The following is a 115,343-nucleotide window of genomic DNA, read 5'->3' as shown; positions in this document are numbered from 1 at the left end:
CTATTAGTGTTTTTTGCATATAATCTGAACCACCTAGAAATAGAAAATCAATTTTATTTTGTGTTAAAACATGCGAAAATAGTTGTTTTCCTGTTATGCTCATTATATTTTCTTCTATTATATTTAAATTATAATCCCCTATTAATTCCTTAATAAATGGCTCTTTGACATTTCCACTATCTATTAATACTGTTACATTGTTTTCTTTTTTTAATAGATATTTTATCAATAAAACGCTAGGTGCTTGTGCTATACCTCTGCATACTATAAAACAGTTATTATTTCTGAGGACTTTTATATTTTTTAATCCTAATAATCCGTTAAGGTATGGACCACGAAGGAGTAATTTGTTGTCTGCAAGATATAATTGCTTGGTTTTTGATCCTACTATTTGATATGCAATGTATATATATCCTGATGTATCGTCAACATCTAATACTGACATTGGCAAATCAAAATAATGCTCACAGTCTATGTTTCTAATAAAAACATAGGCACCTGGATGTTTTAGATATCTAGCTAATGTTTTTGAAACTTTTATTTTTAGTTGATAGCAACCATTGTGTATTAGCTTTTTTTCTACTATATCTGCTAGTACAGATTCTCTTGGTGTTTTTTTCTTATTGCCATTCCATACATAGTTTTGATATATACATGATCCGCACCAGTTGCAGTCGCAAAAACCTTTACCTTGAAGCATGGAGCAAGTAATACAATTATCAGTTTCTGCTAAAAAACAAGGACAATATTCTCCTCCCGCATCTATACATTTAAAAATTTTTTTCACGTAATTCCCCCTTTTTTTTGAGGTAAAATACATATCTAATATTAGAATATTTTTATATCTTGATTTTGTTACTTAAAACTACTCTGTTATATACATTACATAAATAAAAGAACAAACTCATGATTGAGGTTGCTCTTTTTATATCAACATTTTACTTTAGAGTTATTTCTACTACTGTATCAATTTCATTTGGTAAATCTGCACTAGCAAAATCGATAAATGCATCTTTAGGGAAATCTAAGGTAGTCCAGTAATTAGATAGCTTAATTTCAGACCTGTCTGACACTAATCTTACTTTTGATATTTTACCTTTTAAGTTTCTAAAATTAACAGGGCCTATACCTCTATCGTATATATGAGCGTAGATTTTGTTTTTACTTGCTGTGTAACGTCCCCATTCTGGTTTATCTAGCTGTGATTTACCACAGTTATATATACTATCACTGTTATTTGACATCCATGCTCCTACTTCTTCTAGTATTTGTATAGACTTTTTAGGTATGTTTCCTTTTGCATCAGGACCAATATTCAATAGTAGATTACCGTTTTTACTTACACATTCGACTAGTGTCCTTATAATTGTTTTGGTAGATTTATAATTATTATCATCACTTTTATATCCCCAGTTGTCATTGAGTGTTATACAGGCTTCCCAAGGTAAAGGCTTTCCTTGAGCATTTATAATACCCTCAGGTGGGATGATTTGCTCAGGAGAACCAAAATCTCCAGTATATATTGGAGGATCATTAATTTCTATATTTGCTTTTTCATCTAATCTATTATTTATAATTATACCAGGCTGTAACATTCTAACCATGTTTACTAGCTTAGTAGCTTGCCATTTTTCACCTGCCATATCATCATAAGAGAAATCAAACCAAATTATATCTATTTTGCCGTAGTCAGTTAAAAGTTCTTTTACTTGACCATGTAAATACTCTAAGTAGTTACTGAAATTGTGCTTTTTATTTTTGTAATTAATATTATCTCGCATAGGGTGTATTCTATCTCCATATGCAGGATAATCTTCATGATACCAATCTATTAGTGAGTAATAGAAACCTATTTTTAGTCCTTCTGCTCTAAAGGCTTCTACATATTCTTTGATTAAGTCCCTTTTAGCAGGTGTATTAGTAGTCTTATACTCAGTCAGTTTGCTATCAAACAAGCAGAATCCATCATGATGTTTTGTAGTCATGATAACATATTTCATGCCTGCTTTTTTTGCTAACTTAGCCCATTTTTTTGGATTGTAGGATGTTGGATTAAATTCATCAAAATATTGCTGATATTCTTCGTTACTTATTCTTTCCATACTTCTTATCCATTCACCTCTAGCAGGTATAGCATATAGTCCCCAGTGAATGAACATACCGAACCTTGCGTTTGTGAACCATGCTGTATGTTTAAAACGTTTATCATAGTTTTTGTTCATATTATCCCCCCTTTTATGCTATGAGTACTATCAATTAATTGATTAATTTTATAGCTTGGAAAAATAATGCATTTTTCGCTAGTAAATTTAGTAACTATATCTTTCATATTATTTTCATAGATTATAAGTCTATATTCATTTTTAGATAATGGATATTCTTCTTTGAGTTTGTTAACATCTTCTATATTAGAAAAATAATAAACGTATATTTCGTAATCATTATAATGTATGTATAAATCCATTTTAAAAGGTTTTACTAGTTTATCTTCGTAAAATTTACCATTAAAGCAAGCGGTTCTTATTTTTTTAATATCAAGATCTAGATTCATTATGTGTTCTATTAGCGAAGGTAATTTATTAGAATCACCACTATAAGAATATAGAAATGGGGTGATTAGTCTAACGCATTTTTCATGACTATACCCTCTTATCTTGATATTCTTTTCAAGTATAAAATTTTCAATGCTTTTCATAACTTCACTCCTTTTTATGATATAGTTTTTTTATGTATTCATTGTTGTATTCTATATACGTACCTAATTTCCTTTTAATACTTCTTAAATATTTACACAACAAAATAACCTTATCTATTTCACCGATAAGGTTATTTAATATTAATCAAAAATGTTGTAAATAAAATCTATTAGTTTATCTTTAGCCGATTTTTTAGCTATTGCTCTATATGGGTATAAATTTGCCAAGCAGATTAACTCACCTTTAAGAAATACCTTGGCGGTTCCTATTTTTGTTTTTTTGGTTAATGGAGCTTTTACACTATTTGGTATATCGAAAATTAATTTTATGTCATTTTGCTCTTCTTCAGTTAATGGTAATATGATATCAGCACTATTAACTACAGAAGTATAGTCTTGTTTTCCACCTTGCACTGTTATATTTTTAATGAATTGATTTTTTTGTAATATTACATTTGGAGAGTATTTTTCAAATCCATAACTCATTAAATTATAGCAGTCGTTAAACCAATTACCATCATTTAATACTACTGAAATTAATTGCATACCATTCCTTGTTGCTGTTGAAACTAAGCATCTACCTGCGGTTTTAGTATATCCTGTTTTTCCTCCATCGCCTCCATCAAATTGCCAGAGAGTTTTGTTTTTATTATAAAAATATCTTTTTATACTGCCATTAGAAACATATAATCTAGTTTTAGATATTTTCTTAAATTCTTCATTATTCATAGCTGCTCTGGTTATCAATGCTAAATCATAAGCTGTAGTATAGTGACTATCATGGTGCAATCCATGAGGATTTGTGAAGTTTGTATTTTTTGCTCCTAATTCTTTGGCTTTATAATTCATGAGGGCTACAAAACCATCTATTGATTTACCTATATGGTAAGCTATTGCAGTTGCTGCATCATTGCCTGATCTGAGCATCAATCCATATATTAAATCAATTAATGGTATTTTTTCATTGTGCTTTAGGTATATACTTGAGCCTTCTACACCAATGCTTTTTGGATGAATATTTACCATTTCATTTAAGTGACCGTATTCTAATGCCACTAATGCAGTCATTATTTTAGTTGTGCTAGCCATAGGTAATTTTTTATTACTGTTTTGAGCATATAGCACTCTACCTGTATATCTTTCCATTAATATACTGCTTTGACTAGACACATTTACATTATTTGATTTTGCTGTTGATATAGTGATGGTTAATATTGATATTATAATCAATAAACTTATAATTTTTTTAGTTTTCAATTTTTTCACCTCTTGCTTTCTTCGTGCAAAAATATTTTTTGTTATATTTTTGTTTAAATACTGACAAAAATATGTTAAGACATATAATTATTGTATTTTTACGTAAAAGAAGATGTCTGCTAAGACATCCCTCAATAAATTTGTTATCTAATCTCGATCATAATCATCATAATCACGTTCTCGCTCATGGTGTCGGTCGTGGTCATGCTCACGGTCATGTTCATCAACTTTGTATTTTTCTTTTTTTACTACTGTTTTTGTTTTCTTTGTAGTTATTTTGTTGTGTAAATGTTCAGCTATAAATGGTATTAGGTCTAGGAAATTATTTACTACGTTTGAGCCGTTGTCAACTGGTAGAAGCTTCATCTGACCATGACCTACAACTATAAAAGCTGATGGTCTAACTGATACACCTGCACCTGAACCCCCACCAAAAGGATATCCTTTTGCTTGTTCATTTTTACTGTCTGTATCAATACTTTCTTGTCTATGTTTCTTTTTTCCATATTCAGCTCCACCTGAAGCAAAGCCTAATGATACTTGAGATATTGGTATTATGACTGTACCGTCTTTTGTCTCAACCGGATCACCAACTATTGTATTGACATCAACCATTTGTTTTAAATTTTCCATGGTAGTAGTCATAAGAGCTTCTATTGGATGATTTGACATATGATTACCTCCTCATATTTACGTTACTTCGATTTTATTTATTTTTAGTTCTTTATTTTTATTTATTTTCATCAATAGTTTTATTCCCGTAATAATAATATAAGCCAATCTAAAAAGAATTATACAGTTAAATTCAATATCTTTCTTTTGATGCTCAAAGTCTGCTCTCATATCTATATCATATTTGTCAAAATCAACTACATTTAAAACGATACCTAAAATAGTATATACTATAAGGTTCATAAAACCATTGAATATAGCTGTAAGAGCCGGATCTCTAAATCCTACATTAGTATAGATAACTAGCTTTTTTAATTTGAATGGTGCTAATAGATTTGGTAGTAATGCTTTAATTGCTTTATACATGTGCATATAATCTTTGAAAGATTTCTTTTCTTCTACTTTTTTGTTATTTAAAAACTTGTCTACATCTTTATTTAATTTGATGAGATGAAGTATCCTAATTTGCAAATTGTTATCATTTATAAATATAATTTCAATTAAAGGTAGAAATAAAAGAGTTACTTTAACCTTACCTTTAAAACTCCTAATCCTTTTTAGATCTATTTTTATGTATATAGGCATTAATACAAATAATAAAATTATTAAAATTATTATGAATAATATTTTCATATAAATTCACCTTTCAAGTTATTATCCTGAATTATTCATGGGAACTTTGATAAATATGCTGTAGTTTTCTAAATTACAGTATTTCAGTGATTTTGAAAGCGTACTGGGCGGTACTGTAAAAAAGTGATGGATATATTGTAATTAGAAGGATGCAATATAGTTATTATTTTTCTGTGAATAATTTAGGGTATATTTATATTTTTACCATATTCACCAAAAAAGACACATGATTTATTTTATTCATGTGTCTCTTCTTCTATATTTTTTTCTAATATATTTAATTTAGGCAATTCTGAAATATTTTTTATCCCGAAGTACCTTAAAAAATCATCTGTTGTTCCAAATATTCTTGGTCTACCGGGCTTATCAAGCTTACCAACCTCTGAGATAAGATTTTGTTCTATCAAATACCTAATTGCTCTATCACATCTAACACCTCTTATTGCTTCTATTTCAGCTTTTGTTATAGGTTGTTTATAAGCAACTATAGATAGTGTTTCAAGTGCTGTATTTGTTAACCCTTTACTGTTTTTAGGTGAACAAAGTTTGCTAATCCATGGATAATACTGTGGTCTTGTGCAAATTTGATAAGATTTATTGGTTTGCACTATTTGCAGTCCTCTTTTATCTTTATCTAATTCTTCCATCATCTCTTGTAGTAATAAGCTAGCTTTCTTTTTATCTATATTCAATACATCAGCTATATCTTTAATTGATAAAGGATCACCCCAAGCGAAAAGTAATGATTCTATTATTGATTTAATTTCTTTGATTTCCATATAATCCTCCAAATATTATCTTATTAATTATTGCGTAGTTTAATATTTATTTGTTTAAAACTGTTTTCTTGCTTGACTGATATTTTTTCTAATTTTATTAACTCGAGTAAAGCTAGAAAAGTAACTACTATTTCAAATCTATTTGTTGTTTCTTTAAAAATGTCTTCAAAGCTTATATTTTTTACAATATAAAGAGTAGCAAGTATATTATCCATGCTCTCTTCTATAGTTATTGAATCTCTATTTATATTGGTAAAAGTAGGCTCAGAAATAGTTTGTCTATTTTTTTTCATCAATTTATGTAAGGCGTTAACTAAAGTGTTTAACTCTATTCCATCTATTGATAATTGAACAGCATCATCTATCAATTCTGCTATATCTTCTCTTGGCTTTGAATAAATCATGCTTTGGATAACTTCTCTATCTTTTAGCTCTATAGCTGCAGCTTTAAATCTTCTGTACTCTATAAGCTTTTCAATAAGTTCCTGTCTAGGATCTATTTCATCTTCGTCAAATAGTTTTTCTTTTTTCTCTATAGGAAGAAGCATTTTAGATTTAATTTCTAGTAGTGTTGCTGCCATAACTAAGAATTCACTTGTTATTTCTAAATCTAGTTCTTCCATTTTTTTTAGATACTCAATGTACTGGTCTGTAATTTCTGCTATTGAAATATCATAAATATCTACTTCTGATTTGTCTATTAAATGCAATAGCAAATCTAAAGGACCTTCAAAAGAATCTAATATTACTTTATACTCCATGTTGTATCTCCTTACTAAAATAGTTACTATATATATTTTATAACCTTTTGATAAAAAACTCAAATATAAAAATATAAGATTTATTTCTATAGGTAATTAGTATTATGTTATCAATTAAAACAAGCATATCAAAGTGATATGCTTGTCTGACCATAGACAAAAGCCCAATTTCTGCGTTGTTGTTAAAATTTCCGTTGCTCACTTACCTCTAAGTAAGCTCTGCTACTCAATTTTAACACGCCTTGAAATTGAACTTTTACTAAAGTTTGCTATCTTGATGACTTTGTCATCAATCTAAACAAGCATATCAAAGTGATATGCTTGTTTTGTAATACAATCTTTTTATAAAAAGTTATTTTTTATCTATGTCTCTAGTTATAAGACTAAATACTTTTTCAAACATGTCTAGTATATTTGCCTTTTTTATATCTTTTTGTATAATTAAATCTACCCGTCCTACTACTTTATTGTTCATAGTTATAATTAATTCTCCAACTTTATCACCTTTTTTTAAAGGACATTGGAGACTATCAGGTAATATAAGTTTCTTTTCTATTTTGCCTTTATTTCCTTTAGTTACTAATGCATAGAGATCGTCTGATGCATATACATTTATTTTCTCTTCTTTTCCTTTTGTTATATTAATTGAGTCTATTTTATTATTTTTATCGCATATTTTAACTGAATCATAGGTTGCGAAACCATAGTCTAACAATTTCTTAGATTCTGAAAATCTAATATTAGAACTACTACAACCAAGTACTACACTTATTAATGATAATTCTCCTCTTGTAGCACAAGCTGACAAACAATGACCAGATTTACTAGTGTAGCCTGTTTTTAAACCACTTGCACCTTTATAAAATCTAATTAGTCTATTTGTATTAACCAAACCTTGATCAATATCATGTTTTTTGCCGACTTTTATTGTAGTCATCCAAATATTTGTCCATTTTGTAATTTGCTTGTGTTTTAAAAGCTCTTTGCTCATTAGGCTTATATCATAAGCTGATGTATAATGATCATCTCGATCAAAACCTGTTACATTAGAAAAGTGAGTATTTTTCATGCCGAGTGCTTTAGCTTTAGCATTCATTTTCTTTAAGAAAAGTTCTTCTGATCCTGCTATATGTTCTGCTAATGCAACTGATGCATCATTTCCAGATCTTATCGCTACTGCTTTTAATATATTGTCTACTGTATTAACCTCACCGGCTTCCAAATATACTTGACTACCACCCATACTTGCTGCGTATTCGCTTACTGTTATGCTATCTGTTAGTTTTATTGCATTGCTATCAAGAGCTTCCATAGCTAAAAGCAATACCATTATTTTAGTTATGCTAGCAGGAGGAAGCTTGTCATGAACATTATGTTCATATAGAACTTTACCAGATTTTGCATCAATCAAAATAGATGATTTTGCGTTAATTTTAAATGGAGGTGATGCATAAGCAAAATTTGTTGAAGCTAACATGATAGCAAATATTAAAATAACGCTACATAATATTTTTATTCTCGATTTCATATTATCCCTCCTCATTTTATATTTTTATGTTGTCCATCAGATATTTAACTTACACGAGGGAAAATAAGGAAGAAATATAATTAAGTGTTATATTAATAACTTATTCAACTTATACAATCCAATCAATATATTTCACATCAACGTATTATAATTAATATATTATATAATAAAAACAATTAATTAGGAGTGTATTAGCTATGTATAAATGTTCAAATTATCTAAAAATAATTGAACGCGAGAATGACTATGCTTTATTTAATTCTCTCTTTGGTGGACTACTTATAGTTAATAATAATGTTATAGATTTGCTTAAAAAATTTAAGAAGCCCTGTTCATTAGAAGACATATTAGAATATAAAGACAAAAAAAAAACAGATAGAGTTATTAAGATTTTAAAAGACAGATATTTTATAGTTAAAGATTATGTGGACGAATATAAAATAGTTCAAAAGGAAAAAAAACGAAGATTAGGCTGTCTAAATAAAGGGGAATTTATTGACTCTATACAACTAATTGTAAGTAATACTTGTAATTTTAACTGTGAATACTGCTTTATGAAATCTATATATAGTTCTAAGGAGAGATTTAAACTTCAAAAATCAAAAGACAATCAATTAATGAGTTTTGAAATAGCTAGTAAATCTATAGATACTCTTATTAATCTAGCTAAAAATAATAATATAATGTATATAACCGTAGAATTTTTTGGTGGAGAACCTTTATGTAATTTTCCTTTAATGCAGCAAATATTTGATACTTATAAAAATGGTTTAAGCAAAGGTGTATGTATTTTATACTCTATGGTAACTAATGGTTCTTTAATAGACGATAAGATAGCAAAAACACTAGCAAAAAATGGTGTGCATGTTGTTTTAAGCTTTGATTCTCCTTCTATTAATAAAAGAACAGGCCAAGCAGAAGCTTTTAATAAAATGATACAATCTAAAGTAGATTTATTAAACAAATATGGTGCTACTATAATTATAAATTCAGCATTAACAAAACAAAATATAGATGCTTTTGATGTTAATCTGTTGTTTGATTTTTTAAATAAGAATAATATTAAAAAGCTTGTGGTAACTCACGAACTAGACATCAATTATTATGAAGATAAAAAGAATATAGATAAGTTAGTTAATAAAACTATTGAAATCTTAGATTATGCTAGAAAATACGATATAAATGTAAATAGTACATGGGCAGATATATTTAATCAAATTAATAGGGATGCTCCAATTAATTTGATACGCGGTAGTAAAGCTTGTGCTGGATGCAGTAGTAAACTTAGCATTGAACCCAATGGAGAAACCTTTGCATGTAAAAGTACCTCTGCACACTTTGGTAATATAAAATGTATTGATAGTATACTTGCATCACATAATTATAAATCATCTGTAAGTAGAGGATATGATAATTGCGCTAAATGTAGAGGTTGTATGCTTGAAGGATTTTGTTCTGGACTATGCATAGGTTCAATAGAAAAAAAATACAATACTATATTTGCTATAGAAGAAAAGGCTTGTAGGATTTTCAAAGACATAACTATCAATTTTATAAAAAATATTAAAGTAAATACTGATTATTGTTATCTAACCGAATGAACATTTTAATATAGTGCATATATATTCATATATAATAGTATAGAAAGGATGTGTTTGTGTTGCAAAAAGCATGTGATAAATACAATTATTCTAGAAATGTTACAATATTGCCAGCGATGCAGTCCGTAACATGGAAAAATAATATGCTTATTTTAGATTATAAATTTGAGATAACAAATCTTGACCTCAGGGAAATCCCATGTAGTCAAATTATTATTGAAAGCAATATGCCTGTAGGCTTTAGTGTTGAAGATATTGAAATCACAAATGTTTCCAACGTTAGATATAGACTTTTGAATAATAATTCTTTAGTAGCATTAGGTGAATTGAATTCTATTAATTGTAATTGTACTATACCTGTAGATCTGAAAATATGTTTATCGACTAAATCAACTGCTGATATTGATTTTATATCTGACCTCACAGCTAGTGTCCAAATAGATAAATTAATAGCTAATTCAATATTATTAAATACAAGTTATGAAAATATTCGTGAAGCTAGGCAAATAGCTACTACTACATTAGCTCTTAATACTGGTAATGAGCTTACAAGAAATGTAGGATTACTTTAATAGTATCTTACCAAATTATATATCTAGTAATTGTTGTGAAATAGATAAAATATAAGTTAACGGAAAATTAATTCTCCCTTAACTTATATTTTTTATATATTAAAGAATAACTCAATATTACATCATCTCTAGTATTTTTTTAGTCAATTTTATAAATTTAGGTTTTGTCCTATTTGCAACTTCTATAACTTCTTCATGGCTTATGGATTGAATTTCTTCTGCTATAGCCATATCCGTAATACATGATATACCTAAAACTTTCATACCAGAATGATTAGCAACTATTACTTCTGGCACTGTTGACATACCTATTACATCTCCACCAATTGTTCTAAGCATTCCTAGCTCAGCTCTAGAGAAATAGTATGGGCCACTGATAGCGGCGTATACACCTTTTTTTACTTCGATACCTATATCATTGGCTACTTTAGTAGCTATGTCTATAAGATTTTTGTCATAAGCATGAGACATATCTGGAAAACGAGGACCTAATTCTTTATAGTTTTTTCCTATCAATGGATTGTCACCCATGAAGTTTATATGGTCTTCTATAAGCATTAATGCCCCTGCGTATAAATCTTTGTTCATACCACCACAAGCATTTGTGATAATAATACTGTCGATACCAAGTTCTTTCATAACTCTTACAGGAAATACAACTTCCTCCATAGAGTAGCCTTCGTAATAGTGAAAACGTCCTTGCATTGCTGCAACTTTTTTATTTTCGAGTGTTCCAAACACAAAATTACCAGCATGACCTTCTATCGTAGATACTGGAAAATTTGGTATCTCATCATACTTTATAATTACTTCATCAGTTATTTCATTTGCTAAATCACCTAATCCAGAACCCAGAATTAAGCCGATTTCAGGTTTGATATCTATTTTTGATTTAATATACTCTGATGCTTCTTTTATTTTTGATAACATATATTTACCTCCTAGATATTCTTTAGTATTTCTTTAGCAAATGCTATAAATCTGCTCTTTACTCTCTGTGTTGTTTCTATAACTTCTTCATGATTTAGTGGCTGATCAAGTATACCAGCAGCCATATTTGTGATACATGATATGCCTATAACCTTCATATCAGAATGTACTGCTGCTATTACTTCTGGTACTGTTGACATACCTACTGCATCTGCTCCGAGTATTCTAGCCATTCTTATTTCAGCAGGTGTTTCATAAGTCGGTCCTGTAAAGAACATGTATACACCTTCCTGTAAATCAAGGCTAATGTTCTTTGCTGACTTTCTAGCTATAGCTATTAGTTCAGGATTATAAGCATGGGACATATCTGGGAACCTTGGGCCAAATTCCTCCATGTTTTTACCCATTAATGGATTATCAAATCCGAAATTTATATGGTCAGTTATTAGCATTAAATCTCCCGGTTTGAACTCTTTGTTCACTCCACCAGCAGCATTTGTTATCATCAATTTATCTACGCCTAATAGTTTCATTACTCTTACTGGCATAGTCACATCTGTCATTTTGTAACCTTCATAATAATGAAAACGTCCTTGCATAGCGATTACTTTTTTACCTTCCAATTCACCAAGCACAAGTTGTCCTTTGTGTCCATGGACTGTTGACTTTGGAAACTCTGGAATATCATCGTAGCCTATTTCTATTTTGTTTTTTATTTCATCTGCTAATATACCTAAACCAGAGCCTAATATAAGCCCTACTTCTGGTTTAAAATCTCCTATTTGCTTTTGAATGTACTCTAATGATTTCTTCATCTTATTTTACTCCTTTGTTTATTATTACGCTCTTGGATGCGCTTTTTGATATACTTCTTTTATTCTTACATTATTCAGCTGAGTATATACTTGTGTAGTAGAAATATCTGAATGTCCCAACATTTCTTGTATGGATTTGAGGTCCGCACCATTTTGTAATAAGTGGACTGCAAAAGAATGTCTAAAGGTTTGAGGTGTTATTTTTTTATCTATATTTGCTCTTTTAGCGTAATACTTTATTATCTTCCAAAAACCTTGTCTACTAAGCCGTTTTCCGTTATGATTTAAAAATAATGCTTGTTCATCTTCGTTGCTATTAGTAAAATAATTTCTGTACTTATTAAGGTAAGTATTAAGAGCAGTTATAGATAATTTGCCTATAGGTATAACTCGTGATTTTGATGTGTTTTTTGAGCTTGTTAAGAATCCAAGCTTTAAGTTTACATCATTGATATTTAGAGATATCATTTCACTTACTCTTATACCTGTAGCATATAAAAGCTCAAGCATTGCTTTATCTCTTACACCTTTTGGAGTATTTGCATCTGGTTGCGCTATCAAATGCTCTACTTCATTTGTGGTTAGTATACTTGGTAGTTTTTTCTCCTGCTTTGGTGATTTTAAGTTTATAGTTGGGTCACTCTTGATCATATCATTATTTAATAGATATTGATAGAAAGTTCTTAAAGATGCCAAGTTTCTAGATATTGTGGAGTTTGATTTCCCCAAATTTTGAATATGCAATAAATAAGTTATGATAACGGTTTTATTGACACTCTTTAAATCCTTTATATCCTTTGTTTTTATATAACTATCAAATTGACCAATATCTCTATTATAACATTCAATAGTGTTTTTTGATAGTTCTTTATCTTTGGATAGATAATTTATAAATTCTTTTGTTAGATCCATCAATAAATCTCCTTTATATATTATTGTCACGGATAATTATATAATTCAACAAAAACGCTTATTTTCCTCTATACTCTTATTAACTTTTTAATAGAAGTCTCATAAACATAGGAGTTATATAAGCTTCCATAAAGCTTCCAATAACTAGTATAACACTAGCTAATACGATAGCTAAACTATAATTGAGTAAGTTTTTGTATCTTGCAGATTTATAATAAATTTGTCTCTTGTTTTTGAGAACACTTGCTGAATAGCTTAAAGATATTACCGATAAAATTATTAATCCAGGTATTATAAATATGTTTTGAGGTAATATAGCTAATAATGCAAATAAAGCCCCATTAATACCGTATTCTCTAAATAAAAACGAAACAGTAAAGCCCATAACAAACCCTCTAATTGATATTAAGCAAAATGTTAAAGGTGCTCCTATAATTATAAGGCCAAAAACCCACAGTAACATTATGGTTTTTAGGTTATTCAGTATAGATTTTTTTAATAATACAATGCTTCCTACTGTAGATTTGTCCAAAATTTTAAAATATGAGTTTAAAAAGCTAACTAAATTTTGTACTTGTGAGTCTTTAAGTATTTTGGACATTATTGAGCCAACAGCTATTCCAAGTATTAAAAAAATGATAACAATCAAATATATACCAGTATATCTATCAAAATGTTCTTTGGCTTTTCTTTTAAAATTAGAATTTGTCATATAATACTCCCTTCATTACTTAATAAACTTGTACTTATTATATTTGTATTATAAAACTTGTACTATAATTACAAAAAAATAGCCTTTACATAAAAAAAGAGATAGCCCATAATTTTATGAGTTATCTCAAGATTTTATATGATATTTATTATGATAGTTTAAGCCTTATAGCAAGTATAGCAGATATAGTTTTGCAATCTTTTATTTCTCCATCGTAAATCATCTTTATTGCTTCATCTATATCTAATTTTAAGATTTCTATGTATTCGTCCTCATCAGGAGCAGGAGCACCAAATTCTAGATCATAAGCTGCATATATGTGTAATACTTCATTGCTAAAGCCTGGAGTTGAATAACACTTAAATAAAAATTCTATCTTCCCAGCATTTATACCTGTCTCTTCTACTAACTCTCTAATTACACAATCTTTAGGGTCTTCAGAAGGATCAATTTTACCCGCGGGTATTTCTATTAGATATTCCTCAGCAGCTTTTCTAAACTGCTTTACTAATATTATTTTGTTATCTTCTGTTACAGGTATAACTGCTGATCCACCATTATGCTCTACAATTTCTCTTTTAGAGTACTTCTGCTCTGGTAATTCTATAGTATCTATTCTTAAGTTTATTATTTTCCCTTCATATATTCTCTTTGAACTAATAGTTTTTTCGGTAATAGTCATAAAAACCTCCTATATAAATTTATATCTTTATTATAAGTCTATATCTATATAAAATAAAGTATTATATGCATATTAGGATATTTTTTTTATTGATGCTAATAATAATACTAAATTAGATAGAGTGGTGATATAATGAAGAAATATATTAAATACTTAGTATCAATATTATTGGCACTTTTGGTTTTTTTTAGTCATACACCAAATTTAGTAGTTAATAAGATGTCAGCGGGCTATTATTATAGTGATAATGTTCAGATTGTATCAGATACTAGTTACTATGATCCTTACAAGACCTCCAATATAGGAATAGGGTTATTAGCTAAATCTCCTGATTTAGAAAGCACAGATAACTATCAAGCAAAATGGAGTACAAATTATGGGCAATTCCTAGTATATGACAAGTTAACTGTTACTCCATTAGGCAAAACTAGCTATAGCAAACTAAATGAAAAGATATATTGGCTTCCTAATCATAACAACGGTAATTCAGGTAAAAATATATATTTTGAGATATATGTATCCTTAATAGACAAAGTATCTGGTAAAATATTAGGCAAAAATAAAATAAAGCTTATTCAATATGCTGATGGTAAGGTATATGTTAAATAGTAATTATAACGGACTGTCTCATCGAGAGACAGTCCAATTTATATAAACTCTCAATCACAAATATATTCGATAATACTTTACTTATATAATGATTATTTGCCGTCTATAAGTTGCTTTTCCCCAATTTCAACTAATTTTTTTGTCATTAATCCGCCTATTCTACCAGAGTAACCACCGATTAATCTCGATGTAGGGCTTAGATCTTTAGCAAATTCTGTGTTTTTATTTAAATGTTTTAAGTTTAATCGTTTCAAAGTATCACCTCTTAATAGAATGATTTATATTATAATGAGAGTTATTATATTTTTTGCAGAAATTAAATAAAGTATGAGTAGTAAATATAGTAAATTAGTTTATCATATATGATAATATTATTTATGATAATAAACCAACAAAAAACACCTTATACGTAAAATATAAGATGCCTTAAGCTTTTATTTTTACTGCATTTTAATAATTAAATTTGATTAAGAACATAAATCCTCTATTCTTAATTTATCTGCAACCATTGCAATAAATTCACTATTTGTTGGTATGAACTGTATAACCAAACAAGCTATTTATTGTATCTATCTTGCCTCTACTCCAAGCAACTTCTATAGCATGTCTTATTGCTCTTTCTACTCTGCTTGGTGTTGTATTATATCTTTTAGCTATTGATGGATATAGTTCTTTTGTTACTGCACTTAAAAGCTCTACTCTTTCCACTACCATACTTATAGCTTCTCTTAGATAAAGATAACCTTTGATATGAGCAGGTACACCTATTTCATGAATGATGTTTGTTATTCTTGCTTCTAAGCTTTTTGGTTTCTTTGGCTCTTGATATAATTTATTAGTAATATCACTTGATGTTCTTCTTTCTACTGTTGTTGACACAACTCCAGCTAATTGTCTAACTCTAGTCATTAGTATCTCAAAATCAAAAGGCTTAATTACGTAATAGTCAGCGCCTAGGTTTATAGCTCTTTGAGTTATTTTATCTTGACCAACTGCTGATAAAACAACTACTTTAGGGAATTGTTCTAGCTTCATAGAATTTAATTTTTCTAATACTCCCAAGCCATCAATATGTGGCATTATTATGTCTAAAATCAATACGTCAGGCATTTGTCTTGACATAATTTCTAGCGCTTCTAATCCGTCTTTAGCTAGTCCTATTACTTCAACATCTGATTGAGTAGATAAATATTCGTTTAAGATACTACAAAAATCTTTATTATCGTCTGCTACTAAAATTTTGATTTTTTTATCCATTAGATAACCCCCTAAGAAAGTAAAAAATATTCTAATTATTTTTATTCGACAATAATAAATTGTTTCCTTCTTAAATTTAAATAAATCTTTATTTTTTGTTATTTTTATGTAAAATAGTTATTTTTTTATACTGCTAGTAATGTAAAACAACAAATACAAGTCTAATTTGACTTGTATTTGCTCAATTTACCTACTTCTACATCTTTTATACCACACTCATCTAACATCCACTCAATATATATACCATATCCTCTTGTAGGATCATTTACAAAAACATGTGTTACAGCACCTATAATTTTGCCATTTTGAATAATAGGGCTTCCGCTCATTCCTTGAACTATACCTCCTGATTCCTTTAGCAGTTCTTTATCTATTATTTTTATAACCATACTTTTTGTTTTCTTCTTGCTTTGGTTTTCTTTTTTAACTATCTCTATCTCATATCTTTTTATTTTATTGTCTTTGGTTGTTGTTAATATATGTGCTTTGCCCAATCTTATTTCATTTATTGTAGCTGCTGGCAATGCATTAGGTATTAATGGGTTTTTGATATTTTCAATCCCTTTACCATAGATACCAAATACTGTGTTTTTTTCAATGTTTCCAAGTGGCTTATTGCTATCGTAAAATATACCTTTTATTTCACCTGGATTCCCTTTTTTCCCTTGATCTATAGAAGATACTTTTGAATGTAGTATTTCTCCTTTTCTAACAGGTATTAGTTTTCCTGTGTCAATATCTTGAATCCCATGCCCTAATGCTCCAAAGCTATTAGTCTCTTTGTGATAAAATGTCAATGTTCCTATACCTGCTGTCTTATCTCTTACCCATAAACCAATTCTATAACAGTTATCTTCGTTTGATTTTATTGGATTGACTTTAGTTTCAAACTTATGCCCATTTCTTTCTATTACTAACTTTGTTGGAGCTTTTATATTATTTAAAAGCTCTACAACATGATTTGAATCATTTACTGCTATTTTGTCTATCTCAAGTATTATATCTCCAATTTTTACACCAGCTTCTTTAGCTGGACAATACTTTTTGCCATCTAGCCCTGTTATTTGTGAAAGAGCTACGACCAAAACTCCTTTTGTATTAAGTTTGACACCTATGGAATGTCCCCCGGGAACTAATTTTATTCTATCTATAACATTTAATTTTACATCTTTTATCGGTATAAAATCAAATAATTTATATTCAATAGTTGCTATCCCATTTTGTAAAAACTTTAAATCATACGTCTTAGAAGCCTTTATTTTGTTAAAACCTACAGAATCACTCTCTATAATCTTATTTTTTTCAAATATATTAAGTGTAAATGGAAAAACAGTCTTAAATTTTTCTGATTGACCTTTTACTATATCTATTTGTGAAGGTATTGATATAATACTATATATTTGGAAAACATATAATATCATTATAGATATTAATGTTATAAAGATTATTTTTTTTGGTGAAGAGTATTTCTTCAAATGAAATCACACTCCTATGTCTAAATTGTCCTGCAAAAACACCTCCTTTTTTGCATTTTAACTACTTCGTATACACTTAATTTAGCCTTTTTTGAGGCAATTTATTCTGCACAAATTTTTATTATAAATCCAACAAAAATTAAAATTTCCGATAAATTCTTAGTATAAGTTTTTTTGACGGAACATAAGTTATTATTTGTTTTAAAGCAAATAATTAATCATTAAAAACAAAAAAAGAGCACTCTTTTTTCAGAGTAACTCTTTGTAATTAATTTATTAATTAAATATTATTATGATATTGTTTGGTTTAAAAGTTCTGAAGCTGTTTGTTTTGTTATTTGAGTTAAATTTTCTCCACCAATTAATCTAGATATTTCATCTATTCGTTGCATATCATTTAGCTTTAATACATCAGTATAAGTCTTATTATCTTTTTCCTTTTTTTCTATCCTGAAATGTACATCAGCTAAAGAAGCTATTTGTGGCAAATGGGTAATGCATATTACTTGTCTAACAGCTGAAATCTTTTTAATTTTTTTACCTACCATATGAGCTGTTTGCCCACTTATACCAGTATCTATTTCGTCGAAAACTAGGCAATCTAAATCATCTAATTTTGCTAATATCGATTTAAATGACAAGCTTATCCTAGACATTTCACCTCCTGATGCTATACGATATAGTGGCTTATGGCTTTCTCCTAAATTTGTTGATATTAGAAATTCTATATCATCGTTTCCATTAACATGATATTTTTCAGCTTTACTTATTTGTATCTTGAAATCTGCTTTAGACATATTTATTTCTTTTAATTCTCTGTTAATATTTTTAACTAATTTTCCTGATATATTCTCTCTATTATGAGTTAATTTATTGCAAAGTTCTTCTAATCTACTTTTTGAAACTTGAATATTGTTCTTTATATTTCTTAGCTCTCTATCCAAATCCAATATATCATCTAATTCAATTTTTAAAGAATCTCTATATTCTTTTATTTCTTGTATTGTTTTACCATATTTTCTTTTAAGTGTATTGATAGTATCTAATCTAGATCTAATTTCTTCAAATCTCTGAGCGTCAAACTCTGCTTCATTTATGTACTTTCTAAGTTCCATTTGAGCATCTTGTACATCATATATGACAGATTGAATAGTATCTTTTGGTGATGTTAGCTGATCATCATGGCTTAAAGCGTCGGTTATCATACTTAATATATAATTTAATCTATTAAGTATTGAGTTATTACTATCAGCATCTAACTCTAATAACGTACTATTAACATTTCTAAGGATACTCTCCATGTTCGTAAGTTTACTATATTCAGAGTTTAATTCTTCATCTTCGTTTTCCTTAATTTCTGAATTATCTATCTCGTTTATTTGATATTTTATTAATTCCATTTTTCTTTCTTTTTCTATGTCATCTATATATTGCTCTTTATACTGCTTTTTTAGTTTTGTAAATTTATTGAATTCAATTTTTACATTATTTAATAAGCTTTTATGATCTTTATCACCTAGGATGTCTATAAAGCTAACATATTTTTCTTTTTTGGTTAAAGATTGATGTTCGTTTTGACTATGTATATCTACCAATTGACTAGCAATATGCTTTAACATTGAGATGGTAACAGTTATACCATTAATCCTAGATACACTCCTTCCAGAGCTATACACTTCTCTAGTTATTAGTATAGTATTATCACTTTCTATCTCAATACCATATTCGCTAAGTTCTTCTATTATATCTTCAAATTTATCTATGCTAAAAAGCGCCTGTATAGTTGCTTTGTTATATCCAGTCCTAATGTTATCTTTATTACATCTTCCCCCTAATATTAAGTTTAATGCACCGATTATTATAGATTTACCTGCTCCTGTCTCTCCTGTTAAGACATTAAATCCTTCTTCAAAATGTATATTTACTTTATCTATTATTGCATAATTAGAAATATTAATATTTAGAAGCATCTAAATACCTCCGTATCTACTTTATTAATTCATCAAATCTTTCTATTACAGAATTAACAATTTCAATATCTTTAACTGCTATAAACACACAATCATCTCCTGCTATTGTACCAACTATTTCTGTTAGGTTTAATACGTCTATAGCTGATGCAGATATCTGTGCTGCTCCTGGTAGCGTTTTTATAACTATTAAATTTCCAGCTGGCTCTATAGATATGATTGAATTTTTGAATATATTTATTAATCTATCTGTAGTGCCTTCATGGTTACTCTTAGTTACTGAGTATTTGTATTTGCCATTTTTAGTTAGTACTTTAACCAGTCTTAGTTCCTTTATATCTCTTGATACAGTAGCTTGTGTCACGTTTATACCTATGTTTTTTAAGTGTTCAGCTAAGTCTTCTTGTGTCTCAATATCATATTTTTTAATTAACTCTAAGATCTTTCCTTGTCTAGTAAACTTTTTCATTTTACCCCCCATAAAACTTTATTTTATATTTATTATTATACTTCTATAATACCACGTTTTTTACTTTTACGTCATAATAACTTTAAATTTTATATTGCGTGTGATTTATCTACAATAGTTTTTATATATTGACTTATATCTGTACATATATTTTCTACCGATTTGTTCTTTATATGTGCAAGATATTCAATATTGCCACTACCTCCTTTTATTGGAGAATACGTTAAAGCTACTATATCTAGTTTATTATTCCTACAATATTTTAGGACATTTTCAATTACTTCTATATGAGTTCTTTTGTCTTTCACTATGCCTTTTTTTCCAATTTTTTCTTTTCCAGCTTCAAATTGAGGTTTTATTAGAGCTACTATATCTACGTTATCAGTAGCAAGTTTCCTAGCAACAGGTAATATGAATTTTAGTGATATAAACGATACATCTATAGTAACGAAATCAACTTTTTCTCCTAAATCATTTTCATCCATATACCTAACATTTGTTTTTTCCATTACTATAACTCTGTCATCTTCTTTGAGTTTTTTATCTAGTTGTTCTTTTCCCACATCTACAGCATAGACCTTACTTATCCCATTTTGTAACATGCAATCAGTAAATCCTCCTGTAGAAGCACCTATGTCAAGTCCAGTTTTATCAGTTAATTCTAGATTAAATTGTTCTATAGCTTTTTCAAGCTTTAATCCACCTCTACTGACATAAGGAACAATGTCGCCTTTTATTTGGATATCACTATCTATACTTACTTTTACTGATGATTTGTCGATTTTTTCATTGTTAACAAAAACTAATCCTGCTTTAATACTACTTTTTGCTTTTTCTCTACTTTTAAGCAGACCTTTTTTTACTATAAGAACATCTAATCTTTCTTTATTTTTTTCCATCTGCTTTTCCTAGTACCCTTTCCTTTACTATCTCTATTATTTTTCCTGCATCAACTTCATATTCTTCATATAAACTTGTAACATCTCCATGCTCTATAAATGTATCTTTGTAGCCAATATTGTATATATGGTTTTTGTAATCTTTTTTTATAAAATAGTTATTGATATAACTAGAAAACCCACCAATAAGAGCATTATCTTCAATTGTTATAATATAACTATGGGTTTTAGCTATTTCATCTATACTCTTCTCGTCCAAAGGCTTTAGGAATCTAGCATTAAAGACCGTAACTTCAATATTATCTTCTAGTAAGGTATCACTTGCTTTTACCGCCTCTTGAACCATATGTCCTATAGCTATTATTGCTACTTCTTTACCTTGTCTTATTATCTCACCTTTTCCAATTTCAATGTTTATATTTTCGTAGTCATTATACTCTACACTCATGCCTCTAGGATATCTAAGTGCAATAGGCCCATCTTTGTATTTTGAAGCAAATTCTATCATCTTTTTAAATTCTTCTTTTCCTTTTGGAGCCATTATAGTTATATTTGGAATATGTGAAAGATATGAAAAATCAAAAACTCCATGATGTGTTTCACCATCACTACCAACTATTCCAGCTCTATCTAAAGCAAAGACTACTGGTAGCTTCTGAATACAGACATCGTGTAAAACTTGATCATATCCTCTTTGTAGGAAGCTAGAATATACAGCATAAAACGGTTTTAACTTTTCACATGCTAAACCTGCAGCAAGGGTTACTCCATGCTGCTCTGCTATTCCTACATCAAAAAATCTTTCTGGGAATTTTTGCTTAAATTCCTCTAATCCTGTACCTAGAGGCATTGCAGCTGTTATAGCTACTATATCTCTATCTTTTTTTGATAAGCTCACTAATGTTTCTCCTAAAATACTTGAATAGCTCTGACCTGATGCTTTTTTTATTTGATGACCTGTCTCAATATCGAAAGGTGGACTTCCATGAAATTTGTCTGGATTTTGCTCTGCTGGGTAATAGCCCTTTCCTTTTTTTGTAACAACATGCACTAGAACAGGACCATTGTACATTTTTGCAATTTTTAAAAACTTGGTTAACTCTGAGATATTATGACCATCTATTGGTCCTATATATTTAAAACCTAGTTCTTCAAAGAATACACCTGGAACAACTAAATATTTCAAACTATTTTTAATACTTTCAGTTGTTCTAAAAATTGTATCTCCAATTTTAGGGATACTACTTAGTATTTTTTTTATGTCTTTTTTGGTATTTAGATAAGAAGGTGCTGTTCTAAGCTTCGATAAGTAGTTAGACAAACCTCCAATATTTTTTGATATTGACATTTCATTATCATTCAATACAACTGTAAACTTGGTTTTTAAGCCTCCTGCATGATTCATTGCTTCGTATACCATACCTGCAGTCATAGCTCCATCTCCTATCACTGATACAACGTTATAGCTATCTTTTAGTACATCTCTAGCTAAAGCTATACCTAATCCCGCTGATACTGATGTTGAACTATGGCCTGTTTCAAAGATATCATGTTCACTCTCTTTTCTTTTGGGATACCCACTAAGACCTTTATATTTTCTAATAGTCTTGAATTCCTCTTTTCTACCTGTGATTATTTTATGTATATAGGATTGATGTCCTACATCCCATATTATTTTATCGTTTGGACTCTCATATACTCTATGAAGAGCTAGGGTTAATTCTACAACTCCTAAATTAGATGCTAAATGTCCTCCATTATTTGATACGACCTGTATTATATAATCTCTCACTTCACAAGCTAATGCATCTAATTTCATAGCGTCTAACGCTTTAAAATCATCTAAGCTATTAATTTTGCTTAGATATTTATATTTCATCACATAATCACCTTTTTCTTCTTAATTCTGGCAATATATCTATGCCAAGTTTTTGGTTTATAAAATATAGTATTTTGGCTGTCTTTAGTATTATTTTATCAGAATTATTTATACCTATTTCTTTACCAATTGCTTTGCCCCCAACTGTTAACGAAGCACTTATAGCACTTATAACTATACTTGCTATTGTATCAATCTTAATATTAAACATATACGCTACTTTTATTGCTATTATAGCACCTGCTGCTCCACTGAGTACACCACATATATCTCCAATAACATCATTGCAAAAATTGGAAACTACAGGTGCATGTCGTATAAGTCTTACTGCAAATTTAGCCTCTTTTATTCCATCTGCAGCCATAGCGTGAAAAGGTGTCTCATTAGCTGAAGCCACTGCGATTCCTATTATATCAAAGAATACACCAAGTGTTATTATAAATATTAACGCAATAGTAGCTAAAACTAAGTTTAATTGTCTCATTAAATTCTCAGAAACTAGAGCGAAAACTATTGCTAATAAAAAAGTCCATATTGAAATTATAATTATCCATCTATAATTATACTTTTTTCTATTCCTATCTTTATTATTCCTTCTGTGACCATTTTTTTTATTATTTCCCAAAATATATCCCCCAACATATGTATTTGCTACATTATGATATTAAATATAAAGCTGATAGCCTAAAAAAGCTACCAGCAGCAGAATGGTGATAGTATTGAGTAAATTTTACGGCTTAGGTCTAGCTGGATTTCCCAAAGAACAAGAACTGTCTGTCGCCAACACAGTGGTTTCCCTTTAATCTCGTTTCTATCCTGTCGCCATAGATAGGGCTAGATTGCCACTTAGACCGCACTGTAATCCTCAATATATCTCATTAAGATCAGCCTAGGAGTTTTCCTCAGGCAGTACTCACTAATCCCTATCCTCTTTTGCAAAATAGGTTTCAACAGCAAAACTACCCCCTTTTTTTGGCCTTAAAAAGCTGTAGTCACGACCATTTTCCACCTATTTCACTCAAGGCAAGCTACACTACAAGAGCTTACGCTACTTTGCAGGTTATCACATGTTTATTACATGAGTCTCCACGAAGGTAGGGTCAACGCCCGCATGCCATTGCGGATCGCCCCATCCTCCTTACTCCCAGAAACGACCCCCGACTGGGCGTCAGCAGCCGAAACCAGGAACTTCATCGATATGCCCTTAAACGGATTTTTAGCCCCGTCTTCAGAACTAGCTGTACCGACTAGGATACTGAACCATTCTGCAAACAAAATTATAACACAGTAGTTATAATAATTCAAACATATTGATTGTCATCATTTCCATTATTTTACATTAATCTTAAATGTATTATCTATAAGAATATTAGAAAATAAGTCCATTGTCAAATATTTTACTAAATATTAATATACTAAAAATTAATTTTCTCTATATACAAAAAAATCTGCCATTGCTTTAAAAAAATCTACTGCTTCTTTATTAGAAAAATGCTCTAAACTTTTTTTAGCTTGATCACATAACATTTTAGTCATTTCTATTGATTTTTCTACACCATAAAGACTTACAAAAGTGACTTTATCGTTAGATTCATCACTACCAATGTCTTTTCCTAATTTATCTTGCTGTCCTATTTTATCCAATATATCATCTCTAATTTGAAAACATAATCCTAATGCTTCACTATATATTTTCAGCTTTTCTAAATCTTCTATATTAGCTCCACCTACTATAGCGCCACTAATTATTGAAGCTTCTATTAGCGCAGAAGTCTTATGCTTATGTATGAACTCTAATTCCTCTTTTTTAATATCTTTTCCCTCTGAAAGTATGTCTACAATCTGCCCACCTATCATTCCTTGTACACCAGCAGCTTTTGCAATCTTGTTAACTGCCTTTAAATATTTCATATCATTTTTATTATGCTCTAACATATATCCTAATACACTCTCAAATGCATAATTTAATAAACCATCTCCTGCTAGTATTGCAATTGCTTCTCCATATACCTTATGATTTGTTAGCCTACCTCTTCTATAATCATCATCATCCATTGCTGGCAGATCGTCGTGTATCAATGAGTAAGTATGTATCATTTCTAGTGCTACAGCAAATACCATAGCATCTTCTATATTACCATCAACCAGTTCACAAGCCTTTAGATTTAGAATAGGTCTTATTCTTTTGCCCCCTGCAAATATACTATATCTCATGGATTGATATATGTCTTTTTGTAGAGTTTGTAGATTTGGAAGCCTTTTATCAAGCTCTTTATTTATGAGCTCTTTGTATTTATTCAATTCTTCATTAAAATTCACTTTATTCACCATCCGTAAAATCTATTTCTTCTATTGAATTTTCGTTTTGACTCAATATTAATTTGACTTTTCCTTCATAATCATTGAGCTTATCTCTACAATATTTATATAAGTCTACGCCTTCCTTAAAATACTCAAGACTTTTATCAATATCTATATTATTGTCTTCTAATTCTTTTGTTATTTCTGATAGTTTTTTAAAGGCATCTTCAAATTTCATATCCTGTTTACTCATTTAACATACTCCTTATCAATTACTTTAGCTTTAATCTCTCCATCTTTCATTCTTACAGTTATAATCTCTCCATCTGAAAGCTCTCTTGCTGTATCAATGTACTCACCAGCATTATTCTTTACTATGGAATATCCACGCTCCATGACTGCTAATGGACTGTATGAATGTAATTTCACGCGTTCTTTTTCTAAGGCCAGAAACTCCATCTCTTTTTTATGGTTGATTTTTGTCATTATTCTCTTCATACAGTCATTCACTTTAGTACTGTATTGTTCAATTATTTTATCTGGATTACTCATTTTAAGTTTACTAGAAAAGAATTTAAGTTCATATTTTTTCTTTTCTAATTTCTTGTTTATATTATGTATCATTAAATTACACAGATCATCAAGCTTATAGCTAAGTTCAAAATACTCTGGGACAGCTATCTCTCCTGCTGCTGACGGAGTTGGTGCTCTATAGTCACTTACAAAATCAGCTATTGTAAAATCTGTTTCATGACCAACTGCTGATATTACTGGTGTACTTAAGTGATGTATCTCTCTAGCAGTATCTTCTTCGTTAAATGCCCATAATTCTTCTATAGATCCTCCACCTCTACCAGTGATAATAATATCTACATCTTCTCTAGCATCTAGATATCTTAAAGCTCTACATATTTCTTGATGAGCTGTTTTGCCTTGGACTAATACTGGATAAATTAGTATATCCATCTTTGGATAACGCCTTTTTATTACCGTTATTATATCTCTAACTGCTGCTCCTGTAGCAGATGTTACTACACCAATCTTATTTGGAATAAATGGAAGGCTTTTTTTTATACTCTTATCAAATAGTCCTTGTGTTTCTAACTTGTTCTTTAACTCTTCAAATGCTATATGTAATTGACCAAGGCCTTTTACTGTTATATCCTTAACATATAATTGATATGCTCCATCTCTATCATAGACAGATATGTTACCTTTTAGTATTAGATTGTCCCCATTTTTTATCTTCACTTTTAAATTTTGAGAATCAGAACTAAACATAACACAATTTAACTTACTCTTTTCGTCCTTTAATGAAAAATATAAGTTCCCACTAAAGTGCTGCTTTAAATTAGACACTTCTCCCTGAACATAAATATTATTAAGAATTGGATCTGTATTTAGTACTCTTTTAATATATTTATTTAAATCACTAACTTTTAGCGGTTTGATATTCATTTTCTACTCCTCGTTATAAAGCCCTAATATATACTTATTATATTATTATAGCCATAAATCTTCAACTATTTTAACATAAACAACAATAAACCCAGTCATTAGCCTATTTATAATGATTCTGGGTTGTTATATCTCATATAGCCAATATATGCATTTCCTATGGCATTGTCAGAGCAATAGCTCTTTATAGGATAATAAATATTTATGCTATTATATAAATTATCAGATAATAGCATTCGGATGTATGCATTAGCTGATACTCCTCCTGCAAATACAATATCATTCATTTTTTGATTTTTAATATAATTTAGCACCGACTTACTTAGGGTACTAGCGACTATATACAACGTACTTTTTGCAACATCACGATAATCCTCACCATCTTTTATAGCTTTTGTAAGGTGAGTTTCAGCACCTGAGTAATTTATCCATGTACTACTTACATTGACTGGTAATCTAGGTAATAACTTTCCCTTAATTGCTAGATTTTCTAATTCTATACCACTAGGAAAGTTCAGTCCCATTTTTACTCCTGTTCTGTCTACTAATTGACCACAGCTAATATCTTTTGTACCACCTACTATATCAATACTATATTCATAAGGCAAAGTTCTATGTACTCTTAGTAGTTCTGTTGTGCCTCCAGAAATATGATATACTAAAAATTTTCTTATATTAAGCTTATCACATCCATATAACGCTGCTGCTATATGTCCTTCTTGATGGCTACAATAGTATATTGGTATACCTAATGTTCTTGAAATGATTTCTCCTTGTGCTTTACCTGCATTGAATACTGGCATATATGAGCCTTCTACTTTTCTAGGGCTATTACTTGCAACAACGTTTCTTATCTTAGTAAGATCTATATCATCTGATATCTTTTTAAATAAACAAGGTAAATTATTGACATGTTTAAATACTGCCTCCTGTTGCCTTAAACCACGTTCACCTTTTTTTACATCTAATAATATTCTATTGTCACATACAACACTACCTTCATCATCTATTAGCGCTATAGAAGTCCTATATGCGCTAGTGTCAATTCCTAAGTAATACCCTTTACTCATAATCAAATCTGTCCCTGACAAATGCTCCTAATATACCATTAATGAATTTACCTGCTTCATCTGAGCTATACATTTTAGCTGTTTCAACAGCTTCGTTTATACTAACCTGCATTGGAATATCATCGTTAAACAATATTTCATAAATAGCTATCCTAAGTATAGATAAATCCACTGCTGATATACGCTCTAGCTTCCAACCTTTAGCGTACTTTTTTATTACACTATCAATATCATCTTTATTTTTACAAACTGTATCTATACAATCGTTAAAATAATCTATTTCTTTGCTTGTTATTTTATTTTCCTCAAAAAATATTATCTTATTTTCCTCATTAAAATCATTGTTAACTTGCATCTGATATAATAATTTCATTGCTTTTTGCCTTGTTGTTTTTCTACTCATATTTTCCTCCTTGTAGAAACGTTTATTATCTTATAAAAATTATATGGGATGTTTTAAATAGCATGCATAGCTATTTAAAACACCCCTAAAAGATTTTTAATCTTCTAAGTCTTCTATTTCTTTGGGTTCTTCTTTTTTTATCTTAACCCCTTGTACATGTATATTAACTTCTAAAACTTCTAAACCTGTCATTGTCTCAATAGCATTCTTAACACTCTCTTGAACTTTCCAAGATACTTCTGGTATTTTTGAGCCATAGTCAACTATTACATGTAAGTCAACTTTTGTAGTACTGTTATCAAGCGATACTTTTACTCCTTTTGATAAGTTTTTTCTTCCTAGTATTTCAGCTATATCACCTGTAAATCCACCACTCATTCCAGCTATACCTTCAACTTCTGTTGCAGCTAATCCGGCTATTACACCAACAACATCATCTGCTATTTTTATTTCTCCCGAACTTTTGATCTCATTATTTAATGTATCTTTATCCATATTGCACCTCCACAAAATATAAAAATATAATGCCGATATAGTATATTACTGCTATTATAACATTTATCAAAAGTAATTATACCACTACAAATAGTTTTTTTCAAATGGTTCTACTGTTTTTTCATTATCTTTATATTTGTTGCACTCATATCTGTTTCTTCTTTTACAACACTTAATATTTTTGCTACATCTTGTTCATTTAAATTTTCCACATCTACAACTACACTTACATTCTTATTATTTATAAAAAGAATTGCATCTTTATACCCTTTAGCTTTTATTAAACCCTCTATATGAAGCTCTTTTTTTGATATGTTTCCTATATCCATTATCTGTTGTTGTGCTTTTGTTCTAATATCTTTAGTAGTATTATCATTATCCACTATTTCATTTAGTCTCTCAATCTGGTTTGCTCTTAACTTATCCCTTGACAACCTACATTCAACAAAATAATTATCGTTTTTTTCATTCTCATCTGCTATTTTTTTATTAATTTTTGTACTAGTTTCATCTCCTATATCATCTAATTTACTTACTTCGCTATCAATAATTTTAAAGCTTTCTGTATTATTATCATATTCTTCGGACATAGTACTCTTTGAATCCCCATCTAAATTTGCCATATTCATTTTTTTCATCATATTTGCCTCGTGCTGTTGATATTCATTTGTTGATGTCCTAGCTCTTCTAAGTGTTAGCCTATGATTGACTACTCCTACTACAATAAGTAATACTACTAATGATGCTAAATAGATTATTCTTTTTTTATCCAAAACTTTAACCCCCTTAATTTTAGCCAATTTGGCTATCTTTATTTGCTTAAAAACACTTCAACTTTATTTCCTGTAATACCCAATACTGTTTTTACTGCCAAATAAATATCTTCTTTAACCTTCATATCTTCTATGCCTCCAGCAACTACTATTACTCCTTTAACCTTTGGTTTTATTTCTTTAAGTATTACTAAACCTTCATTAGAACTTTTTGTTACTATTTCATTGATTTCATCTTGTTTGTTAGTACTTCTAGTTCCACCTTGGTAGTCCTTTTCATTGGTGCTTTCTACGGTTATTGTTTTGTTTATCGCAGGTATACGCTCTGTAGTGTCTTCTAACGTAACCATTACTTCTACATTACCTACCCCTTTAATTTTACTTAAAATATTTTTTAATTTATCTTCCATGAACCTAGCTGTATCATCACTTTGCTCTGATTTCACTGTCGATGCAATATCGGAATTCACCTTGCCTATATCACCAGTTGTTTCTCCATCTGTAGAGAAATATACTGAACCTATCAATAAAAGTATTCCAATAACCAATAGAAAAATAATATTGCTATTTTTTTTATCTTTGTCTGAAAACATTCTTTTTATTGATTCTTTAAAGTTACTCATACAAAACCTCCTTTTCTTCATTATTTAAGATACAAGCTTATCCTACTTTCCTTTATTCCATAGTTACTAGATAGGGCTTTGATTAAGCTTTCACTTTTTATCTTTTTTGTCTTTGAATTATCTTTATTGATGTTTATATTCACTTTTTCAATATTTATTTCATTGCTACTCTTTTTATGCCCCATATTTGTTAATAATATATTTAACGACTCCATATTAAAGTTATTATCATTATTTGAATCATCCTGTAACTTTATATCAATATTCTCTACTTTATATTTGCTATTTGTTTCTACATATTTTGCAATATTATTTTTAATAATGCTGATATAGGTTTCTTTTATATATTCTTTTTGACTTTCACTATATTTTTCATCCTTTTTTATGTTGTACTCCGAATAAGCATCTAACTGTTTATAGCATTTATTAGTTATATATAAATCTCCCTTTATTGCTACTACTATTGGTCTTATTATTACGATAATTAAGACTAACCCTACTATAATCTTTACATATCTTTTAAAGCTATTATTAGGTAAAAGGCTCTCTAGCATAATTAAAAATATAACTACAAATACAATATTAATAACCCATGTTTTAAGTACTTCTCCCATGTTATCACCTACCTTAACATTAGTGTCATTTTGCCTGCTGTTATAATAATGGTTATTGTTATGAAAAACATAAGTGCTACTGATATAACTGCTGCTAATACAAGCACAAATGCTTTACTTATTTCTCCTATACTATTTACAAGTTTTTCGTCTGCTATAGGTTGTACTATTGCTGCGGTGAGTTTATATACTAATATCAACGCCATTATCTTTATACAAGGTATGATACATATAATGAAAAGTGTTATCAGACCTATAACTCCTATAGCATTTTTTAGTAACATTGAACACCCTATAACTGTATCAACCGCCTCTGTAATATATCCACCAACTATAGGTATAAAACTATCTATTGCAAACTTGGCTGTTCTAATAGTTATCCCGTCAACCTTTGCTGCTGTCATTCCTTGAATGGATAATATTCCTACAAATATAGTAAAGCAAACTCCTATAATAAGAACACTCACTTGCTTCATTAACTGTGCAAGCTTAGAGATTTGTACTTTGCTTGAGATATTATTTATCAGTCCTATAATTGACGAAAAATATATCAGTGGTATTATTATTTCTTTGATTATTACACTTATTGTTGTCATTGTTCCTAAAATAATGGGCTGAAATATAGCAGAACTTGAAATACCACCCATAGCAGCTAACAATACCATCATAGTTGGAAATAATGCTTGCATAAATGAAACCATCTGATCTATTGCTTCTTTCCCTATTCTAATACCATCAATGCAACTGCTTATAACTATACCTATAATTATTATGTAGCATGAAATATAAGCTATTTCACTTATTGAATTGTCATTAAATGCACTACGTAAATTAGTCATAATAGAGCAAATAATAGCTATTATCAATAATTTTACTAATAAAGATATATTGTTTCTTACTTCATTAAATATCATATGAAGCAGTCCTTTTAAAATCTCCCCTGCGTCTAGTACCTGTTCTCCTTTAATTAATGAAAATATGTACTGTTTAAAATTTATCTTTGGCAAGTAGTTATCTTTTTGTGTATTTACATCTTTTATTTGCTTTATTAACTCATCTAAATTCAAATTTTTTAATTGCTTATTTATAATTCCCTCTGTAGTATCCTTTAACACACCATTATCTTCACTTGAATATGAAGTAGTCATAGAGAGTATAATTACAAAAAAACAAATTATTAAAAAGCATATTCTTTTCATTTTTATCCCCTTACGGTATTATATCTACTATCATATCTATAACACCTACAAATATTGGTATTGATATAGCCATAATAAGAACCTTTCCAGCTAATTCGATTTTATGAGCTATAGCATTTTGCTTAGCATCTTTAGCAATTTGTGCAGCAAACTCTGCTATATATGATATACCCACTATCTTTAATATCACGGTAGTATACAAAAAATCTATATTAACTTTACTTGCTAAATCTCCTAACGTTTCAATTACGTATTCTAGTTTACTAATGATCATAAAAAATATTAATAATCCTGTTGCAATACTAATATACAATGACATTTCACTTTTCTGCTCGTTTAACAACACTGCTAAAATTGTAGCAATTATACCTAATCCTGCAATTTGAAATATCTCCATATCTTAACCTCTTTAATATAGTTTGAAAACTGTCTTAACTTCGTTGAATAGTTTACTTATCATTCCAATTACCATTGTAAGAACAACTACTAGTCCTGCTATAGTTGTTATCATTGCATGATCTTCACTACCAGCTTTTTTAAGTACTTGGTTAAGTACAGCTATTAAAATTCCTATTCCTGCAATTTTAAATATTATATCTATTCCCATTTTTAGCACTCCTTTTCATTTATATTAGTACTATAATTATGCCAACACCTATCAAGACACCTAGTTTATTGTATAGCTTTTCATTTATTTTCATTTCCTCTTTTGCATCTTCTATTTGGTGTATTACTTGTTCATGCAATGCATTTAGGTGCTTTTTTTGATCTAACCTATTTGAAATACCTATAATAGAACCTATTGATAAAAATATTTCTTTGTCATCATTATTTAATGCTATGTTATTAATGCTTTTTTCTATGCTTTTTTTAAAGCTCGTCATTACATCTATATACTCTCTATCTTCAAGCATCATTGCAATATCTTTATATATATATGAAAAATCTTTATTGCATTTATTGTAAACATTCATCAATGCTTCTGTTAATGGATTTGACATGCATACTATCTCTGTCTCCAATATTCTAATAGAACTTAATAAAACATTTAGATTCTTAACTCTTAATCTATATCTGGTACCCTTTTTATATCCCAATAAGCTACAAGATATAACTACCATCAGGCTGCCTAATATTTTTATTATCCACATTGTACTTCTCCTTTTTTTTGATATATTGATTATGCGCCAAATTAATTATCTTCTTTACGGTACCAACGCCTTTAGAATTGTCTAATATTATAATTTTTTGAAATATATTTTCTTTAATTATTTGATTTAAATACGGCTTGTTCATAACATCCTCTAAACTCTCTCCATGGACTGTAGCTACTAGCTTTACTCCAGCCTTTAAAGCTTCATGTATTGCATCTATATCACTTTTAGAACCCAATTCGTCTGTTGCAATCACTTGTGGAGACATAGACCTTATTAACATCATAATTCCCTCGTATTTAGGACATGATGAAAGTATATCTGTTCTAACTCCTAAATTCATTTGGGCTATTCCTTTATGCACTCCTGATATTTCCATTCTTTCATCTAAAACCCCAACCCTCAAACCTTTAAAATTTATGCTACCTACTCCATCGCTAATATTCCTAATTAAATCTCTGAGTATAGTAGTCTTTCCACACTTTGGAGGAGAAACTATTAATGTGTGATAAATCGTTTTATCATCTTTAATAACATAAGGTAAAATCTTATCTGATGCTCCTATTATCTCTTTTGATATTCTAATATTTAAAGATGTTATATCCTTGATTGTTTCAACCATATTATTTGAGTATATTGCGCTCCCTACAAGCCCTACTCTATGTCCACTTTTAAGGGTTATAAATCCTCTTTTTATATCTTCTTCGTGCGCATATATAGAATGGTTGCAACAAAATTGAAATGTCTTGTAAACTTCTTCTTTACTCACGATATACGCATCTTCGTTAAAACTAGAGTGTAGTATACTATTTTTATCTACAAAATAATCTATTGCACCTTTACATAATATCAATGGTTGATTTACTCTTAATCTAATTTCTTCAAATGATTCTTTGTCCACAAAAGAGATATTTTTAAGTATCTGCCTGATTTCAATATCAATATAATTTAGAACATCATCAAATCTCGTATGTTCATTTGTTTTTCTTTTAAAATTTATATTATTTATACTATTCATAACTTGTCTCTCCTTTGTATAATAATATTATGTTTAGACATACATTATGCACATTTTTTAATATAATAAAAAAGGATATCTCAAATCACAAGACATCCTTTTTTATTATATATAAAGGTATATTAAATGAAATTTTTGTTAAATAACTTTAATTCAAAAAATTATTTTCTTCAGGGTTACAATAATATTCACACTTTAGTAGCGTACAACAATGCTTATTGATTAGTTTATATTTTAATAAGGTCTTACTATTTTGATATAATCACTAAAGAAACTATATTTTCCATATCCACAATAACAAGAACAATCTGCTTTGCTAAGACTCAATGAATCTTTATTTTTTTTTCTTAGTAATTTTTTCATAATACACCCCCTTTAAGCCTTCAATTATATTTGTTAATTCACTTATAAGATTATTTAACAAAGCATTTTGTTTCCAGTTTAGTTTAAACGTTAATAAAACCAACTACCCAACATAACAAATAAGTTTAGGTAGCTGGTTTATTTAAAATTATATATACACTTATTCTTTCAAACTCGCAGATGCATTTGCAATATGGTCTACATAAAACTAAAGAACGTTTGTTAGCCCTCTTTATAAGTTTCTACATATCAAATCCTCCTATTAATTTTTGTTGAACTAATCTTCCCTCCTTTATTTGTAAAATGAATATATGCATAAAAAAAATCAGGGGCAAGCCTGATTTTTATTCGTCACATTCGCATATATGATCTTCGTCACATTCACAATCACAAATATCATCATAATATTCGTCATCATCATATTCATCATCGCCATATATATCATCTTCTACATCTGATAAATCTTCATCCATAAATTCAATATATTCAGCCATATCATCATATTGGTCTTGTAAATCATCCATAGCATCAGCTATATCTTCTAATGCATCAATAATCTTAACTAATAATTTACCTTCTTTAGTAGAATCATCTACTCCTAACCCCTCTGCTAAACCTTGTAAATAACTTACTTTTTCGTATAAATAGTTCATATTATCCTCCTTTTTCACTTTATTGTATTATTATAACCTAAACTCTTGATAGATACTCACTAGTTCTTGTATCTATTTTGATAACATCCCCAATGTTAACAAACAAAGGAACATTAACTACAGCACCAGTTTCAACTGTAGCTGGTTTATTAGCACCAGTAGCTGTATCACCTTTAACTCCAGGTTCTGTATGTGTTACCTCTAACTCTACAAAATTCGGAGCATCTATCTGGAATGGTTTTCCTTCATAAAACTTCATAGTTGCATTTTCGTTTTCTTTTAAGAATTTAATAGCTTCCTCAACTTGATCATAATTTAAAGCTATTTGATCATATGTTTCATTATCCATAAAATAGTATAATTCACCGTCATTATATAAATATTGCATTTCCTTAGTCTCTATATGAGCTTTTGGATATTTATCATTTGGATTAAATGTATCTTCTTTTATAGCACCAGTCTTTAGGTTTTTTATTTTAGCCCTTACGAAAGCAGCTCCTTTTCCCGGTTTTACATGTTGAAAATCAATTATTTGATAAATATTTCCATCCATTTCTAAAGTTAGTCCTTTTTTAAAACTACCTGCTGAAATCATTATTAAACCTCCTAAAAATAAATATATACATATGCCTTTTAGCATTATATAACTAAACTATATTAACTGACTAATTGCATCAATAGCCACCAAATATCCAATGTATCCCAAACCACATATTTGACCAGTACAAACTTCAGCTGTCAATGATTTATGTCTAAATTCTTCCCTTTTATGTATATTGGACAAATGCACTTCTATTATTGGGATATCTAAAATTTCTATAGCATCTCTAATAGCAATACTATAATGTGTATATGCCGCTGGATTTATAACTATGCCATCATAATTACCCAATGCTTCTTGCAATCTAGTAACTATATCACCTTCTATATTTGATTGGTAAAAATCCACGCACATATTCAGTTCATTAGCTTTATTTTTACAAAGCTTTTGTATTTCTTCTAAGCTTTTTATACCATAATGGTTTGAGTTCCTTTTTTTTAGCATGTTAATATTTGGTCCATTTATAATAAGTATTCTCTTTTTGATCATTCCTATTCTCCTATTCCTATTCTATACTACCATATTTATATAGGTACAATCAATTAAAAATAGTATTTTAATATCTTGCATTTAACACCTTGCATATTTCATTTACTATTTGATTGTGTTTTTTATTATCTACATCTATAGTTATATCTGCAATATTTTGATATATAGCCTCTCGTTTTTCCATTAAGCTCTTAACTTCATCCATCCAATTTTTCTTTTGTATTAAAGGTCTCTTTTTGTATGAATTTCTTAGATTATTACAGATGTTATCTACTGTACTTCTTAGATAAATAACAATGCCAATTTGTTTTAGATATTTTGTATTGTCTGGATTGATTATAACTCCTCCTCCAGTTGATATTATAGAACTATGTTCATCAACCAATTCTTTAATCATTTTATGTTCTAATTCTCTGAAGTATTTCTCTCCATACCTTTTAAATATCTCAGTAATTGTTATGTTATTATTTTCTTCTATAAGGTCATCAGTATCTATAAACTTCATGTTTAATTTTTTAGCTAATCTTCTACCGTTTGTAGTTTTCCCACTACCCATAAATCCAATAAGAATTATGTTTTGTTTCATCACTAAATCAGTCCTATCTCAAATAATATCTTTAAACCTTACTAAATCAACATAATACTTAATTATATCAATAATATAAAATATTATCAATATCAACCTCTATATATTACATTATTACTGATATTCTGAAGTATTATCCCTATATATATTATGTATTTTAGAAGATGAGTATAGCACATTATGTCGATTTATATTTTTTTTGCTTATTTTTGGATATATATGTTCTTTTTTTGGAGATTTTGATTAAAAAATAAGTTAATTTTTGGTTTTATACTATTTTCATTTTAAGGAAATCATGATATAATTTATTATAATGATGCACAATCTCCATATTTATGTAATTTAGAGAGGTGACATCATAAATGAAGGGAGGAATTATTCATGAAAAAAGGTTTGTTAGCAAAATTAGGCTTAACAGTTGGTTCACTTGCTGTTAATTCTGTTTCTCTTATCCATGGTGAGCAAAAGGTTTGCCCAAAAGAATTATGTAAATAATCTTTACGAGTAATATGATGGTAGGTGGTATTTATGGATTCATTCGAATATTTTTGTTGTGTAATCGAAAGTCTTATGATAATCACAATATACAATACTGTTTTTTATAATTATTTGCTTAAGCCTTTAATTTTACTTAAAACTTTAATATTTACTGCAGTATGTTCTGTTGTTATTTACTTCGTTACATTTGCTGTTCCATTTGGATTACATTCTTTTGTAGCAGTATCTTTTGCAATTTTACTAGTTTATATTTTAGATAGACATAATTCTTTTTTATCAGTATTTAAATTAACGTTGCTTATTTTTACAAGTTTTATTTGTTTAGAGATACTTTGTATTATAGCAATAAAACCTTTTAAAGATATTCATATAGATAATATTTTCGGTTTAGTTATATTATTTTCTAAGTTTCTAGTATTATTATTTGTTCGTAAATATAAAGAAAAGTTGAAATTGGCAGATTTTATTAAAAATTTATCACTTGTAGATACTTATATTTTATCCTGTTTATTTATATTGGAAATATTATTTATAATAATTAATAGGTTTATGACTCAATATGATAGCTATCTGATATTATATGAAATATTACTATTAACACTATTCTTAGGTTTTGTTTTAATAATATGTTTTAATTTTAAAAAGATTGTTAGACTCGAAAAAATAAATCATAAGTATGTTGTTCAACAGGAACACATACATAACCTAGAGTCACTGGTTAGCATAGTTAGGAAAGAAAAGCATGATTTTGCGAATCACCTCAATACTATTAATGCAATATGTATCCTCAATAAACCTAATAGTGTTGATAGAATAAAAACTTATCTAAGCAAAATTGGCTCTAATATAAAAGTTGATTATCAAATGTGTGATAGTGGAAATGATTATTTAGATGGTTTACTTGCAGTTAAAAGCAACTTAGCTTATGAGCATAGAATAAAGTTTGATATGTGGTTCGAGATGCCACTAGATTTATTGGATATTGAAGATAGTGATTTAATCAGTATAGTTAGTAATATCGTTGATAATGGTCTTGAAGCTCTGATTACAAATGACAATATACACAAGAAAAAAGTTATGACTATTTCAACGTATGTAGATAATGATATATATCATATTTCCGTTTCAAACAACGGTCCTCAAATCGAAGATTATGCAATGAAAAATATGTTTAATAGAGGCTTTAGTACTAAGGCGTACAAGAAAAATGACCGTGGCTACGGACTTTATATAGTAAAAACCCTTATCGAAAGATATGATGGAACACTTAGAGTAACAAGCAACGAGGATGAAACTCAGTTTCTTATAAAATTTAAGATTGAGGAGGAAAAGGTTGGACAAGTTCGCTCACATGTTAACAAAGAAAATTAAAAAGCAAAATCCAACTTTAACTGAAATAGAAGCTTTAAAAATACAGTTTGGTTTTGAATGTCTATTAAATGAGATTTCAAAAACTATGCTGTTTTTGTTTATCTTCTATTTTTTTGGTTGGATGAGCAATTTAGTTATAATTTTAATGTTTTATGGTGGTTTAAGGTTGTTTGCTGGTGGTTTACATGCTGATACTTATTGGAGATGTTTTGCTCTCTCCTTGGTCACATATATAGTGATAACATTATTAGGTTTATATACTATACCAAATAATGTTACTAAAATTGTAATGATTATTGTGTGTATAGTATTGTTGTTTTTGTATTCTCCTGCTGACCATCCTAATAAGCCTATTATAAGCAATAAAAGAAAAAGAAATATGAAGTATATGTCTATTATAGCATTGATAGTGTTCTTTGTTATTTCTCTATTCTTGCCAGCGTCTATTTCTGCAACAGCTTTATATGCGCTATTATTTGAATGTATTTCTGTGCCATTATCTAAACTAAGAATACATTTATCTAACAAATCTCTTGCTAAATAATCTATAATATAAGTTTTGTAGTTATTTTATTCACAGTATTTCAATACTTGAATACTATAATACTATAGATTTAGTTACAGAAGGAGGTTTAAAAATATGACAGATACTAAAGGTCTATTTAGCGGTTTAATGGATGGCAATGGTACTTCATTATTATTCTTTTTCTTATTACTAGTTGTTATATTCTGTAATTTTTATTACTAAAGAATGCAAACCAAAAGGGACTACTTCACTCATATGACTTAGTCCCTTTTCGTTTATTTTTTGTCCTTTATTTTACTCCATTTATCTTTTAATGATACTATTCTATTATAAACATTACCTTCATCACATATAAAATAACCATGTCTCATAAATTGATATCTATCACCTTTTTTGGCTTCTTTCATAGATTCTTCTAAATAGCAATCTTCCAATACTTTTAATGAATTTTCATTTATTACACTACCCTCTTCTTCACTATCTTTCATCAAATAATCATACAGTTTAACTTTTGTTTTAATACTATGGTTAGCTGACACCCAGTGAAGTGTTCCCTTTACTTTTCTACCAGTAAATCCTGTACCACTTTTTGTTTCTTTATCATAAGTACAATGAAGTTCTATAACGTTTCCTGACTCATCTTTTATTACATTTTCACATTTTATAAAATATGCATGCTTTAATCTTACTTCATTTCCAGGATACAGTCTGAAATATTTCTTTGGAGGGTTTTCCATAAAATCCTCTTTTTCTATATAGAGTTCTCTAGAAAACGGAATTTTTCTTTTGCCTAACTGTTGATTTGTTCTACTATTTTCTGCATCTAGATACTCCACTTCCTCTTTAGGATAATTAGTTATTATCACTTTTAAAGGATTTAGTACTCCCATAACTGTTTTAGTCTTATCTTTCAAATCTTCTCTAATACAATGCTCTAGTATAGAGATCTCTACCATACTATTACTCTTTGCTACGCCTATCTTATCGCAAAATTCTTTTATCGACTCTGGTGTATATCCTCGTTTTCTTAATCCAGATATCGTCGGCATTCTAGGGTCATCCCATCCGTCAACTACTTTATCTTCTACTAATTGTCTTAAATATCTTTTGCTCATAAGTGTATTGGTTAAATTTAGCCTAGCAAACTCTATTTGTTTTGGTGGTTCTTCTATATTGAGTTCTTTCAAAAACCAGTCATATAACAGCCTATGGTCTTCAAACTCTAGTGTACATATTGAATGTGTAATATGCTCTAATGCATCAGATAATGGATGAGCGAAATCATACATTGGATATATACACCACTTATCACCTGTTCTGTGATGAGATACTTTGGCTATACGATATATTACAGGGTCTCGCATATTTATATTTGGTGAAGTCATATCTATTTTAGCCCTTAATACTTTCTCTCCATCTGCATACACACCATTTTTCATTTCTTCAAATAATTTTAAATTTTCTTCTATGCTTCTAATTCTATATGGACTTTCTTTTCCCGGAGTGTCGTAGTTTCCTCTATATTCTCTTATTTCATCTGCACTTAAATCACATATGAACGCTTTATCCATTTTTATTAGCTCTATGGCATAATCATAAAGCTTTTTAAAATAATCAGATGCATAGTATTTTCTATCTTCCCAATCAAAACCGAGCCACTTTATATCTTCCTGAATTGAATCAACATATTCTGTATCTTCTTTTATAGGATTCGTATCATCAAATCTCAAATTACACAATGCTCCATACTCTTTTGCAAGACCAAAATTTATACAAATAGACTTAGCATGTCCTATATGTAAATACCCATTTGGTTCTGGTGGAAATCTTGTATGAATTTTCTGACTTTTTAAATACCCCTCTAAATCTTTATTTATTATATTTTTAATAAAGTTAGAAGGAAGTTTTATATTATCACTATTATTACCCATGTTTAACCCTTCTTCCCTTGTAATATTTTTTTAAATATATCATAAAACAAATCTAATTTCAATTATGAAAAAAACATGAATTTACTCTATATAAATAAATTTTTATCACATTTTAGAATTTATATTACAATTCTTTTAAGGCAAGGTATTTCAACAGTTTTGTTTCGATATTATTTTATTTAATTTGTTTCTTAACGTCATTAATTATACTAAATATTTTTTAGGCAATACAAATCTTTGTCAAAACCTGTGTATTACCCAAGGAATAAAAATTCCATATTAGTTATCTAATTCCATATTTCCTGTTTTGCTTAACAATTATTTATGTTATATTGTTATAAAGGATGTGATTATATGTTTAAAAATAAAAATAAATATGAAAGATTTGAAACTACATATCAACAAGGAACAGTAAATACTAAAAATATCATAGTTGATAAAGAAACTGGTATTAATTATTTGTTTGTTACTAGTAGTTATTGCGGTGGATTAACTCCGTTATTAGATGAACATGGTAAACCTATTATTACTCTTATCAACGAAAAGTAATAGAATGGCAAAAAGGGACTTGCTCAAATTATCATCTGGGCTAGTCCCCTTTTTAAACATTATAACTTATTTTACACCTGCTATGTTAACACCATATAATTGTAAAGTCTTAGGTCCTATAAAATTATTACTTTGCTTTAGTTCTTTTGAAAAATACATATTGCTCTGTACTTCATTTATGTTTCCTGATATTGAACCACCTGTAACTATACTTATATTTTCTCCATCAAAGTATTTAGCTAATCTAATCTCTCCTGCAAAATCACCTACTAACGAATCTACTGAAAAATCTGAAAACGCTAATACTTCTAAATATCTTTCATTCTTCATTTCTTCTATTGTTTTACTACCACCTGCAAATTTTATGTTTGATATTTGTCCAGTTGGCTCTACATTAACATATTGGCAATACCTAGAGCTACCATGATATCTCTGTAGTACTCCGTCTTTGAATATCTCTACTGGTTTAAGCAATACTCCATCAACATCATATGGAGAAGATCCTGTGGAATTATCCATATATGGATCTAGTGTAAGATTAATTACATCTCCTTTAATATCTTCACCTTGCACTAAATCCCCTATTTTAAATGTTGAATGTCCCATATAAATACGTGAAGCTGCCGCTTTTATGTTGTAAAAATTCAATAATGACTTCACATTTTTTCCTGATAATAATACTGGACATGAATCAACTTGTGGTGTTTCTTTAGCTACTGCTCTATCTTTGCTCATCTGTAGCATTTCTTTAACATTATCTCTAATTTCATTTTCATCATAATTGGCAAAATAGGTATTTTGATATAGCTCAACTTCTTCGCCATCTTCTTTCCAATTTGTTATAAACTCTATTTGACCGTCACATGAATTCCAGCTTACATCTATTCCTGTAGATGTAAGTACTCTGCATGATTTTTTATTCAAAAATAACTCTGCTGAGTTTATTCCACCAAGTTCATATTTATCCTCTACAAATAATGCCTCAGTAAATTTAGGTAGCCAATGTCCTAATGTTCCCTCTTCTAGATTACTCTTTACCATAACTTCACTTTTTTCTACGTTTGGTTTAGGTAATTCATAGAATTCATTTTTTATAAACCCTGCACTAAATGCAGCTCCTTTTATAGCTTCTTTGATTTCTTCATTGCTCATAGTAGGATATATATTAACCGATGCCTCACCTTTGTATTTATTACCATCCTCTTCAAAGTCTTTATATACAGTTAATATTATTCTTTTGATATTTTTAGCTCTATTCATATCTACATCATGTTTTATGAAAAATAGCTCTGCTGATTCAGTTCTTGTTTCTATAATTTTCCAATCATCAATTTTTGAGTTCTTCAATATTTCTAATATATTATTAATCATTATCCTAACCTCCCTATCGCTTTAATATAAGGTCCGCCATCGGAGGTTTTAACAAATTCTTTGTATCCTTTACCACACATACCTGAGCCATATAGTTTCATATCGTCAGATATCATTGTTATTGATTTTAGTAGATCTGGAACATACCCTGTAAGTATTACTGGCGCTATAATATTACCAGTAAATTTTCCATCTACAATCTCTTTTCCTTTTGTAAGTATGCACTGTATACCCCAATTTTTAGGGTCTTCCATTCCACTTTGCATTCCTTCTAGCAAATAACCTTTTTTAACTGAAGCTATCATATCCTCAAGCTTGTCCTTACCTGGTTTAAATATAGTGTTAGTCATTCTTGCATAAGCCTTACGTTCGTAAGATTGTCTTTTACCATTACCTGTAGGAACTGTGTTTAATTTTAACGCTGATAAAATATCTGATATCCCAGTCTTTAAAATTCCATTCTTGATAATAACCGTGTCTGTACCTATAGTTCCTTCGTCATCAAATAAGTATGATGATACATGCTTCGCTGTTTTAGCTCCATCATGCATGTCCAATAATTCAGACGCTACTGGTTTTTCAAGGTATTCTACAGCTTTAGCTCTGTTTTTTACAAACATGTCCATTTCAACTCCATGTCCAAACGCTTCATGAGCTATCAATCCAGATACATCTGGTGCACATATAATTTCATACTCTCCTGGTACAACTCTTTTTGCATCAAATAACTTATTAGTATCATCTATTGCACCTTTATAAGAGTTTTCAAGTTCATCTAATATTTCTAATCCCTTAAGTCCTGAAAAAGCTATGAAATCATATTTTGTATCTTTGCCTCTTCTTAATACTGGCACTAAATAAGCTTGAGACCAATTATATGTTTGCTCTAAATCTTTCTTTGTTGATATAAACATTTTTGATACTTGCGTATTGTTATATGCTACTTTAAAATCTACTAGTTCGTTTGAATATTCTAATGCTTTGTCTTTTATCTTAATTAATTTGTTTACTTTTTCTTCATTACTCAATGTGTCAACTGGTATTTCTACTTCTCCGTAAAAAGATTCTTTTATCTCTTCTTCTTTTAATAGTTCGTATTTAGATATACTAATATCGTTTGATTTCAAATTATTAAAATCTTCATTAAACTTATTATGTACTCTGCTAATTGTATGCTCTAATGGTTCGTTACCTAATTCATTAAATGAATATTCAGAATAATTACTGCCATTATAAACTCTTATTACAAATCCCCTCTGACACCAAAAAGAATCATTAACTGCTACGCTATTTTTATCAATATCGTATGTAGTACCCTTTGTATCCTCCCCTAATATAGAAACATACTCAAAGTTTTTAGATAGTTCATTAACGATTCTCTTCATGTTTTCTTTTTGATTACTTAGAAAACTAGATATTTTTAATATTTCCATACAGCACCTCCTTGACTTTTAGCCATATGTAAATTATATCATATTAAGTCTATAAATCAACACTCATCATTGTTTGAAAAACCTTAAAGTGTCAATTACAATTTTTCTTATTAATAATTTATACTTCATTTTTTATTATCTCAAAACCAAAAGATTTTACTAATGCTTTTAACGAACCTGTACCTTTATATGGCCATGACCACGTCATAAATTCAAGTCTTCCTACATCATTTTTTATTAGCTCACATGTACTTAAGTCATATTCGCCGTTTGCTATAGTTTCTATTAATGATACAAAACACCAAGGCCTTATTAATCTATCGTCAGTATGTCTTTCTTCTGCAGGTATTGATTCGTATAATCTCCAATATTTTATTAACTCATCATCTGTAGGCCACCAAAAATTTTTAAGTAATTCTTCACTATAAAAACTTTTCCATCTACTATCTTTATGGTCAATAGAATTGATTTCTTTTAATTCTTTCAGAGAATGAAACATTTTTTGTAATCTCTCAAAGTTTTCGAGTTTGTCCACTTTAAACTCTATGTATAACTTTAACATTTCTATACTCCTTTATGCTATTTTCATAATTGTAGCATAATATTAAATAATAATAAATGAATATATATTACTAATTTTTAAAAGCATTTTTGTATTTAATCGTTTTGATTTTAAATTAATATAAATATTTTACATATATATTATATCTAAAATTATTTTACAGCTGTAACTGTAAATGTTTTGGGAATACCTTTGTCATAATTAGCACATGATAAATTTGGTCTTTCTTTTAAACTCATTATACGCAAACCCTCTTTTGCTACTCCACTTATTATCTCTCCTAGTGTCCATTTTCTAAGCATTACTTTCTCTTTTTTATCTTCTTCTTTAAGGTGTTTGCTATAAGAAACTTCTTGTATTACTAAATCTGAGCTAAAATAATCTCCAGATACTTTGTGTTTTCTGATCTTAGCTGTAGTTCCTCTAGATGTAATTAATTTAGTAGATACTGGATGAAAATCTCTTAGTATAAACAATCCTCCTTTATCTAAAAGCTTATAAACCGTATTAAAAAACAGGTGCAAATCTGAGAAATAATGCAAAATACCCATTTCTGCAAAAACTATATCATAACCTACATCAAAAACTTCCTGCGAGAGATTTAGTACATCAGATAATATATAATTAATAGATACGCCAGCTTCTTTTGCTAATTCTAATGCGTATAGTTTGTTTCCATATGAAAAATCTACAATGCTAACATCCGCCCCCATTAATGCTAATGCTACTGCTTTATTTCCACAAGAACCCATTAAATTCATTATTTTCTTTCCGTTCACTTCTATAAACTCTTCTCCTAGAACTGATAGTAATTTAGATGGATTATTTTTTATTTTTTCTGCTACAACACTTGGTTCTCCAAATCTTGTCACCCACGCATTATAGCTTTCTTTATTCCATGCTTCTTCATTAATATTATGTCCTTGTTGTTTATGCAAATTTATCTCCTCCATTATTTCGACATTTTTTATTATATAATGATTGTCTTGCAAAAGCTATAAAATATGTACTATTTATTGAATTTATGCGAGTATGAGTATAAAATGTATTTGTGTATAATATATCCAGAAAGGAGTCTTTATATTGAAAAACAAAGCAGTTGTTTTAGGAGCAAATTATTATATCGGTTTAAGTATAATTAGATGTCTAGGAACTAAAGGTATTCATGTTACTTCTATTGATTACTCAAAAGAAGGCTCTTACGGAGCTAAATCAAAATACTTAAATGAATCATTGATTGCTCCACACTATAAAAAAGATCAAACAGCGTTTTTAAACTTTCTAATAGATTACGGTAAAAAAGAAGTCTATAAGCCTGTCTTATTTCCATCTGCTGATCTATATGTTGAATTTGTAGATAAACACTTTGATATATTAAAAAAATATTATTTGATACCTCAAACTAAGCAAGGGCTGTATTCTAAAGTTATGAACAAAGATCATTTATCTCATTTAGCTCTAAAACATAATATTCTTATCCCTGAAACTATAGAAATAAAAGATAACTACATAAAGGAAGTAAATGAAAAAATAAAATATCCTTGCCTTGTAAAACCTACTGATTCTGCTTCTTTTGTAGCTATATTTAGAAAAAAGATGTTCAAAGCTTATAATGAAAAACAACTAATTAATGCTGTAAAAGTATCTCAAGAAGCTAATCTAGATATTATTGTTCAAAGAATAATACCAGGCTTTGATGATCATATGTATACATACGATGCATATTTAAACCAAGATAGCAGAGTTACTCACTGGGTAACTTGTCAAAAACATAGACAATATCCAATAAATTATGGTGCTTCTGTATATACTGGGCATAAATATGTCCCTGAATTACATAAAATAGGTTCTGAATTTCTAGAGTCTATTGGATATAAAGGCTTTGCAGAAATTGAATTTAAAAAAGATGCAGAAAGTGGAAAATATTATCTTATCGAAGTTAACGTGCGAATAACTACATTAAATGTACTTATAGATAAGCTTGGTATAAACATCCCTTATATAACCTATAAAGAATTGACTGGCAATCCTATAAAACCATTTAGCATAAAAAAGGAATCAACTCTGTTTTTTTGGTATGCTTATGAAGATTTTATTGCTGTTAAAAATTATATTAAAACTAAACAACTTAGTTTAATGAAAGTTTTAAAATCATATTTTAAACCTAAAGCTTATGCTATATGGGATATGAAAGATCCTAAGCCTTTTATTTATTTTATTGGTTACAAATTAAAACGTTTGATAAGAAAATTAAAATTAAAATAACTAAATTTTGTATTATTGTATAGCTACATATTATATATGTCTACAATATATAAAAACATGCTAATTCAAACTTGTATGATTATGTGTTATAATCAATATGATAGAAATGTATTGTTAAAGGAGAATTTTATGAAAAACAAAGCTGTTGTTCTAGGTGCTAATTATTATATTGGTTTAAGTATAATTAGATGTTTAGGAACTAAAGGTATTCATGTTACTGCTATAGATTATTCTAAAAAAGGTTCTTACGCTTTTAGTTCAAAGTACTGCTCAGAAATACTTATAGCACCTCATTACAAAAAAGAGCCAAAAGCTTATTTGGATTTTTTAATTGATTATTCCAAAAAACAAGAATTTAGACCTGTACTTTTTCCATCTGCTGACCCTTATGTAGAGTTTGTAGATGAATATTTAGATATATTAAGTAAGTACTACCTAATCCCTCAAACCAAAAAGGGATTATATTCTAAAGTAATGAACAAAGATAGTCTTGCAAGATTAGCTAAAGAACATGATGTACTTGTGCCAGAAACTATTGAGATAACAGATGATAATTACATAGAAAATGTAGAAAAATATCTAAAGTATCCTTGTCTTATAAAACCGGCTGACTCTGCATCGTTTGTAGCAAAGTTTAGAACAAAGATGTTCAAAGTTAATAATAGAAATGAACTCTTAGATGCGGTTGATAAAGCAAAAAATGCAAAACTAGATGTTATAGCTCAAAGGATAATACCGGGCTTTGATGACCATATGTATACATTTGATGCGTACTTAGATCAAAATAGTAAGGTAACTCATTGGGTTACATGCCAAAAATATAGACAATACCCTGTAAACTTTGGTGCTTCAGTATATACTACTCAAAAATATGTTCCAGAATTATATGATATAGGTTCAAAATTTTTGGAGACTATAGGATATAAAGGATTTGCTGAAATTGAATTTAAAAAAGATGCTGTTACAGGTAAGTATTATCTTATTGAAGTAAATGTTCGTATCTCTAATCTAAATACCTTATTAAATAAAACAGGTGTTAATATGCCATATTTAACTTATGCTGATTTAACTGGCAATCCTGAAAAACCTTTTGCTGTAACAGATGATACTAACATTGTTTTTTGGTACGCTTATGAGGATTTATTGGCTGTTAGAAACTATATAAAAACAAAGCAGCTAAGCATTGGTAAAGTATTTGGCTCTTATTTTAGACGTAAGGCATGTGCTATTTGGGATATCAAAGACCCAAAACCTGCTTTTAGTTTCCTAAAAAATAAAGCTAGTAAGATATTTAATAAAACAACTAAGAAAAGTTAGAAGGTGAAAAATATGATTAAATTATTTGAATTAATTAACTCAATTGACATTATAGATTCATGGAATCTAAAGAATATCAATATAAATAATATAGCCTATCATTCTGGTAAAGTCACTAATAATGATATATTTGTATGTATTAAAGGATATAAGACAGATGGGCATAAATATGTGAAAAATGCTATAGAAAATGGTGCATGTGCTATTGTTGTAGAAGACTACCAAAGTGGTATAACTCTGCCACAAATACAAGTAGCTGATTCCAGAAAAGCTTTAGCAGATTTAAGTTGTACTTATTACGATAATCCATCTAACAAGATGAAATTAATTGGTATCACTGCTACTAATGGTAAAACAACAACCTCTTTTATGCTAAATCATATATTTGAAAAAAACAAACTGAATACTGGGCTAGTTGGTACTGTAATGGTTAAAGGTGGTAACTTCTATGAACCTTCTATATTAACAACGCCTGAATCATTAGATTTACAAGGGTATTTTGCAAATATGGTGCAACATGGTGTTACTCATACTACTATGGAAGTATCTTCTTCTGCATTAGAGTTAAAAAGAGTAGCTAATGTAGACTTTGATATAGTTTCATTTAATAATGTCAGCAGAGAACATATAGATCTACATGGTTCTTTCGAAAACTATTTCCAGCACAAATCAAGCCTTATACGTAATGTAAAAAAAGGAAAATGGGCTGTCTTAAATATAGACAACCCTCTGATAAAAGAACTTGCTAATAAAACACAGGCAAATGTCATAACCTTTGGTATAGACAATGATGAAGGTCATATTGTTTGTAGAAAATTAGATTTATCTACTGGTAGAGCTAAATATACTATTGAGATATTAAAGCCATTTGCTGTAGATAATAAAATTTATGAACCTTGTTCTTTCGATATTAAACTAAATTTCCCTGGATATCACTCTGTTTCAAACTCTATGGTTGCAATTATTATTGCTATGATTTGTGGTGTTTCCATAGATGTTATAAAGGAAAGCATGAACACCTTTGTTGGAGTTGAGCGAAGATTTGAATTTATTTATGAGGATGATTTTATAATAATTGACGATCATTTTGCTAATACAGCTAATATCAATGCAACATTTGAGACTATAAAGCATATGAGCTACAATAATTTAGCTATTGTATATTCTATTAGAGGCTCTCGTGGCGTAACTGTCAATAGAGAAAATGCACAGGCTGTTGCTAACTGGGCATCTGAACTGGGTATTAAAGAAATTATTGCTTCTCTAAGCAAATCACATGTTGGTACTAAAGATATAGTTACAGATGAAGAATTAGCTGTTTTTAATGATGTGATGAGTAATGCTAATATAAAAGTACATCTTTATAATGAGCTTTCTGATTCTATAGCCCATGCTATCAATAATGTAAAATCAAATGATATAATATTACTCTCAGGCTGCCAAGGAATGGATTACGGTGCGCAAATTGCACTAAAACAGTTACACTTACTTAAACCACATCTTAGTGAAGAGAAACTATTTCATACAATAAAAAATAGAGTTGCAGGTATTTCATAATAATAAGGTGCATATCTATCATTGAGATATGCCTCAGACTGTAGGCAAAAGCCCAATTTCTGCGTTGTTGTTAAAATTTCCGTTGCTCACTTACCTCTGAGTAAGCTCTGCTACTCAATTTTAACACGCCTTGAACTTGAACTCTTTCTACAGTCTGCTATCTTGATGACTTTGTCATCAATCTAAAAGGCATATCTATCATTCAGATATGCTTCAGACTGTAGACAAAAGCCCAATTTCTGCGTTGTTGTTAAAATTTCCGTTGCTCACTTACCTCTGAGTAAGCTCTGCTACTCAATTTTAACACGCCTTGAACTTGAACTCTTTCTACAGTCTGCTATCTTGATGACTTTGTCATCAATCTAAAAGGCATATCTATCATTGAGATATGCCTTTTTTTATTTAAAACTATATATTTTCCCTTCATCCATAGAAACAAATAATTTTGCATCTTCTATAAGAAACAATATATCATTTCTCCCTATGTTTCCTCTGTATAATTTTAATATTTTGTTTGTATTTATGAAAGACTCATACAGTGTTGTCTTATCAATATTAGCTATTTTTTTTACTGAATCATAACCACCTTCAACTAGAGTTGTAGCAATTATTGGACTAACATAACGCAATCTTGTAACATCTATTAGCTTTTTAAGGTATATTAGACGTTCTGTATCTAATTCAAGCTCTTTGGATGCTTTTTCTATAGGCGTATCAGTAAAATATTCGTATAAATCTATAGATGTTTTTAAATTTAATAATGCCAATCTTTTTTGCAAGTTTTCATTAACAAATGGATAATCTGAAAGTTTTCTTGGAGGTGTTATAAAACTAGCAACTGCGCGTCTTAGAACAATAATATATTCTCTATCAATCCCAGATTTTTCTGCAAATACTTCTGCTTTTTTCTTTGTTTTTAATAAATCGTAAAGTTCCTTCATCGTATTGGTTCCCATACCTGAAAGCTTTTTAAACCTGATATCAATGTCATCTCTTAAAATCATCATACTTGGTATTAAATTTCTATTTATTAGCATGTCCTTAAAATAATCTAATGAATATTTAGACAGCTCTAAATGATACCCCATTATATCAACTCCTTAAAAATAAAATGTATTTTATTTATAGCGTATTTCTATTACATCATACCTTGTTATTTAGGCTGAACGGGGATATATATATCTACAGCTTTCTTATGGTCACTATTGTTATCATTATCTAATGGATAAAATTCGAATGCTGGCTTATCACTTAGCTTAAATCCACTTTTTTCTAGCCACTCATCAATCATATAATCCCATGCCTGCTGATACTCTGTATAATCTAATTTGAAGCTACCAATAGCATATTTCCCGCCTTCAATTGTCGTATTACCAATGTCTCCCTCAACCTTAACAGATTGATCCACAGTCATACATACACTCATTCTTAGCTTTGTATCTTCTGTCAAGTTGCCTATGTCATGATACACTACAAGCCACTGGGTTTTGCAACTCACTAAATCTCTTGCAAATGCCCATTGATAAAGCTTATTAAACAATGTAGTAAATAATTTTGTATCTTGTTTATATTTACCTATATACCTTACATAGATTACTTCTTTATTAGATATTTTTTTAATCTCAAATTTATAAGGCTTTATTTTCTCTTTCTCATGTATATTATTTTTCTTCACAGTATCATTATACACATTATTTATTTTAGAATCTTTTCCATCATTGCTTTCTATTTGTCCATTTTTGCTATTTTGTGGGTCTTCATTTCCTTGTATTTTATATTCACTTGCATTAACCCCAAAATATTTTTTAAAAGCCTTAGCAAAAGATGCCTGGTTAGCAAAACCAACATTAGCTGCTACTTGTGTTATAGTTTTTTTATTGTCTGTTGATAGCAAAAAGGCTGCCTTTTCAAATCTCAATCTTTTTATATAACTATAAAGTGATTCTCTAGTGTAATTTTTAAAGAGTCTATGAAAATGATATGGTGAATAATTAGCTATCTTTGATAAATTATCTAGAGTCAAGTTCTTTTCTAAATTATTTTCTATATAGTCTTGCACTAAATTTATTTTTGATATATATTCTTTTTTATCTAATTTATTATTCATAGCTTTTTTCTATCCTCTCAATTCCATTTACTAAAATTATATAATAGTTTTGATCTCTTATGGCTTTAATTTTAGTTCCATTATTAATTCGCCATTTGAATCAGTTTTATTGTTAAAAGAAAAGCCTAATTGCTGATATAATCCTATTGCTTTAAGATTTTCTTTATATACACTTAAATAAATTTTGTCGGTGGAATACTCTTTTTCTACAATTTCTATTAATTTTTTAAAAGCTTCTTTACCGTAACCTTTTCCTTGGTATTTTTCATCTATTAGCATTCTATCTATCCAAGTTTCATCATCATATCTATTTGTTTTATCTTGCCATATTCCATACATTGCATATCCTATAATTGTATTGTTAATACCTATTCCTTTACTTTTCCATGTAATACCTTCAGGAGGATTAGCTTCCTCATCTAAACAGTTTTCTATTGTTTCTATGAATTTTTGCTGACTCTTTTTAACTTTTAATTCTATAATTTCTCTACGATTTTCTTTTGTAATATTAACGAGCTGTATACCATCTTTATATTGTATGTTTTCTATTTCTAATCTTAATATATAAAACTGTCTTAACCACTTGGGTTGATTATATATATCATCTTTTATACTTTTTAATGCTCTTTTCCCTATTCTTCTATCGAGTATAGCAAATAATCTAACTAAGGGATTTTCTGAGGATATACTATTATCAATACTATTATGTAAATAATAGTTCAATGCTTTTGTAAAATCCCAAACATAAAATATTCCTTCATTAACGAGGGTTTTATTTACTCTATCTTCTACTTCTAAATTTTCTATGTCATGTAGTATTTTTTTACCATCCCAATTGCGTTTAGGTATATTTTCTTCTCTTGTAAGCTTAGATAATAGTTTGTTTTCAGCTCTATAATACTCAAAAACATTACCTTTTAATACTTCTTTTTCATCTATCAGTATTGAAACTCTAGCTTCGTCATCGTGTGCTTTTCTATACTTTGTAATAAAGTACTTAACACGCCCTCTTAGGTTTTCACATAGTAAATCTTGTTCTAATCTTTTTTTTATCCCGCTCCATGACTGACTCATAATGTCACCACCTTATTTTCTATAAGCTAGTCTTATCTATCACAATTAATAAAATATCCACTTTTATACCAATCAAGATATTCTACATTTACTGACCAGCCTCTTTCTTTTAATTTTAATGCAATTTCATCTGGACTTACATTATTTTTTATACGTTTATTAGTTGGTATATACCACCCCATAAATCTCAATCCTTGTGCTGTAGTATTACTTATATCATCAATAAAATTATCTATATTTTCTATAAACATTAAAACATCCCTACAAACAATGTAATCAATATGAACATCTTTATAATCAGTTTTTATATTTTTTATATTAAGTCATTCAACTCTTCTATACAACCTTCATCCACATCAAGTCCATATACTTTACAAGGCATAAGATTATTCAGTATAAATCTAGAAAGAAATCCTCCGCCACACCCAATATCTAATACATGTCCTTTAATATCTTTGAAATACGAATATATTTTATTGTCATAATATAACGATGCACTTTCTCTATCTATTGTAACTTTGTTATTGCATTTATTACACACTATAGTTATTTCCATATCTACATCCTCATCCCAAGGATGATATTTGTTTTGTAATATAAAGCATTCTTGTCCACAAGTACATTTTTTTCCCCATATGATATTATTGTGTTGGTTAATCATGATACCCCTCCAAATTATTATGTTAAGAGTCAATCTCCGCTCTCTTTAATTTTCTATTTTTTGTATAAGATAGATGTCATCTTGGTATCATCTTATAGTTTAATTATACAATTTAGAAAACATAGCTACAAGTGTTACTATAACATTAAAATTACTATGTACCTAATAATTGTATCATTTATAAATGAAATAAAAAGAAGCTATACAATATAGTAAGCTTCATTTTTATTATTTAACCACTTTTTCTAATACAATTTCTTTATCATGCTGAGTTTTTAATATCTTATAATTCATATAGTTAAAAACACATTTTTGTATACATTTTTTACAGCCATAATACTTAGCCAAGTTTTTAAAACAAGTTTCCATATCAATACTAGATAATATGCCCTCTACACTTAGCTTCTCATCAACTGATGCTATAGCATTGACCGGACATATGTCAACGCATTTATTGCATCTCCTGCAAAATTCTCTAATCCACAGATAAGGATTGACACTTTCGTTGAATGGTAAATTTTCTATATTTGTATAAACTACTCCTATTCTATGCCTTGTCCCTACTTCAGGTGTAATTATATAACCATGTTTACCTATGATTCCTAGACCAGCTCTTTCAGCTAATACTGAATATGTAAAAATTCCTTCTAACGGTGATCCTGCTATAGCACCAAAACCCCTTTTAGTTAAATACTTTGCTATCTTATTTGACATTCTGCTTATTCTTATATTAGAAATTTCTCCTATTCTTACATTTTGATATTTATTCAAACTTTTAAATCTATATTTACTTAAATTTAAAGCAAAAACTATCACACTATTATACTCAATGTTATTATCATTAAAGCAATCGTCTTCTTCAATTTTGGTAAACCCTATTGTAAATATATCATCTTTATTGACTATATTAAAAATTTCCTCAATTTCATTTTTTGTAATATTATTTCTAATAGGTTTCTTCCTATTTGATTTATATGTTTTAGTAACTTGTTTTATATTCATAATTAACATTGGAAGTGTTAATATTCTCTCCTTAAATGGCAATGTATTAAAGAACTTGAACTTCAATTTAATTTGCTCTATAGCATTATCATAATCAAGTACTACTTGGTTTCTATGTAATAGCTCTTCATACGTATCGTCAGGAGTCGAGCGACTAAATATCATTTTTAGTATTTGTTTAAGCAATATTATCCCCTCCTCTTACCCTGATTTTATATAGTAATTTTACCATACTCTTTGTCAATAAATTGTCTGATTTTGTATTATTGATAAATTATTTTTTTATTGGACAAATTAGTATTAGTTTTTATAAATATCTTCAATAAAAAAGAGTTATATTAAAATATTTCTTAATATAACTCTCATCTTATGGTATTATTTTTTAACTATAATATGCAAATGCTCTGCAGCATCTCTATACTGTGGTAGTTCACAATACTGTGCTGCTTTAGTTATATAGCTTTCATAGGAATTAGTCATATATTTTTCTAAATTCATAAGTTCAATATGTAATCCTGATATAAAGCTTTCTGCTCCAGCATACGATACTATTTCAAAGCCTGATTTCTCAACCTCTTTTATAGCAAGAGGTGGTATTGTCATATACGCTTTTGTAAAACATTCCTTCTCTGATAGTTGTAAGTCTCCCTTCATATTGTTATCAAAAGTTTCTAATGAATCATACATATCTGGACATTCGTACAAACTAGCTTTTAATACTCCCCATGTATTGATATATGCTATTAATGCTACACCATTTTTCTTTAGTATCCTCTTAGTATTTGATAATACCTTTAATCTTTCTTCCGATTCATGCAAATGATACAAAGGCCCCATGACTAAAACTGCATCATATTTTTCATCTTCAAGCTGATCTAACTCCAATGCATCTTTACATAGATACGTTACATCTGTAAATCCAGCTTCAGTAATATTTTCGCTGGCTATATCTAGTTCATTTTTAGATATGTCCATTAAAGTAACCTTATATCCCTTCTTTAACATTTCAAGTGAGTATCTACCAGGACCTGATCCAACATCTAATAGCTCTCCACCACTGGGAAAGTATTTATCTATTAAATATAGTGTACTTTTAAATTCGACTACTGAATATGGTGAAGATAATCTATAGTATTCCTTTTGCGCTATACTGTCATAATAATCTCTAACTATATTATCCATAACAATACCTCCTTTAAATATTTATATAATTCTATATCAAGAAAATAAAATTTACAAGATTTATTATATGCTTTTTTAAATTTTATAATTTCACGATACAAAAACGATGGCTGATGAGCCATCGTTTTAGATTGATGACAAAGTCATCAAGATAGCAGACTTTAGTAAAAGTTCAATTTCAAGGCGTGTTAAAATTGAGTAGCACAGCTTACTTAGAGGTAAGTGAGCAACGGAAATTTTAACTACAACGCAGAAATTGGGTTTTTTTCTACAGTCTGAAATAATACTATATCTGTTCAATTAATGCTTTAAGTTTTTCATCTTCTATTGTGCTAAATGCACTTTCATCAGTTATCCTTTTTTTATCTGTTAATCCATTTTCAATCGCCATCTGTAATTTATTCAATGCTGAATCTAAATGACCATTACGAGCATCTGCTCTTGCTGAGAAATAATAAAATAAATATTTATTATCTTCTCTTCTTATTCTAGATGATTTAGTTTCATTCTCATCTATTCTTATTACTTCTATTGCTTTATTATATAAATAAGCAGCTTCTTTATAATCTTTATTTTGATAACAACTATATGCATGAACTAAGTAGTTATCTAAACTATTTAACCAACCAAATAACACCGAGTATTTTCTCGTCAATTTAAATCCTACTTTTTCTGCGGTCTTTTGAGATCCTATGTTGTCATCCCAGCAATGCCAGCCTATATCTTTTATCTCTTCAGATAAGCAATGTTTTATACACTCAGTAACTACTTTTGTAGCAAAACCTTTCTTTTGATAACTCTCATCTGTTTCTATACCAATTTCAGCTTTATCATCTACTATAAAATCTGCTAGACTCCAGCTAACTATATCATCATCTTTTATTATACAAAAACCAAAACCATTTTTTAGAAAATCATCTATACCTGTCCATGCCTCTGTGTGTGTCCATTCTATTATTTCATCTATATTCTCTAGTTTTTTGTTATCTATTAATTCTTTATCTATTTTTCTAATTTCATAGCCTTCTGGTAAAGACAAATCAACATTATTAAATTCGTTGAACATATAGTGCCTACGCCTTTCAACTCCTAAATAATGTTTATCACGTAGCTTATCACTAAGTACTTTTTCCCAAGCACTATTTTCATCATATCCTATAAGAAAATCAATTTCTTCAGCTTCTTTCATAGCAGGAAACAACTTCTCTAAAATATATTCAATCATTGAATCATTAAATTCATCATTATTTTCTTTACCTGCAAAATAGAGATGTGTTTTATTGTATATACACGCGGTTTCTGGTTTGTTTATATTATCTACAAATATCTGACCTCTTCTATTTTTTATTACAGAGTTAACATCCAAATAATAATCCAAATTTTCAAATAAGCCCGTTACCATTTCATATTCTTTACATTCTAATTTATACATAGTTTCCACCTTTCGATTTTTTATGGTGGAATATGCTTTGTGTTAAGCAAAAACCACCCTTTTATTCACTTCTATCACGTTAACTTCGCTAAAATTCTCTTGCAAGCCAATCAGCCTCCTTTATATATTAATTTGTTCAAATGGTTATTTGGCATTTTTGTATGATTTAATTATCAAAAAAACGATATTGTCATTCTTGTGATAAATCAATATACACTATTGTCTTATAAGTAACCATATTATCAATCTTATAGGTTCTAGTAAAAAGACTAAAATAAATGCTAAAAAAAGATTTATCATGATTTTTAAGTATCTGAGCCTTCCGAATTGCTACAATAAAAAAAATAGAAACCATAAAAATGCCATATACCCTCATTCATATTATGTATTATTCATAATATCTTTTAGAACATATTCACATTATAATATATTTCACAATAAAAATAAACCCAAAATAATCATACTTTGGGTTTATTTGCTCTATTTTATTATTTTTTAATAGGTTTTTTAAATCTTGGTACTCCAAGTATAATTGCTAACGTACCAAATACTATCATTAACATAGAATATATGCTATATGGAACTAGTTTTACTGGTGATATTTTTGCAAGTCCTGCTGCTAAGAGTATTTGTCCACCATATGGAACTATTCCTTGGAATGCTGATGAAAAAATATCTAATAAGCTTGCTGTTCTCCTCGGGTCAATATCATATTCCTTGGTTATGTCTTTAGCCAAAGGTCCAGCTGTAACTATTGCTATAGTGTTGTTTGCAGTAGCAATATCTATTAAACTAGCTAATGCCGCTATTCCTGCCTCAGCACCTTTTTTAGTTTTCACTTTTGATGTAACTTTGTCTAATAGGAAACCTATTCCTCCATAGTACTTCATTAGTTCTACTATACCGCCAATAACTATGGCTATTAAACATAAATCTTGCATCCATCCAAATCCACGTTGTATAAACCCTAGCAGTTCAATAAATGTAAATGAACCTATTCCTAAACCTATCACTGATCCTGTTGTTATGCCTACTGCTAAAACTATCATTACATTAAGTCCTAATAATGCACAAACTATTATTGATAAGTACGGTAATACTTTTAGTATTGAATACTCTCCAACTTCTAATGTAGCGCTACCAATTGGAATACAAGCTAATATTATCAATGTTACTATAACTGCTGGTAATACAATCAATGAATTCATTTTAAACTTGTCTTTAAGCTCAATCCCTTGAGTCCTTGTAGCTGCTATAGTTGTATCAGATACAAATGATAAGTTGTCTCCAAACATTGCTCCACCAACAACGGTACCAACTATTAATGGAAGCGATATCCCTGTTTGTTGTGACATTCCTATTGCTATTGGAGTAAGTGCTGTCACTGTCCCCATCGAAGTCCCCATTGCAAACGATATCACACATCCTATTAAAAATGTACCCGGAAGTATTGCTTTTGTAGGTAATATGCTCAATCCTAAGTTAACTGTTGATTCAACCGCTCCCATAGCGTTAGCAACTGAGTAAAAAGCTCCTGCTAATATAAATATTATAACCATTAGGATAATTGTGGATTCTCCACCACCACGTGAAAAAATTTCAACTTTTTCGTCTATTGATAGTTTTTCTCCTTTTCTATTTAAACAAAGTGAGTAAGCTAATACAATGATAAATGCAACTAGCACAGGCATATTTGTAAATTTCTTAGTGACAATCCCTGTTGTTATAAATATAACTAAGAACACTAGTAATGGTGTTAACCCTAGAAAACTATTATATTTACTATCCTGCTTTTTATTTTCATTATTCATATGTTGTCCCTCCTAAATTAGGTCTTATAAGTTTCTTGGATAGGTACATCCCTATCACTACAATGCATAACGTATCATTAATCCATTAATGTTAATTATTTTTTAAAGCTTTATCGTACAATAACTTATCACTACGACAAAGTAATAAAGTTTTAACATTAGATGTTCGTAGATATTCTCGTTGCTTATCATAGTACTTTTTAGCCCTCACCCCCTTTACTACAAACTAAAGCATCTTATAAATATCAGCTTAGTTAACGAATTTTTTTAATGTTTGTACATATTGCATTCCTGTTTTATATTGGTCTCTGTTCAAAATAAACTCTTTGCCTACACGTATAAGTATTTTTTCTACTTCGGCTCTTTTGTGCTCATCTTGTATACTTGTTATATCTTCTACTTTGGCTATTCCAACTATACGCCTAATAATTTCAAGTCCTGCAGTACCAGCTGTATCACTTAAAATACTATCTAGATAATACTCGTTGAATCCATCTGTCTTAGCTAGTAAATCTGTTACTTCTGTTTTATATTTTTTGTTGAATTTTTCTTTAAAAATATCAATAATATCTATCACACATTGCTCTAGCCAAGATAGGAAATCATATTTCTCTTTTGAATCTTCAATTGTAGCATATCCATGCCCCCAAGCTAATAATAGATTGGCCACGATATTTCCAACGTCATATCCTATTGGGCCAAAGAAAGCAAACTCTGGATCTATTACCTTTATTTCTTTTTCGTCTATAAATATTGATCCTGAATGTAGATCTCCATGTATTAACGCTTGAGTATTGTTCATAAAATTGAACTTCAATTTACCAATTTCTAATCTGAGTTTCTTATCTTTATATATATTATCTTGTACAAATTTACTCATTGCAGGTATCACAGTGTTTTCTCCTAAAAAATTGCCGGCTGGTTCTGTAAATACTAATTGCTCACTTATGTCACATAATTCAATATTAGTGAACTGTTTAACCATCTCTTTTTTCTTTTTGTGATCCATAACTATATCTGTTGTTGGTAACAAAGTATTTACCATGAATGTTGTAATGTTTTGCGCAAAATGTTTATAGATGTTATTTTCTAAAAGTGCTTTACGCATTATTTTGTAGTCTGATAAATCTTCCATCGCATAACAATTCATTATTTCATCATACATGTAAATCACTGGAACGTATCCACTACATAATTCACCTTGCATTTGTAATATTTTACATTCAGATATATTTCTATCTATATTCAATTTTCTTCCTGATTTAGCTCTAGTATCTTCACCTGAATGTTTTAATATTAGAGATTTACCAGTATTTTTGTCTACTATTTTAAATACATAATTAAGGTTTCCATCCCCTATTTCTTTACACTGAAGATTAGATGTATCTTCAAAAAAGTTCAACTTCTTTTTTACGTATTCTACTGCATCCTCTTCCTGCATTAAAAAATATTCATCAAAACGATTTTTATCTGTCATAATTTTACCTCCATTTATTCATTGTAATATTCACTTAAATTGTATGGAGAATAAATCCCTTTATCAGTTACTATTCCTGATATCAACTTAGGTGGAGTTATATCAAATGATGGGTAAAAACCTTTAACACCTTCCATCGTTGTTTTTATTCCCATTGCTTGTAGCACAAATTCAGAATCTCTTTCTTCAATCTTTACAGAACTAATATCTTTATGCTTTAGATTAGGTATACCTGTCGCATAATATGGTATTCCCCAATAATGTGCTGCTAAAGCCATTTGAAAAGTACCCACTTTATTAACTACATGCCCATCCATAGTTATAGCATCTACAGCAGAAGTAAATACATCTACATTTTTAATTTTCATAACATACCCCGGCATATTATCTGTTATTACTGTGACATCTATTCCCATATCTCTTATAACGCTTGCTGTTAATCTTGCCCCCTGAAAATAAGGTCTAGTTTCCGCACAGAATACTTTTATATTATTGTTATTTTCTACACATAGCTTCATAAGCATACCAACTACTGTTTCACCAAAACATTGTGTCATGATTGTCCCGTTCTTAGGTATTTTTTCATATAGGTACTTTGCCACTTTTTCATATCTAAGGTATTTTTTATTGGCTTCATCTATTGCAACTTCCATTACTTTTTCTACTGCATTATCTCTATCATCTACAACCTCCAGAGCTTTCTCGTGACATGCTTTTACAGCTTTTAGCATATTGGCTACAGTAGTTGGACGACTATGACAAAGAGTATGCATTGCATCATTTATATATTCAATATACTCATTATCTGATAAGTCTTTTGCTTCATTTACAGCTAGAACCATTCCCATATTAACTGCTATATATGGTCCACCACTTTGAGTTACCATATCTTTTAAAGCTTTTGATACTTCTTTGTGTGTTTTACATTCTACAAATTTAGTTTCTACTGGATAGATTCTTCTATCTAAAATACGGACTATCCCATCTTCGTACCAAGCAACATTTTCATATCTAAGTAAAAAGGCTAAACCTTTATCTGCTCTAAACATATATACACCTCTTTTAAGAATTTTTCATCATATTTATTTCTTTATCAGAAAGAACTTTTACATTCCCTGCATTCTTAGCTATATGATATATCTTAGCTGCATCTTCTAAATAAATTGAAGAAGTAAAAGCTTTGTCAACTGTTTCACCTATTGCTAAAGTTCCATGATTACTTAATAAACAAGCTTTTCTATCTTTAAGTACTTTCAACGCTTCTGTTCCTATGCTTTCTGATCCAGGCATACCAAACTTAGCTACTGGTACATCTCCTCCGATAAACGGTACCATTTCTATAAGTATAACTGGTATAGTTTCTTGGCATACAGCAAAACCTGTTGCATAAGGTGAATGTGTATGGAGTACACACTTTATATCTTTTCTGTCTTTAAATATCTTTGCATGCATTTTCCATTCTGAAGAAGGTTTGTTATACCCATCTAATATAGTCCCATCAAGTTTTAATACTACTAAATCCTCTATAGTCATTGTATCGTAAGGTATACTTGAAGGTGTAATAATCATAACTTCATTATCTTTATCATAAATGCTTACATTCCCACTTGTTCCAGCAACTAGTCCTAATTTGTATGAATCCTTTGCTGCTTTTAGTACTTCTTTCTTTAACTCGTTTAATTTCATTAATATACACTCCTATTATTATGTCTTGTTATTATATAGCTAGTTTTAAAATTTCGATTATATCATCTTTGTTTAGTTTCTTGAATCTTCCCAATGTCTGTGATCCGTTTAGTGCTTTTTGCGCCATTTCTTCAAACTTATCTATAGGTACTCCTGCCTCTGACAATTTGATTTTTAGTCCCAATAATATTAAGAATTCTTCAAATTTCTTTATACCTTCTTGTACTATATAGTTTTTATCTAATTCTTTGTCAACTCCAAATACTCTAATAGATAATTGCATGAATCTATCTATATTTTGGTTTTGTACATATTTCATCCATGCTGGAAAAACTATAGCCATTCCCGCTCCATGTGTAATATCATAAAGCGCACTTATTTCATGCTCTATTCTATGAGATGCCCAATCAGATGTCCTACCAGCATCTAACATTCCGTTATGAGCAACTGTTGCTAACCACATTATTTCAGCACAATAGTCATAATTTTTAGGATCTTTTTTAAGTAATGGTCCAACTTCTAAAACAGCTTTCATAGCTCCTTCTAATAGGTAATCACTCAGTATTGAATTCTCAGTAGTTGTAAAATACCTTTCCAACAAATGAGATAGTATATCAGCTATACCACAAGACATCAAATAATCTGGTATTGTATAACACATCTCAGGGTTTAAGACAGAGAATTCTGGTACTATTAAATCTATATCAATACCACATTTTAGATTTTCTTCTTCGTTTGTTATAATACTACTTTCAGACATTTCTGAACCTGATCCTGGTATCGTTAGTACTGTTCCTACTTTTAATGCAGACTGTGGAGTTGCTTTACCATTATAAAAGTCCCAAACATCACCGTCATACATAGCACCTAATGCTATTGCTTTAGCCGAATCTATTGCACTTCCACCACCTACTGCTAATACAAAATCTATATTTTCTTTCTTGCAAATCTCTACACCTTTTCTTACTAATGATAGTCTTGGATTTGGTACAACACCATTTAAAATAACATAATCTATGTTGCTTTCCTGTAACGAATCAATAATTCTGTCTAATATTCCCAATTCCTTGAGATATTCACCACCATAGTGCAGTAATATTTTTTTGCTATATTTCAAAACGTGTTTACCAACTGATTTTTCCATATCTTTACCAAAAATAATCCTTGTAGTACTTTTAAAATTAAAATTATCCATATTATAACTACTCCTTCCCTACAACTATGACATCAACATCTTTTTCATTTAGCACTTTTATATATTTATTTGGTATGTCTCTGTCTGTTATTATGACATCAATATCACCCAAATCACATATTTTATTTGCAGCAGGTGAATCAAACTTTGTATAATCTACTATTAGATATTTTTTCATTGATCTTTTGAACATATTTTTTCTAACTCTCGCCCCTAATTCATGATTATCAGTTACTCCAAATTCTGCATTTATTGAAGAGCAACTCACAAAAGCTTTATGGGCGGATACGTTTTCAAGAGCATCTGTCGTCATATATCCTACAAACGAACTTGTACTTTTTCTTAAAGTTCCTCCTAGACAAATAACTTTTACACTTTTATTGTTTTCAAACTCATTTGTTATTTTTAATGAATTAGTAATAACCTTCAATCTTTTATTAGTGCCATTTAAGTTTTTGGCTATATATAATGCGGTTGTACTACTATCAAGCATTATACAATCTCCATCTTCTATTAAATCTATACACGCACTTCCAATTGATTGTTTTTCTTCAATGTATATAGTCTCTCTTATCTTTATTGGTACTTCTGTATCAGATGTTTGCGGTAAATACGCTCCACCACGCACTCTTTTTAATTTCTTTTCTTTTTCTAGTTTTTCAAGATCTCTTCTTATAGTTTCTTCTGATACTTTTAGTAATTCACTCAAATTACTTATTATAACACTTCCATTTTCTATAAGTAATTCTTCTATTTTTTTTAGTCTATCAACTGCTAACACCTTACCACCCCTTGTTTGTTTTATACTGAGTACTTATATTATAAAACAAATATTATTACAATGTCTTATTTTTTATATCGTCTTTTGTATTACTCGTTAGCAAAATATTATCACATTTAACCACATTAGTCAACATTAACTCAAAATATTTTCACATTTTCCAACATATATCCACGAATTCTAATTAATATAGTCTCATTTTCAGTCATTTCCACACAAAAAAAAAGACTACCTCACATCTGATAATCTCTTCTTACTAATAATTTGATTTGACAAAATTTATCATTCATTATTGACTGATAAGAACTTATTATAAATTAATTTAGCCCATATTCATCTATTTTTTTATATAGACTCACTCTACTTATTCCCAAAAGCTTTGACGCTTTATTTTTATTCCCTTCTGTTTTAGCAAGTATTTCTTTTATTACTTCTTTTTCTACCTCTGATATTATTTTTTTAAGGTTTTTATCTTTTATTGTTGATAAGTTAAACTTTTTCTTCGTAATCCTTTCTGGCAAGTGTGTTGGCTTTATAATCAAATCTACACCTAATAAGTTTATTGCCCTTTCTATAATATTTTCTAGTTCTCTAACATTCCCTGGCCATGAATAGTCTTTAAGATAGTTAATCGCTTCCTTTGATATCCCTTCTACATATATGCCTAATCTTTGTGCAATTTTAATCGTTAATTTATTTGCTAGCATTTCTATGTCTTCTTTTCTTTCCCTTAAGGCTGGTAGTTTTATTGACATGACGTTTAATCTATAAAATAAATCCTCTCTAAAAGCTTTATTATTCATTTCTTTTTCAAGGTCTTTGTTTGTAGCTGCTATAACTCTTACATCTATTTCTTTTTCATCATTTGAACCTAACTTGACTATCTGCTTTTCTTGAAGTACTCTAAGTAACTTTACTTGCATATTAAGTGGCATATCACCAATTTCATCTAATAATATAGTTCCTCCGTCAGCAAGTTCAAATCTACCCATTTTACCACCTTTTTTTGCTCCTGTAAAAGCACCCTCTTCATAACCAAATAACTCTGACTCTAAAAGCTCAGCTGGGATTGCTCCACAATTTATCTTTATAAAAGGACCATATCTTCTATTACTTGCATTGTGAATTGCATGCGCAAAGAGTTCCTTTCCTGTTCCACTTTCTCCCAAAATCAAAACACTTGAATCTGTATTTGCTACTCTCTTAGCAAGGTTTATGACATACTTCATACTTTCACTGTTTTCACAAATTTGTTCAAAAGAATATTTTGCTTTCTGGTTTTTATTTAATTTGTTCTTATAGTATTCAAGCTCTTTTTGGAGATTACTTATTTTTTTATTTAGAAACAGTAAGTCTGCTAAATCTTTAAACATCACTTTGCCAACTGCACCTATTATTTCATTGCCTTTTTTTAAAGGTATTCTCATTGAGATCATCTTATGACCTTTAACTTGTTGTACCTCTCCTACTTCCTTTTCACCTGTCCTCAATACAATATGCAATCTTGTATTTTCTATTACATCAGATATATGTTTACCTTCAGGTTTGTCTATATTTAGAAACTTTTTGTATGCTTTGCTCATCATTGTTATATTACCTTTTTCATCTACTACTACTACTCTTTCATCAAATGCATTCATAACAGTTTGTAGCATTTCTAAGTTAGCAATTTCTTTGTTTAACTCATAAATTTCAGTAATATCATTAAATAAAGAAAAAGCTCCACTGATGTTATTATTTGAATCAAATATAGGTACACTATCTACTAAGTATCTACGATTATCAATACATAACTCTTGTTTGAATAACGGCTTTTTCTTTTTGATAATCATAGGCAGATTACTATTAGGTAATACTGATAATATATTTTTACCTATAACATTATCTTTATCTATATTAAGTAGCTTATTGAATTCCTTATTAGCTATTACAATTTTTCCTTCAGTATTTATTTGTATTAAGGCTTCTTTTATATGTTGTAATATATATCTACAACTACTGTCTTTTAACATTCTGCTTCACCTCGACTTATTTAATCATACAGCACATATAATCTGCCACAAAGCATATCACGTCTTGTGTTTAGAAAAACTCTCAGGGGTGTCTTATAAGACACCCCCTCTGCTATGTTAATTATATCACATATTCAATATATAACAATGCTATTTTTTAGAGTATTTTTCTATTTAATAATTATTTAGTGAACAAAAAGCCTTAATATAATGTTAATTTTATAACAATTTCTAGTATAAAAAATAATCTATATATTTATAAATCTATTTTCTTACTAATTCTAATTCATTTATTAGTGCTGGCAATACTTTGTTTGCATCTCCAACTATTCCAATATCACAAAATTCAAATATAGGTGCTTGCTCATCTTTATTAATGGCAACTATAAGTTCTGAATCTTCCATACCAGTTACATGTTGAATAGCACCTGATATACCGCATGCAACATATAAATCTGGTCTTACTGTTTTACCTGTTTGACCAACTTGATGATTTCTATCTATCCATCCTGCATCGACTACAGCTCTAGACGCAGAAACCTGACCATCTAGCTTACTAGCTAGTATTTTAAGTTGCTCGAAGTTTTCAGCTTTACCTATACCTCTACCTCCTGATATAAGTACATTTGCATCTTCTATGTTTATTTTTTCTTTAGTCTCTTTAACAATCTCTAATATCTCAATGTTTAAGTCATCAGTTGTAAACTGTATTTTCATCTCATCAATCTTGCCTACTTTGCTCTCATCTTTCTTTGCAAGAGTCATTACTCCAGGTCTTACTGTTGACATTTGTGGTCTATGATCTGGACAAACTATTGTCGCCATAATATTTCCACCAAAAGCTGGTCTAGTCATCAAGAGATTTTTATTTTCTTCATCTATATCGAGTACAGTACAATCTGCTGTCAATCCTGTGTGTATTCTAGCTGATACTCTTGGTGCTAAATCTCTACCTATAGTTGTTGCTCCTATTAAGAATATCTCTGGTTTATTTTCATCTATTACTTTAACTAAGGCCTTTGTATACGGTTCAGTTATATAAGTCTCTAGGGCTTTATCATCAACATAAATCACTTTATCTGCTCCATAATGTATAAGTGTCTTTGCTAAATTTTTTATATCTTTTCCTAATATTACTCCTGTTACATCTACCTCTAGTTTGTTTGCTAATTCTCTAGCTTTACTAATCAATTCAAGTGATACTTTTTGCAGTACACCTTCTCTTTGTTCTGCAAATACAAATACGCCTTTATACTCTGCTAAACTCAAGTTTACTCCTCCTAACAACTATATTATGAATTTCTCTTGTAATTTTTCAACAATCAATTTTGCTGCTTCATTCTCATCTACATTATACACTTTACCTGCTGATTTTACTCCCTTAGTAAATGATTTTTTAACCTTAGTTGGTGATCCTTTTAATCCAATGTTTTTAGTATCTACATCAATATCATCTAAGCTCCATTTTATTATTTCTTTTTCTTTATAAGCATCCATAACACCACCTACTGACATGTATCTTGGAGTATTCATTTCACTTAATGTAGTTATTAAGCATGGTGTTTTAACTTTTAATTTGTGATAACCTTCTTCGTATTTTCTTTTTAATACAAGACTTTTTTCACTAAGTTCTAAGTCTTCAACATAGCTGACTTGTGGTAGCTTTAAATGTTCTGCTATTTGTGGCCCTACTTGTGCTGTGTCTCCATCTATAGCCTGCCTTCCTGCTATTATCAAATCATATTGTAACTTTTTAATTGCTGCTGCTAGTGTAGAAGATGTTGCCCATGTATCTGCACCTGCAAATGCTCTATCACTCAATAATATTGCTTTATCTGCTCCCATAGCTAACGCCTCTCTTAAAGCTTTTTCCGCTTGAGGAGGTCCCATTGTTATAACTGTTATTTCGGCATCAATTTTATCTTTAATTGCAAGTGCAGCTTCTAAACCACTCTTATCATCTGGATTTATTATACTTGGTACTCCATCTCTGATAAGTGTACCTGTTTTCTGGTCTAATTTTACTTCTGTTGTATCTGGCACTTGTTTTATACACACAACTATTTTCATATGTTTAACCTCCTATCTTAGTATATTGCTTGCTATAACCATTTTTTGGACTTCTGAAGTACCTTCATAAATCTCTGTAATTTTAGCGTCTCGCATCATTCTCTCTACTGGATATTCTCTAGTATAGCCATACCCGCCGTGAAGTTGAACTGCTTTAGTAGTTACCATCATAGCTGTATCTGCTGCAAATAGCTTAGCCATAGCAGATTCATTACTGTAGATTTTTTGATTGTCCTTAGCTTTTGCTGCTCTATAAACTAACAATCTTGCCGCATCTGTAACAGTTTGCATATCTGCTAGTTGAAACTGTGTATTTTGGAATTTTGCTATACTTCTTCCGAATTGTTTTCTTTCTTTTACATATTTTATTGTTTCATCTATTGCACCTTGTGCGATTCCTAAAGCTTGAGCTGCTATCCCAATACGTCCACCATCTAATGTCTTCATAGCTATAGAAAATCCTTTACCTTCTCTACCTAGTAAGTTCTCTTTTGGAACTTTACAGTTTTCAAATATCAACTCACATGTAGACGAGCCCTTGATTCCCATTTTTGCCTCTTTCTTTCCAACACTAAATCCATCAAAGTCTTTTTCTACTATAAAAGCTGATATTCCCTTAGTTCCTTTACTTTTATCCGTCATAGCCATTATGATATATATATCTGCATATCCAGCATTTGTGATGAATATCTTTGAACCATTTAATATATAATAATCTCCTTCTAATACAGCTTTAGTCTGCTGAGCTGATGCATCTGTACCTGCATTTGCCTCAGTTAATCCAAATGCTCCGAGGTTCTCTCCACTTAATAATGGCCTTAGATACTTTTCTTTTTGCTCTTTTGTTCCATGTTCATATATAGGGGCTGCACATAGTGATGTATGTGCTGAAACAATTACTCCTGTAGTCCCACATACTTTCGATAGTTCTTCTACAGCCATTGCATATGCTAAGTTATCAGCACCTTGCCCACCGTATTCTTTAGGAAATGGAATCCCTAAAAAACCGTATTTACCAAGTTTTTTCACTGTCTCGACAGGAAACATTTCTTTTTCATCTACTTCTTCTGCTAACGGTTTAACTTCTTTTTCTGCAAATTCTCTGTACATCTGTCTTAACAATTGATGCTCTTTTGAAATATTAAAATCCATAATTCTCCTCCTTTATGCCTCTAGTTAACTGTACACTTCTATTTTAATAACATTTTGGTATTGCTTTTTTAATCGAATTTAGGTTCTTTTAACTACTTATTATAGTCATAAAATCCTCTTTTAGTTTTTCTACCTAGTAACCCTGCTCTTACCATTTTCACAAGGAGTGGATGTGGTCTATATTTAGGATCGCCAAATTCTTTATATAGAACTTGCATAATAGCTAAGTTTACATCATTTCCAATCAAGTCCGCTAATGCTAAAGGACCTATAGGATGATTCGCTCCTAATTTCATTGCCTCATCTATATCATGAGCACTAGCTACTCCATCTGCTAGTATTCCTATTGCTTCATTTATCATTGGAATTAATATTCTATTGACTACAAAACCAGGTGCCTCCTCAACTTCTACTGGGTTTTTATTTATGTCTCTAGTTATCTCTATGATTTTATTTTTAGTTTCATCTGATGTTGGTAATCCCTTTATTATCTCTACTAGTTTCATAACTGGAACTGGGTTAAAGAAATGCATACCTATTACTTTTTCTGGTCTACTGGTAGCTGTCGCAATTTCAGTTATTGACAATGATGATGTGTTAGTGGCTAATATAGCTGATTCTTTGCAAAGACTATCTAATTCAGAGAATATTACTTTCTTTATCTCCATATCCTCTACTGCTGCCTCAATCACTATATCAACATCCTTGCATTCTTTTATATCTGTAGTAACAGTTATGTTACTCAATATTTCTTCTTTTCTTTCTTCGGTAATTTTCTCTTTTTTTACACTTCTATCAAGATTTTTTGTAATTACTTTTACTGCTCTTAGCACATATTCTTCTTTAATATCTCTAATTATCACACTGTAACCAGATTGAGCAAATATTTGAGCTATGCCACTACCCATAGTCCCTGCTCCTAAAACCATTATTTTCATGTAAATTACCCCCTTTTTATTTACCTATAAATTTAGGTTTTCTTTTCTCTATAAAGGCTGTCATTCCTTCTACTTGATCTTTACTGGCAAAACATAGGGCAAACAAATCTTTTTCTATTTGTATACCAGTTTCTATATCAGTTTCACACCCTCTATTAATAGCACTTTTTGCATATTTAACGGCTAATTTAGCATTTTGGGCTATTTCTTTTGCAAGCTTAACAGCTTCACTTATCAATTCATCTTGGTGAACTATTTTATTTATCAAACCTATCTTTTCAGCCTCTTTTGCATTTATTAATCTTCCTGTAAATATTAGTTCTTTTGCTTTTGCAATACCTACTAATCTAGATAATCTCTGAGTACCACTAAATCCTGGTATAATGCCTAAACTTACTTCCGGTTGCCCAAATTTAGCATTATCACTTACTATCCTTATATCGCAACACATTGCTAGTTCGCATCCTCCTCCTAATGCAAAACCATTGACAGCTGCTATGACAGGCTTTTTAAATAATTCTATCTTTCTAAATACATCTATACCTAATCTAGCAAATTCTCTTGCACTCTCAACATTTAAATCTCTCATTTGTAATATATCTGCTCCTGCTACAAAAGCTTTTCCCTCTCCTGATAATATCAACACATCTATATCATCGTTAGCTGATATTTCATTTAGTTGTGAGTCTAGCTCTTTAAGCACTTGAGTATTTAATGCATTTAATGATTTTGGTCTATTGAAGCTTAAAATAGCAACATTTCCTTCTACCTTCAATAATAGATATTTTGAATCCAATATAATGACCTCCCCTTAAGTTTGCATATATAATATTAAGCAATTTTCATGCCATAATTAATAAATATTATTAAAACCTGAGAATCACTGAAATACACCCAATTTATCACGTTTATCATTAATCAATCTATCATATATGATCTTACCTAGATTATTAAAACTGTTCACTTTGTATACATTATCCAGTAAAAACACTGCAATCATTGATAAAATCATAACAAATAAACATGTAAATAATATTTACATGTTTATTTGTTGTACACCCAAAAATTAAACCCTCTATTTTACTCTACTTTCTTGATAATTCAATAATTCTAAGCAAATTATGATATCACAGTTTTATCTAAAATATGTTTTTAATTTATTTTATTCTATGCTACTAATACGCCCAAGAGCTACTTTTTTTGTTGTTTTATCAATATATTGTTCTTTGCATCCTTTATACTGTGTAAAATTTTGCTTTCTTTTGATAAAAACTTATCATTGTCATATCGTTTTTATCATTATGCTTTATGCTATAAAACTTCATTACTTGACATATACTGATAATCTGTGTATAATAAAAACTCACAATAGTATAACTATGATAGAGGCGCAGAGATTATTAGTAGCAATGTGGAGCTTAGCAAGCTATGATACATAGTGAAAGGATGATTTGCCGAAACATTATTTTATGCTAAGGAATAATGTTGGGGTTAAGTTTAATAGGCTTAACACTCTCACTACGTTATGTAGTGGAGGCGCTATTATTTGACGAGAGATTCCTTTTCAGACAATAGTGCTTACTATTGTTTTTTTATTGTTACTAAACATACTAATGAGGAGGAAATCTTATGGATTTATTTATGAGTCTTTTACCCGCTATCGTAATGATAGTACTTGTGATAATCTCGCAAAAAGTTATTTTATCAATTTCAGTAGGTGTTATTTTAGGTTCTCTGATTACACATAATTTTAATATTGTATCTTCTACGAAGTATATAGGTGTCACAATGAAAGGTATTGTGACGGATTTTTCTTGGTATATGCCTATAGTAGGTTTTTTACTTCTTTTAGGAATTATCACTGCTTATTTAACTATATCTGGCTCAACAAGAGCATTTGCTGATTGGGCAGTTTCTAAAATTAAGAACAAAAAATCTGCTCAATATCTCGCATGGTTACTTGGAATCATAATTTTTATTGATGACTATTTTAATGCTCTGGTTATTGGTGAAATATCAAAACCTATAACTGACAGATACAATGTTAGTAGAGCTAAGCTTTCTTATATTATTGACTCTACCAGTGCACCTGTATCTATATTACTACCTATATCTACTTGGGGAGCATATGTTATCGGTATATTAACTGGTGTATTTGAAAAGATAGGTTATAAAACCTACAGTAGCACTACTGCTTTTTATCATCTTATGCCAATGCAATTTTATGCTATAGTTGCTCTTACAATGGTATATATTGTGATAAAATTTGATGTGAATATATTCAAAATGAAGACTTATGAAGTAAGCTCTATGAACGGAAATGATATAAGTCGCTCTGACAATAATGCTGAGTTATTTGATGTGAAAATCGAGACAGATAAAGGTAATAAGTGGGGATTAATTGTAACTATTTTTTCTTTAATCATATTGATTCTTGGGGGTATGCTATATGAAGCAAACTGGGATATAAGCAAAATGCTCACAGTAGAAATAACGCTACCACTATTTAGAGCTTCTGTTATTACCACTATTATTGCTTTACTTTTTGCAATATCTACTAGAGATATTTCAGCCAAAAAACTTTTTAAAGCAACTCTTAAAGGAATTTATTCAATGCTACCTGCTTCAATAATATTGATTTGCGCTTGGACTTTAGTAGCTGTAATCGGAGAATTAAATACAGGAAAATATCTAGCTGATCTAATAAAAGGTTCTAATATAAACCCTAGCTTCTTACCTCCAATATTATTTATTGTGGGTAGTCTTGTAGCATTTATGACTGGTACTAGTTGGGGTACATTTGGATTATTGTTACCTATAGCAGGTGAAATACTCGCTGCAAGTGACCAAGCTATGATACTTCCAGCAATGGCAGCTGTTTTAAGTGGCGCTATTTTAGGAGATCACTGTTCACCAATAAGTGATACAACTGTACTTTCAGCTACAGGAGCACAGTCAAAGCTTGATAGTCATTTTACTTCTCAGTTACCTTATGCTTTAATATCAGGTATGATAGCATTTGTTGGATATATAATATATGGATTTACTACTAACCTACTGCTAAGTTATATAGCTATAGCAACTCAATTATTACTATTTACAATTATAATCAAAAAAATTAATAAATAAAGAGAAGCAAAAGTAGCTTTTTGCTTCTCTTTTTATATCTTTTTGGTAATACTAATATCGAAAAGAGGTGTTAATTATGAAACAAAATCATTTTGAACCCGATAAACGTTCTTCAAATTTTCGTATGGATATTGGTACTGATTTTAATTTAACTCTTGTTCCAAACTATGAACTATTGAAACATACTAATAGTAATGTTAACTTTAATAAAGATTCTGGCAAAAAAATTGTTGTTAATGAAGATGAAGTGCTGTTAAATACAAATGCTAATGATCCTAACCCCTAGGTTTATGTAAGATAATATTATCCTTTAGTAATATTCTTTGTATGTTATCTACTATAGATGAACTGTTTATAATCTTGTATACGTTACTTTTTGAATCGCTTATTCTTATATAATTATCCTCATATATATAAATCTGTATATATTTTTTAGGTAGCCTAATATATAAGGAATATTTTAATTCTTTATAATAAAATTTTCTTGGCTCATAATTTATAACTGTTAGATTAGATAAACAGTCCATTATATCATTTATTACCTTGCTATCTTCTATCTTAGTACGAGCATTATCTTTTATGTCGTATCCCCTTTTTGTGAGCCCTATACTTTTTATGTCATCTAGTTTTTCACTGTAGTATTTTTCTAATACTCCATTTGTGAAATTTCTTGGATAAATCCTATCTATTATTATGTAGCCACATAACAAAACTATGCATATTAAAACTATCATAGTTTTTATGTATTTCTTTTTATAGATATAGCTAATTATACTAAGACAACCTAGTGCTATAACTAAACATACAGTTATATCTTCGTTTAGATTGTAAAATACACCCACTGTATTGGTTATTAACATTAAAATCAACCATATCCTACAACTAAGCCATTTTTTCATAGAATTTCTCCTTATTTTTCTAATATAATATATATTACATTCATGTTAAAAATAATACCTTCTTCTGTTTTTCGATTATCTAAATATCTATCTACTTCTAACTTAAATTCATTAAAGTCACCTTGCTTTTTTATCTTATCAAATATATTACTTACAGCATTAGACCACATTTCATCCCACCACTGTTTTTCATCATTATAGATTACTTTTTTGGATTCTTCTACTATATTAATAATCCTAAAACCTTTTATGTTTATATGTTTTTTTAGATTTTCTACTGTATTCAATATTAGCTTTGCTGCACTATTTTTATTTTGAGTGGGCTTTGTTGCCTTTAAATACTTGTTAACTATGTTTGTAAGCCATTGTTGCTCTTGTTGCTCTCCCCATGTACTAAAAATAAGTTGTCCACTTTTTCTTAAAACTGATAATAGCTGATTTAATTTACTATCATCATGCAATATATTTCCTATACTAAAACCTGCTACAATAGCATCGAAATAGTTTTCAGCAAAATCTAAATCTTCTAAATCCATTACTCTCACTTCTACATTTTTTATTTTCTTTTTTTCTATATCCTTTTTTGTCTCACTAACCATATTATCTGAAATATCAACGCCTGTTACTTTACCCTTTTCTCCCACTATCAAAGAGGCTGGAAATAATGTTGATCCTCTTCCTATGCCTACATCTAATACATAGTCTCCTTCTTTTATACTTGATAAACTAACTAGTCTTTGCCCAAAATAATCCCAATAATCAGGCCCTATTTTACTAAAATTTTTAGCTACATTGTCCCATAATTGTTTTAACTGTTTTTTTCTATCTTTCATTTTATCCTCCTATTATCATTAGTGAGGAACTCTAAAAACTTCTGCCCTGCTGAAGATAGTGGTACTCCTTTTAAAGTCGCTACTCCAATTTTCCTCTTTGGTATACTGTTCTTTATTTTTATTTCAAAAACCTCTTTGTTATCTAATTTATCCATTATAAAGTTCTTGGTTACACATGATATCCCGAGTCCTATTTCAGCAAATTTTACTAGTAAATCTACACTTCCTAGCTCTATTTCTGGCTCAGCTTGTATGCCATTATCACTAAAAAATTTGTCTATAAATTTTCTAGTATTGCTCCCTTTTTCTAAAAACACTAACGGATATTTACTAAGTTTATCTAACGTTATTTCTTTATTAAAATCTTTTGAGTACTTTTCTCCACATATAAAACAATCTTCTATAGTCAGTGTTTTCATTATATCAAGTGTTTTATCTTTTTCTATCGGTAAATTTATAACTCCTAAATCTACCGATCCACTTTTTAGTAAATTTATAGTTTCATAGGATGTTCTGTTTGTTACTTTCATCTTTATATTCGGATATATTTTATGGAATTGTTCTAAATATGGCATTAGATAATTTGCGCAAAGTGTATCACTAGCACCAATTATTATCTCACCGTAGTCAAGTTTTTGCATTTCTAAAAACTTAGATTCCCCAGCTTTTATGAACTTGTATGCTTTTTCTATGTATTTAAAGAATATTTCTCCTTCTGTAGTCAGCTTTATTCCTTTTGGAGTTCTTAAAAAAACTTTTCCTCCTAGTTTTTCTTCTAACTGTTTAATCGATTGACTTACAGCTGGTTGTGAAATATATAGTTTTTTAGCCGCATCAGATATTTTACCTTCTTTTACTACAGTATAGAATACTTTGTAAAACTCAAAATTAATATTCATATAACTTCTCCTTATATTATGTATAACTATTATTAATTTTACTTATCATCATATATCTATTATACTCTATAGTGTAAGAAAAATATACCTTTATATGAAAGGGGAGTATATATGAGTATAACAGCAATTGTCGGTGGCAATTGGGGCGACGAAGGTAAAGGAAAAATGACTGACCTCTTAGCAAAGAAAGCGGACTATGTAGTAAGGTTTCAAGGAGGTAATAACGCAGGTCATACTATCATAAATAAATACGGAAAATTTCAATTGCATCTATTACCATCAGGAGTATTTTCTGAAAACGTAATTAATATATTGGCAACAGGTGTAGCAGTAAATATTGAAGCGTTTTTAGAAGAATACAACGAACTAATATCTAGAGGTGTACCTAAACCTAAAATCATGATATCTGATAGAGCTCAAATAGTATTACCTCATCACATCTTATTTGATAAATATGAGGAAGAACGTCTTGGAAAAGCTAAATTTGGTTCTACTCAATCAGGTATAGCTCCATTTTACTCTGATAAATACAGTAAAATAGGTATTCAAGCTATTGATCTTTTTGATAGAGAATCATTATTGAAAAAAGTAGAAAGAAATATAGAAAAAAAGAATGTACTTTTACAACATTTATATAAAAAACCACTTTTAAATGCAAAGGAAATTTGTGATTATTTATATGAACTAGGTACGCAAATAAGACATTTTGTATGTGATACATCAAATGAACTTTATGAGGCGTTATCTAATGGTAAAAAAATACTTATGGAAGGACAACTAGGAGCATTAAAGGATCCTGATCATGGAATATATCCTATGACCACTTCATCTTCTCCTCTAGCTTGTTATGCACCTGTAGGTGCAGGTGTGCCAGCTAAAACTATAGAAAATGTTGTAACTGTAGTAAAGTCTTACTCAAGCAGTGTTGGCGCTGGTCCATTTGTATCTGAAATATTTGGAGAGAAAGCCGACGAGCTTAGAAATCTTGGAGGAGATAATGGTGAATATGGAGCTACTACTGGACGTCCTAGAAGAATGGGCTGGTTTGATGTAGTTGCTACTAAATACGGATGTAGAATACAAGGGACTACTGAGGTTGCTCTTTCTTTATTAGATGTTCTTGGCTATTTAAGAAAAATCCCTGTATGTAAAGCTTATGATATTGATGGAGTTATCACAACTGATTTCCCTCCAACTGAGATATTGAACACAGCTAAACCGGTTGTTGAATATTTACCAGGTTGGAACTGTGATATTTCACATATACGTGATTTCAAAGACCTTCCTCAAGAAGCTAAAGATTATGTAACTTATATTGAAAAAAGTATTGGTTTCCCTATAAAATACATTTCTGTTGGCCCTGAAAGGGACGCTATTATATTTAAATAGATTTTAAAACTTAAAGGGTTTGTTTAATCAAAGATTAATCAAACCCTTTAAGTTTGATGTTATAACTTCTTTCTTAAAGCATATAATTAAGCTATATATTGGCTGGTTTAAATTATAATTTTCTATTATTTATAAATTCTTTTATCATTTTTATATCCCGAAAGTCCTTTTCTCTACCAAGCTTTTGCTTTTGTTTTATAATACTTTTAAGACTCGCCACTGGTATGCCATTTATCATTTCGATTTCATCCACAAACCAATTCTCAAACAATTCTATATATTCGTTAAAATATAGTGTCCTTGTGTTATCTTCTTCATATTTATATTTATATCCTTTTTCAATTAGTTCCTCTGTAAGATTTGTAGTACACCCCAAATCAATATCTCTAGTGCTTTCTTTAACTCCATGGATAACTAATGATGCTCCAGAGGTTACCCAATAATCTTTTACATCAAAGCTTAACTCTTTAATTATATTTGTTATTTCATTTATTTTTAGCAAATTGTTTATTCTCCTCCTTTTCAATAAAAACTGATAAATCTTTAATATATGGTTTTTCGAAAATGAACTCAAGTGGCACTTTTACATTAGTTTTACTTAGGATATCACTTTGCAAAACTATAGCACTTAGTGAATTTCCTCCTATATCAAAAAAACTATCGTTGATGCTAACTCTTTTTATGTCAATAATCTCTTTGTATATCTGAGCTATTAATTCTTCTAGTCTATTTCTTGGATATATATATTCAACATCTTTATCTGATATTTTAATCTCTATAAGCCTTCTTCGATCGATTTTACCATTAGGAGTCAATGGTAAGTGGTCAGTTTGTATGAGTTGTGACGGAATCATATATGATGGTAGATATTCTCTTAGCTTATCTTTTATTGTGTTAATATTACATTCTTCGTCTGACACAAAATAGGCAGTTAATATTTTTGAATAGTCTTTAGATTGTTTGACTACGACGACTGCTTGCTTTACTGAATCTATTTGTATTAATGTATTCTCAATTTCTTCTAATTCGATTCTAAACCCTCTTATTTTTGTTTGATTGTCTTTTCTTCCCACAAAAACAATATTTCCATCTTCTAACCACTTGCCTACATCTCCTGTTTTATACATTAAACCACTCTCAAATGGATTGTTAATAAATTTTTCTCTAGTTAAGTTTGTGTTATTAATATACCCTCTTGCTACACCTCTACCACCAATGTATATCTCACCCTCTATTCCTATAGGGCATATCTGTAGTTTTTTATCTAATATATATACTTGTGTGTTAATCAATGGTCTTCCTATCGGTATGGTCACATGTTCATCTGAAATATAGTTTAGTTCATATATAGTGGATACGTCACAACATTCAGTTAAACCGTATACATTTATTATATTTACACCTAAAGCATTACTAATTTCTTTAGCGAGGCTTACATTTAAGGTCTCCCCACCTATTATAAAGTCTAAATTTTCTAGTCTATGACTAAATTTCAGCTTTGAAATCATTTGTAGATGTGTTGGTGTTCCATCTGCTATATCAATATTGTTATCTTTATAGTACTTTAAAAGACTACTACTTTCATAAATCATATCCCTAGGCACAATGTATAGACAATGCCCCAACATTAACGAAGGAAATATCTGTTTTATTGACGCATCGAAATAATATGGTGATACCATAGATATATTTAACTTTTTATTGTACTTATTATAAATACTATCTTTAATCCCGCATATTAAATTAACAACATTACTATGTTCTATCATAACACCCTTTGGTTTTCCTGTTGAACCAGATGTATAAATTATATATGCTAAATCTTCTGGCGAATTAATATTTTTAATATTCTCATATTTTTCATTAGTAATTCTTGCATTATTAATATCAATCATTTGGACATTCAGCTTGTAGTCTATAGTATCATTCTTTTCAGTTAAAACAAACTTTACATTACTATCCATTAACATATAATTTATTCTATTTTGGGGCAAAGTCGTGTTAATTGGTAGATATGCTCCTCCTGCCTTTATTACAGATAATATACTAACTATCATATTTATAGATCTTTCAAGCAAAACACCAACAACATCATTAGGCTTTACTCCTCTATCTCTCAATATATGTGCAATTCTATCACTTTCTCTATTTAGTTTTCTATAAGTCATTATTTCATCATTATATATAACTGCTATACTATTCGGCGTTTTTTTAACCTGCAAATCAAATAAGTCGTTCAATGTTAGATCAACTTCTTTATCACTCTTGCCTTTACTAAAATCGCTTGTTATCTTATGTATATTTTGGATGTTTTCTAGATTTACTTGTTTACAATTAGGACAATTCATATCATTTGTGATAGATATTTCTTCTACAATACTATTGTTCCAACCTCTTTCCCAATCAAATCCATTGTTAAGAGATAATTTTTTAAAATGCTCACTTATCCAGTATTTCATACCTAAATATCCGTTACTATCACCTATACTACTGTTTCCCTTCTGTAAGAATAGATAAAATTTGTTGTATACAGGTTCTCCTATGTTTAGTAGTATTTTTAAAGCTTCTGTGACTATAAATCCTGCACTCATAAAAACAGGAGGAGAACACACTGGTGTACTTGCTTGCTTGGCTTTATCTTTATTCGAATTGGCTTTTTTAATCTCGGCTACTTTATTGTAATCAAATAAGCAATGAAAACAAGGTGTTTTAGGTGGGTAAAAAATAGCTGCAAATGAGTTTATATCCATCATTCCATAAAATAAATGTGGAATATTTTTTCTAAGTGAACACCTTGAAAGTATGAATTTAACTTCAATATTATCTACACTATCAAATATAATAGATGACTCTCCTACCATTTCATCAATATTGTATTCGTCTATTTTGTCTGTGAATATTTCAACTTTTACATTTTTATTTATATTAAATACGGTTTTTTTTGCTGAAATTGCCTTGTTTGTTCCTATTCTAGATTCTTCACTAACACAATGAATAAACTGCCTATTTAAATTTGACAACTCTACATTATCATAGTCACATACTCTGATACACCCTATTCCTAATAAGGCAAGTTGGGTTATTATTGGAGATCCTGATCCCCCTGCTCCAGCGACAAAAACAGTTGTTTTCTTTAATAACTCCTGTTTTTCTATACCCCAATCATCTAGCAAAATTTGCCTTTTATATCTTGTCAACTCTTCATTATTTAACAACAATGCTCCCCCTTATCTGAATAAATAATTTGACCTACTTCTCTTAAAATAATATAAAAGTAACAACTATAACACATAATAATATTTATTAGGTTTGAATTGACTATACCTCATATTGATTTGTTTATATATTATATAATTATATCATTTTAAATTACTTTTAAAAATGACATTTTAATCCGTATATTGTATACTATATGTTATAACTGTTTTTTATAGGAGGATGACTATTTTGAAAAAGCGTATTATTTCTGTATTGTCTCTTTTCTTAATAATGTTTTTATTGTTTGTTAACAGATATCTAGAAATAGAATACAGTTTAAATCTATATGAGTATCTTAGTAGATCTAAGAGATTAACTAAGGAAGAACTTAATTATCTTAAATCTCATGGAGACATTATATACGCTTCTGATTACAACTCTCCTCCTCTGAGATATTTAGATACTGCTAATGGTCAATATCGAGGTGTTGTTATTGATTACATTAATGCTTTATCTATAGAACTAGGTACTCAAATAAAAGTGAGACCTATGATATGGAAGGATGCTCTTGATAGTCTCGCTGATGGCAAAACTGATATTTGCGATATGTATCCTTCTACAAATCGATCTAAATTATATCTATTTTCTAAACCAATTTATATTCAAAGAAGTGTTATATTAGTGTTAAAAGATAATGAGGACATTAAAGATTATAAAGATTTAGAAACTGTCAAAGTTGCTGCTCAAAAAGGTGACTATGTTATTGAATTCCTTAATTCTAAACTATCTAATATTAATTATTCTTTTACAGAAGACTATCTTCAAGCGATTAAACTATTACAAGAAGGTAAAGTTGATGCTGTAGTTGGAGATGAACCTGTAATAAGTCACTTTATTACACTTTTAGATATAAATGATGATGTTGCTATACTTGATAAACCATTATATGAAAGAGATAGTGTTTTATCAGTTCATAAATCTGAAAAGAAACTGCTGACTATATTAAATAAATGCATATACAATCTTAATAGAGCTAATACAATGAATAAAATTCAACAAAAATGGTTTGGTATCTCTACACCTATTACCAAAAATACTTCTAATGAAAAATATAGTCTTCTCATTGCATTCTTTGGCTTTAGTATAATTATGGTATTTTATTTATCATATTTATGGAATAAACATCTAAAAAAAGAAGTTACTAGACAGACCGAAAAACTTGACATTAGTAGAAACGATTTGCAAACTACTTTTGATGGACTTACTCATCTTATGCTGGTTCTAAATAAAGATTTCATCATAACTAATGTTAATCAATCTGTGTGTGATTTGCTAGGGTTAGATAAAGAAGATATTATAGGTAAAAAATGCAATGATTTTAGTAAGGATTTTGAGTTGGGAAGTTCTTGTTTAATTAGAAGAACTTTATCTACTAATAGCTCCCATCAAAAGGAGATACAATATAAAAATAAGCTATTTGAAATAACTTCTTATCCCCTTTTAGATCAACACAATAATGTTGATAGAGTGCTGTTAATGCTTAAGGATATTACCCAATTGCGTATAAGTGAACGACAAATCCTTCATTCGAGTAAAATGGTAGCTATAGGTCAACTAGCTGGTGGTGTAGCGCATGAAATACGTAACCCTTTAGGTATCATAAGAAATTCGAGCTATCTTTTAAAAAAACAGCTTAAGACTAAAAATGAAGTAGCCAATAAATCAATCTGGTTAATTGAAAATTCAGTAGAAAGAGCCAGTAATATCATTGATAATCTATTGAATTTTTCTCGGTTATCTTCAAACAATATTAGTAAAATCAATGTTTTGAAATTCATTGAAGGTATTATGGAATTAAATAAAAAAGCTATAAAACAGCAAAATATTGATGTTCTCATAATGTGTGATTCTAATTTAGAATGTATGATAAATGTTGAAGCGTTAAAACACATACTACTAAATATCATATCTAATGCTATTGATGCATTGTCTGATAAAGGCTGTTTGACTATAAACTGTGATATAGAAGATACAAAATTAGTAATAATATGTAACGACAATGGATGTGGTATAGACAATAAAAATATTGATAAAATCTTTGATCCATTTTACACAACAAAAGAGCCTGGTAAAGGTACAGGGCTTGGACTGTATGTAGTATATGATCAGGTAAAGAAAATTGGTGGAGATATCAGAGTTACTAGTAATAAAGAAATCGGCACTACTTTTACTCTATGCTTGCCAATAAAGGAGGACTAAAATGAATAGTAAAAACCAATCAATCAAAATTTTGATTGTTGATGATGAGCCAGAATATAGAGAATCTTTAAATTTAATATTAAAAGGTAATGGATATACTACTCAAGTTGCATCTAATGGTTACGACGCTCTCTCTAAATTAAAACATGAACATTTTCATATAGTACTTACAGACCTTATTATGGGTAAAATGAATGGTATAGAACTTCTTGAAATAATAAAAAAGGATTATAGTAAAACTGAAGTCATAATTTTTACTGGTTATGGAAGCGTAAAAGATGCTGTTAATGCAATGAAAAAAGGAGCTTTTACTTATTTTATAAAGAGTCATGACCCTGAAGAACTTTTATTAGACATAGAAAACCTGTCTAAATTATTAGAATTGCAACAAAACAAATTAGCACTGGACGATCAAATAGATTATAATTTTATGCTCAATACTTCGAGTGAAAGTTTTAGAAAAGCTCTTAATATTGTAAAAAAAGCTTCTGAGAGCAATATTAATATTTTGATACTTGGTGAATCTGGTGTAGGAAAAGAAGTATTTGCAAAATACATACATCAATGTAGTAATAGAAGAAAACATCCATTTATGGCTGTAAATTGTCATGCTTTTTCTGAATCCTTACTTGAATCAGAGCTTTTTGGACATGAAAAAGGAGCATTCACTGGTGCTCTCGAACGTCGAATAGGACGTTTTGAAGCGGCTAATGACGGTACTCTTTTTCTGGATGAAATTGGTGATACTCCATATAACACTCAAGTAAAGCTACTAAGAACACTTGAGAATAAAAAGATTGAACGTATAGGAAGTAATCAAGCTATAGATGTTGACTTTAGACTAATTTGTGCTACTAATCAAAATCTTTACAATATGATAAATGATGGAATTTTTCGGGAAGATTTATTTTATAGAATTAGCAATATTATAGTAGAGATACCACCATTGAGAGATAGAAAAGAAGATTTGCCCGAATTAATAGATTTCTTTTTTAACAAGACTAAAAAAGATCTTAAAAAAAACATATCTAAAGTTGAAACAGGCGTAATGAAGTTCTTGCTTAACTACAACTACCCTGGTAATATAAGAGAATTAAGCAATATTATAGAGAGATTAGTTGTTTTATCTGATAAAGGTATCGTTAGGTATGATGATATTCCTAATATAAAATATAACTCAAATGAAACTAAAAGTATAGATCATATACAAACTTTAAAGGAATTTAGAAACGAAAAGGAATCTGCTTATATAGAAAAAATATTAAGCATTTGTAACTACAATATGACTTTAACTGCCTCAAAGCTAGGAATAAGTAGACGGCAATTATTTAACAAGCTTACAGAATATAATTTAAGATAATATGTCGTAATTATGAGAAATTAATTTCCCGTTACTTGGGTAATTAATTTCTCATTTTTTATTTGACTAAAGTGTTTATCTTACTTTTTTCTTTATAAATGTAGAATATTAAACAACATTGACACGTTTTTGCAACATTTTTATTTTTGGCATGCTTATTGCAATTTAATACGCTAACAGCGGGTTTAATTTATAATTAGTAACTTTTAACAAGAATTTTATACTTGTAATTTATTTAAGGAGGAATTATATTGGGTCAATTTATTAGTTTTCTAAACAATATCGTTTGGAGTAAGCCACTAGTATATCTCTGTTTAATTGCTGGCGTACTCTTTTCAGTAATAATGAAATTCCCTCAGATACGTCTTTTTAAAGATATGACAAAGTTACTTTTCTCTGGTAAGAGCTCTGAATCAGGAGTTTCTTCCTTTCAAAGCTTCACTATGGCTTTAGGTGGTCGTGTTGGAACTGGAAATATTGCAGGTGTTGCTACTGCCATAGGTATAGGCGGTCCTGGTGCTATATTCTGGATGTGGGCAATTGCTTTTCTAGGTGCTGGATCAGCATATATAGAAGCTGCTCTTGCGCAAGTCTATAAAGAAAAAATGGATGGTGAATATCGTGGTGGCCCGTCTTATTATATAGAAAAAGGCCTTGGACAAAAATGGTACGGAACACTTTTTGCTATTTCAGCCATAATTGCAATGGGCTTTTTCATGCCAGGTGTTCAAGCAAATAGTATTGCAACAGGTATGAAAAATGCATTTAGTATTGATCCTAAAATAACTGGTATAGTTTTATCTTTATTATTAGGACTTATTATTTTTGGTGGTGTTAAGAGAATCGGTAAAGTAGCTGAAATAGTAGTTCCTTTTATGGCTATAGCATATATACTGACTTCTGTTATAGTTATCGGAGTAAATATTAATAAAGTTCCAGAAATTATAAAGCTAATATTCTCATCTGCTTTTAACATGCATGCAGTATTTGGAGCTGTCGGCGGACAAGTTATAATGATGGGAGTAAAACGTGGAATTTACTCTAATGAAGCTGGACAAGGAACTGGCCCTATGGCTGCTGCTGCTGCTGAAGTATCTCATCCTGCAAAACAAGGTCTTGTTCAAGCGTTCTCTGTATACATTGATACACTATTTGTATGTACAGCTACAGCTTTTATGATTCTTATAACTGGAGCTTACAATGTTAAAGATGCTGCTGGTAATTTTATTGTTCAAAATTTACCAAATGTTTCTGAAGCAGGAGTCGCGTATACTCAAAGTGCTGTTGACACACTAATCCCCGGAATCGGTAGATCATTTGTAGCTATAGCATTACTTTTCTTTGCTTTTACAACCTTACTTGCCTACTACTATTATGCAGAATCCAATGTTGCATATCTAGCTAGAAAAATTAAGAACCACCGTTTTTTATTTACACTTACTCGTTTAGTTTTATTAGCGATGACCTTTGTTGGCTCTGTAAACACTGCTGGTCAAGCATGGGCATTAGGTGATATAGGCGTAGGATTAATGGCATGGCTCAATATCATAGCTATAATACTTCTAGCTAAACCCGGTATTTTGACATTAAAAGATTATGAAAAACAAAAAGCTCTAGGGCTTGATCCAGTATTTGATCCTAAAAAATTAGGTATAAAAAATGCTGATATTTGGTCTGAAAAATCAAAAGAAAATGCCATATAACCTCGAATTTATAGTATAATGATTATAGGACTTTTGTGTTAATAGCAAAACTCTATTTAAATACTATCTTTGAACAGGAGAATGAAAATGAAGCATATACTTTTAATAGCAACTGGTGGGACTATTGCATCATCTGATGAAGGCAATGGTCTTACTCCACATTACAATGTTTCACAGTTGCTTTCATTTATTCCTAAAATAAATGAAAAATGTGAAATCACTGGTAAAATGATTATGAATATTGATAGCAGTAATATGACGCCTAATTGTTGGACTGAAATAGCAATGGCTATTAAGTCTAGTTATGACGATTATGATGGATTTGTCGTTACTCATGGTACTGATACTATGGGTTATACATCTTCCGCCTTGACTTATATGTTGGAAGGTTTATCAAAACCTGTTATATTAACTGGATCACAATACTCTATCGAAGAAAAATGTACCGATGCACTACAAAACCTTAATGATGCTATACTATTTGCAAGAGAACCTCTTGCTGGCGTATTTGTTACATTTGATGGAAAGCTTATTTGTGGTACTAGAGCTATGAAGGTAAAAACAAAAAGCTATGATGCGTTTGAAAGCGTTAACTTTCCGTATATAGCTGAAATAAAGCACGATAGAATTGCTTATAACAGATATATTTTACCTTATTTTAAACCTGCTAATAAAGAATTAAAAGTAAATTGTAATGTTTGTGATAAAATAGCTGTTATAAAAATATTCCCGGGTATAGACGCGGAGCTATTTACATTTATTCAGAATAAATATAAAGGTGTCATAATTGAAAGCTTTGGTATTGGAGGTATCCCATTTGAAAAAAGCAATCTGATATCAAAGGTTAATGAAATGACTGATAAAGGAATCGCGGTGGTTGTAACAACTCAATGTTTAGAAGAAGGAGTTGACTTTGGTATTTATGAAGTTGGTAAAAAATTACCTGCTAACAAAATCATATACGCAAATGATATGAATACTGAAGCTCTAGTTGCAAAATTAATGTGTGCTTTGGGTAAGTCAGCTGATCTATCTGAAATAAAAGATTTTATAGAAACACCTGTTATGTTTGATATAAATACAGATATACATTCACAAGAACCTTGCACTATTTGATAATATCATTTTAGGTAATTGCAAAGTACTTATTTCTACTATCTTTCAAGTAGGAATGAGTATTTTTTAGTTTGCTCAAAATTCTACATTTTTCTTGCATTTTTTGTTGTATAATAAATTCGTGTCAAATTACAAATTGGAGGTATCTTGAATGAATGAAGAAAATATCAAAATTACAAAATCTAAAAAATGTATAGCCTATTTTAAAAACCTTATTATACTTTTATGTATCTTTTATGCACTTGTATTTTTACTTAACATACCATTTTTTGTTCATATGAACTTCTCTTATATTTTAAAATATGCTTTACTTACTTCTCTAAGTCTTATGATTGGACATTTTATATTAAATGGTCTATATTACTTAACAGCTTGTAAACCACTTGCAATGGGTATACTCTTTATAATACTAGGACTCATCTCATATATGCATACTTCACTAGTATTATCTATATTAAAATTTCCTACGGATATAACTATGGATTTACATAATACTACAGTCCCATTCTTATCTCAATATGGTTTTCATTTTGGGTTAATCTCAATAATAATAGGCGGTGTGTTATGGTATCTTACTAAAAAGAACAAAAACACAAATTATGCAGCAATATATATATATATTATCACACTTGCTATACATATTTTGTTTGTTGGAATATTAGATTTAGGCTTAACACTATTATACATAATAATTTGGATGGTATTGTATGAAAAGCTTAATGAAAATACTTCTATAATTCAAAATGATGATATTAATATACTATTTAAAATTATCCCTACACTCTCTTTATTGTTTATCACAATAAGAAATTACTCATTATATCGTATGAGATTTAGATCTTTCTCTGGAACAAATTATGTACTTATAATTTACTCTGTAATTTTATTTTTTGTAATCTCTTTTATTGTGTGGAGAGCTGATATAGTAAAAAAATCACTTCCAGACTCAGTCAACATTTTTATAGATAAGATCATATCGTTGATTAAGCAATTTATCTTTATAAAATATTAGTAGTTTACAAGAGATGTCTAATGGCATCTCTTTATTTTATTTATATATAGATGTTTTTGAGTTTAGTTTATATTTTTATAGACTATTTTAGCATTGGTTTGCATATTTGATTTAAATATGATATGATTATATATAATCAAACAATAAATGAGGTGTTAATTTGGAAAATGAAACTATGTTTTGGGATGCTTCTATTCATGATTTAAAAAAAGGATATATCTACGATGAATCAACTGCGCTATATACATGTATATTCTGCGGTTACAAACTTGAATGTGGTGTAATACACAAATATAACGATACTTTAATGACATCAGAAAAAAGAATGAAACTTCATATACAAGAAAACCACGGAGGTTCTTTTAATTATTTGATAAACCTTAATAAAAAATTAACTGGACTAACCCAAAATCAACAAGAAGTTATAACATGTTTTTATAAAAATAAAACTGATAAAGAAATAGCAAAAGAACTTGGTATAACTGAATCAACTATACGTAATTACAGATTTAAATTAAGAGAGAAAGAAAAACAAAGCAAGATATTATTATCTATTATGCAACTACTAAATGAAAAATCATCTAAAAAAGAAGAATATATAAATATTCACCAGACAGCTACTATGGTTGATGATCGTTATTGTATAACAGAGGATGAAAACCAAAAAATTCTTAAAAGATATTTTACTGATGAAGGTTATCTAAAGACTTTACCTTCAAAAGAAAAACGCAAAATCATCGTCTTACGTAAGGTTGCAAAGCTTTTCAAACCTGATGTGCATTATACAGAAAAGGAAGTCAATAGAGTTCTTGAACGTATTCATGAAGATCATGTCATCTTAAGACGATATCTTATTGAGTATGGGTTTTTAGATCGCAAAAATGATTGTAGCATATATTGGTTAAAATAGTGAACTATTTTTAAAAAATATTATTGAATTTTTGAAATAGCTATATAAAAGGGACTATTAATTTCTAAATAGTCCCTATCTTAATTATATATTTCATTTCTACAAAAACTTCTTTAACTCTTCAATATTTTTCTGTTCAAATTTCAGTAATTTATCACCAAGTTTTAGTATTTTGCTATCTGCATCTTTATACTCTTTTAGCTTTTTTGTAATATCAATAACTCCCATAGTACTACCTTGTATGAGCATTTGAGATATATGTGATGGTGTTTTATCTGTTAAAGTCTTTAAGCTTATCATTATATAAGTTGATATTTTCGACAACTGTTTTATACTCTTTGCTTCTTTATTTAATTTGCTTAACATTTTTTCTGATTCACTATATATTTTGTTATATTCATCAAACTGAGATTTTAATTCTTTTTTAAAACCACTATCTTTAACTATGTTGATTAACTGCTTCAATGTATCTCTTCCCATTTCAGAGTTTTGATGTATGTAATTTAATATCTCAATATTGCCATTCATATTTAACACCTCCTATGAGGTAGTTTGGGTAATATTTATACTTAATATGTATGTCTATTTTTTTTACCAATTATTATGCATAAATCAATTGTGCATTCATCGAGTTTTTTATTTATTATATATTTAATTTTATCACTGTCTACTCCCCAAGCTAGCGGTGTCATATGGATTAAATTCTTTAAATCATCATTGCCAATCTTTAAACTATAATTGATATTAGTCTTATGAATAATTTTGAAATTTTTAGCGAAATGGTTTATTACTTTATCATTTGAATAAATTTGTTTATCAGTTTTATTGTAAAAAGCACTTCTTAACTGCTTAAGATAATCCTTTTCAGGAACTACTTTAATTAACACTCCGTCATCTTTTAAAATTCTATTAAACTGCTTATAGTTTGATGGAGAAAAGATATTTGTTATTATGTCAAATGTTCTTTTTTTAAACGGGCTTTTAGCCAAATCTGCAACACACCATATTGCATTTTGATATCCTTTAGAAGCTATTTTAATTGCTTCTTTTTCTATATCTACTCCTACCCCTAAAATTTTGCGATTGCTCTTTTCTGCCAGTCTGTTTATTATACTCGCTAAATGTGAGCCTTCACCACAACCTAAATCCAAGATATTAACTCTTTCTCCTGTATAATTGTTTAGATAATACGTCTTAATCAAATCTACGACTTTTGAAAGCATTTTATCAAATATACCAATATTGTGTATAGCTTTCTTTGCTTTAAACATATCTTTGCTATATTTTGTATTTTTAGAATTTAATGTCAAATTAATATAGCCATACTTTGATAAATCAAAAGTATGCTTATTTACGCATATTAAACTTTTATTCATAGTAATTATCATATTTTCTCCACATATAGGACATAGGAAAATATTATGATTTAATTTTATGAGGTTCTTAGCCACTTCATTTTTCTTCATATCTATCTCCTAATTATATATATTAATGTTCATTCTATTACTAAAACAGCTGGTCTGTTAAAATCTTGTCTCTAATTGTTATAGGATACAGTTTTTTAGATGAAATGTCCTTTATATTTATTAACTGAGGAATATAACAACCATAATTTTTACTATTTCTAGAATACTCTTCTCCTTTACCACTACCAATCTCCCCTGATTTATGTTCACAAATATAAAAATATTCTTTATATCCTTCACAACTTAAAGTATGGTATAACTCTATAACTTCTACAATAATTCCTAATTCTTCGTATACTTCTCTAACAACACACTCTTTGCTACTTTCATTTTCTTTTACTCCTCCTCCTGGAAACACAAAATATGTAATTTCATTACTTTCAGTACTTTTAACTCTTTTTATTAGTGCTAGTTTGTTATTAACGATTATTATAGCTCTTGCTCTATCGTTCATATATACCCCTTTCTCATGTTTTTTAGCTATCTTTTATTAGCAAATTTCGTAACACACTATTTATAAATTCGCTTTTTCTTGCTGTATATTCTTCTCTGTTATCTTTATATTGCGTATATAGCCTATTTTTAATATGAATATATTGTCGGCTAGATTAGAGTTATTGATAAGGATATCTCTAAAAGCTATTTGTTTATAATAGTGCTCATTACCTTCTTGGTATGCATGTACGTGATACAATGAGTTACCATTAACCCTCTTTACAAAATATAATCTATTAGATGTAGCTGATATTTTTATATATTCATATCCTAATGAAATAATACTTTTGATGAGTTTGCTACTATTTGCACTTTCATACATTATCGCAATATCTATCAATGGTTTTGCTAACATACCTGGTATAGAAGTACTACCTACATGCTTAATCTCACAAATAAATGATTCACATTTATGTAGTATCTTCTCTTTTTCTTTTTCAAATTCTTCTTTCCAATTCTCATCATATTCCTTTAATACTACTTTTTTGAATGGTACTCCTATCATAACTCTACCTCCTTGTAAATTCAATCATAACAAAATAATAACAAATACTCAAGTTAGTATAAATAGGTAGAGTCCTAATATTTTTTATTCTCCTACCTTACTATAGTAAGGTAGCCCGTGCCTAACTCTTATTTATTTAAATAGTCTATGGTTGGATTCTCTGAATAAGTTTTTCGGTTCTTATCATGTATACTTATTTTATATATGTTATATTATGTTTAGATAATCGTATGTTAAATATTTACATGTTTATAGTAGGAACTTTATTTTCAAGCAGTAGTCTAAATAGATAGTAGTTTAACTAATTATAAAGAGGTGTTAAAAAAAATGAGAAGGACAGTTGTAATACTATGTGTAGTATTCCTAATGCTAATTTTAACATCATGTGTTTCAAAAGAAGATAGTATTGGTGAAAATAAAAAATCTCCCTATAACGAAAAAAAATTCTGTAAAGACGTTAAATTATCTACTACAAAACAATGCATTACTCAAAACGTTGAGAAAATAAAACTAATATATAATAATTTATCAAACAAAGAGTATAATTTCGGCGAACAGCCACATCTAGAAATAAACATTAACAATGAATGGCTGGTTGTCCCTACATTACCTAATAGGGCTTGGAACTCAATAGCACACATTTTAAAGCCTAGAGATAAAAAAGAACAAATTTTATACATTAAAGATGATTATGGAATTTTAAAAGAAGGTAATTATAGGATAGTCAAAGAACTATTCAAAGATAATGAAAATGTATTTACTGTAGCAGAATTCTCTATAATAAATGATGTGAAATAATGCAAGTAAAAAGATGCATGACTATAATCTCAATGCATCTTTTTTATCCATTAATCTATTGGTGTATCCACTAAATTAGTTACACAGCTTAAATCTACATCAAAGCCAAACTGTCCTCCGTTTTCATCTATCCAATCATTTATTTCTTTATCTAATACATCTATTCCATTAATATTTACATTTAAATGTTGCACTTTCCAATCGTTCAATATAGGTGTTGCATAATTTTCTTTTTTCAGATAGAATTTTCTAACGGTTGAAGGAGTTATTTTATTATCATTTATAAATAAATAATACTCACTTTTATCTCCTCTGTAAAAATCGTTATGTCCTTTTTTGTCTAGAAGCCATTTTTTTGTGTCTCCATTTTCTAACTCCATTATAAAATATACATATTCGTCTGTACTAGCTAAAAAGCTATCTGAAGTTGTAACTGTTACTGTTAATGAACTAAATGGTGAACTACTTCTTCCGAAATCTATATTCCATCTATCACTGAAGTTACTTCCATTTCCACTTTCTATTTGTTTGAGTAAATTAACTGAAGTAGTAACAGCTTGTTGATATGAACGTTCTAACCTATTTAGTCGTCCGTTTTTTGATAAGAAGTTTATACTTTCTTCGTAATTAGTATATTCATAACCTACTCCAGTTTCTAACCCAGTCTTGTAAAATCGCGCCCACGTTTTTTCTTCTAATCCACCTGGGCTTGTCCCGTAAATCTCTCTTGCTGTCCTATTAAATAAATCAAATGGAATATTATCAATAGCACTAAATTTATTCCATATACCTATTTTTTCATAGGATTCTTTAGTATACCCACCTTTATTTACCCATAAGTATTCCTCTGCCATAGTTTCAAGTTTCTTATGAAGTGGTCTTGAACTTTCATCTGTCATATATAACCCTGCCTCTGGATTTACATATATACCATGGCAAGCATAGTCTCCCATTACATGTGTTAACCATCCTGCTGCGAATGCTATTTCTTTATTATTTCCTGAGCTCAATGCAATCTCCAGTTGTCGTCTAGCAAAGCTTCCTACCTTAAAATAATGAAACCTATCACCCCACGGCGCATACTCTACTGCTTGTTTAATTTGTATGTATCCAAGATCAGGTGCATTCGCTCCCCATGTTGCAATCTTCGGATACTGTGTCAAAGCCTTTTTTATCCTACTATCTTGTGGTAATTTCTCTGTAACTGCCTTAACAATAACATGGTGTGATGCTGGTTGGTAAGCATATAGCTCACAAACATTAAATGATAACAAAAATAAGGTAATTAATAATAATACGATACTTCTTTTAAACTTCATATACTATTCCCTCCTTTATTTTACATTACCATTGTATATTTATTACAGTTATTTTTCAATATTTTTGGTAAATATAGTTCTTTTTTACTATTTTATTGTATATTGCCTCCAAGAGCTAAACATAAACACCCAATCACTAAGGATAAAATTAATATATCTAAGGGCAATTTATATAGTTTTTCAGGTTTATTTATATAATATTTGACTATTATTTCATCTCCAATATCTTTATTCATCGAAACTTTTATCTTATCATCAGATATTATATATTTACCATTAGCATAGTAGCCTACCGTTGCTACCTTTGCATTGTAAACTTTTTGGGATTCTGGATGAACTGAATATATATCTATTATTGTTGCTTTTACAGTTTTAATTTTGCTCTTAGTATGTATCATATTTATCACTTGTTTTAAAGCTACTACGACCATTAATATAGTAATTGAATAATATATTGTACTAATTTCCATAATTCTACACCATCTCCTTTTACAAGAATTATATCATTAAACTATGGTTTATTAAACTAATATTGTTATATTTTGATAATTAGTTTATATAACAAAATCATCCTTGCTGAATTGCTTTAGGATGATTCTTAAAATTAACATACTATCTTTTTAAATATTGACTAATATCAACATAGTCAAAGCCATAATTTATAGTTGAATTATATTATTACTACTATATATTTCAAACTATCAATTATTCAGTATAAAGCTCATCTCTATTATATTGAATAATAATTCAAGAAATTATCAATGTAATTCGCTAAGTTTGGTATTTATAGTGAATGAATATGATTATTTTGTATTATTATTATATATTTTGTAAATTTTATAATATTTTTGGTAATTTTTCTTGTATTTTTTTACTTTTTGTGATAATATTTCTATAGAATAAATGTGAAAAGGAGGTCGTTTTATGAAAAAATTAATGAAAAGAAATATCAAGAATTTAAGACTAAATCAAAACACTGGTGGCTCAGGTACTGACCCTGAACCAATTTATATTGCTTGCTTATGTTGGGAAGGACAAAATACTAAAGATTACTGGGAAACTGCATTGATGGGAATAACAAGATAGTAAACTAAAACAGGGAGTTAATCTGACTCCCTGTTTTAGACTTATTGATTATTGATAATATTTTGAGGATTTTACCATCTCCACAACTTTATTACTATCAATTTTATTCATTTTAATGTTGTAATCAATAATAAAATCTCCACATTTCACAGAAAATTTCATAGTTTCATAATAACTACTATCTCCAACATCGCCTCTAGTTATAACTTTTCTTCTATCAATTACATCTTTTTTAATTTCACTTTCTTTAAATATTGGTCTATCCATTGTATTTCTTAATTCATCAGGTATGGTTTCAGCAAATGGTGGCTTATATTTTGTAATATCATATTTTTCAACTTCATCTATATCTACTAGATTTTTGTAATATATATTTAAAAGTGGACTCACATGGATATTAAGATAGTCATATGCATTGTTATTATATGATACGTACAGTCTGTTTTCCTTATCATCAGTTGAAATAGTAGCTGACCCACTGCTATAAGTTAAGTTTCTTATTATTTTTGTAGGTAAATACTCACTTAATTTGCTAATAGAATATATCTTATCTTTTGAAACATCTCTAAAGGTTTCAAATCTCTCTTTCTTTAAAGCTATCTTTTTATTAGGCTTAGTGGCAGTTGTTATTATACCAACAACAGTTTTTATAAATTCATCTTTGGTTAAATTTTTTGAAACTATGTTAAAATCAACACCCTTATAGTTAAATTTTGCCACGTATGAATCGTAATATCCTGCTGGTTTATTACTTCCATCTGCTGTTTTTTCATTCGGATTATACGGTCCATAATCCATTAATCTATGCCCTAACATAACTTTCACATTGTTTATTGATGAAGCTTTCATTTCTTTTTCATTTATATATATGCAATCATCTTCTATTCTTTTATTTGATACTTCTATCGCCAATATTCTCTTTAGTGGATTATATCCTTCATTTTGATCTTTCTCAGTAAATCTAAATACATTAGTATCGTGTATGACCTTACTTTCTTGATTGTAAATGATTTGATAGCTTTTTTCGATATTGTCATTTATTAAATCTATAGGTAGATTATTCGGTTTAATTCCTTTGCCATAATACTCTAATGCTTGTTTATAGTTCATCTTAGCTCTATAGGTTATTTTATCTAGCAATACTTTATTACTTTTATCAGTAGATAGTGTATCTATTTCATTAAACACTATTGTATTATTATATTCTTTATTTAAACTATTTGGATTAATAATATTTTTTATTGGTTTCTTAGGTATATTATCATTACTACTTTTTAACCATGGTATACACCATACTAATATTACTAATATTGAACATATTACTGTAGCCATCTTCATTATATTTCTAGGTAACTTGATTTTTATTTTTGTTTGGTTTTCTATTTTTTCATGTAATTCTCTTATAGTTTCATCTCTAGGTGTCATCTGATTTTGCATATTCTTAAATATATCTTTATTCATTGAATATCTCCCCTTTCAATTTGACTCTTAGAATATCCCTACCTCTGATAAGCCTTGTGCGTATAGTGCTTGTTTTAATCTTCAATATCTTACCTATTTCTTCTGAGTTATAATCTTGAAAATAGTAAAGATATACTACAATACGATATTTTTCAGGAAGATTGCACACTGCTAAGTACACAGCATTCTCTTCTGGCAAAGCAAACTGAAAACTACCATCATCATTAGGTTTTATTTCTTTATTGAAAGGAATTACTCTTTTCCACCATGAGCTTGAAGTCAGTTTTTTGCACTGGTTTAAGGTAGTTTTAATAAGCCATGCTTTTCTATGTTCTTCATCATTAAATGCTTTATTACTTTTATAATAAGCAAGAAATACTTCTTGTAAGACATCATCAGCATTAGAGCATGTTTGAACATGAGTTAGAGCTATTGCATATACCATGTTCTTATATTGTTCTATAATATTATGTATATCGTTAACATAATCATGCATTTTTTCACCTCCACTAATAACTACCTTTAGCCTGTAAAAGCGCTTCAAAATTTATAAAATAATTTAAAATAACTTATAGTTATAGAACTAACCTATAAGTTATTTTTATATAAATCTACTTTTCATCAGTACCTAAATACTAATGGTTTATATATCTTTAATTATTAAATTAATTTTTTCTCTTTCTTCTTCAAACCCACCATTTAATCTTGCTGCTGCTATAACAGGTAACCATTTTAAAATATCATCTTTATCTTTACCTGTCTTTTCACAATATGTTGACAAATAAACTTGAGCATATTCAGAGCAATGAAATAAGTATAACATATATGTTCTGCATGCATCCGCTTCTTTACAACCTACTGTCGCATCAATCCAATCTATAACATAAAAATCTTTCTTGCCTTTAATTATATTATACCAATGAAAATCACCATGACAAAGATTATCTCCTTCATCAAAACTACCTAACAATTCTATAATGTTCTGCTTTTTATATTTATCAATTTCCTTATTTTCAATTATCTGATTTTTAAGTCTATCCTTTAATTTTACTGGTAGAACCACTTTTTGTGATTGTACTTTAATCTGTAAATCCACCATTATTTCTATATATTTATTAGGATTGACATTATCTTTTTCAAACAATTCATATAATGTGACTCCTTGTACATAATCCATACTAATAGCAAACCTTCCATCAATTTTTAGGACTTCATGTACACTAGCCACAGGTATTTCTATATTTTCCACTATAGAATTTATCATCGCCTCGTAAAAAACCTGGGATTTACTATACCCTTTTTTGAATAATTTGATTGCTTTGTTATCATGTAAATATACGTCAGCCTGAGCTCCAGTACCTATTTTCTTGTCTAAATGCATCTATTTTTCCCCCTTATGCAATCATTATATCAAAATAATTCAATTCTTTTATTATTTTTTATAATTTTAATTATAGTTTTACTTTTTCAATGGTCTAAAACTAAGTAGAAAAAAAAGAGTAACCATACATAACTGATGATTACTCTCTTATTGTTTCTAATACATATTTATACATATTTATATTGTTTAAAATCTCTTTACACAAATGACAACTTTGTGTAAATCCTTTTTGTTTTAGTTCATTAATGAATGGACTTCTACTTATAATCTCTGCTAATCCATGTGACCCATAACAATCAATAAAGTTAAATAGAAGGTTGATGTCTCTATGTTTAATAATCTTATCAAAAGATTCTATGTTATTTTTTACAAACTCATCCCATCCATATAAATCTATATATCCTCTAAATACACCACCTCATTTCTTTAAATATTTGCATTTTCTACACACTATTCCCTTAGATTTTAGCTTGTTTGTAAACTCTGCAAAATCATTAACTACTTTATCTCCGTACATCATTTTAAAATTTATTCCATTTTAATTGATAGCCTTCATATCCTTATTTTTTAACAATTAATTATATCTTGTTTATGAATTAATAAATCAGGATAGGTTCTTAGATTCTGTCCAAAAGTATTTTTCACTTTTAATAATTTATGTTTCTACGCAATATATAAATAAAATCAGGCTTTCACCTGATTTTAATACCATATACAATTTCATTTTTATTTGTTTTGTAGGCACATATTTCCCATGCTATTTTTAGTTTATCATACCTATTTATTTCTGTTTCCTTATGATATGTAATATTCCATTCTCTAAAAAGCTTGAAAACATCTGATTCATCAAAAAATCTTTTAAGTTTTCCATCAATATTATAATAATTACTTTCAATCTTCAATCCATCACCAGCTCCATAGTTTATATCATGTAATGAATTAACTCTACATAATAGAGCCCCCTCTTTTGTTAATACTCTAGAGATTTCATTTAATATCTCCTTCGTTTTTTTCCATGTAAAATAATGCAAAGATAAATCTGAGATAACAATTTTTGAACACTCATCTTTAAAAGGTAGCCCATCTTTCATATCAAAACATCTAGTATCTACGTTGCCACTATTTTTGCTCAATTTATCTAAAGCTTCTTGACAGAAATCACATGAGATTATTTTAAACCCTCTCTCCAATAAATATAATGTATTGTTTCCTATTCCACACCCTAAATCAATAATGGGTAGGTGCTTTGAGCTCTCTAATAAATCTTTGTGTTTATCAAGCCATAGGTCATAGCTAACTTTACAACTTGACATTGACTCATATACTTTTTTCCAATACATTTTTTGTTTTTCCATCAAATTCACCTCTATTTTTAAATCGATTTAATAGCACTTTGTTTAGCTCCTATAATTTCGTGTAATTTATTATAATTAATGTTTAGTACTTTTAACTGACCTTGAAGTAAATATTTCATTTTGCATGATGTCTGCAAATTTTTGAATATCAGGTCCAAGGGATTCTGTCCACTCTAAAAATTCATTACTATTCATATATTTCTTAGGGTTTTTCCTTAACTTTATAACTTTAATCAAAGTTCCTGGTGTAGGACATAATTGTTTTTCCAACGCCCATTCCCCTGCTTTTGTTTTTGTTATTACTTCACCAGTTTTTAATGTAAATATACCTCGCGCTATATCTAGCATCCAGCCTGCAGAATAGATGCTTCTATTTGTTTTAATTGCATACTTTCTAATAGTTTCATAGTGGTTGATTACATCATTTCTTAGCTGGCTATAAGTTGGCATTGTCAATTCTCCTCTTAAATCATTTCCATACAACAATAACCCTCTAGTAATTAGCTCATACATCCCAAAACTGTCAAAATGGTATGTCTCGGTAATTCTTTGCCCTCTTGTACCCCAGTAAACGACTGTATCTCTAGTTTTATTTTTAAAAGTATCAAAAGACATAAATCCACCTTCAAATAATCTAAAATATTTATTATTTGGATTATCTTTAAGCAATTTCTGCCTTAAATAAACCAAATTATTTGCTTGTTTATCTGTAATTGGAGATTTAGTTAAACATAAAATATCAATATCACTCCATCCTAATTTAAAATCTCCAGATGTTACAGAACCAACTATATAAATAGAAATTTCATTACTATCAAGTATATCAACAATTGTATCTTTCATTATTTTTATGGAATGTTGAATTGTACTCACCTCTTATATTTATCTCTTAACTAACTGGTAAGCGGTATGTTCAACTATCAAGTCAATATTATTTTCATTTGCAATTTTAGCTAAGTTATTATCATCTTTATTAAGTTTAAATTTTGATGTTACTTCTGAATTAATAACACGTAAATTAGCAAGCTCAAATCTTTCTTGCCAAGGCTTAATATCAAAATTAAACCAACATTGTTTTCCCCATATTCTAAAAGCTTCTTTTACAGCTTCAGGTTCGGTAAATCTGTTTTCAATTGTAAACATATATCCTCCGCATCTAAGTATCCTCGCAACCTCCTTAATTCCTCCCATACCATTTTGTATGTCTGTTCTTAATGAAGATAATCCAATATTACTAGTTATTACATCTATAGTTGATGACTTAATAGGCATATTAAGTGCATTAAAAGATGCAAAACTTAAATTCGTATTTATATGATTTTCTTTTATGAATTTGTTCTAAAAGATAGAAATTAATGGGCAAGCATCAGTTGCTAAATACTCATTATCTGGGTTTAATGCTATTATTTCTGGCAATAGCCCTAAGCTAGGTCCTGTTGCGATATCCATAACTGGATAACCCATATCAGCAACTTTTCTACATAGTTCTCTAATTGCAGAATTCAATTCATTAGATGGTTCTAAACTCCTATGCCAATTTTTTTTGAATCTCCCCCCTTCATACCAGATTGATAAGTCATCGTTCGTAAACATATCTCCTTGTGATTCTTCTCCAAAAAAATAATACCATCTTGGACTTGGTATTCATTAGATGTAGAACAAACTTTACCATTTATCCATCTATTACCTTTTATTGTTCCTTTATAATTAACACTTGATTTATCCGTAGAACCAACAAATATTTTTTGAAAATATTCTCTCATGGTATTCCTCCTAATGTATTACTAATTAGTTAACATTCTTATAATCTTGAAATCATCCTTTACTAGAATGTTCAAAATAATAACAATTCCTTCGTTCTCTTTAATAGTTATCATTATACCAAACTATTTGGTTACGAAGTTTTTAATATCTCTAATATGTCTCGGTGTATTTTTTATTAATCTTCAGCAACTATGTTAACAATAAACTTTCTAGTTCTAGGACCATCGAATTCACCAAAATATATCCCTTGCCAAGTTCCTAATAACAATCTACTATTACTTATAATAATGGTTTGTGTAAAACCCAATATACTTGACTTTATATGAGCTGCTGAATTTCCTTCAATATGTTGATATCCATCCACAAATGGAACTATTTTGTTTAGTTCCATTATCATATCACGTTTTACATCTGGATCAGCATTTTCATTTATCGTTATACCTGCAGTTGTATGTGGTATAAATATCGTACATAAGCCATTTTTAATATTAGCTTCCTCAATTACTCGCTGAACCATATTTGTAATATCTACCATTTCATCTCTTTTATTAGTTTTAATTTTAAGAGTCTTATTTATCATCTTTTGCCCCTTCCATTATATTTATTGATTAATTTGAGCATGTCCATAATAAGTTTATATAAATATATTTTGATTAAGATACACTGAAACAATTAGAATATTATGGTATTTTATAAATTGTAGTATTATTATATCATAATATATAACTTAAAGTTTATAATGATAATTAAATTTCTAATTTATAATTTATAATTTTAGATAATCCACTACCTTTTCCAAGCTTAAACAGTTAAATATATCTCTATGCTCTAACCATCCTTTTCTAGCAACATTAACACCATATCTCATATATTCAAATTCTTTTATGCTGTGTGCATCTGATGATATAACAAATTTTGCTCCTTTATCTTTAGCAGCTTTGATATATCTCCAATCTATATCTAATCTATAAGGATTAGCATTTATTTCAATTATAATATTGTTTTCTATACATGTATCTATTATTTTATCTATATTAATTTTATACCCTGCTCTGTTTAATAATAATCTTCCTGTTGGATGTCCAAGTATAGTCATGTAAGGATTATTTAACGCTTTTATTATTCGTTTTGTCATTTTTTCCTCATTCATCCTAAATGAACTGTGGACAGATCCTATAATAAAGTCAAATGATTTTAATACTTCATCAGAGTAATCTAAACTACCGTCTGTTAATATATCGGATTCAATACCTTTAAAAATCTTAAAATCAGTATATTTTTCATTAAGTATATCAATTTCTTTGTGTTGCATTTTTATCTCATCTTCACTTAATCCTCCTGCATATACAGCTGATTTACTATGATCTGATATTAACAGATATTTATATCCTCTAGCTATACATTCTTTAGCTAACTGTTTAATAGTAGCACTGCCATCACTATACATTGTATGAACGTGTACCATTCCTTTAATATCGCCCAGTGTTACTAAATGAGGTAACTTATTATTTAGAGCAGCTTCCAACTCTCCATAATTTTCTCTCAATTCAGGATGTATATATTTCATATCAAATACTTTAAAAAAATCTACTTCATCTTTACATTTTATCTTCTGCTGTCCATTAAAAATCCCATATTCATTTATTTTAAGTCCATGTTTTTTAGCTACATGTCTTAACGCAGTATTGTGTTCTTTGCTTCCAGTAAAGTGATGTAATGCATAAGGATATTCATCGTCGTTTACCACTCTTATATCTGCATTCATGCCATTCACTAGTACTACACTAGATTTTGTTTCTCCTTTAGCTATTATCTCTTTTACATATGAATGATTGGTAAATATATTCATTACTTCATGTGGATTGTCACTGCTTGCTATTATATCTATATCCTTAACAACTTCTTTTTTACGTCTTAAACTACCAGCTACTTGGCACCGTTTTACATAAGGGCTGTTTATGATATGTTTTAGTAGCTCATTAGCTACCATTTCACCTATATTATAATGAAACTTATCAGCATAATTATTTAAATTATTAATACCTTCCAGTATCTTAGCTTGAATTTTTTTACTAAACCTAGGAAGATCAAGCAATTTATCTTCTTCACATGCTTTTTTTAATTCATCTATAGTGTTAATCCCTAGTGATGCATGAATAGTCATTATTCGTTTAGGTCCTAATCCTTGTATTTTAAGCATATCTAATAAGCCATTAGGAATAGATTCTCTAAGTTTATTATAATACTTTAGCTGCCCCGTTGTAACTAGTTCTGTAATCTTCTGTGTCAATGCTTTTCCAAACCCCTCTATATTTTCTAATCTTTGCTGGGATACTAATTTTTCTATATCTTCATCAATAATCTCTAATTTTCTAGCAGCTTCATAATACGCCCTTGATTTAAAGAAACTTTCTCCTTTTAATTCTAATAATACTCCTATTTCATTTAGTATCCTTATCACTTCTCGCCTTGTCATTTATCACCATTCCTATTTATTAAATTTATCACTACTATTGTTTCCATTAGCAATAAAAAATACTGGAATTTCTAATTACTATATTAGTTGTTGATATACCTTGAGTTGATTGACTCAGATTATAGAACAAAAAAGTTCACCATAAATTAGTATGGCGAACTACTATTTATTCAATATAAAACGCTATATTAATAACATGTATTATTTACTTGCTTATTTCTATAGTGTATATCTTTAATAATTGAATCTAACTGAGTATCATATACCTCTATATATCATCAATAGTTATATTAACTAATATAATTAGCTTAGGATTAAGGTACTATTTTAATAAACTCAACCTTCTTTTTAGTTTAATTTTCATTACAAGTGTAAATATCAATACAATAATCTCAATAACTAATATAAATAAAAACATTGTAGACAAACTTTTTTCTGGAAAATACAACCTTCCTTTAAATACATCAACTATAAGATAACTTAATTTAGAACTATGTATATATCCAATTACATTACTAACTATAAGGAAAACTCCACCAATTAAACTTCCTCTCCCTAGACCATAAAATCCAAATATACAAAGGAAAACAATCAAAAATTTTATTCCTATATCTGCCACAGAATATACATTGGATCCTAAGTAAGATCCTTTAAACAAATCTAATAAAACTATAAGATTAAGAATCGCTACTGTATATAAACCCGCTCTATTTACAAGATGGTAATTTTCCCATATTTTATATTTAACAGCATTTAATCTACATCCTACAAGTAGTTCTCCTACAGATAAGAACTTACTTTTGCTAGATAGTACACTGTAATAAATAAATACTAGTAATACAGTAATGGTTATGCCTAAGGGTGCAATTGTTATATCAAGCGTAATTTTATCAGCCATCCCTGATGTGATATCTAACCCTCTGATATTGTAATATTTGAGGTAGCTGTAATTTTGCGAATTTTGTATAACTCCAGTATACGAATAATGCCCAAGTCTTAAAGTTCTCCATAATCCAAGCAAACCAAGGTAGATAACTATTCCAAGCAAAGCATCAACTACAGCTGAGACAAGTCCATTTGATTCTCCTTCTCTTAGAAATTGTTCTTCTGTCAACTTTTTTCTTTTATTTAAACATAACCCCAAAAGTAATCGATTCTCACCCATAATAACCCCTACCTTTCATAATTTTGAATTTCTTATTATAATAGCACCATTTGGTATAAATTGCAATAGTATTATTAAAACATTTTATTTTTCAACTCTATAATTTATGTAATAAATATATAACAAAATAAAAAAGGCTATCTTTATTGATAACCTTTTTTAATGTTTATTCTTTTTCAAATGCTATAATATAATACTTCTCATCTAGCTCTTTTTCGAGAGAAGCAATCTTAGCAAGTTCATCATTCGATAAACTGGCTATTGGTACTTGGTTCAAATGATTAAAATCATCCATACTCATCATCCTTTTCTACTTATAATTTATGTATTTATTAGTATTTACATATTCTCTTTTTTTACAACCTAATTTAACTGAAAAACGCACAACATTAGCTGTGCGTTTTTTAGATCATAGTCTTTTATTAAAAACTGTGTTATCATTAAATAGATTAAGCATAATATCTTATTCTATTGTTTTTTCATTTTACTTTGCATACAAATAGTCAAACTACTTTTCTCCTTAAGTTTCTTTAACTCTCCAATACAGCTTTATTTATATTTTTTATAGTATCTTTTATGTCTTCTTCAAATATTGTATGCTCATCTCCGTATAAATTTAAGACTTTTATTTTGCTTTTGCAGTATTTTTGCCATAGCTCAACATTTTTATTTATATTATTATTTTTAGTAGAATTAAAGTAATAAATCTTTGTTTTTATGCTTTCTTTTGGTAAATAATCTGCTCTTGCATTATGCAATGTTCTCATACAGTTTAAATAGTAAATTACTTCACTAATCTTTAAAGTTTTATAATTTGGAATGGAAGCTAATAATTCCTTAGGTATTTTATCTAATAAATATGTATCTTCTTTTATATTAGGTAATAACATCTTCCATAATTCTTCTATGTTTTTAGCTTCATAAACAATTTCTTTTAAAGAATTATCGCTAATAATCGTTTTTAAATACTCTATCTCATCTGCCATTTTAAAACTAAATTTGTTCTCCCATTTTTGTGGAGCTGTTGTGTTAAACATAAGCAATTTTTCTATATTAATATTCCTTTGTTCAAGTATCTTAGCCATCTCTGTTATAACTAAACCACCAATACACCATCCACCTAGTATTATAGCTTCTTTGTGGAAATATTTCTCAATTACATTTACATACTCCATAGCTAATTCATTTATAGTAATATCTATTGGTACACAATTATTTAATTTATTAAATTTTATAGCATATACATCAAAATTTTCATTTATACTTTCTTTTTCTTCTTTAAATAAATTCACATATCCTCCAACAGAACCACTACCTCCGTGAACAAATACTAGCTTTTTGTTGTTTTGATTTTTTCCTTTACGTAATATTATTATATCATCTTTTATTTCTTCATAGCTAAATTTTTTACTATCAATAAATGATGCTAAATCTTCAAGTATTGAATACTTGTAGACATCACTAATTTCAAGTGAAATTTGCATTTGCTTTTGTATTTTTTCTACCATATTTACTACTGATAAAGAAGTACCACCAATATCAAAAAAACTATCATTTGAGTATACATTCTTTACGCTCAAAAGTTCTTTCCAAACGTTAACTAATTTCTTTTCAGTATTAGTTTTTGCAGGGTAAAACTCCTGTCGTTTAATAGAAAATTCTCTAATCTGAGGCAAAGCTTTTCTATCTACTTTACCATTAGTAGTGAGTGGTATTTTATCTATTTCTACAATATAATTAGGTCTCATGTAATTAGGTAAAATATTTCGTAATTCTTTTCTTATATATGTTTCGTTAATTTCATCTCCTTTTATAAAAGCGACTAAATACTTTTGTCCATTTTGTCCTTTTCTCACAACTACTACAGCTTGTTTAACTTCACTACATTTTTGTAGTGCTTGTTCTATCTCACTAAGTTCTATTCTATATCCTCTTATCTTAACTTGATTATCTTTTCTTCCTAAAAACTCTATATTTCCATCTGGTAGCCACCTTGCCAAATCTCCTGTCTTGTATAATTTTGTACCAGATTCAAATGGATTATCTACAAACTTTTCTGCTGTTAATTTCGGTCTGTTTAAATATCCCCTTGAAAGACCTTCGCCACTTATACAAAGTTCCCCTGATACTCCTATTGGTAAAAGATTGTTTTCAGTATCTAATATATATATTTTAAAATTATTTATTGGTTTTCCTATTGGTATATTTTTACTTAGTTTATCAACTTCATAATTAGTTGCCACTACTGTGGTTTCTGTAGGCCCATAGTTATTGTATAGTTTGTAATTGCTCTCATTATAATATTTAAGTTTATCTCCACCCGTTAACAATATTCTTAAAGAATTATTCTCTTCATGCCTTATTATTTCGTAAACTTGTGTTGGCAAAAAGCTGATGGTTATATTATTTTTCTTATAGTATTCTTTTAGTTCTTCTATGTTAATTTTCATTTGTTTACTGATTATATACACAGAAGCTCCTACTATAAGGTTAGGCCATATTTCTAGCACACTTGCATCAAAGGAAAAGCTTGCATAACTAGTAGCATTATCTACTTGTGTAATATCAAATTTTTCATTACTGTAGTAACATAGATTAACCAATGATTTATGTTCTATCATTACGCCTTTGGGATTACCTGTAGTTCCAGAAGTATAAATTATATAAGCTAGATTATTTGAGTTGCTTATTTTTTCTAAATTTTTTGATTCTCCTATGAAATTTTCTTCATTAAATAAATCAATTACTTCTCCATCAAACTCTATATTATTTGCTAAAATCTTTTCACTCAATAATATCTTACTTTCACTATCTTTTAACATATATTCTATTCTTTCTTTTGGATAGCTAGCATCAATTGGTAAATACGCTCCTCCAGCTTTTACTATTCCCATTATCCCTACTAGCATCTCTAGTGATCTTTCTAACATTATTGCTACTATGCTATCAGACTTTACTCCTTTTTCTCTTAGGCCTCTAGCTAAACTATTTGCCCTTTTATTCAACTCTTTATATGTTAATTTCTTATCTTCATATGCTACCGCTATATTATCGGGTGTTCTTTCTACCTGTTCTTCAAATAATTCTTGTATTGTTTTCCCTTTTGTATAGTCTGCTTTTGTATCATTAAAATCATATAATATCTGATTTTTCTCTGCTTCTGACAATAGATCAATTTCACATATTTTTATTTCTTTATTGCTTACTATATTCTTTAATATTTTCACATAATGTCTACTTAGCCTTTTTATCGTTTCCCTTTTATATAACTTTGAACAATAATTTATGCTAAATTTAATTTTATCATCTGTTTCTAATGCATTTAATGTTAAATCAAACTTTGATATTTTATTTTCATCACTGTATTGCTTTAATATAATATTGTCTATTTTTATATCTCCCACTTTTGCTGTATCTACCATATTAAACATTACATCAAATATTGGATTTCTACTTGTATCTTTCCTTACGTATAATTTCTCTACTAGAGTTTCAAATTGGTAACTTTGATTTTCGTATGCTTTTAAAGAGTTGTCTTTTACTTCTTTCAGGAAGTCTATATACTTTTTTTCTCCTTTTGGCTTATTTCTCAAAGCTAACGTGTTTACAAACATACCCATTATATTTTGTATATCTGCATGTGTTCTTCCTGCTATAGGTGTTCCTACAACTATATCTTCTTGCCTACTATATTTTGATAAAAGTATATCAAATGCTGATAACAACATCATATGCATTGTAGCTCCAGTTTCTTTTATAAGTTTTCTTAATTTAGATGTTGTCTCTTCGTTAATTACAAAACTTATGTCATCTCCTTCAAAGCTTTGTATAGAAGGTCTTTCGTAATCAATTGGCATATTTAGTGTTGGTATTTCATCGCTAAATCTATCTATCCAATATTCTTCTTGCTTTTTCATTTCTTCGGATTTTAAGAAATTATTTTGCCATACTGCAAAATCTTTATAATGAATTTTTAAAGGTTCTAAATCTTTTCCACTATATATCTCTTTAAAATCATTTATTAATATATCCATAGATATTCCATCAGATATAATGTGATGCATATCTATTAGCAAATATGCTTTTTCTTTGTTTTCTACAATCTCTGCTCTAAATAACGGTGCTTTTCCTAAGTTGAATGGTCTAATAAATTCATTTGTAATATCTTTTATATTGCCTTCTTCTTTTCTATTTTTTAATAACTCTAATTCATTTTCAGACACAAGCTTCTGTACTAGCTCCCCATCATTAACCTCAAAATATGTTCTTAAAGCTTCATGTCTCTTTATTAATTTTCTAAAAGTTTTTCGTATCCTATTTTTGTCGACTTTTCCTTCTAACTCAAAGCCAACGGGCATGTTATATGCTGTACTTTGCTTATCAAATTGCCATAACATATATATTCGCTTTTGTGCTGATGATGTTTCGTAGCATTTTTTATCTTCTATCTTTTCTATTTCTCTATATACGCTTATCGTCTTATCATAAATATATTTACTCAATTCTTTTATTGTTGGTGCTTTAAATAATTCTTTTAATGGCACCTCTTTATTTAATTTCTTATGAATATTTGACATAAGCATTGTTGCTTTTAAAGAGTGTCCACCTAAATCAAAAAAGTCATTATTTATTCCTATGTTGTCTACACCTAATACCTCACTCCATATTTCTACCAATGCTTCTTCTACCTCGTTTCTCGGAGCTTCATACTCTAATAATATATCATCTAAATTCGGTTTAGGGAGTGCTTTTCTATCTAGCTTTCCATTAACTGTTATTGGCATTTTATCTAATTTTACAAAGTATGATGGAATCATATATTTTGGTAAGCGTTTTTTTAAATACTCTTTTAAATCTGGTACAATATTTTCTTTATCACTTACTACATATGCACATATACATTTCTCATTATCTTTGCTTTCTTTTACTACAACTGCTGCTTCTTTAATTCTTTCATGTTGTAATACTCTATTTTCTATTTCTCCTAACTCTATCCTGAATCCTCTTATCTTAACTTGATTATCTACTCTTCCTAAAAACTCTATATTTCCATCTGGTAGCCACCTTGCCAAATCTCCTGTTTTGTATAACTTTGTACCAGGTTCAAATGGATTGTCTACAAATTTTTCTGCTGTTAATTTCGGTCTGTTTAAATATCCCCTTGAAAGACCTTCGCCACTTATACAAAGTTCCCCTGATACTCCTATTGGTAAAAGATTGTTTTCAGTATCTAATATATATATTTTAAAATTATTTATTGGTTTTCCTATTGGTATATTTTTACTTAGTTTATCAACTTCATAATTAGTTGCCACTACTGTGGTCTCTGTAGGCCCATAGTTATTGTATAATTTGTAATTGCTCTTATTATAATAATTAAGTTTATCTCCACCCGTTAACAATATTCTTAAAGAATTATTCTTTTCATGCCTTATTATTTCGTAAACTTGTGTTGGCAAAAAGCTGATGGTTATATTATTTTTCTTATAGTAGTCTTTTAGCTCTTCTATGTTAATTTTCATTTGTTCACTTATTATATACACAGAGGCTCCTATTATAAGGTTAGGCCATATTTCTAGCACACTTGCATCAAAGGAAAGGCTTGCATAACTAGTAGCATTATCTACTTGTGTAATATCAAATTTTTCATTACTGTAGTAACATAGATTAACCAATGATTTATGTTCTATCATTACACCTTTGGGATTACCTGTAGTTCCAGAAGTATAAATTATATAAGCTAGATTATTTGCGTTGCTTATTTTTTCTAAATTTTTTGATTCTCCTATGAAATTTTCTTCATTAAATAAATCAATTACTTCTCCATCAAACTCTATATTATTTGCTAAAGTCTTTTCACTCAATAATATTTTACTTTCACTATCTTTTAACATATATTCTATTCTTTCTTTTGGATAGCTAGCATCAATTGGTAAATACGCTCCTCCAGCTTTTACTACTCCCATTATCCCTACTAGCATCTCTAGTGATCTTTCTACCATTATTGCTACTATGCTATCAGCCTTTACTCCCTTTTCTCTTAAACCTCTAGCTAAACTATTTGCCTTTTTATTTAACTCTTTATAAGTTAATTTCTTATCTTCATATGCTACCGCTATATTATCAGGTGATTTTTTTACCTGTTCTTCAAATAATTCTTGTATTGTTTCCCCTTTTGGATAATCTGCTTTTGTATCATTAAAGTCATATAATATCTGATTTTTCTCTGCTTCTGACAATAGATCAATTTCGCATATTTTTATTTCTTTATTGATTACTATATCTTCTAGTACTTTTACATAATGTTTACTAAATCTTTTCATCGTTTCTTTTTTAAATAACTTTGAACAGTAATCTATGCTAAACCTTAACTTATCATCATGTTCGACTGCATTTAATGTTAAATCAAATTTAGATATTTTATTTTCATCACTATATTGCTTTAATTTAATATCTTTTATTTCTGTATCTTCTACTGTAATTGTATCTATCATATTAAACATTACGTCAAATATTGGATTTCTACTTGTATCTTTTCTTATATCCAGTTTTTCTACTAAAGTTTCAAATTGATAACTTTGATTTTCGTATGCTTTTAAAGAGTTGTCTTTTACTTCTTTCAGGAAGTCTATATACTTTTTTTCTCCTTTTGGCTTATTTCTCAAAGCTATCGTGTTTACAAACATGCCCATTATATTTTGTATATCTGCATGTGTTCTTCCTGCTATAGGTGTTCCTACAACTATATCTTCTTGCCTGCTATATTTTGATAAAAGTATATTAAATACCGATAACAACACCATATGCATTGTAGTTCCAGTTTCTTTTATGAATTTTCTTAATTTTGATGTTGTCTCTTTGTTAACTACAAAGCTTACGCTATCTCCCTCGAAGCTTTGTATAACCGTCCTTTTATAGTCGGTAGGTATATTTAGTGTTGGTATCTCGTCACTAAATATACTTATCCAATATTTCTCTTGTTTCTTTACTTCTTCTGATTTCAAAAAGTTGTTTTGCCATGATGCAAAATCTTTATATTGTATTTCTAAAGGTTTTAGATTTTTTCCACTATATAACTTTTTAAAATCATTTATTAATATACTCATAGAGACGCCATCAGATATTATGTGATGCATATCTATTAATAAATATGTTTTTTCTCTATTTTCTACAATTTCTGCTCTAAATAACGGTGCTTTTTCTAAATTAAAAGGGCTAATAAATTCATTTATTTTATTTTTTATGTTCCCATCTACGTTTCTCTCTTTTAATTGGAATTCTGATTCATCTACAATCTTATTAACTATTTCACCCTTGTTAACTATAAAATATGTTCTCAGTGCTTCATGCCTTTTGACTAGTTCTCTAAATATTTTTTCAAGTTTCTTCTTGTCTATATTTCCTTCCATCCCAAAAACTACAGGCATGTTATACGCTATGCTTTGCTTATCAAATTGCCATAGCATGTACATTCTCTTTTGGGCTGATGATATTTCATAGTATTCTTTCTTTTCTATTTTATCTATAGATAAATATGTGTTATCTCTTATATTTTCTATAAATTCACATATTTTTTTTATTGTTGGATACTCAAATATATCTTTTAATGTGACTTCTTTATTTGTTTCTTTATGGATTTTAAATATAACAGTCATTGCATTTAGTGAATGACCTCCTAGGTTAAAAAAGTCATCATTTATTCCTATTTGCTCTACCCCTAATACTTCTTTCCATATATTCACTAAAGTTTCTTCTAGACAATTTCTTGGTGGTTCAAAACTAGTTAATCTTTCAACTAGTTTTGGTTTAGGAAGTGCTCTTCTATCAAGTTTTCCATTTAATGTTATTGGCATTTTGTCTAATTTTACAAAATATGATGGTATCATATATTTGGGTAAGCTTTCTTTTAGGTATTCTTTTAAATCTAACACAATATTTTCTTTATCACTTACTATATATGAACATATATGTTTATCATTATTTTTACTTTCTATTATTATCACAGCAACTTCTTTAATATTTTCATGTTGTAATAATCTATTTTCTATCTCACCTAACTCTATCCTAAATCCTCTTATTTTAACTTGATTATCTACTCTTCCTAAAAATTCTATATTTCCATCGGGTAACCATCTTGCTAGATCTCCTGTTTTGTACATCTTTGTTCCTATTTCAAATGGGTTGTCTATAAATTTTTCTAATGTTAGCTCGGGTATATTTAGATACCCTCTAGCAATTCCGTCTCCACCAACACATAACTCTCCTACTACTCCAATAGGATTTAACATGTTTCTCTTATTTATTATATAAGCTTTTGAATTAGATATAGGCTTTCCTATTGGTATATTAGAGTTATACACTTTTTCTATTGGAAAAGTTGTAGAAAATGTCGCATTTTCTGTCGGACCATATCCATTTATAATATTAAGCATTGGAAATTCTTTTCTTACTAGACTGATATATTTAGGCGATAAAACGTCTCCACCAACTAATAAATATCTCAATCCTTTAAATACATTTTTGTTTTCTTCTGCTATTTGATTAAACAACTCTGATGTTAACCATATTATTGTAATTTTATTTTTATTTATATATTCTTCTAACAATACAGGTGATATTATTGTCTCTTTTTTAGCTATATATATCTGCAAACCATTTAACAATGTACCCCAGACTTCAAAATTAAATACATCAAACACACTAGAGCTTGTTTGAAAAATTCTATCATTGTCTTTAAACTCAATATAGTTTGTATTCTTAACTAATCTAACTATACTTCTATGTTCACACATTACCCCTTTGGGTATACCTGTTGTTCCTGAAGTAAAAATAATGTTTGCTAAACTATTTGCATTATTTATTTTCTTTATGTTTGTCAATTCATTTGTATACAATTCTTGGTTTAATAAATCTATCATTTCACAACTGTTTTCTAATTTCTCTATAAACATACTTGTACTTAACAAAATTTCGCTTTCGCTATGCTTAAGCATGTATTTTATTCTTTCCTTAGGGTAATATGGATCTATTGTTAAATACGCTCCTCCTGCTTTTAATATTGCTATTATCCCTATAATCAACTCTAAAGATTTTTCTACCATTATTCCTACTACTATATCTGATTTAACTCCTTTATTTCTTAGAACTCTAGCTAAACTGTTTGCTCTTTCATTCAACTCTCTATATGTCAATTTCCTATCTTCAAATACTACTGCTATATTATCAGGATTTTCTACTACCTGTTCTTCAAATAATTCTTGTATTGTTTTATCTTTTGGATAATTTGTCTTTGTATTATTAAATTCTTCAATAATTTTTTGTCTTTCTTTATCATTTAAGATATCCACATCTGCAATTTTAATATCAGGCTTTTTTAATACTTGATTAATATAATTAAATAGATGTCTTTTTATTTGTTCTATTTGATCTTTTCCATATGAATAAGTATTATATTTTATTTCTAAATCAATTTCATTTTCTATTAAAGAGAATTCAAATAATATGTCACTTTTTATATTTTTTATCCTTTCGATGTTGTGTATATTTTTAAGTAATACAATTGTACTTAATAAATAATTACTATTTTTACTATTGTCATTATGTAACTTTTGCACAATTTTTTGTAACGGAAAATTACCAAATTTATAAGCATTTTTAACTGTTTGAGTTACATATCTCAATAATTGTTTAAATGTAAATTTATCTTTAATTTCCACTATTGATGGTAAAGCATAGTTATAATTACTCATTTTATTGTTATTTTTTATTAAAGGTAAACCAATGCTTACCTTATCACATCCACTATATCTACTCATCAAACAACTTATGCATGATAGTAAGATTATATATGTCCCTTGTTCTGAATTATTGGATATATTGACAATCTTTTGAGACATATCAATCGGCATTTTATATTTTAAACTATTAATTTCAAATTCTTTATCAAGTTCATTATAATTATTATAAAATTTAGGGACTTCGTATTCCATAAGTAGTCTTTCAGTCCAATAATCTCTCTCTTTTTTTAATTTACCACTAAACGCAACCATATTTTGTATTTTTTTATCCATTTTAATCTTTAACCTCTCAAACTTAAAGTATTATTTATTAATTTTGATTTAATATGAAAAATTTTCTAATTGTATGTCTTCAATTTTGATATCATGGTTAATTAAATTTCTTAAAATTTTAATATAATTGTATACAAACTTATCTATTAATGTTTTACTAAAAACCATATCATTATATTCGAAAGTAAATATTAAATCATTATCTGAAATTTCTCCTTCTAATGATAACTCTACCATTGGCTTTAAATTTTGTATCTCATAGTCATATATTTCAACTTGAGATAATTTCATATCTTTATAGTCAATAGTATTTAATGAAAAAATAGTATTAAACAACGGATTGCTATCAAAACTTGATTCAATATTTAAATCTTCAACAATATTATTAAATGGATAGTCTTGGTTTTTGAATGCATAATATACTGTGC

Annotated in this window: 111 protein-coding genes, 1 pseudogene and 1 riboswitch (2 of these 113 only partly in view); of the genes and pseudogenes, 21 read left to right on the top strand and 91 right to left on the bottom strand. The window is 29.0% G+C overall.

The features are described 5' to 3' along the window. The 9 genes from P3X86_RS03310 to P3X86_RS03270 all read right to left on the bottom strand — a co-directional run. Window positions 1-787, bottom strand: the 5' portion of a protein-coding gene (locus P3X86_RS03310) for a sulfide/dihydroorotate dehydrogenase-like FAD/NAD-binding protein (protein ID WP_483291203.1). Its footprint begins 182 nt before the window's first position; the window shows 787 of its 969 coding nt (coding positions 1-787); it begins with the start codon at window positions 785-787; its stop codon lies off the left edge, out of view. A gap of 151 nt (window positions 788-938) precedes the next feature. Beyond that, complete coding sequence (locus P3X86_RS03305) at window positions 939-2,222, bottom strand: alpha-L-fucosidase (RefSeq protein ID WP_483291202.1); 1,284 nt, start codon at window positions 2,220-2,222, stop codon at window positions 939-941. Further along, window positions 2,219-2,695 (bottom strand): hypothetical protein, encoded by a 477-nt coding sequence (locus tag P3X86_RS03300; RefSeq protein ID WP_483291201.1) that lies wholly within the window; start codon window positions 2,693-2,695, stop codon window positions 2,219-2,221. The genes P3X86_RS03305 and P3X86_RS03300 overlap by 4 nt, the downstream gene beginning before the upstream one ends. A gap of 141 nt (window positions 2,696-2,836) precedes the next feature. Further along, window positions 2,837-3,952: a D-alanyl-D-alanine carboxypeptidase family protein gene (locus tag P3X86_RS03295; protein ID WP_483291200.1), complete on the bottom strand. Its 1,116-nt coding sequence runs from the start codon at window positions 3,950-3,952 to the stop codon at window positions 2,837-2,839. Between the two features lie 147 nt (window positions 3,953-4,099). After that, entirely contained in the window at window positions 4,100-4,624 is a 525-nt protein-coding gene (gene ytfJ / locus P3X86_RS03290; protein WP_483291199.1) for a GerW family sporulation protein, read from the bottom strand. Between the two features lie 18 nt (window positions 4,625-4,642). Next, entirely contained in the window at window positions 4,643-5,257 is a 615-nt protein-coding gene (locus P3X86_RS03285) for a DUF2953 domain-containing protein (RefSeq protein WP_483291198.1), read from the bottom strand. 236 nt (window positions 5,258-5,493) lie between these two features. Then, the gene (gene scpB, locus P3X86_RS03280; RefSeq protein WP_483291197.1) at window positions 5,494-6,036 is read right to left on the bottom strand and encodes an SMC-Scp complex subunit ScpB; all 543 of its coding nucleotides are present in this window, start codon (window positions 6,034-6,036) and stop codon (window positions 5,494-5,496) included. A 23-nt stretch (window positions 6,037-6,059) separates the two neighbouring features. Next, the gene (locus P3X86_RS03275; protein WP_483291196.1) at window positions 6,060-6,797 is read right to left on the bottom strand and encodes a segregation and condensation protein A; all 738 of its coding nucleotides are present in this window, start codon (window positions 6,795-6,797) and stop codon (window positions 6,060-6,062) included. Window positions 6,798-7,149: 352 nt separating this feature from the next. After that, on the bottom strand, window positions 7,150-8,325 hold the full coding sequence (locus tag P3X86_RS03270; RefSeq protein WP_483291195.1) for a D-alanyl-D-alanine carboxypeptidase family protein: 1,176 nt from the start codon (window positions 8,323-8,325) through the stop codon (window positions 7,150-7,152). 197 nt (window positions 8,326-8,522) lie between these two features. Between P3X86_RS03270 and P3X86_RS03265 the strand changes: the two genes are divergently transcribed. Then, window positions 8,523-9,926 carry a radical SAM protein gene (locus P3X86_RS03265; RefSeq protein ID WP_483291194.1) on the top strand — a complete coding sequence of 468 codons (1,404 nt, stop codon included), beginning with the start codon at window positions 8,523-8,525 and terminating at the stop codon, window positions 9,924-9,926. Window positions 9,927-9,982: 56 nt separating this feature from the next. After that, window positions 9,983-10,498 (top strand): hypothetical protein, encoded by a 516-nt coding sequence (locus P3X86_RS03260; protein WP_483291193.1) that lies wholly within the window; start codon window positions 9,983-9,985, stop codon window positions 10,496-10,498. Window positions 10,499-10,615: 117 nt separating this feature from the next. Here P3X86_RS03260 and P3X86_RS03255 read toward each other — a convergent pair whose 3' ends face one another. The 5 genes from P3X86_RS03255 to P3X86_RS03235 form a co-directional block, all read right to left on the bottom strand. Next, entirely contained in the window at window positions 10,616-11,428 is an 813-nt protein-coding gene (locus P3X86_RS03255) for a purine-nucleoside phosphorylase (RefSeq protein WP_483291192.1), read from the bottom strand. 11 nt (window positions 11,429-11,439) lie between these two features. After that, window positions 11,440-12,243: a purine-nucleoside phosphorylase gene (locus P3X86_RS03250; protein ID WP_483291191.1), complete on the bottom strand. Its 804-nt coding sequence runs from the start codon at window positions 12,241-12,243 to the stop codon at window positions 11,440-11,442. Window positions 12,244-12,267: 24 nt separating this feature from the next. Beyond that, window positions 12,268-13,155, bottom strand: coding sequence for a site-specific tyrosine recombinase XerD (gene xerD / locus P3X86_RS03245; protein ID WP_483291190.1), 888 nt, complete (start codon window positions 13,153-13,155; stop codon window positions 12,268-12,270). A 79-nt stretch (window positions 13,156-13,234) separates the two neighbouring features. Then, the gene (gene spoIIM / locus P3X86_RS03240; RefSeq protein WP_483291189.1) at window positions 13,235-13,867 is read right to left on the bottom strand and encodes a stage II sporulation protein M; all 633 of its coding nucleotides are present in this window, start codon (window positions 13,865-13,867) and stop codon (window positions 13,235-13,237) included. Window positions 13,868-14,015: 148 nt separating this feature from the next. Continuing rightward, on the bottom strand, window positions 14,016-14,549 hold the full coding sequence (locus P3X86_RS03235; protein ID WP_483291188.1) for an NUDIX hydrolase: 534 nt from the start codon (window positions 14,547-14,549) through the stop codon (window positions 14,016-14,018). A gap of 132 nt (window positions 14,550-14,681) precedes the next feature. On the opposite strand from P3X86_RS03235, the gene P3X86_RS03230 reads away from it, so the two are divergent. After that, window positions 14,682-15,158 carry a hypothetical protein gene (locus tag P3X86_RS03230; RefSeq protein WP_483291187.1) on the top strand — a complete coding sequence of 159 codons (477 nt, stop codon included), beginning with the start codon at window positions 14,682-14,684 and terminating at the stop codon, window positions 15,156-15,158. Window positions 15,159-15,250: 92 nt separating this feature from the next. Here P3X86_RS03230 and P3X86_RS03225 read toward each other — a convergent pair whose 3' ends face one another. The 27 genes and pseudogenes from P3X86_RS03225 to P3X86_RS03095 all read right to left on the bottom strand — a co-directional run bounded on the left by P3X86_RS03225 (window position 15,251) and on the right by P3X86_RS03095 (window position 36,907). Further along, window positions 15,251-15,412 carry an alpha/beta-type small acid-soluble spore protein gene (locus tag P3X86_RS03225; RefSeq protein ID WP_483291186.1) on the bottom strand — a complete coding sequence of 54 codons (162 nt, stop codon included), beginning with the start codon at window positions 15,410-15,412 and terminating at the stop codon, window positions 15,251-15,253. 213 nt (window positions 15,413-15,625) lie between these two features. Beyond that, window positions 15,626-16,415, bottom strand: a pseudogene (gene spo0A, locus P3X86_RS03220) (sporulation transcription factor Spo0A). A gap of 161 nt (window positions 16,416-16,576) precedes the next feature. Next, window positions 16,577-17,890, bottom strand: a complete 1,314-nt coding sequence (spoIVB, locus tag P3X86_RS03215; RefSeq protein ID WP_483291185.1) for a SpoIVB peptidase — start codon at window positions 17,888-17,890, stop codon at window positions 16,577-16,579. Window positions 17,891-18,180: 290 nt separating this feature from the next. Then, window positions 18,181-19,860 (bottom strand): DNA repair protein RecN, encoded by a 1,680-nt coding sequence (gene recN, locus P3X86_RS03210; RefSeq protein WP_483291184.1) that lies wholly within the window; start codon window positions 19,858-19,860, stop codon window positions 18,181-18,183. Between the two features lie 16 nt (window positions 19,861-19,876). After that, window positions 19,877-20,329, bottom strand: coding sequence for an arginine repressor (locus tag P3X86_RS03205; RefSeq protein WP_483291183.1), 453 nt, complete (start codon window positions 20,327-20,329; stop codon window positions 19,877-19,879). 89 nt (window positions 20,330-20,418) lie between these two features. Beyond that, window positions 20,419-21,228, bottom strand: a complete 810-nt coding sequence (locus tag P3X86_RS03200) for a TlyA family RNA methyltransferase (protein ID WP_483291182.1) — start codon at window positions 21,226-21,228, stop codon at window positions 20,419-20,421. Beyond that, window positions 21,215-23,107, bottom strand: a complete 1,893-nt coding sequence (dxs, locus tag P3X86_RS03195) for a 1-deoxy-D-xylulose-5-phosphate synthase (protein WP_483291181.1) — start codon at window positions 23,105-23,107, stop codon at window positions 21,215-21,217. The genes P3X86_RS03200 and dxs overlap by 14 nt, the downstream gene beginning before the upstream one ends. 7 nt (window positions 23,108-23,114) lie before the next feature. Continuing rightward, window positions 23,115-23,732: a hypothetical protein gene (locus P3X86_RS03190; RefSeq protein ID WP_483291180.1), complete on the bottom strand. Its 618-nt coding sequence runs from the start codon at window positions 23,730-23,732 to the stop codon at window positions 23,115-23,117. A gap of 797 nt (window positions 23,733-24,529) precedes the next feature. Further along, window positions 24,530-25,426 carry a polyprenyl synthetase family protein gene (locus P3X86_RS03185; protein WP_483291179.1) on the bottom strand — a complete coding sequence of 299 codons (897 nt, stop codon included), beginning with the start codon at window positions 25,424-25,426 and terminating at the stop codon, window positions 24,530-24,532. Between the two features lies 1 nt (window position 25,427). Next, on the bottom strand, window positions 25,428-25,661 hold the full coding sequence (gene xseB, locus P3X86_RS03180; protein WP_483291178.1) for an exodeoxyribonuclease VII small subunit: 234 nt from the start codon (window positions 25,659-25,661) through the stop codon (window positions 25,428-25,430). Further along, window positions 25,658-26,866 carry an exodeoxyribonuclease VII large subunit gene (gene xseA / locus P3X86_RS03175; RefSeq protein ID WP_483291177.1) on the bottom strand — a complete coding sequence of 403 codons (1,209 nt, stop codon included), beginning with the start codon at window positions 26,864-26,866 and terminating at the stop codon, window positions 25,658-25,660. The genes xseB and xseA overlap by 4 nt, the downstream gene beginning before the upstream one ends. A gap of 107 nt (window positions 26,867-26,973) precedes the next feature. After that, window positions 26,974-27,936 carry a Kae1-like domain-containing protein gene (locus P3X86_RS03170; RefSeq protein WP_483291176.1) on the bottom strand — a complete coding sequence of 321 codons (963 nt, stop codon included), beginning with the start codon at window positions 27,934-27,936 and terminating at the stop codon, window positions 26,974-26,976. Further along, a complete protein-coding gene (nusB, locus tag P3X86_RS03165) occupies window positions 27,929-28,339 on the bottom strand; it encodes a transcription antitermination factor NusB (protein ID WP_483291175.1) in 411 nt (136 codons plus the stop codon). Before nusB ends, P3X86_RS03170 begins: the two co-directional genes overlap by 8 nt. 96 nt (window positions 28,340-28,435) lie before the next feature. After that, complete coding sequence (locus P3X86_RS03160; protein ID WP_483291174.1) at window positions 28,436-28,834, bottom strand: Asp23/Gls24 family envelope stress response protein; 399 nt, start codon at window positions 28,832-28,834, stop codon at window positions 28,436-28,438. A gap of 110 nt (window positions 28,835-28,944) precedes the next feature. Then, a complete protein-coding gene (locus P3X86_RS03155; RefSeq protein WP_483291173.1) occupies window positions 28,945-29,607 on the bottom strand; it encodes a SpoIIIAH-like family protein in 663 nt (220 codons plus the stop codon). Window positions 29,608-29,645: 38 nt separating this feature from the next. Then, a complete protein-coding gene (locus P3X86_RS03150) occupies window positions 29,646-30,230 on the bottom strand; it encodes a hypothetical protein (RefSeq protein ID WP_483291172.1) in 585 nt (194 codons plus the stop codon). 20 nt (window positions 30,231-30,250) lie between these two features. Beyond that, complete coding sequence (spoIIIAF, locus tag P3X86_RS03145) at window positions 30,251-30,844, bottom strand: stage III sporulation protein AF (RefSeq protein WP_483291171.1); 594 nt, start codon at window positions 30,842-30,844, stop codon at window positions 30,251-30,253. Between the two features lie 8 nt (window positions 30,845-30,852). Continuing rightward, window positions 30,853-32,043 carry a stage III sporulation protein AE gene (gene spoIIIAE / locus P3X86_RS03140; RefSeq protein ID WP_483291170.1) on the bottom strand — a complete coding sequence of 397 codons (1,191 nt, stop codon included), beginning with the start codon at window positions 32,041-32,043 and terminating at the stop codon, window positions 30,853-30,855. A 10-nt stretch (window positions 32,044-32,053) separates the two neighbouring features. Next, the gene (gene spoIIIAD, locus P3X86_RS03135; protein WP_483291169.1) at window positions 32,054-32,440 is read right to left on the bottom strand and encodes a stage III sporulation protein AD; all 387 of its coding nucleotides are present in this window, start codon (window positions 32,438-32,440) and stop codon (window positions 32,054-32,056) included. Between the two features lie 12 nt (window positions 32,441-32,452). Next, window positions 32,453-32,650: a stage III sporulation protein AC gene (gene spoIIIAC, locus P3X86_RS03130; RefSeq protein ID WP_483291168.1), complete on the bottom strand. Its 198-nt coding sequence runs from the start codon at window positions 32,648-32,650 to the stop codon at window positions 32,453-32,455. Between the two features lie 19 nt (window positions 32,651-32,669). Further along, window positions 32,670-33,194: a hypothetical protein gene (locus tag P3X86_RS03125; RefSeq protein WP_483291167.1), complete on the bottom strand. Its 525-nt coding sequence runs from the start codon at window positions 33,192-33,194 to the stop codon at window positions 32,670-32,672. Then, a complete protein-coding gene (gene spoIIIAA, locus P3X86_RS03120) occupies window positions 33,145-34,215 on the bottom strand; it encodes a stage III sporulation protein AA (RefSeq protein WP_483291166.1) in 1,071 nt (356 codons plus the stop codon). Before spoIIIAA ends, P3X86_RS03125 begins: the two co-directional genes overlap by 50 nt. A gap of 234 nt (window positions 34,216-34,449) precedes the next feature. Then, a complete protein-coding gene (locus P3X86_RS03115; protein WP_483291165.1) occupies window positions 34,450-34,578 on the bottom strand; it encodes a hypothetical protein in 129 nt (42 codons plus the stop codon). A 344-nt stretch (window positions 34,579-34,922) separates the two neighbouring features. Continuing rightward, window positions 34,923-35,231 (bottom strand): CD1247 N-terminal domain-containing protein, encoded by a 309-nt coding sequence (locus P3X86_RS03110; RefSeq protein ID WP_483291164.1) that lies wholly within the window; start codon window positions 35,229-35,231, stop codon window positions 34,923-34,925. A 37-nt stretch (window positions 35,232-35,268) separates the two neighbouring features. Continuing rightward, a complete protein-coding gene (efp, locus tag P3X86_RS03105) occupies window positions 35,269-35,826 on the bottom strand; it encodes an elongation factor P (protein WP_483291163.1) in 558 nt (185 codons plus the stop codon). A 57-nt stretch (window positions 35,827-35,883) separates the two neighbouring features. Further along, on the bottom strand, window positions 35,884-36,321 hold the full coding sequence (gene aroQ, locus P3X86_RS03100) for a type II 3-dehydroquinate dehydratase (RefSeq protein WP_483291162.1): 438 nt from the start codon (window positions 36,319-36,321) through the stop codon (window positions 35,884-35,886). Window positions 36,322-36,388: 67 nt separating this feature from the next. Continuing rightward, window positions 36,389-36,907: a shikimate kinase gene (locus P3X86_RS03095; protein ID WP_483291161.1), complete on the bottom strand. Its 519-nt coding sequence runs from the start codon at window positions 36,905-36,907 to the stop codon at window positions 36,389-36,391. Between the two features lie 381 nt (window positions 36,908-37,288). Between P3X86_RS03095 and P3X86_RS03090 the strand changes: the two genes are divergently transcribed. The 3 genes from P3X86_RS03090 to P3X86_RS03080 are packed head-to-tail and all read left to right on the top strand — an operon-like array spanning window position 37,289 to window position 39,320. Beyond that, window positions 37,289-37,402 carry an AgrD family cyclic lactone autoinducer peptide gene (locus P3X86_RS03090; protein WP_483291160.1) on the top strand — a complete coding sequence of 38 codons (114 nt, stop codon included), beginning with the start codon at window positions 37,289-37,291 and terminating at the stop codon, window positions 37,400-37,402. Window positions 37,403-37,435: 33 nt separating this feature from the next. Continuing rightward, entirely contained in the window at window positions 37,436-38,776 is a 1,341-nt protein-coding gene (locus tag P3X86_RS03085) for a sensor histidine kinase (protein WP_483291159.1), read from the top strand. After that, entirely contained in the window at window positions 38,739-39,320 is a 582-nt protein-coding gene (locus P3X86_RS03080) for an accessory gene regulator ArgB-like protein (RefSeq protein ID WP_483291158.1), read from the top strand. The genes P3X86_RS03085 and P3X86_RS03080 overlap by 38 nt, the downstream gene beginning before the upstream one ends. A gap of 257 nt (window positions 39,321-39,577) precedes the next feature. Here P3X86_RS03080 and P3X86_RS03075 read toward each other — a convergent pair whose 3' ends face one another. After that, window positions 39,578-41,233, bottom strand: coding sequence for a glutamine--tRNA ligase/YqeY domain fusion protein (locus P3X86_RS03075; RefSeq protein ID WP_483291157.1), 1,656 nt, complete (start codon window positions 41,231-41,233; stop codon window positions 39,578-39,580). A 354-nt stretch (window positions 41,234-41,587) separates the two neighbouring features. Here P3X86_RS03075 and P3X86_RS03070 point away from each other — a divergent pair, with 354 nt between their 5' ends. Beyond that, window positions 41,588-41,782: a DUF6440 family protein gene (locus tag P3X86_RS03070; protein ID WP_483291156.1), complete on the top strand. Its 195-nt coding sequence runs from the start codon at window positions 41,588-41,590 to the stop codon at window positions 41,780-41,782. A gap of 66 nt (window positions 41,783-41,848) precedes the next feature. On the opposite strand, the gene P3X86_RS03065 is transcribed toward P3X86_RS03070, so the two are convergent. From P3X86_RS03065 to P3X86_RS03050, 4 genes are all read right to left on the bottom strand, one after another. Further along, on the bottom strand, window positions 41,849-43,153 hold the full coding sequence (locus P3X86_RS03065; protein WP_483291155.1) for a metallopeptidase TldD-related protein: 1,305 nt from the start codon (window positions 43,151-43,153) through the stop codon (window positions 41,849-41,851). Next, entirely contained in the window at window positions 43,153-44,586 is a 1,434-nt protein-coding gene (locus P3X86_RS03060) for a TldD/PmbA family protein (protein WP_483291154.1), read from the bottom strand. The genes P3X86_RS03065 and P3X86_RS03060 overlap by 1 nt, the downstream gene beginning before the upstream one ends. Before the next feature lie 118 nt (window positions 44,587-44,704). After that, complete coding sequence (locus tag P3X86_RS03055) at window positions 44,705-45,148, bottom strand: hypothetical protein (protein ID WP_483291153.1); 444 nt, start codon at window positions 45,146-45,148, stop codon at window positions 44,705-44,707. A gap of 152 nt (window positions 45,149-45,300) precedes the next feature. Then, window positions 45,301-46,101: a class I SAM-dependent methyltransferase gene (locus tag P3X86_RS03050; protein ID WP_483291152.1), complete on the bottom strand. Its 801-nt coding sequence runs from the start codon at window positions 46,099-46,101 to the stop codon at window positions 45,301-45,303. 130 nt (window positions 46,102-46,231) lie between these two features. Here P3X86_RS03050 and P3X86_RS03045 point away from each other — a divergent pair, with 130 nt between their 5' ends. The 3 genes from P3X86_RS03045 (at window position 46,232) to P3X86_RS03035 (ending at window position 50,287) form a co-directional block, all read left to right on the top strand. Continuing rightward, window positions 46,232-47,413 (top strand): carboxylate--amine ligase, encoded by a 1,182-nt coding sequence (locus tag P3X86_RS03045; protein ID WP_483291151.1) that lies wholly within the window; start codon window positions 46,232-46,234, stop codon window positions 47,411-47,413. 129 nt (window positions 47,414-47,542) lie between these two features. Then, complete coding sequence (locus tag P3X86_RS03040; protein ID WP_483291150.1) at window positions 47,543-48,730, top strand: carboxylate--amine ligase; 1,188 nt, start codon at window positions 47,543-47,545, stop codon at window positions 48,728-48,730. A gap of 12 nt (window positions 48,731-48,742) precedes the next feature. After that, window positions 48,743-50,287: a Mur ligase family protein gene (locus tag P3X86_RS03035; RefSeq protein ID WP_483291149.1), complete on the top strand. Its 1,545-nt coding sequence runs from the start codon at window positions 48,743-48,745 to the stop codon at window positions 50,285-50,287. A gap of 398 nt (window positions 50,288-50,685) precedes the next feature. On the opposite strand, the gene P3X86_RS03030 is transcribed toward P3X86_RS03035, so the two are convergent. From P3X86_RS03030 to P3X86_RS02935, 20 genes are all read right to left on the bottom strand, one after another. Further along, a complete protein-coding gene (locus P3X86_RS03030; RefSeq protein ID WP_483291148.1) occupies window positions 50,686-51,375 on the bottom strand; it encodes a hypothetical protein in 690 nt (229 codons plus the stop codon). Between the two features lie 65 nt (window positions 51,376-51,440). Further along, entirely contained in the window at window positions 51,441-52,394 is a 954-nt protein-coding gene (locus tag P3X86_RS03025; RefSeq protein ID WP_483291147.1) for an AraC family transcriptional regulator, read from the bottom strand. Window positions 52,395-52,451: 57 nt separating this feature from the next. Then, window positions 52,452-53,468 carry a GNAT family N-acetyltransferase gene (locus tag P3X86_RS03020; protein WP_483291146.1) on the bottom strand — a complete coding sequence of 339 codons (1,017 nt, stop codon included), beginning with the start codon at window positions 53,466-53,468 and terminating at the stop codon, window positions 52,452-52,454. Between the two features lie 32 nt (window positions 53,469-53,500). Further along, the gene (locus P3X86_RS03015; RefSeq protein WP_483291145.1) at window positions 53,501-53,719 is read right to left on the bottom strand and encodes a hypothetical protein; all 219 of its coding nucleotides are present in this window, start codon (window positions 53,717-53,719) and stop codon (window positions 53,501-53,503) included. Window positions 53,720-53,781: 62 nt separating this feature from the next. Continuing rightward, a complete protein-coding gene (locus P3X86_RS03010) occupies window positions 53,782-54,129 on the bottom strand; it encodes a class I SAM-dependent methyltransferase (RefSeq protein WP_483291144.1) in 348 nt (115 codons plus the stop codon). 228 nt (window positions 54,130-54,357) lie between these two features. Continuing rightward, entirely contained in the window at window positions 54,358-55,317 is a 960-nt protein-coding gene (locus tag P3X86_RS03005) for a 4Fe-4S dicluster domain-containing protein (RefSeq protein ID WP_483291143.1), read from the bottom strand. Window positions 55,318-55,506: 189 nt separating this feature from the next. Then, entirely contained in the window at window positions 55,507-56,313 is an 807-nt protein-coding gene (locus tag P3X86_RS03000) for a methyltransferase domain-containing protein (protein WP_483291142.1), read from the bottom strand. Window positions 56,314-56,599: 286 nt separating this feature from the next. Continuing rightward, entirely contained in the window at window positions 56,600-57,745 is a 1,146-nt protein-coding gene (locus tag P3X86_RS02995) for a GNAT family N-acetyltransferase (RefSeq protein ID WP_483291141.1), read from the bottom strand. A 488-nt stretch (window positions 57,746-58,233) separates the two neighbouring features. Continuing rightward, window positions 58,234-59,556: a Na+/H+ antiporter NhaC family protein gene (locus P3X86_RS02990; protein WP_483291140.1), complete on the bottom strand. Its 1,323-nt coding sequence runs from the start codon at window positions 59,554-59,556 to the stop codon at window positions 58,234-58,236. A 250-nt stretch (window positions 59,557-59,806) separates the two neighbouring features. Further along, window positions 59,807-61,033 carry an S-methyl-5-thioribose kinase gene (mtnK, locus tag P3X86_RS02985; protein WP_483291139.1) on the bottom strand — a complete coding sequence of 409 codons (1,227 nt, stop codon included), beginning with the start codon at window positions 61,031-61,033 and terminating at the stop codon, window positions 59,807-59,809. 14 nt (window positions 61,034-61,047) lie between these two features. After that, a complete protein-coding gene (locus P3X86_RS02980) occupies window positions 61,048-62,082 on the bottom strand; it encodes an S-methyl-5-thioribose-1-phosphate isomerase (protein ID WP_483291138.1) in 1,035 nt (344 codons plus the stop codon). Window positions 62,083-62,095: 13 nt separating this feature from the next. Then, window positions 62,096-62,719 carry a class II aldolase/adducin family protein gene (locus P3X86_RS02975; RefSeq protein WP_483291137.1) on the bottom strand — a complete coding sequence of 208 codons (624 nt, stop codon included), beginning with the start codon at window positions 62,717-62,719 and terminating at the stop codon, window positions 62,096-62,098. Window positions 62,720-62,750: 31 nt separating this feature from the next. Beyond that, window positions 62,751-63,914: an iron-containing alcohol dehydrogenase gene (locus P3X86_RS02970; protein ID WP_483291136.1), complete on the bottom strand. Its 1,164-nt coding sequence runs from the start codon at window positions 63,912-63,914 to the stop codon at window positions 62,751-62,753. A gap of 7 nt (window positions 63,915-63,921) precedes the next feature. Continuing rightward, entirely contained in the window at window positions 63,922-64,695 is a 774-nt protein-coding gene (locus P3X86_RS02965) for a DeoR/GlpR family DNA-binding transcription regulator (RefSeq protein ID WP_483291135.1), read from the bottom strand. Window positions 64,696-65,012: 317 nt separating this feature from the next. Next, complete coding sequence (locus P3X86_RS02960; RefSeq protein ID WP_483291134.1) at window positions 65,013-66,707, bottom strand: sigma-54 interaction domain-containing protein; 1,695 nt, start codon at window positions 66,705-66,707, stop codon at window positions 65,013-65,015. Window positions 66,708-66,971: 264 nt separating this feature from the next. Beyond that, a complete protein-coding gene (locus P3X86_RS02955) occupies window positions 66,972-67,976 on the bottom strand; it encodes an electron transfer flavoprotein subunit alpha/FixB family protein (protein ID WP_483291133.1) in 1,005 nt (334 codons plus the stop codon). 18 nt (window positions 67,977-67,994) lie between these two features. Further along, on the bottom strand, window positions 67,995-68,777 hold the full coding sequence (locus P3X86_RS02950) for an electron transfer flavoprotein subunit beta (protein WP_483291132.1): 783 nt from the start codon (window positions 68,775-68,777) through the stop codon (window positions 67,995-67,997). Window positions 68,778-68,789: 12 nt separating this feature from the next. After that, window positions 68,790-69,929, bottom strand: coding sequence for an acyl-CoA dehydrogenase (locus tag P3X86_RS02945; protein WP_483291131.1), 1,140 nt, complete (start codon window positions 69,927-69,929; stop codon window positions 68,790-68,792). Between the two features lie 92 nt (window positions 69,930-70,021). Beyond that, entirely contained in the window at window positions 70,022-70,867 is an 846-nt protein-coding gene (locus P3X86_RS02940) for a 3-hydroxybutyryl-CoA dehydrogenase (protein WP_483291130.1), read from the bottom strand. Window positions 70,868-70,883: 16 nt separating this feature from the next. After that, entirely contained in the window at window positions 70,884-71,663 is a 780-nt protein-coding gene (locus P3X86_RS02935; protein WP_483291129.1) for an enoyl-CoA hydratase-related protein, read from the bottom strand. 579 nt (window positions 71,664-72,242) lie between these two features. Further along, a riboswitch (Lysine riboswitch) is annotated at window positions 72,243-72,417 on the top strand. A 79-nt stretch (window positions 72,418-72,496) separates the two neighbouring features. On the opposite strand from P3X86_RS02935, the gene P3X86_RS02930 reads away from it, so the two are divergent. Both P3X86_RS02930 and P3X86_RS02925 read left to right on the top strand, forming a co-directional pair. After that, window positions 72,497-73,996 carry a Na+/H+ antiporter NhaC family protein gene (locus P3X86_RS02930; RefSeq protein ID WP_483291128.1) on the top strand — a complete coding sequence of 500 codons (1,500 nt, stop codon included), beginning with the start codon at window positions 72,497-72,499 and terminating at the stop codon, window positions 73,994-73,996. 76 nt (window positions 73,997-74,072) lie between these two features. Next, window positions 74,073-74,282 (top strand): hypothetical protein, encoded by a 210-nt coding sequence (locus tag P3X86_RS02925; RefSeq protein ID WP_483291127.1) that lies wholly within the window; start codon window positions 74,073-74,075, stop codon window positions 74,280-74,282. Here P3X86_RS02925 and P3X86_RS02920 read toward each other — a convergent pair. Genes P3X86_RS02920 through P3X86_RS02910 form a run of 3 tightly spaced genes read right to left on the bottom strand, consistent with a single transcriptional unit; the run spans window position 74,272 to window position 76,627 of the window. After that, entirely contained in the window at window positions 74,272-74,895 is a 624-nt protein-coding gene (locus P3X86_RS02920) for a hypothetical protein (protein WP_483291126.1), read from the bottom strand. The genes P3X86_RS02925 and P3X86_RS02920 overlap by 11 nt on opposite strands. Before the next feature lie 11 nt (window positions 74,896-74,906). Next, complete coding sequence (locus P3X86_RS02915) at window positions 74,907-75,728, bottom strand: class I SAM-dependent methyltransferase (protein ID WP_483291125.1); 822 nt, start codon at window positions 75,726-75,728, stop codon at window positions 74,907-74,909. After that, window positions 75,725-76,627: a LysR family transcriptional regulator gene (locus P3X86_RS02910; RefSeq protein WP_483291124.1), complete on the bottom strand. Its 903-nt coding sequence runs from the start codon at window positions 76,625-76,627 to the stop codon at window positions 75,725-75,727. Before P3X86_RS02910 ends, P3X86_RS02915 begins: the two co-directional genes overlap by 4 nt. A 111-nt stretch (window positions 76,628-76,738) precedes the next feature. Here P3X86_RS02910 and P3X86_RS02905 point away from each other — a divergent pair, with 111 nt between their 5' ends. Continuing rightward, a complete protein-coding gene (locus tag P3X86_RS02905) occupies window positions 76,739-78,016 on the top strand; it encodes an adenylosuccinate synthase (protein ID WP_483291123.1) in 1,278 nt (425 codons plus the stop codon). A gap of 112 nt (window positions 78,017-78,128) precedes the next feature. Here P3X86_RS02905 and P3X86_RS02900 read toward each other — a convergent pair whose 3' ends face one another. Together P3X86_RS02900 and P3X86_RS02895 are read right to left on the bottom strand one after the other, a co-directional pair. Next, window positions 78,129-78,518, bottom strand: a complete 390-nt coding sequence (locus tag P3X86_RS02900; protein ID WP_483291122.1) for a hypothetical protein — start codon at window positions 78,516-78,518, stop codon at window positions 78,129-78,131. Beyond that, window positions 78,502-81,231, bottom strand: coding sequence for an amino acid adenylation domain-containing protein (locus P3X86_RS02895; RefSeq protein WP_483291121.1), 2,730 nt, complete (start codon window positions 81,229-81,231; stop codon window positions 78,502-78,504). Before P3X86_RS02895 ends, P3X86_RS02900 begins: the two co-directional genes overlap by 17 nt. Before the next feature lie 232 nt (window positions 81,232-81,463). Between P3X86_RS02895 and P3X86_RS02890 the strand changes: the two genes are divergently transcribed. From P3X86_RS02890 to P3X86_RS02865, 6 genes are all read left to right on the top strand, one after another. Continuing rightward, complete coding sequence (locus P3X86_RS02890; RefSeq protein WP_483291120.1) at window positions 81,464-83,473, top strand: transporter substrate-binding domain-containing protein; 2,010 nt, start codon at window positions 81,464-81,466, stop codon at window positions 83,471-83,473. Window position 83,474: 1 nt separating this feature from the next. Beyond that, window positions 83,475-84,833 carry a sigma-54-dependent transcriptional regulator gene (locus P3X86_RS02885; protein WP_483291119.1) on the top strand — a complete coding sequence of 453 codons (1,359 nt, stop codon included), beginning with the start codon at window positions 83,475-83,477 and terminating at the stop codon, window positions 84,831-84,833. A gap of 251 nt (window positions 84,834-85,084) precedes the next feature. Further along, complete coding sequence (locus tag P3X86_RS02880; RefSeq protein WP_483291118.1) at window positions 85,085-86,536, top strand: alanine/glycine:cation symporter family protein; 1,452 nt, start codon at window positions 85,085-85,087, stop codon at window positions 86,534-86,536. Between the two features lie 87 nt (window positions 86,537-86,623). Beyond that, on the top strand, window positions 86,624-87,652 hold the full coding sequence (locus P3X86_RS02875) for an asparaginase (protein ID WP_483291117.1): 1,029 nt from the start codon (window positions 86,624-86,626) through the stop codon (window positions 87,650-87,652). Window positions 87,653-87,803: 151 nt separating this feature from the next. Continuing rightward, a complete protein-coding gene (locus P3X86_RS02870) occupies window positions 87,804-88,664 on the top strand; it encodes a hypothetical protein (protein ID WP_483291116.1) in 861 nt (286 codons plus the stop codon). A 160-nt stretch (window positions 88,665-88,824) separates the two neighbouring features. Next, window positions 88,825-89,574, top strand: a complete 750-nt coding sequence (locus P3X86_RS02865; protein WP_483291115.1) for a DUF2087 domain-containing protein — start codon at window positions 88,825-88,827, stop codon at window positions 89,572-89,574. 99 nt (window positions 89,575-89,673) lie between these two features. On the opposite strand, the gene P3X86_RS02860 is transcribed toward P3X86_RS02865, so the two are convergent. The 4 genes from P3X86_RS02860 to P3X86_RS02845 are packed head-to-tail and all read right to left on the bottom strand — an operon-like array spanning window position 89,674 to window position 92,040. Next, window positions 89,674-90,102, bottom strand: a complete 429-nt coding sequence (locus P3X86_RS02860; protein WP_483291114.1) for a hypothetical protein — start codon at window positions 90,100-90,102, stop codon at window positions 89,674-89,676. A 41-nt stretch (window positions 90,103-90,143) separates the two neighbouring features. Continuing rightward, on the bottom strand, window positions 90,144-91,040 hold the full coding sequence (locus P3X86_RS02855; RefSeq protein WP_483291113.1) for a methyltransferase domain-containing protein: 897 nt from the start codon (window positions 91,038-91,040) through the stop codon (window positions 90,144-90,146). Window positions 91,041-91,080: 40 nt separating this feature from the next. Next, entirely contained in the window at window positions 91,081-91,494 is a 414-nt protein-coding gene (locus tag P3X86_RS02850) for an NUDIX domain-containing protein (protein WP_483291112.1), read from the bottom strand. Between the two features lie 60 nt (window positions 91,495-91,554). Next, entirely contained in the window at window positions 91,555-92,040 is a 486-nt protein-coding gene (locus P3X86_RS02845; protein WP_483291111.1) for a GrpB family protein, read from the bottom strand. 327 nt (window positions 92,041-92,367) lie between these two features. On the opposite strand from P3X86_RS02845, the gene P3X86_RS02840 reads away from it, so the two are divergent. Then, a complete protein-coding gene (locus P3X86_RS02840; protein ID WP_483291110.1) occupies window positions 92,368-92,838 on the top strand; it encodes an immunoglobulin-like domain-containing protein in 471 nt (156 codons plus the stop codon). A gap of 50 nt (window positions 92,839-92,888) precedes the next feature. Here P3X86_RS02840 and P3X86_RS02835 read toward each other — a convergent pair whose 3' ends face one another. Continuing rightward, the gene (locus P3X86_RS02835; RefSeq protein WP_483291109.1) at window positions 92,889-94,157 is read right to left on the bottom strand and encodes a zinc dependent phospholipase C family protein; all 1,269 of its coding nucleotides are present in this window, start codon (window positions 94,155-94,157) and stop codon (window positions 92,889-92,891) included. A 92-nt stretch (window positions 94,158-94,249) separates the two neighbouring features. After that, on the bottom strand, window positions 94,250-94,627 hold the full coding sequence (locus P3X86_RS02830; RefSeq protein WP_483291108.1) for a hypothetical protein: 378 nt from the start codon (window positions 94,625-94,627) through the stop codon (window positions 94,250-94,252). Window positions 94,628-95,081: 454 nt separating this feature from the next. Here P3X86_RS02830 and P3X86_RS02825 point away from each other — a divergent pair, with 454 nt between their 5' ends. After that, window positions 95,082-95,243 carry a hypothetical protein gene (locus tag P3X86_RS02825; protein ID WP_483291107.1) on the top strand — a complete coding sequence of 54 codons (162 nt, stop codon included), beginning with the start codon at window positions 95,082-95,084 and terminating at the stop codon, window positions 95,241-95,243. A gap of 48 nt (window positions 95,244-95,291) precedes the next feature. Here the strand turns inward: P3X86_RS02825 and P3X86_RS02820 are convergent, their stop codons facing one another. The 14 genes from P3X86_RS02820 to P3X86_RS02755 all read right to left on the bottom strand — a co-directional run. Beyond that, window positions 95,292-96,704, bottom strand: a complete 1,413-nt coding sequence (locus P3X86_RS02820; RefSeq protein WP_483291106.1) for a hypothetical protein — start codon at window positions 96,702-96,704, stop codon at window positions 95,292-95,294. Continuing rightward, the gene (locus P3X86_RS02815; RefSeq protein WP_483291105.1) at window positions 96,697-97,200 is read right to left on the bottom strand and encodes an RNA polymerase sigma factor; all 504 of its coding nucleotides are present in this window, start codon (window positions 97,198-97,200) and stop codon (window positions 96,697-96,699) included. Before P3X86_RS02815 ends, P3X86_RS02820 begins: the two co-directional genes overlap by 8 nt. Before the next feature lie 147 nt (window positions 97,201-97,347). Next, the gene (locus tag P3X86_RS02810; protein ID WP_483291104.1) at window positions 97,348-98,085 is read right to left on the bottom strand and encodes an aminoglycoside phosphotransferase; all 738 of its coding nucleotides are present in this window, start codon (window positions 98,083-98,085) and stop codon (window positions 97,348-97,350) included. A 692-nt stretch (window positions 98,086-98,777) separates the two neighbouring features. Beyond that, the gene (locus P3X86_RS02805) at window positions 98,778-99,440 is read right to left on the bottom strand and encodes a class I SAM-dependent methyltransferase (RefSeq protein WP_483291103.1); all 663 of its coding nucleotides are present in this window, start codon (window positions 99,438-99,440) and stop codon (window positions 98,778-98,780) included. 75 nt (window positions 99,441-99,515) lie between these two features. Then, window positions 99,516-100,313, bottom strand: a complete 798-nt coding sequence (locus P3X86_RS02800; protein ID WP_483291102.1) for a nucleotidyltransferase domain-containing protein — start codon at window positions 100,311-100,313, stop codon at window positions 99,516-99,518. A gap of 9 nt (window positions 100,314-100,322) precedes the next feature. Then, window positions 100,323-100,754, bottom strand: coding sequence for a class I SAM-dependent methyltransferase (locus tag P3X86_RS02795; RefSeq protein ID WP_483291732.1), 432 nt, complete (start codon window positions 100,752-100,754; stop codon window positions 100,323-100,325). Window positions 100,755-100,778: 24 nt separating this feature from the next. Next, complete coding sequence (locus P3X86_RS02790) at window positions 100,779-101,033, bottom strand: hypothetical protein (RefSeq protein WP_483291101.1); 255 nt, start codon at window positions 101,031-101,033, stop codon at window positions 100,779-100,781. After that, window positions 100,961-101,203, bottom strand: a complete 243-nt coding sequence (locus tag P3X86_RS02785) for a hypothetical protein (protein WP_483291100.1) — start codon at window positions 101,201-101,203, stop codon at window positions 100,961-100,963. The genes P3X86_RS02790 and P3X86_RS02785 overlap by 73 nt, the downstream gene beginning before the upstream one ends. Window positions 101,204-101,379: 176 nt before the next feature. Further along, window positions 101,380-101,784: a secondary thiamine-phosphate synthase enzyme YjbQ gene (locus P3X86_RS02780; protein ID WP_483291099.1), complete on the bottom strand. Its 405-nt coding sequence runs from the start codon at window positions 101,782-101,784 to the stop codon at window positions 101,380-101,382. A gap of 186 nt (window positions 101,785-101,970) precedes the next feature. Further along, a complete protein-coding gene (gene polX, locus P3X86_RS02775; RefSeq protein WP_483291098.1) occupies window positions 101,971-103,680 on the bottom strand; it encodes a DNA polymerase/3'-5' exonuclease PolX in 1,710 nt (569 codons plus the stop codon). 322 nt (window positions 103,681-104,002) lie between these two features. Continuing rightward, complete coding sequence (locus tag P3X86_RS02770; RefSeq protein WP_483291097.1) at window positions 104,003-104,845, bottom strand: hypothetical protein; 843 nt, start codon at window positions 104,843-104,845, stop codon at window positions 104,003-104,005. 166 nt (window positions 104,846-105,011) lie between these two features. After that, window positions 105,012-105,140 carry a hypothetical protein gene (locus P3X86_RS02765; RefSeq protein ID WP_483291096.1) on the bottom strand — a complete coding sequence of 43 codons (129 nt, stop codon included), beginning with the start codon at window positions 105,138-105,140 and terminating at the stop codon, window positions 105,012-105,014. Window positions 105,141-105,375: 235 nt separating this feature from the next. Then, window positions 105,376-114,915 (bottom strand): non-ribosomal peptide synthetase, encoded by a 9,540-nt coding sequence (locus P3X86_RS02760; RefSeq protein ID WP_483291095.1) that lies wholly within the window; start codon window positions 114,913-114,915, stop codon window positions 105,376-105,378. 48 nt (window positions 114,916-114,963) lie between these two features. Continuing rightward, window positions 114,964-115,343, bottom strand: the 3' end of a protein-coding gene (locus tag P3X86_RS02755) for an amino acid adenylation domain-containing protein (protein ID WP_483291094.1). The gene runs 4,504 nt beyond the window's last position; 380 of the gene's 4,884 nt are visible here — the last part of the coding sequence; its start codon lies off the right edge, out of view; the stop codon is at window positions 114,964-114,966.

The organism is Abyssisolibacter sp. ZYX002 (assembly GCF_056892235.1).
The sequence above is the reverse complement of the archived record's forward strand: the minus strand, read 5'-3'. Positions and strand labels throughout refer to the sequence as shown.

What these genes read in the sequence shown, in the direction of transcription:
- P3X86_RS03305 (WP_483291202.1), bottom strand. Translation starts at nt 2,222, where the DNA reads ATGAACAAAAACTATGATAAACGTTTTAAACATACAGCATGGTTCACA.
- P3X86_RS03300 (WP_483291201.1), bottom strand. Translation starts at nt 2,695, where the DNA reads ATGAAAAGCATTGAAAATTTTATACTTGAAAAGAATATCAAGATAAGA.
- ytfJ (WP_483291199.1), bottom strand. Translation starts at nt 4,624, where the DNA reads ATGTCAAATCATCCAATAGAAGCTCTTATGACTACTACCATGGAAAAT.
- P3X86_RS03285 (WP_483291198.1), bottom strand. Translation starts at nt 5,257, where the DNA reads ATGAAAATATTATTCATAATAATTTTAATAATTTTATTATTTGTATTA.
- scpB (WP_483291197.1), bottom strand. Translation starts at nt 6,036, where the DNA reads ATGGAAATCAAAGAAATTAAATCAATAATAGAATCATTACTTTTCGCT.
- P3X86_RS03275 (WP_483291196.1), bottom strand. Translation starts at nt 6,797, where the DNA reads ATGGAGTATAAAGTAATATTAGATTCTTTTGAAGGTCCTTTAGATTTG.
- P3X86_RS03270 (WP_483291195.1), bottom strand. Translation starts at nt 8,325, where the DNA reads ATGAAATCGAGAATAAAAATATTATGTAGCGTTATTTTAATATTTGCT.
- P3X86_RS03265 (WP_483291194.1), top strand. Translation starts at nt 8,523, where the DNA reads ATGTATAAATGTTCAAATTATCTAAAAATAATTGAACGCGAGAATGAC.
- P3X86_RS03255 (WP_483291192.1), bottom strand. Translation starts at nt 11,428, where the DNA reads ATGTTATCAAAAATAAAAGAAGCATCAGAGTATATTAAATCAAAAATA.
- P3X86_RS03250 (WP_483291191.1), bottom strand. Translation starts at nt 12,243, where the DNA reads ATGAAGAAATCATTAGAGTACATTCAAAAGCAAATAGGAGATTTTAAA.
- xerD (WP_483291190.1), bottom strand. Translation starts at nt 13,155, where the DNA reads ATGGATCTAACAAAAGAATTTATAAATTATCTATCCAAAGATAAAGAA.
- spoIIM (WP_483291189.1), bottom strand. Translation starts at nt 13,867, where the DNA reads ATGACAAATTCTAATTTTAAAAGAAAAGCCAAAGAACATTTTGATAGA.
- P3X86_RS03235 (WP_483291188.1), bottom strand. Translation starts at nt 14,549, where the DNA reads ATGACTATTACCGAAAAAACTATTAGTTCAAAGAGAATATATGAAGGG.
- P3X86_RS03230 (WP_483291187.1), top strand. Translation starts at nt 14,682, where the DNA reads ATGAAGAAATATATTAAATACTTAGTATCAATATTATTGGCACTTTTG.
- recN (WP_483291184.1), bottom strand. Translation starts at nt 19,860, where the DNA reads ATGCTTCTAAATATTAATATTTCTAATTATGCAATAATAGATAAAGTA.
- P3X86_RS03205 (WP_483291183.1), bottom strand. Translation starts at nt 20,329, where the DNA reads ATGAAAAAGTTTACTAGACAAGGAAAGATCTTAGAGTTAATTAAAAAA.
- P3X86_RS03200 (WP_483291182.1), bottom strand. Translation starts at nt 21,228, where the DNA reads ATGGAAAAAAATAAAGAAAGATTAGATGTTCTTATAGTAAAAAAAGGT.
- dxs (WP_483291181.1), bottom strand. Translation starts at nt 23,107, where the DNA reads ATGAAATATAAATATCTAAGCAAAATTAATAGCTTAGATGATTTTAAA.
- xseB (WP_483291178.1), bottom strand. Translation starts at nt 25,661, where the DNA reads ATGAGTAAACAGGATATGAAATTTGAAGATGCCTTTAAAAAACTATCA.
- xseA (WP_483291177.1), bottom strand. Translation starts at nt 26,866, where the DNA reads ATGAATATCAAACCGCTAAAAGTTAGTGATTTAAATAAATATATTAAA.
- P3X86_RS03170 (WP_483291176.1), bottom strand. Translation starts at nt 27,936, where the DNA reads ATGAGTAAAGGGTATTACTTAGGAATTGACACTAGCGCATATAGGACT.
- nusB (WP_483291175.1), bottom strand. Translation starts at nt 28,339, where the DNA reads ATGAGTAGAAAAACAACAAGGCAAAAAGCAATGAAATTATTATATCAG.
- P3X86_RS03160 (WP_483291174.1), bottom strand. Translation starts at nt 28,834, where the DNA reads ATGGATAAAGATACATTAAATAATGAGATCAAAAGTTCGGGAGAAATA.
- P3X86_RS03150 (WP_483291172.1), bottom strand. Translation starts at nt 30,230, where the DNA reads ATGAGTAACTTTAAAGAATCAATAAAAAGAATGTTTTCAGACAAAGAT.
- spoIIIAF (WP_483291171.1), bottom strand. Translation starts at nt 30,844, where the DNA reads ATGGGAGAAGTACTTAAAACATGGGTTATTAATATTGTATTTGTAGTT.
- spoIIIAE (WP_483291170.1), bottom strand. Translation starts at nt 32,043, where the DNA reads ATGAAAAGAATATGCTTTTTAATAATTTGTTTTTTTGTAATTATACTC.
- spoIIIAD (WP_483291169.1), bottom strand. Translation starts at nt 32,440, where the DNA reads ATGGAGATATTTCAAATTGCAGGATTAGGTATAATTGCTACAATTTTA.
- spoIIIAC (WP_483291168.1), bottom strand. Translation starts at nt 32,650, where the DNA reads ATGGGAATAGATATAATATTTAAAATTGCAGGAATAGGAATTTTAATA.
- P3X86_RS03125 (WP_483291167.1), bottom strand. Translation starts at nt 33,194, where the DNA reads ATGTGGATAATAAAAATATTAGGCAGCCTGATGGTAGTTATATCTTGT.
- spoIIIAA (WP_483291166.1), bottom strand. Translation starts at nt 34,215, where the DNA reads ATGAATAGTATAAATAATATAAATTTTAAAAGAAAAACAAATGAACAT.
- P3X86_RS03115 (WP_483291165.1), bottom strand. Translation starts at nt 34,578, where the DNA reads ATGAAAAAATTACTAAGAAAAAAAAATAAAGATTCATTGAGTCTTAGC.
- P3X86_RS03110 (WP_483291164.1), bottom strand. Translation starts at nt 35,231, where the DNA reads ATGAACTATTTATACGAAAAAGTAAGTTATTTACAAGGTTTAGCAGAG.
- efp (WP_483291163.1), bottom strand. Translation starts at nt 35,826, where the DNA reads ATGATTTCAGCAGGTAGTTTTAAAAAAGGACTAACTTTAGAAATGGAT.
- aroQ (WP_483291162.1), bottom strand. Translation starts at nt 36,321, where the DNA reads ATGATCAAAAAGAGAATACTTATTATAAATGGACCAAATATTAACATG.
- P3X86_RS03095 (WP_483291161.1), bottom strand. Translation starts at nt 36,907, where the DNA reads ATGAAACAAAACATAATTCTTATTGGATTTATGGGTAGTGGGAAAACT.
- P3X86_RS03090 (WP_483291160.1), top strand. Translation starts at nt 37,289, where the DNA reads ATGAAAAAAGGTTTGTTAGCAAAATTAGGCTTAACAGTTGGTTCACTT.
- P3X86_RS03085 (WP_483291159.1), top strand. Translation starts at nt 37,436, where the DNA reads ATGGATTCATTCGAATATTTTTGTTGTGTAATCGAAAGTCTTATGATA.
- P3X86_RS03075 (WP_483291157.1), bottom strand. Translation starts at nt 41,233, where the DNA reads ATGGGTAATAATAGTGATAATATAAAACTTCCTTCTAACTTTATTAAA.
- P3X86_RS03070 (WP_483291156.1), top strand. Translation starts at nt 41,588, where the DNA reads ATGTTTAAAAATAAAAATAAATATGAAAGATTTGAAACTACATATCAA.
- P3X86_RS03065 (WP_483291155.1), bottom strand. Translation starts at nt 43,153, where the DNA reads ATGATTAATAATATATTAGAAATATTGAAGAACTCAAAAATTGATGAT.
- P3X86_RS03060 (WP_483291154.1), bottom strand. Translation starts at nt 44,586, where the DNA reads ATGGAAATATTAAAAATATCTAGTTTTCTAAGTAATCAAAAAGAAAAC.
- P3X86_RS03055 (WP_483291153.1), bottom strand. Translation starts at nt 45,148, where the DNA reads ATGTTAAAGTTATACATAGAGTTTAAAGTGGACAAACTCGAAAACTTT.
- P3X86_RS03050 (WP_483291152.1), bottom strand. Translation starts at nt 46,101, where the DNA reads ATGGAGGAGATAAATTTGCATAAACAACAAGGACATAATATTAATGAA.
- P3X86_RS03040 (WP_483291150.1), top strand. Translation starts at nt 47,543, where the DNA reads ATGAAAAACAAAGCTGTTGTTCTAGGTGCTAATTATTATATTGGTTTA.
- P3X86_RS03035 (WP_483291149.1), top strand. Translation starts at nt 48,743, where the DNA reads ATGATTAAATTATTTGAATTAATTAACTCAATTGACATTATAGATTCA.
- P3X86_RS03030 (WP_483291148.1), bottom strand. Translation starts at nt 51,375, where the DNA reads ATGGGGTATCATTTAGAGCTGTCTAAATATTCATTAGATTATTTTAAG.
- P3X86_RS03025 (WP_483291147.1), bottom strand. Translation starts at nt 52,394, where the DNA reads ATGAATAATAAATTAGATAAAAAAGAATATATATCAAAAATAAATTTA.
- P3X86_RS03020 (WP_483291146.1), bottom strand. Translation starts at nt 53,468, where the DNA reads ATGAGTCAGTCATGGAGCGGGATAAAAAAAAGATTAGAACAAGATTTA.
- P3X86_RS03015 (WP_483291145.1), bottom strand. Translation starts at nt 53,719, where the DNA reads ATGTTTATAGAAAATATAGATAATTTTATTGATGATATAAGTAATACT.
- P3X86_RS03010 (WP_483291144.1), bottom strand. Translation starts at nt 54,129, where the DNA reads ATGATTAACCAACACAATAATATCATATGGGGAAAAAAATGTACTTGT.
- P3X86_RS03000 (WP_483291142.1), bottom strand. Translation starts at nt 56,313, where the DNA reads ATGGATAATATAGTTAGAGATTATTATGACAGTATAGCGCAAAAGGAA.
- P3X86_RS02995 (WP_483291141.1), bottom strand. Translation starts at nt 57,745, where the DNA reads ATGTATAAATTAGAATGTAAAGAATATGAAATGGTAACGGGCTTATTT.
- P3X86_RS02990 (WP_483291140.1), bottom strand. Translation starts at nt 59,556, where the DNA reads ATGAATAATGAAAATAAAAAGCAGGATAGTAAATATAATAGTTTTCTA.
- mtnK (WP_483291139.1), bottom strand. Translation starts at nt 61,033, where the DNA reads ATGACAGATAAAAATCGTTTTGATGAATATTTTTTAATGCAGGAAGAG.
- P3X86_RS02980 (WP_483291138.1), bottom strand. Translation starts at nt 62,082, where the DNA reads ATGTTTAGAGCAGATAAAGGTTTAGCCTTTTTACTTAGATATGAAAAT.
- P3X86_RS02975 (WP_483291137.1), bottom strand. Translation starts at nt 62,719, where the DNA reads ATGAAATTAAACGAGTTAAAGAAAGAAGTACTAAAAGCAGCAAAGGAT.
- P3X86_RS02970 (WP_483291136.1), bottom strand. Translation starts at nt 63,914, where the DNA reads ATGGATAATTTTAATTTTAAAAGTACTACAAGGATTATTTTTGGTAAA.
- P3X86_RS02960 (WP_483291134.1), bottom strand. Translation starts at nt 66,707, where the DNA reads ATGTTAAAAGACAGTAGTTGTAGATATATATTACAACATATAAAAGAA.
- P3X86_RS02950 (WP_483291132.1), bottom strand. Translation starts at nt 68,777, where the DNA reads ATGAAAATAGTTGTGTGTATAAAACAAGTGCCAGATACAACAGAAGTA.
- P3X86_RS02945 (WP_483291131.1), bottom strand. Translation starts at nt 69,929, where the DNA reads ATGGATTTTAATATTTCAAAAGAGCATCAATTGTTAAGACAGATGTAC.
- P3X86_RS02940 (WP_483291130.1), bottom strand. Translation starts at nt 70,867, where the DNA reads ATGAAAATAATGGTTTTAGGAGCAGGGACTATGGGTAGTGGCATAGCT.
- P3X86_RS02930 (WP_483291128.1), top strand. Translation starts at nt 72,497, where the DNA reads ATGGATTTATTTATGAGTCTTTTACCCGCTATCGTAATGATAGTACTT.
- P3X86_RS02925 (WP_483291127.1), top strand. Translation starts at nt 74,073, where the DNA reads ATGAAACAAAATCATTTTGAACCCGATAAACGTTCTTCAAATTTTCGT.
- P3X86_RS02920 (WP_483291126.1), bottom strand. Translation starts at nt 74,895, where the DNA reads ATGAAAAAATGGCTTAGTTGTAGGATATGGTTGATTTTAATGTTAATA.
- P3X86_RS02915 (WP_483291125.1), bottom strand. Translation starts at nt 75,728, where the DNA reads ATGAAAGATAGAAAAAAACAGTTAAAACAATTATGGGACAATGTAGCT.
- P3X86_RS02910 (WP_483291124.1), bottom strand. Translation starts at nt 76,627, where the DNA reads ATGAATATTAATTTTGAGTTTTACAAAGTATTCTATACTGTAGTAAAA.
- P3X86_RS02905 (WP_483291123.1), top strand. Translation starts at nt 76,739, where the DNA reads ATGAGTATAACAGCAATTGTCGGTGGCAATTGGGGCGACGAAGGTAAA.
- P3X86_RS02885 (WP_483291119.1), top strand. Translation starts at nt 83,475, where the DNA reads ATGAATAGTAAAAACCAATCAATCAAAATTTTGATTGTTGATGATGAG.
- P3X86_RS02875 (WP_483291117.1), top strand. Translation starts at nt 86,624, where the DNA reads ATGAAGCATATACTTTTAATAGCAACTGGTGGGACTATTGCATCATCT.
- P3X86_RS02870 (WP_483291116.1), top strand. Translation starts at nt 87,804, where the DNA reads ATGAATGAAGAAAATATCAAAATTACAAAATCTAAAAAATGTATAGCC.
- P3X86_RS02860 (WP_483291114.1), bottom strand. Translation starts at nt 90,102, where the DNA reads ATGAATGGCAATATTGAGATATTAAATTACATACATCAAAACTCTGAA.
- P3X86_RS02855 (WP_483291113.1), bottom strand. Translation starts at nt 91,040, where the DNA reads ATGAAGAAAAATGAAGTGGCTAAGAACCTCATAAAATTAAATCATAAT.
- P3X86_RS02850 (WP_483291112.1), bottom strand. Translation starts at nt 91,494, where the DNA reads ATGAACGATAGAGCAAGAGCTATAATAATCGTTAATAACAAACTAGCA.
- P3X86_RS02845 (WP_483291111.1), bottom strand. Translation starts at nt 92,040, where the DNA reads ATGATAGGAGTACCATTCAAAAAAGTAGTATTAAAGGAATATGATGAG.
- P3X86_RS02840 (WP_483291110.1), top strand. Translation starts at nt 92,368, where the DNA reads ATGAGAAGGACAGTTGTAATACTATGTGTAGTATTCCTAATGCTAATT.
- P3X86_RS02835 (WP_483291109.1), bottom strand. Translation starts at nt 94,157, where the DNA reads ATGAAGTTTAAAAGAAGTATCGTATTATTATTAATTACCTTATTTTTG.
- P3X86_RS02830 (WP_483291108.1), bottom strand. Translation starts at nt 94,627, where the DNA reads ATGGAAATTAGTACAATATATTATTCAATTACTATATTAATGGTCGTA.
- P3X86_RS02825 (WP_483291107.1), top strand. Translation starts at nt 95,082, where the DNA reads ATGAAAAAATTAATGAAAAGAAATATCAAGAATTTAAGACTAAATCAA.
- P3X86_RS02820 (WP_483291106.1), bottom strand. Translation starts at nt 96,704, where the DNA reads ATGAATAAAGATATATTTAAGAATATGCAAAATCAGATGACACCTAGA.
- P3X86_RS02815 (WP_483291105.1), bottom strand. Translation starts at nt 97,200, where the DNA reads ATGCATGATTATGTTAACGATATACATAATATTATAGAACAATATAAG.
- P3X86_RS02810 (WP_483291104.1), bottom strand. Translation starts at nt 98,085, where the DNA reads ATGCATTTAGACAAGAAAATAGGTACTGGAGCTCAGGCTGACGTATAT.
- P3X86_RS02805 (WP_483291103.1), bottom strand. Translation starts at nt 99,440, where the DNA reads ATGGAAAAACAAAAAATGTATTGGAAAAAAGTATATGAGTCAATGTCA.
- P3X86_RS02790 (WP_483291101.1), bottom strand. Translation starts at nt 101,033, where the DNA reads ATGTTTACGAACGATGACTTATCAATCTGGTATGAAGGGGGGAGATTC.
- P3X86_RS02785 (WP_483291100.1), bottom strand. Translation starts at nt 101,203, where the DNA reads ATGAGAGAATATTTTCAAAAAATATTTGTTGGTTCTACGGATAAATCA.
- P3X86_RS02780 (WP_483291099.1), bottom strand. Translation starts at nt 101,784, where the DNA reads ATGATAAATAAGACTCTTAAAATTAAAACTAATAAAAGAGATGAAATG.
- polX (WP_483291098.1), bottom strand. Translation starts at nt 103,680, where the DNA reads ATGACAAGGCGAGAAGTGATAAGGATACTAAATGAAATAGGAGTATTA.
- P3X86_RS02770 (WP_483291097.1), bottom strand. Translation starts at nt 104,845, where the DNA reads ATGGGTGAGAATCGATTACTTTTGGGGTTATGTTTAAATAAAAGAAAA.
- P3X86_RS02765 (WP_483291096.1), bottom strand. Translation starts at nt 105,140, where the DNA reads ATGGATGATTTTAATCATTTGAACCAAGTACCAATAGCCAGTTTATCG.
- P3X86_RS02760 (WP_483291095.1), bottom strand. Translation starts at nt 114,915, where the DNA reads ATGGATAAAAAAATACAAAATATGGTTGCGTTTAGTGGTAAATTAAAA.